The sequence below is a fragment of the Pseudomonas sp. KH_017 genome (assembly GCF_057840285.1).
In genome coordinates, this window is sequence record NZ_CM174509.1 from 1,744,388 (window position 1) to 1,856,966 (window position 112,579).

Sequence of the window (112,579 nt, forward strand, 5' to 3'; positions counted from 1 at the left end):
CCGTTGTCGCCGTCGATATAGGTGATCTTCGACTCGCACGAGGCGGTCGACATGAAGCCTGGGTCAAAGGTGAAACGGCCCGTGGCCGTCAGGCCCCGAACATCGATAACATCGGGACCAACGGTGCCGGTTAAAATGGGCAGCTCGACGGGGGCTGCGCCCTCGATGATCAACTGCGCTTTTTTGTCAGCCATGTGGCCTCCTATTTATGCTTGAAATCATCAGACAGACCCCCCACGCAGGGCCCGCACCACTATAGTGAGATAAATTCGAATGTCAATTTGCCTAAAGTCTTGCTCCAGAAGGCTTTAACCGGACTTTTTTCTCGAAATTGGCTGCCATTTACGCCTTTTATGTCAGTTGCGCAATCAGCTGTTCGGGTTAGGTGTTTGCGTTGTCATTAGTAGCCTAACTGTCTATACTCGGCCACCGACCGCCAAGGGCTTTTGGGCTTGCTTTCATTGGGGGTCGCATCCCTGGGTGGTGGTTACCTGACCAGTGCACTCCCCAACAACTTTGCCCTGATTGTTAGGGGCTCTTCAGTGTGAAAAAAAAGCCGTGAAAAGCCAACGACCTGTAAACCTAGACCTAAGGACCATCAAACTCCCAGTCACTGCTTACACGTCCATCCTTCACCGAATCTCCGGTGTCATCCTCTTCGTGTGCCTTGCCATCATGCTTTACGCATTGGACAAGTCGCTGAGTTCCGAGGAAGGCTTCGGTCAGGTGAAAGCGTGTCTGACCAGTCCGCTAGCCAAGCTAGTGACATGGGGCATCCTGTCCGCTCTGCTGTATCACCTGGTAGCCGGTGTGCGCCATTTGATCATGGACATGGGCATCGGTGAGACGCTGGAAGGCGGCAAGCTGGGCTCGAAAATCGTTATCGCCGTTTCCGTGGTGGTAATCGTTCTGGCAGGAGTTTGGATATGGTAACTAACGTCACGAACCTGTCGCGTTCGGGCCTCTATGACTGGATGGCGCAACGTGTGTCTGCGGTCGTTCTCGCGGCTTACTTCATCTTCCTGATCGGATACATCGTGGCCAACCCTGGCCTCGAGTACGCCCAGTGGCATGAACTGTTCGCCCACAACGGAATGCGTATCTTCAGCCTCCTGGCCCTCGTTGCCCTCGGCGCTCACGCCTGGGTCGGCATGTGGACCATCGCGACCGACTACCTGACGCCAATGGCGTTCGGCAAGTCCGCGACGGCTATACGTTTCCTTTTCCAGGCAGTATGCGGCGTTGCGATGTTCGCTTACTTCGTCTGGGGCGTGCAGATTCTCTGGGGTATCTGAGTCATGGCTAACATTCCAACGATTTCTTTCGACGCCATCATTATTGGTGGTGGCGGTGCCGGCATGCGCGCAGCGCTGCAACTGGCACAGGGCGGTCACAAGACTGCTGTGATCACCAAGGTTTTCCCGACCCGTTCGCATACTGTATCCGCCCAGGGCGGCATCACCTGCGCAATCGCGTCCGCTGACCCGAACGATGACTGGCGCTGGCACATGTACGATACCGTCAAGGGTTCCGACTACATCGGTGACCAGGACGCTATCGAATACATGTGTCAGGAAGGCCCGGCTGCCGTTTACGAGCTGGACCACATGGGTATGCCGTTCTCGCGTACCGAGCAAGGTCGTATCTACCAGCGTCCATTCGGCGGTCAGTCCAAGGACTACGGTAAAGGCGGCCAGGCTGCGCGTACTTGCGCTGCGTCCGACCGTACCGGTCACGCTCTGCTGCACACCCTTTATCAGGGCAACCTGAAAGCCGGTACCGTGTTCCTGAACGAGTACTACGCTGTCGATCTGGTGAAGAACGGCGAAGGCGAGTTCGTCGGCGTGATCGCCATCTGCATCGAAACCGGCGAAACCACCTACATCCGTGCCAAGGCCACCGTACTGGCTACCGGCGGTGCAGGTCGTATCTACGCTTCGACCACCAACGCCCTGATCAACACCGGTGACGGCGTTGGCATGGCGCTGCGTGCTGGCGTTCCGGTACAAGACATTGAAATGTGGCAGTTCCACCCGACCGGTATCGCCGGCGCTGGTGTACTGGTTACAGAAGGTTGCCGTGGTGAAGGTGGATACCTGATCAACAAGCACGGCGAGCGTTTCATGGAGCGTTATGCTCCGAACGCCAAAGACCTTGCCGGTCGTGACGTTGTTGCCCGCTCGATGGTTAAAGAGATCATCGCCGGCAACGGTTGCGGTCCGAATGGCGACCACGTAATGCTCAAACTCGACCACCTGGGCGAGGAAGTGCTGCACAGCCGTCTGCCAGGCATCTGCGAACTGTCGAAGACTTTTGCGCACGTTGACCCGGTTGTTGCTCCGGTTCCGGTTGTTCCGACCTGCCACTATATGATGGGCGGCGTTGCCACCAACATTCACGGCCAGGCGATCACCCAGAACGGCGAAGGCGTCGACGAAATCATCCCTGGCCTGTTCGCAGTGGGTGAAGTGGCTTGCGTATCGGTTCACGGTGCCAACCGTCTGGGCGGCAACTCGCTGCTCGACCTGGTGGTATTCGGCCGCGCTGCCGGCCTGCACCTGGAAAAGGCGCTGACCGACGGTATCGAATACGACGACGCCACCGACGCCGACATCCAGGCTGCCCTGGCGCGTCTGTCCGCCCTGAACGAGCGTACCGAAGGCGAAGACGTGGCTACCCTGCGTCGCGAGCTGCAAAACTGCATGCAGAACTACTTCGGTGTATTCCGTACCGGCGAATACATGCAGAAGGGTATTGCCCAGCTGGCTGACCTGCGCAAACGCATCGCCAACGTGAAGATCAACGATAAGTCGCAGGCGTTCAACACTGCACGTATCGAAGCGCTGGAACTGCAGAACCTGCTGGAAGTGGCCGAAGCCACCGCCATCGCTGCCGAAGTACGTAAAGAGTCCCGTGGTGCTCACGCCCGTGAAGACTTTGAAGATCGCGACGATGAAAACTGGCTGTGCCACACCCTGTACTTCCCGGGTGACAAGCGCGTGACCAAGCGTGCCGTGAACTTCTCGCCGAAGACTGTTCCGACTTTTGAACCTAAGATTCGGACTTATTAAGGGTGGCCGCCATGTTGCAAGTCAGCGTTTATCGTTACAACCCTGATCAGGACGCCGCGCCGTTCATGCAGGAATTCCAGGTCGATACCGGTGGTAAAGACCTGATGGTGCTGGACGTGCTGGCCCTGATCAAAGAGCAGGACGAGGGTTTCTCCTATCGTCGCTCTTGCCGTGAAGGTGTTTGCGGTTCCGACGGCATGAACATCAACGGCAAAAACGGCCTGGCCTGCGTCACGCCGCTGTCTGCTGTCGTAAAAGGTAACAAGTTGATCGTTCGTCCTCTGCCAGGTTTGCCGGTTATCCGTGACCTGGTCGTCGATATGAGCATCTTCTACAAGCAATACGAAAAGGTTAAGCCATACCTGCAGAACGACACGCCGGCTCCGGCCATCGAGCGCCTGCAGTCCCCTGAAGAACGTGAAAAGCTCGACGGTCTGTACGAGTGCATCCTGTGCGCTTGCTGCTCGACTTCCTGCCCGTCCTTCTGGTGGAACCCGGACAAGTTCCTGGGGCCAGCTGCCCTGCTGCAAGCGTACCGCTTCCTGGCAGACAGCCGCGACACCAAGACGGCCGAGCGTCTGGCTGCGCTGGATGACCCGTTCAGCGTATTCCGCTGCCGGAGCATCATGAACTGCGTCAGCGTATGTCCGAAAGGCCTGAACCCGACTAAGGCCATCGGTCACATCCGTAACATGTTGCTCTCGAGCGGCGTGTGATTCAGCTGCTGTACCCGCTGTACCCGTAGATGCTACGGCGCAGGCTTCAACCGGCGCCGTAGTTTTAACCTGAGCAGCAGCTTAAAAGGCTGCGGCTCTTATTTTGAAGAAATGAGACAAGCAGGGGCATCCGGGCTGGTACCCGGACTATCAGTGTGATCCTAGTGGCTTGTTTTGGTCGCTGCATTCGGACTTCTGCAAGTTTGCTCGGTGTCGACACCGATGGTGTTCCCCTAACCGAGGGTGACCAAGCATGCAAGAAAGCGTGATGCAGCGCATGTGGAACAGTGCCTACCTATCCGGTAGTAACGCTGCCTATGTGGAAGAGCTTTACGAGCTCTACCTGCACGACCCTAACGCTGTGCCAGAAGAGTGGCGCACCTACTTCCAGAAGTTGCCTGCTGACGGCAACTCTGCCACCGATGTTTCGCACTCCACAATTCGCGATCATTTCGTCTTGCTGGCAAAGAACCAGCGCCGCGCCCAACCGGTTTCCGCCGGCAGCGTGAGCAGTGAGCACGAGAAGAAGCAAGTTGAAGTGCTGCGATTGATCCAGGCCTACCGTATGCGTGGCCACCAGGCAGCCCAGCTTGACCCGCTGGGACTGTGGCAGCGTCCTGCACCTGCAGACCTGTCGATCAATCATTACGGCTTGACCAATGCCGATCTTGATACGACCTTCCGTGCCGGCGACCTGTTCATCGGCAAAGAGGAAGCGAGCCTACGCGAAATTCACGAAGCGTTGCAGCAGACATATTGCCGCACCATCGGCGCTGAGTTCACGCACATCACCGATTCCGAGCAGCGCCAGTGGTTCCAGCAGCGTCTGGAAAGCGTGCGCGGTCGTCCGACGTACTCCGCCGACATCAAGAGCCACCTGCTCGAGCGCGTGACCGCCGGCGAAGGCCTGGAAAAATACCTGGGCACCAAATACCCGGGTACCAAGCGTTTCGGTCTGGAAGGCGGCGAAAGCCTGATTCCGATGCTCGACGAGCTGATCCAGCGTTCCGGTTCCTACGGCACCAAGGAAATCGTCATCGGCATGGCCCACCGTGGCCGTCTGAACGTGCTGGTCAACACCTTCGGCAAGAACCCGCGCGAGCTGTTCGACGAGTTCGAAGGCAAGAAGAAGGTCGAGCTGGGTTCCGGTGACGTCAAATACCACCAGGGCTTCTCGTCCAACGTGATGACCACCGGCGGTGAAGTTCACCTGGCCATGGCGTTCAACCCGTCCCACCTGGAAATCGTTTCCCCGGTGGTCGAGGGTTCGGTTCGCGCCCGTCAGGATCGTCGTAACGACCCGACCGGTGAGAAGGTTCTGCCGATCTCCATCCACGGTGACGCTGCATTCGCAGGTCAGGGCGTGGTCATGGAAACCTTCCAGATGTCGCAGACCCGCGGTTTCAAGACCGGCGGTACCGTGCACATCGTGATCAACAACCAGGTCGGTTTCACCATCAGCAACCCGCTGGACTCGCGTTCCACCGAGTACGCGACCGACGTTGCGAAAATGATCCAGGCGCCGATCCTCCATGTGAATGGTGATGATCCGGAAGCCGTATTGTTCGTGACCCAGCTGGCCATCGACTACCGCATGCAGTTCAAGCGTGACGTGGTGATCGACCTGGTCTGCTACCGTCGTCGCGGCCACAACGAGGCCGACGAGCCAAGCGGCACCCAGCCGATCATGTATCAGCAGATCACCAAGCAGCGCACCACCCGTGAGCTGTATGCCGATCGTCTGACCCAGGGCGGTGTGCTGGACGCAGAGCGTGTTCAGGCGAAAGTCGACGAATACCGCAACGCGCTGGACAACGGTCTGCATGTGGTGAAGAGCCTGGTCAAAGAGCCGAACAAAGAGTTGTTCGTGGATTGGCGTCCGTATCTGGGCCACGCCTGGACCGCACGTCACGACACTCGCTTCGATCTGAAGACCCTGCAGGAACTGTCCGCCAAGCTGCTGGAAATTCCGGAAGGCTTCGTGGTTCAGCGCCAGGTCGCGAAAATCTACGAAGACCGTCAGAAGATGCAAGCCGGCGGCCTGCCGATCAACTGGGGTTACGCCGAAACCATGGCGTACGCGACCCTGGCGTTCGAAGGTCACCCGATCCGCATGACCGGCCAGGACATCGGCCGCGGTACGTTCTCGCACCGTCATGCTGTCTTGCACAACCAGAAAGACGCGGGCACCTACATCCCGTTGCAGAACCTGTACAACGGCCAGCCACGTTTCGACCTGTACGATTCGTTCCTGTCCGAAGAAGCCGTACTGGCGTTCGAATACGGTTACTCGACCACCACGCCTGATGCGCTGGTGATCTGGGAAGCCCAGTTCGGCGACTTCGCCAACGGTGCCCAGGTGGTTATCGACCAGTTCATCACCAGTGGCGAGCACAAGTGGGGCCGTCTGTGCGGTCTGACCATGCTGCTGCCGCATGGTTATGAGGGTCAGGGGCCGGAGCACTCCTCGGCTCGTCTGGAGCGTTACCTGCAGCTGTGCGCCGAGCACAACATTCAGGTGTGCATGCCGACGACGCCGGCTCAGATCTACCACTTGCTGCGCCGTCAGGTCATTCGTCCGCTGCGCAAACCACTGGTAGTCCTGACTCCGAAGTCGCTGCTGCGCCACAAGCTGGCCATCTCGACGCTGGAAGATCTGGCCGAAGGTTCGTTCCAGACCGTTATCCCGGAAATCGATGCCCAAGACCCGAAAAAGGTCGAGCGCATTGTTCTGTGTAGCGGCAAGGTCTACTACGACCTGCTGGAAAAACGCCGTGCCGAAGGTCGTGACGACATCGCCGTCGTGCGTATCGAGCAGCTGTACCCATTCCCTGAGGACGACTTGAATGAAGTCCTGGCTCCTTACACCAACCTCAAACATATCGTTTGGTGTCAGGAAGAGCCGATGAACCAGGGTGCCTGGTACTGCAGCCAACACCACTTGCGTCGCAGCGTCGGCAACCTCAACAAGTCTCTCGTACTCGAGTACGCGGGCCGTGAGGCTTCTGCTGCACCTGCATGCGGTTACGCATCGATGCACGCCGAGCAGCAGGAACAACTGCTGCAAGACGCCTTTACTGTTTAACGCCTTCGCGCACCTGAAACCGAATTTAAGGAACCACAGATAATGGCTATCGAGATCAAAGCCCCCACTTTCCCGGAATCGGTCGCCGATGGCACCGTTGCCACCTGGCACAAACAACCGGGCGACGCGGTCAAGCGCGACGAATTGATCGTCGACATCGAAACCGACAAAGTGGTACTGGAAGTGCTGGCTACCGCTGACGGCGTGCTGGGCGCTATCGTCAAGAACGAAGGCGAAACCGTTCTGTCCGACGAAGTGCTGGGCTCCATCGTTGAAGGCGGCGCTGCTGCCGCTGCTCCGGCTGCCGCTGCTGCTCCGGCCGCTGCTGCCGCTGCTCCAGCTGCCGGCGCTGACGAAGACGCTATCGCAGCTCCAGCTGCTCGCAAGCTGGCCGAAGAAAACGGCATCAACCTGGCTTCCGTCAAAGGCACCGGCAAAGATGGTCGTGTAACCAAGGAAGACGTGGTTGCCGCTGTCGAAGCCAAGAAAGCTGCTCCTGCTGCCGCACCTGCCAAGGCTGCTGCTCCGGCTGCCGCTGCTCCTGTGTCTGCCGCTGGCGATCGCATCGAGAAGCGCGTACCGATGACCCGCGTACGTGCCACCGTGGCCAAGCGTCTGGTTGAAGCTCAATCGAACATGGCGATGCTGACCACTTTCAACGAAGTCGACATGACCGAAGTCATGGCCCTGCGTTCGAAGTACAAGGATCTGTTCGAGAAGTCCCACAACGGCGTGCGCCTGGGCTTCATGTCGTTCTTCGTGAAAGCGGCTACCGAAGCGCTGAAACGCTTCCCGGCTGTCAACGCGTCGATCGACGGCGGTGACATCGTTTACCACGGCTACGCTGACGTCGGCGTTGCAGTTTCCAGCGATCGCGGTCTGGTTGTACCGGTTCTGCGTAACGCCGAACTGATGAGCCTGGCTGAAATCGAAGGCGGCATCGCCACCTTCGGCAAGAAAGCCCGCGACGGCAAACTGTCGATGGACGAAATGACCGGTGGTACTTTCACCATCACCAACGGTGGTACTTTCGGTTCGATGATGTCGACCCCGATCGTCAACCCGCCACAAGCAGCCATCCTGGGCATGCACAACATCATCCAGCGTCCGATGGCCATCAACGGTCAGGTCGTTATCCGTCCGATGATGTACCTGGCACTGTCCTACGATCACCGTCTGATCGATGGCAAAGAAGCTGTGACCTTCCTGGTGACCATCAAGAACCTGCTGGAAGATCCGGCTCGTCTGTTGCTGGATATCTGATAGAAGCAGCCATGAGCTGCAAGCTCGAGCTGTCGGAAAACCCGCAGCCTGGCTTGCCGCTCGCGGCTTGAAGCTTTTCGCTAAAGAGGATTTTTTGAATGTCGCAGAAATTTGACGTAGTAGTGATCGGCGCGGGCCCTGGCGGTTACGTGGCTGCCATCAAGGCCGCCCAGCTTGGTCTTTCGACGGCCTGCATCGAGAAGTACACCGACAAGGAAGGCAAACTGGCTCTGGGCGGTACTTGCCTGAACGTCGGCTGCATTCCATCCAAGGCCCTGCTGGACAGCTCGTGGAAATTCCACGAAGCCCAGGACGGTTTCGCGATCCACGGTATCAATCACGCTGGCGTGACCATGGACGTGCCAGCGATGGTCGGCCGCAAGGCCAACATCGTCAAAGGCCTGACCTCCGGCGTTGCAACCCTGTTCAAAGCCAACGGTGTGACCTCGATCCAGGGTCACGGCAAGCTGCTGGCCGGCAAGAAAGTTGAAGTCACCAAGCCAGACGGCTCGGTAGAAATCATCGAAGCCGAAAACGTCATCCTGGCTCCAGGTTCGCGTCCGATCGACATTCCACCAGCTCCGGTTGACCAGAATGTGATCGTCGATTCGACTGGCGCCCTGGAATTCCAATCCGTGCCTAAGCGTCTGGGCGTGATCGGCGCTGGCGTGATCGGTCTGGAACTGGGTTCGGTCTGGTCGCGTCTGGGTGCAGAAGTAACTGTCCTGGAAGCCCTGGACACCTTCCTGATGGCAGCGGACACCGCTGTTTCCAAGGAAGCGCTGAAAACCCTGACCAAACAGGGTCTGGACATCAAGCTGGGCGCTCGCGTAACCGGTTCCAAAGTGAACGGCGACGAAGTCGTGGTGAACTACACCGACGCCAAGGGCGAACAGAAGATCACTTTCGACAAGCTGATCGTAGCCGTTGGTCGCCGTCCGGTGACCACTGATCTGCTGGCTGCCGACTGCGGCGTGACCCTGGACGAGCGCGGTTTCGTGCACGTTGACGACCACTGCGCCACCACCGTACCGGGCGTTTACGCCATCGGCGACGTGGTTCGCGGCATGATGCTGGCGCACAAGGCCTCGGAAGAGGGCATCATGGTTGTCGAGCGCATCAAGGGCCACAAGGCCCAGATGAACTATGATCTGATCCCGTCGGTTATTTATACTCACCCGGAAATCGCATGGGTCGGTAAAACCGAGCAGGCCTTGAAAGCTGAAGGCGTTGAAGTTAACGTCGGCACTTTCCCGTTCGCAGCCTCTGGCCGTGCCATGGCTGCCAACGACACCGGTGGTTTCGTCAAGGTCATCGCTGATGCCAAGACAGACCGCGTACTGGGCGTCCACGTGATTGGCCCAAGCGCTGCAGAACTGGTTCAGCAGGGCGCGATCGGTATGGAATTCGGCACCAGCGCTGAAGACCTGGGCATGATGGTTTTCTCCCATCCGACCCTGTCTGAAGCCTTGCACGAAGCTGCTTTGGCTGTGAATGGCGGCGCCATCCACATCGCCAACCGCAAGAAGCGTTAAGACATAATAAGAAACCACGGCGGTTTGGCCCGTCGTGAGCCTTGCATGCAAGACTCACCGCGGAATATCCGCTGGACGCAGTCTTGCATAGCTGCACCGGGTACCCGGAAAGGCTATGCAAGCAGCAGTCACAGGTGGTGCGGCACTTGAATGAGTGCAGCACCGAATGCGCAGTACCTAACGAAGACGGTAATAAGCATGAATCTTCACGAGTATCAGGGTAAGCAGCTGTTCGCTGAGTACGGCCTGCCAGTTTCCACCGGTTATGCGGTAGACACCCCGGAAGCAGCAGCAGAAGCTTGCGACAAAATCGGTGGCAGCGAGTGGGTTGTCAAAGCCCAGGTCCACGCCGGTGGTCGCGGTAAAGCGGGCGGCGTAAAGCTGGTTCGCAGCAAAGAAGACGCCAAAGCCTTCGCACAGCAGTGGCTGGGCAAGCGTCTGGTGACTTACCAGACTGACGCCAACGGTCAGCCAGTCACCAAGATCCTGGTTGAATCGTGCACTGATATCGCTAAAGAGCTGTACCTGGGCGCTGTCGTTGACCGTTCGAGCCGCCGTATCGTGTTCATGGCTTCCACCGAAGGTGGCGTGGACATCGAGAAAATCGCTCACGACACTCCAGAAAAAATTCTGAAGGCCACTATCGATCCACTGGTTGGCGCTCAGCCATTCCAGGGTCGCGAGCTGGCATTCCAGCTGGGTCTGGAAGGCAAGCAAGTTGCCCAGTTCGCCAAGATCTTCGTAGGTCTGGCCAAACTGTTCAAGGATCACGACCTGGCCCTGCTGGAAGTGAACCCGCTGGTGATCAAGGCTGACGGCGATCTGCACTGCCTCGATGCCAAGATCAACATCGACGCCAACGCCATGTACCGTCAGCCTAAGCTGAAGACTTTCCACGATCCGTCGCAAGACGATCCGCGCGAAGCGCACGCTGCCAAGTTCGAACTGAACTACGTAGCGCTGGAAGGCAACATCGGTTGCATGGTCAACGGTGCTGGCCTGGCCATGGGTACCATGGACATCGTCAACCTGCATGGCGGCAAGCCAGCCAACTTCCTCGACGTGGGCGGCGGTGCTACCAAGGAACGCGTTACTGAAGCGTTCAAGATCATCCTGTCCGACACTAACGTCGCTGCAGTATTGGTCAACATCTTCGGCGGCATCGTTCGTTGCGACATGATTGCCGAAGGCATCATCGGCGCTGTGAAAGAAGTCGGCGTGAAAATCCCGGTTGTTGTTCGCCTTGAAGGCAACAACGCTGAGCTGGGCGCTAAAGTACTGGCAGAAAGCGGTTTGAACATCATCGCTGCTACCAGCCTGACCGACGCTGCTCAACAAGTTGTCAAAGCTGCGGAGGGCAAATAATGAGCGTCCTGATCAATAAAGACACCAAAGTTATCTGCCAGGGTATTACCGGTTCGCAAGGTAGTTTCCACACCCAGCAAGCCATCGAGTACGGCACCAAGATGGTTGGTGGTGTAACTCCAGGCAAAGGCGGCACCGAGCACCTGGGTCTGCCAGTGTTCAACACCGTGAAAGACGCTGTAGCTGCCACTGGCGCCACCGCCAGCGTGATCTACGTTCCGGCTCCTTTCTGCAAGGACTCGATCCTGGAAGCTGCCTTCGGCGGCATCAAGCTGATCGTGTGCATCACCGAAGGCATTCCTACCCTGGACATGCTGGACGCTAAAGTTAAGTGCGACGAGCTGGGTGTTACCCTGATCGGCCCTAACTGCCCAGGCGTGATCACCCCAGGCGAATGCAAGATCGGCATCATGCCAGGTCACATTCACTTGCCAGGCAAGGTCGGTATCGTTTCCCGTTCCGGCACCCTGACCTACGAAGCTGTGAAGCAGACTACTGACGCCGGTTTCGGTCAGTCGACTTGCGTCGGCATCGGTGGTGACCCGATCCCGGGTTCGAACTTCATCGACATCCTGAAGCTGTTCCAGGAAGACCCGAAGACCGAAGCGATCGTGATGATCGGTGAGATCGGCGGTTCGGCTGAAGAAGAAGCGGCTGCCTACATCAAGGCACACGTGACCAAGCCGGTTGTTTCCTACATCGCTGGTGTGACTGCTCCTCCGGGCAAGCGCATGGGCCATGCTGGCGCAATCATCTCTGGCGGCAAAGGCACTGCAGACGAGAAATTCGCTGCTCTGCAAGACGCAGGCGTTAAAACCGTGCGTTCGCTGGCAGACATCGGCAAGGCCCTGGCCGAGCTGACCGGTTGGGCTGTCAAGTAAGCCTCGCGCTTGGCTGACGCTTCACCAAACAAAGGCCACCTTCGGGTGGCCTTTGTTGTTTCCGGCATTTGTGTTGGCTGTGCTGGCCCCTTCGTCGGAACGCCGCCCGGAGCAAGCCCGCTCCCACAGTTGACCGCGTTCCATTGTGGGAGCGAGCTTGCTCGCGATGACGGACTTACAGACACCAACCATTTACATGCAAAAACGCGACACAATAATGTCGTAGATCGGAATGTTCGCCCTCTAACAGTGCGTTTCTGGTCCAAATTCGTTAGGCTACGCGCCATTTTTGCGTCTGCGGCCCACAAGGCAGCAACGCGCTAAAAGGGTCGGTCTTATACGGACTGACAGCATTTCCCTCACCCATAGGGAAATCCCTCTCTAAATTCCGATTCAGTAGTGTGGTATTTCCTTAATGAAAGTGTTGAAAGGCCAGGATATCCTGGCACTTGGTTTTATGACGTTTGCCCTGTTCGTCGGGGCTGGCAACATCATCTTCCCGCCTATCGTCGGTTTGCAGTCCGGGCCCAATGTCTGGATGGCGGCGCTGGGTTTCCTGGTCACCGCGGTCGGTCTGCCGGTAATCACCGTTGTCGCGCTGGCCAAGGTCGGCGGTGCCATGGATGCCTTGAGCAGCCCGATCGGTAAAGTCGCCGGTGGCCTGCTGGCGGCGGCCTGCTACCTGGCCGTGGGCCCGCTGTTCGCGACGCCACGTACCGCGACGGTATCCTTCGAAGTGGGCCTGGCGCCGCTGACCGGCGAGAGCCCGCTGGCGTTGTTCCTCTACAGCTCGGTGTACTTCCTGCTGGTGTTCTTCATCTCGCTGTATCCGGGCCGTTTGCTGGATACCGTAGGGCGCTTCCTCGCGCCGCTGAAGATCATCGCCCTGGCCGCGCTGGGCATTGCGGCATTCGCTTTGCCGGCCGGCGACATTGGCCATGCAACCCCTGAGTACGTGGCGGCGCCGTTTTCCCAAGGCTTTATCAATGGTTATCTGACCATGGATACCCTGGGCGCCCTGGTGTTCGGCATCGTTATCGTCAACGCCATCCGTTCCCGTGGCGTCGAGTCGCCGGCACTGATCACCCGTTATGCGATCATCGCCGGCCTGATTGCCGGTGTCGGCCTGGCGCTGGTGTATGTCAGCCTGTTCCGTCTCGGTTCGGGCAGTCATGAAGTGGCCGCTGGCGCTACCAATGGCGCGGTGGTATTGCACGCTTACGTACAGCACACCTTCGGTTCGCTGGGCAGTGGTTTCCTTGCGGTGCTGATCTCCCTGGCGTGCCTGGTGACCGCGGTCGGCCTGACCTGCGCCTGCGCCGAGTACTTCAGCCGTGTGGTGCCGCTGTCTTACAAGACACTGGTGATCATCCTCGCTGCGTTCTCGCTGCTGGTGTCCAACCTGGGCCTGACCAAGCTGATTGCGTTCTCGATCCCGGTGCTTACCGCGATCTATCCACCGTGCATCGTTCTGGTGGCGTTGAGCTTCTGCAAGGACTTCTGGCATGAGCAGGGTCGTATCCTCGGCCCGGTCATGCTGGTGTCGTTCATCTTCGGCCTGATCGACGCCCTCAAGGGGGCCGGCCTGGCGGACTGGATGCCGACGCAAATGGCCCACCTGCCGCTGAGCGAGCAGGGCCTGGCCTGGCTGGTGCCATCGGTGATGACACTGGTGGTCGCGGTAGTTTGCGATCGTCTGCTGGGCAAGCGCGCCGAAGCCTTGGCTTAAGTCGCTTCACGACCCGCCACAAGCGGGTCTTGAGCAGAAACAGAAATGCCCCGTATCAATCGATACGGGGCATTTTTTTTGTGAGGGATGCGGTGTCTTTTCCGTTGAGCTAACGTCGAAGCACTGCAACATCCTTTGTGGGAGCGAGCTTGCTCGCGATTGCGGCGGGTCAGTCGACAAACACGTTGAATGCAATGCCGCTATCGCGAGCAAGCTCGCTCCCACAGGGTCTGTGTAATCCGCAATTACGTCACAAGGACCTGCATGTCGTTCATCCAAGCCAACCTGATCCACATTCTTGCCGCGCTCTGGTTCGTCATCTGCTGGGGCGGGTACACCCGCTATGCCACCTGGAAAGGCCGCGACACCGCGTGTCTGGCCAGCGTGTTGCACCTGTATCGTGAGGACTGGATGCGCCGCATGCTGCTGCGCGACAACCGCATCGCCGATGCCAGCGTGATAGGTAACCTGGAGCGCAATGCTTCGTTCTTCGCCTCGAGTACGTTGATTATCCTGGCGGGTATTCTCACGGTATTGGGGGCTTCGGAACGGGCGGTATCGTTGCTGGCGGATATCCCGATGGTGCAACAGGCGTCCCAGGGCATGTCGGAAATCAAGTTGCTGTGCCTGGCGCTGGTGTTTGTCTATGCGTTCTTCACGTTCAGTTGGTGCATGCGCCAGTACAACTTCGCAGCCATTCTGGTCGGCTCGGCGCCGATGGTTGGTGAACGCCATGTGTCCGAGCAGGAGCGCAAGGCCTTTGCCTCCCGTGCAGCCCGTGTCATCTCCATGGCCGCCAACCAGTTCAACTTTGGCCTGCGCTCTTATTACTTCGGCATGACCATGCTGGCCTGGTTCGTCAGCCCATGGCTGTTCATGTTGATGAGTGCCGGTGTGGTGTTCGTATTGTATCGCCGCGAGTTTCACTCCGACGTTCTCGACGTGATGGTCTATACACCAACAGAGGCGCCATTGGCCGAGGCGAGTAAAGAGGCAGCCTGATCGGGCGCCCGCGCGCTGGCTATCCAGTGTGTTACTGGAAGGGTCTGGCTCGGCAGCGCAGTCTGGTTTGGCGGGTGGGATTAATCTGTTCGCTGTTGTTGATGATTAGTCCGACTTTTCGAACGTTTTTGCTCTAACCGCTTTTTTCAAGGCAAAAGAAAACCCGCACTTGGCGGGTTTTCTTTTGCCACTCTAAAAATCGTATTAGTTCTTAGGTGCTTCCGGAGCAGCCGGAGCAGCCGGAGCAGCCGGAGCAGCCGGAGCGGCCGGAGCGGCCTGATCTTTGGCGGCTTCGGCGTTTTCTTTCGCCGCGTCGTTCACTTTATCCTGAGCTTCGTTCATTTTTTGCTGGGCTTGCTCAGCATTTTGGTTAGCATCTTGAGCTTTGTCCTCGGATTTTTTATCGCAGGCAGCGAGACCGAGGGAAGCGGTCAACATCAAGGCAATAGCTAAAGTCTTACGCATGGGGTGTTTCTCCTGATGAAAAGCATCTACTGGCATTAAGAGCCCACGCATCAGGGTTAAGTTCCTTAATTCTTTCAGATATATAAGTTTGTTCTAGTGCGGAACTTTTACCTGTACCGCCACTGCACTGTACGGACATAAACAAGAGCTTTTATCAAATGGCTGAAAACCCCGTTTTTGAGCGTGCGATGCGTTTTCTGTCGGCGCTGCGACATTGTCAGGTACTTGGACTAAGCGTTCACAGCGCCAGCAACGAAGGACTGACGATTGTGCTGCCGTATAGCCCGCAGATTGTCGGCAATCCCGAAACCGGCGTGATTCATGGCGGGGCGCTGACCTCGCTGATGGACACCGCCTGTGGCATGGCGACCCTCTGCGTGCTCCCGGAATTCGAAGTCTGCCCGACCCTCGACCTGCGCATCGACTACATGCACGCCGCCGAGCCACATAAGGATGTCTACGGCTTTGCCCAGTGCTATCGGGTCACCACCGATGTGATTTTTGCCCGTGGCTTCGCCTATCAGGATGATCCCGGGCAACCCATTGCCCATGTGATGGGCACTTTCATGCGCATGGGCAAGGGCATCAAAGGCACCAAGGGCTTTGGTGGCGCGGTTGCCGGAGGTGCGCAATGAGCGAGTCGCTGAAGGATCAATTGCAAAAGGCCCACGAGCAGGGCGATTACGCCTCGCTGCTGGATTTGATTCCCTATGCCCGGCTGATCGGCGTCGAATGTTCACGGGTGGGAGATGAGTTGCTGTTCAAGCTGCCAGCGAGCAAGGACAACATTGGTAACCCTTTGTTGCCAGCGATTCATGGCGGTGTGATCGCCGGTTTCATGGAATTGGCCGCGGCGCTGCACCTGTTGGTGTTTACCGGATCGCCCGGGGTGCCGAAGATTATCGACTTCTCCCTGGATTACCTGCGAGCCGGGCAGTTTCGCGATACCTGGGCCCGATGCCAGGTCTGGCGCCAGGGTCGCCGGGTCGCCAATGTGGCGATTACCGCCTGGCAAAGCACTGAAGCCGAACCCATTGCCACGGCTCGTGCACATTTCAAACTCGAAGAGCCCTTGAAATCCTGAACGGTGCCCCAAACTCTGAGGACAACCCGCCGTCGACCCTCAAGGTCGCGGCTTATGCCATCTGATTGGAGTTTGATGACCATGAGTGTGGAAACTCAAAAGGAAACCCTGGGCTTCCAGACCGAGGTGAAGCAGCTGCTGCATCTCATGATCCATTCGCTGTATTCCAACAAGGAAATTTTCCTTCGCGAATTGATCTCGAACGCCTCTGACGCTGTTGACAAATTACGTTTCGAAGCCCTGGCCAAGCCAGAGCTGCTGGAAGGTGGCGCCGAACTGAAAATCCGCGTGAGCTTCGACAAGGACGCTAAAACCGTCACCCTCGAAGACAACGGTATCGGCATGAGCCGCGAAGACGCGATCACCCACCTGGGTACTATCGCCAAGTCCGGCACCGCCGATTTCATGAAGCACCTGAGCGGCGACCAGAAGAAAGACTCGCACCTGATCGGCCAGTTCGGTGTCGGTTTCTACTCTGCATTCATCGTCGCTGACAAAGTCGATGTGTACAGCCGTCGTGCCGGCAGCGCTGCCAGCGAAGGCGTGCACTGGTCGTCCAAGGGCGAAGGTGACTTCGAAGTGGCGACCATCGACAAGGCCGAACGCGGCACTCGCATCGTCCTGCACCTGAAATCCGGTGAAGACGAGTTCGCCGATGGCTGGCGCCTGCGCAACATCATCAAGAAGTACTCCGACCATATCGCCTTGCCGATCGAGCTGCCGAAAGAAGTGGCCGCTACCGAAGGCGAAGAGCAGCCGGCCGTTGAGTGGGAAACCGTCAACCGCGCCAGCGCCCTGTGGACCCGTCCGCGTACCGAGATCAAGGACGAGGAATACCAGGAGTTCTACAAGCACATCGCTCACGATTTCGAAAACCCGCTGAGCTGGAGCCACAACAAGGTCGAAGGCAAGCTCGAATACAGCTCGCTGCTGTACGTGCCGACCCGTGCGCCGTTCGACCTGTACCAGCGTGAAGCGCCGAAAGGCCTGAAGCTGTACGTGCAGCGCGTGTTCGTCATGGATCAGGCCGAGTCCTTCCTGCCGCTGTACCTGCGCTTCATCAAAGGCGTGGTCGACTCCAACGACCTGTCGCTGAACGTGTCGCGGGAAATCCTGCAGAAAGACCCGATCATCGACTCGATGAAGTCGGCGTTGACCAAGCGCGTCCTGGACATGCTGGAAAAACTGGCGAAGAACGAGCCTGAGCAATACAAGGGCTTCTGGAAAAACTTCGGTCAGGTCATGAAAGAAGGCCCGGCAGAAGATTTCGCCAACAAGGAAAAAATCGCCGGCCTGCTGCGTTTCGCATCGACCCACGGCGACGATGGCGAGCAGGTTGTTGGCCTGGCCGAGTACCTGGCGCGCGCCAAGGAAGGTCAGGACAAGATTTACTACCTGACCGGCGAAACCTACGCGCAGGTCAAAAACAGCCCGCACCTGGAAGTCTTCCGCAAGAAAGGCATCGAAGTGCTGCTGCTGACCGACCGCATCGACGAGTGGTTGATGAGCTACCTCAGCGACTTCGACGGCAAGAGCTTCGTCGACGTGGCGCGCGGTGACCTGGACCTGGGCAACCTGGACTCGGAAGAGGACAAGAAGGCTGCGGAAGAAGTCGCCAAGGCCAAAGAAGGTCTGGTCGAGCGTCTGAAGACTGCGCTGGGCGAATCCGTTGCGGAAGTTCGGGTGTCCCATCGCCTGACCGACTCGCCGGCGATCCTGGCCATCGGTGAGCAGGACCTGGGCTTGCAGATGCGCCAGATCCTGGAAGCCAGCGGCCAGAAGGTTCCGGATTCGAAGCCGATTTTCGAATTCAACCCGGCTCACCCGCTGATCGAGAAGCTCGACAACGAGCAGAGCGACGAGCGCTTCGGCGACCTGTCGCACATTCTCTTCGATCAGGCGGCCCTGGCGGCCGGCGACAGCTTGAAAGATCCGGCGGCCTATGTGCGCCGTCTGAACAAGCTATTGGTTGAGTTGTCGGCTTAACTAAGTTGCAGAAAACCCGCTTCGGCGGGTTTTTTCTTTCTCGGGTTTAACCATCAGGAGTCAGAAATGAGCCAAATCACTGTACGTTCCGTTGCCTATCAGATTGACGGCCAGGCTTACGAAAGCCGTCTGGCCTTCGATGCCGACCATAAAGGCCCGCGCCCGGGTTTATTGATGGCGCCGAACTGGATGGGCGTCAGTGCCGGTGCCGAGGAGATCGCCAGGTCGGTGGCCTCCAAGGGTTATGTGGTGTTGATCGCAGATCTTTATGGTCAGTCGGTTCGTCCGACGAACAATGACGAGGCAGGCGCGGCCATGATGCCGTTGAAGAATGACCGCCCATTGCTGCGCAAGCGCATGCAGGTGGCATTCGAACAGCTGCAAAGCCAGGGGGAAGTGGCTGTCGATACTTCGAAACTGGCCACTTTCGGTTTCTGCTTCGGCGGTTGCTGCGCCCTGGAGTTCGCCCGTACCGGCGCGCCGGTGAAAGCGGCGGTGTCGTTCCACGGTACGCTGGACACACCGAATCCGGCTGATGCGAAAAACATCAAGGGTAAGGTCCTGGTGCTGCACGGCGCCTCCGATCCATTGGTGCCGAAAGAGCAGTTGCCGGCGTTCGAAGATGAAATGAACGCAGCGGGTGTGGATTGGCAGTTGCTGAGCTACGGCGGTGCGTTCCACTCGTTCACCGACCCGCACGCCAATGTGCCGGGCATGATGATGTATGACGCGAAGGTGGCTGCTCGGGCCTTCACGTCGATGCACAATCTGCTGGATGAAGTGTTCAAGGGTTGATTGCTGTTCCGGTCCTGAATCGGTCGGTGTTTTTGCTGGCCTCATCGCGAGCAAGCTCGCTCCCACAGGGGAGTTGTGTGGTGCACAATTCCTGTGACCGACGCGGTCAACTGTGGGAGCGAGCTTGCTCGCGATGGCGGCCTGACTAACACCCAAAAAACTAAGGCAATTCGATCCGCTCACTTTCCCCCGGCACCGTTGGCCAGTCCCCGGCCGCCCAGCGCCGCCGTGCCTCATCAATCGCTGCTGGATCGCTCGCGACAAAATTCCAGTTGATCCGCCGTGGTCCGTCCAGCGGAGCACCGCCGAACAACACGGCGTGACTGTCGCTTTCAGCAAACAGGGTCATCTCTTCCCCGGCAGGCAGTACCACCAGCGAGTACGGCTCTATCGGCTCGCCATCCAGTTGCACTTCGCCGCTCAACACATACAGCGCACGTTCTTCATGCTCGGTGGGGATGAGCAATGTCGTCGCCGTTTGCAGGTGCAGTTCCGCGTACAGCGTAGGAGAAAGCACCGGCACGGGTGATTCCAGGCAAAAGCCTGACCCGGCAATCATGCGAATCTTCACCCCCAGGTTTTCGCTGACCGGCAATGTGGACGCCGGATGGTGGCTGTAATGCCCCGGACCTTGTTCTTTATCCTTGGGCGAAGCCAGCCAGATCTGCAAACCGTGCATCGTGAAGCCGCTTTCTCTCAAGGCCTCTGGCGTGCGTTCGACGTGGGCGATGGCACTGCCGGCCGTCATCCAGCTGACGTCGCCAGTCACGACCACTTGATCGGAACCGAGGCTGTCCTTGTGCTGGATCTGCCCCTGGAACAAATAGGTGAGGGTGGACAGGCCAATGTGCGGATGTTGGCGGATGTTCATGCCTTTGCCCGGTGGATAACGGGTTTCCAGCATGTGGTCGAAAAACACGAATGGCCCGACGCTGCGGCACTTGGCCGATGGCAGCGGGCGGAGAATCGGCTGGCCTTCGACATCTTCGGTGCGGGGGCGGATCACGAGCGGAGTGTTCATGGTGCGTTCCAGGCTGAGCGGGTGATGCGTTCGAGCATAACCCGCTTGCGCAGCCCTTGCCGCTATTGGCTGAACGCGCCTTCGGACAAATGCGTTTCGATGCTTATTTCAGACGTGGTCATCAGCTTGTGGATCGGGCAGCGATCGGCCACGCGGTGCAGCTCATCGCGCTGGGCGTCGGTGAGTACGCCCTTGAGGGTCAGTTTGACGTGCAGCGCGTACTGGCCTTTCTGTTCCAGGCTGTTGTCGCGCTTGACCTCGACGCCGACTCCGGTCAGCGGGATGTCCTTCTTCCTGGCATACAGCTTCAGGGTCAGGGCTTTGCAGGCACCCAGCGCAGCATCGAAATAATCGTGCGGTTCCGGCGCCGAGCCCTCACCACCCGCCGTGACGGGTGCGTCGGCGAAGAGTTCATGGTCATCGATTTGTACGCTGTGGCGCAAACCTTCGGCAGAAAGGGTATTGACGGTAACGGTCATGGCAAACCTCGCAGGCGACAGGAAAACTCATTCGATCAAAAAAGACCTTGAAGGTATAGAGCCGTCGCGCTTGTCGGGTGTTCCAATTTGTAGGAGCGAGCTTGCTCGCGATGATCTCACTGGCACCGCGTGTATCCGCAACGGCGAGTCATCGTTAAAGTCCTTCGCGAGCTAGCTCGCTCCTACAGGTATCGATCCGGATCAGCTGCCTTTGACTTCCTTGCCGTTGACCGTGCCGTTCAGGAGCATGATGTTGTACTCCTTGCCGTCAGTTTCGACTTGTTGCAGGCGGACCAGCAGGTAATCCCAGTCCTTGGCGAACCACATCACGGTGATGCGTTTGCTTTGCGTCGGGTCGCGCACGCGCTCAACCTTGATCGCTTCGATCTGACCGGCCTTGGTATCGACTTTTTCCGAGCCCAGCACGCGGAAGTCGTAGGTGTCGACTTCACCGCCATCGACCACTTGATAGCTCATGGTCTTTTTGCCGGCGGCGACATCGTGTTGCAGCGCCAACTGATAGGTGGATTTGTCGACCATGCCGCGGTTGAGGGGGAGCTTGACGGCGTCACCGCGATCGGTGCCGGTGATCATCTTGGTGTTCCAGTCGAAATCCAGATCCGCTTTCTTGGCCTTGCCCAAGCCGCCACGTTCAAAGTGATAGGACTCTGGAAGAAGCGTGTCCTTGTCCAGAGTCAGGGTGCTTTCCTCGGACAGGCTGGCGATCATCATCGATGCCTTGAAACTCAGTTTCCATTTGCCGTCGCTGGTTTTTTCGAGGCTGCGCTCGGCAGTGCCACTCATGGGCAGCTGTTTCCAGTCGGCGGTGTAGCTGGCGGAGAAAGGTTGAAGGTCTGTCGCCTGGGCGAAGGGCAAGGCGAGCAGAGCGCAAGCGAAGAGCAGGGCGCGACGCATAAAATCTCCTAGTTTCGAATCAAGTGGCCGCTGGCCGCGAGTAACTGTCCATCCAGTAAAGCACCTTGCTCGCCGAGGGTAAGACGACCTTCGGCAAACCAGCGTACGGCCATCGGGTAGATCAGGTGTTCCTGAACATGGATCCGTTGCGCCAGACTCTGCGGCGAATCCTGTAACTCTACCGGTATTACAGCCTGTACGACCAGTGGTCCGCCATCGAGTTCCTCGGTGACGAAGTGCACGGAGCAGCCGTGCTCGGTGTCGCCAGCCTCCAGCGCGCGCTCATGAGTGTGTAACCCTTTGTATTTGGGTAGCAGCGAGGGATGGATATTGAGCAGGCGACCCTGATAGTGGCGTACGAAGCCAGCGCTGAGAATGCGCATGAATCCGGCCAGTACCACGAGTTTGGGATTGAAGGCGTCGATCAGTTCGATCAGCGCGGCGTCGAAGGCCTCGCGACCTTCGAAAGCCTTGTGATCCAGGGCGCGGGTATCGATACCCGCGTCCCTGGCGCGTTGCAGGCCGTAGGCGTCGGCGCGGTTGGAGATCACCGCAGCGATGCGGACCGGGCTGTCGCCGGTCCGCGTGCTGTCGATCAGAGCCTGCAAGTTACTGCCGGTGCCGGACAACAGCACCACCACATCACAGGTCTTAGGCATCAGTGAGCCTTGAGGTTCTTCAGTTCAACCTGAGCCGCGCCTTCGGCAGCGGTGGAGATCTGGCCGATGACCCAAGGCTGCTCGCCCGCTTCGCGCAGAACGTTCAGGGCGGCTTCAACGTGCTCCTGAGCCACGCAGATGACCATGCCCACGCCGCAGTTCAGCACGCGGTGCATTTCGTTCTCGTCAACGTTGCCTTTCTCTTGCAGCCAGTCGAACACTGCAGGACGGTTCCAGCTGGCCACGTCAACCACGGCTTGCGCGCCTTTTGGCAGTACGCGCGGGATGTTGTCCAGCAGGCCGCCACCGGTGATGTGGGCCATGGCCTTGACTGCGCCGGTTTCCTTGATCAGCTTGAGCAGCGGCTTCACGTAGATACGGGTCGGAGCCATCAGCAGGTCGGTCAGCGGCTTGCCGTCGAGCTGGGTGTTTTCGATGTCGGCGCCGGACACTTCGATGATCTTGCGGATCAGCGAGTAGCCGTTGGAGTGCGGGCCGGAAGACGGCAGGGCGAGCAGGGCATCGCCGGCAGCGACTTTGGAACCGTCGATGATTTCGGATTTTTCCACGACGCCGACGCAGAAACCGGCCAGGTCGTAGTCTTCACCTTCGTACATGCCCGGCATTTCAGCGGTTTCGCCGCCAACCAGCGAGCAGCCCGACAGTTCGCAGCCAGCGCCGATGCCGGTCACAACCTGGGCAGCGGTGTCGACGTTCAGTTTGCCGGTGGCGTAGTAGTCGAGGAAGAACAGCGGCTCGGCGCCGCACACCACCAGGTCATTGACGCACATGGCAACCAGGTCGATGCCGATGCTGTCGTGCTTGTTCAGGTTCAGTGCCAGGCGCAGCTTGGTGCCGACGCCGTCAGTACCGGAAACCAGCACAGGCTGCTTGTAGCCGGCCGGGATTTCGCAGAGGGCGCCGAAACCGCCCAGGCCGCCCATGACTTCCGGGCGCGCAGTGCGCTTGGCGACGCTCTTGATGCGTTCGACCAATGCTTCACCGGCGTCGATGTCTACACCGGCGTCCTTGTAGCTCAGGGAGGGTTGCTTGCTCATGATCCAGGCCTTTAGGGGGGGGATTTCTGGGTAACGACCGAGTCCATCGGGACCGCCGAAACAGGCGAAGGCGAGGGCCGTGCGCGAATTTCAGGGTTCCCGGCTGTTGCCGGTCTGCGAAGGCGCGCGATTTTATCAGGCTTGAGCCGCAGCGGCCATCCTCAGGCCGACAGCAGGGTCATATCCGTTCAAAAAAAACCGTTAATGCGCGGTGTCGGTGGCATCCTGCATGGCTGTATAAGGTATCGCGATTAACCGTCTATCGTTATGGCAGTGCGAAAACTTACCCGGAACGTGTGAATGTTTTGCGTCGGGCAACGGTCACAGTCTTGCTCGATCGTCTTCATGCGGTCTGTTCCAGCCGCTCTTGTCGTCAGGAATCTTCCATGCGTTTTTGTAAATTCTTGCTTGTGAGTTGTTTGTCAGTGGTCAGCCTGGTCAGTCAAGCCGAAACCGTCAAAGGCCTTTACCTGGTGCGCGAGCCGGTGAATGGCCAGTCACCCGAGGAGCGCGACCAGGCGACTCAGCGTGCGTTGGACACATTGGTGTTGCGCCTGACCGGCGACCCCAAGGCTGCTCAAAGTCCGGGGTTGGCAGCGATTCGCAAAGACCCGCAACAGATTATCAGCCAATACGGCTTTGAGGCCGGGCCGCCGGAAGTCCTGAAGGTCGATTTCGATCCGGGTACCACCGAGCAGGCCTTGCGCCGCGCCGGCCTGGCCATGTGGGGTGCCAACCGGCCGTCGATCCTCGGCTGGTGGTTGAATGATTCCACCGAGGGTTCAAGCCTGGTGGGCGACGGCCAGGCCAGCGCGGCGCCGCTGCGTCGGGCTGCCCAGCACCGGGGCTTGCCGTTGCGCTTGCCGTTGGCGGACTTGAATGAGCAGATCGTCGCGACCGCGCCGAATCTGGAGGGCGCAGATCCCGCGCCATTGCATGACGCATCGGAACGCTACAACGCCGACGCCCTGCTCGCGGTACACGCCAAGGAAGAGGGCGGGCAGTGGCAAGCCAAGTGGCAATTGTGGCTGGGGGATAAAAAAGAGGCGGGCAGTGTGCAGGGCGCCGATCAGGCTGCCGTGGCCGATGCGGTGATGCTGGCGGTCAATGAGCGCCTGGCGCCACGGTTTGTCGCCAAGCCCGGTGCTTCGAGCGAGCAATTGCTGGAAGTGCAAGGCATGAATCTGGAGCACTACGCGTCGCTGGGGCGTTTGCTGGAGCCATTTGGCGGGCGCGTGCAAAGTGTTGACGGCGACCGGATTCTCTATCGGGTCAATGGCAGCGTCGATCAGCTGCGTGCGCAACTGTCGCTGGCGAGGCTACAGGAAGCGCCGGCGGGTCAGGCCCCGGCCCCGGTAGCGCCCGTTCAGCCAGCCACTGGCGGCGCGGTACCAGTCGCAGCGCCGGCCCCGACACCGCAACTGCGTTATCGCTGGTAGTTTTTCTTTCTTTATATAGAAGCAATGGAGTGGTTCATGGCCGATACGCGGCGTTGGTTCTGGCTCGGTGGGGTGGTCCTGCTGTGTGTGTTTGTCTGGTTGTTGCATCCGATCCTGACGCCGTTCCTGGTGGCGCTGCTGTTGGCCTACCTGTTCGACCCGCTGGTGGATCGGCTGGAGAAGGCAGGCTTGTCCCGAACCTGGGGTGTCGTGGCGGTGTTTACCCTGTTTACTTTGATCTTTACCGCGCTGCTGTTGGTGTTGGTGCCGTTGCTCGCCAGGCAGTTGTTTCGTTTGTATGAGCTGGCCCCGCAGATGCTCGACTGGCTGCAGCACACGGCGTTGCCCTGGGCGCAATCGAAGTTCGGCCTGTCGGACGGTTTCTGGAAGTTCGACAAGCTCAAGGCCGCCATCAGCGAGCATATGAGTCAGACCACCGATGTTGTCGGCGTGGTACTGAGTCATGCCACGGCCTCGGGGCTGGCGTTGATTGGCTGGTTGGCGAATCTGGTGCTGATTCCGGTGGTGAGCTTCTACCTGTTGCGGGATTGGGACCTGATGATGGCCAAGGTCCGCAGCCTGCTGCCCCGTGATCGTGAAGTGCGCGCGGTATCGCTGGCAGGTGAATGCCATGAAGTGCTCGGAGCGTTCGTGCGCGGACAGTTGCTGGTAATGGTGGCCTTGGGCGTGATCTACGCAGCAGGCCTGATGCTGGTCGGGTTGGAGTTGGGCTTGCTGATTGGCCTGATTGCCGGCCTGGCGGCGATTGTGCCGTACATGGGGTTTATCATCGGCATTGGCGCGGCACTGCTTGCGGGGTTGTTCCAGTTCGGTGGTGATCTTTACCCGATGCTCGGCATTGTCGCGGTGTTCATGGTCGGCCAGGCGCTGGAGGGTATGGTGCTGACGCCGTTGCTGGTCGGTGACCGGATTGGCCTGCACCCGGTGGCGGTGATTTTCTCGATCCTGGCTGGTGGTGAGCTGTTTGGTTTTACCGGTGTGCTACTGGCATTGCCGGTCGCCGCGGTGATCATGGTGCTGGTGCGCCATGTGCATGATTTGTATAAGGATTCTGAAATTTACGGGAGGGCCGACGAGCCGCAGGTGTAAGGACCGTCGATAGGCGATGGCAGGCTGCCCCGGTTCGTGCCCGGTCAGTCTGCTGGCGTCGCCCGACTGTCACATGCACCGCCAAAGAATCTGCCGCAAAACCGGTGCATTAACGCAAACCTTTGATTTTGCTTGTGGTCTGTCGCATTGTGCGGTCCGCTTCACGGGTATAAACTTCGCAAACTTTACATAGAGGCCACTAACGGTTCCTTTGGAACTGTTCAGTCAGCATGAAACCGATTCAGCTGCCCCTAGGTGTGCGTCTGCGTGACGACGCCACCTTTATCAACTACTACCCAGGCGCCAATGCCGCTGCACTCGGCTATGTCGAGCGGCTGTGCGAAGCCGACGCCGGCTGGACCGAAAGCCTGATCTACCTTTGGGGCAAGGACGGGGTAGGGCGTACGCACCTGTTGCAGGCCGCCTGCCTGCGCTTCGAGCAATTGGGTGAGCCGGCGGTGTATCTGCCGCTGGCCGAGCTGCTCGATCGCGGTATCGAAATCCTCGACAACCTCGAACAGTACGAACTGGTTTGCCTGGATGATTTGCAAGTGGTTGCCGGGCGAGCGGACTGGGAAGAGGCGCTGTTCCATCTGTTCAATCGCTTGCGCGACAGCGGCCGGCGCTTGCTGATTGCCGCATCGACATCCCCGCGTGAGCTGCCGGTGAAGCTGGCGGATCTCAAATCCCGCCTGACCCTGGCCTTGATCTTCCAGATGCGTCCGCTGTCCGATGAGGACAAATTGCGTGCCCTGCAATTGCGCGCATCCCGTCGCGGCCTGCATCTGACCGATGAAGTCGGGCATTTCATTCTGACTCGCGGTACCCGCAGCATGAGTGCGCTTTTCGAGCTGCTCGAGCGTCTCGATCAGGCCTCCCTCCAGGCTCAGCGCAAGCTGACAATCCCGTTTTTGAAAGAAACCCTCGGCTGGTAAACCCACTGGAACCGGGGCTTTTAGCCGGTCAGGCTTATTTCAGACGCCAGAAACCCCGCTTTCCTGCAAGGTTGCAGGCCGCGTGTATGTTTAAAATAGGCTTAAGCGCTTAGATGTAAACAAGAAACGGATAAGTCACAAAAAGATCGATAGAATTTGCAAATGAGGTTGATAGCGGGCATAGTCTCGGCTTCTTTACAACTTTCAGCCACGGTCGTGCCCATGCTAAATCGCTTCGCACCCCTCGTGCCTCTCGCACTCGTTACCCTGTTGTTCGGTTGCGCCGCCCACACTCCGGTGGCCCAGCAAGCTCCGCAACAGCAGGTTCAAAACTCCGCTACTGCCCAGTCTTCCGCTCTCTTTCAGGAAGAGCTGGCGACCGAAAAAGAACTCGCAGACTTCGCTGGCGGCAAGTCCTACCAGCTTCCGGTCCTGGCCGACAGCATCCTCGAACGTGGCATGTCCCTGATCGGTACCCGTTACCGTTTCGGCGGTACTTCTGAAGCCGGCTTCGATTGCAGTGGTTTCATCGGTTACCTGTTCCGCGAAGAAGCGGGCATGAACCTGCCACGCTCCACCCGCGAAATGATCAACGTGGACGCTCCGCTGGTCTCGCGCAGCAAGCTTGAGCCTGGCGACCTGCTGTTCTTCGCGACCAACGGTCGTCGTGGTCGCGTCAGTCACGCCGGGATCTACCTGGGTGACAACCAGTTCATCCACTCCAGCAGCCGCCGCAGCGGTGGTGTGCGGATCGATAGCCTGGGTGACAGCTACTGGAGCAAGACCTTCATCGAAGCCAAGCGCGCCCTGGCAATGGCACCTAACGCGTCGCCAATCGTCACTGCACGTAAATAAGCGGACATTTTGTAAGGCGAACTTAAAGTCTTACTTGAAGTTTGTCCCGTAGCCGCTAGAATCTTGATCTACGAATGATGGCAAACCGCCTGCGTCCCACGCAGGCGGTTTTCTTTTCTGCGCTCCCCGCAGAAAAAGCCGCAGCCAGATCAGGATGTTCTGCTTATGACGACGTCGGCCCGCCTCGCAATCATGTTCTTCGCAGCGCTGCTCAGTGCCTGCGCCAGCCGCACACCGCCTCCTGCGCCGGTGGTTCGCGCTCCCATCGTATTTGGTTCCTCACAAGCTTTTTCGCCCGAGGCGGAAGACGTACTGTTTCGCGCGCTCGGTCTGGTGGGCACGCCTTATCGCTGGGGTGGCAATACGCCGGATTCCGGGTTTGATTGCAGCGGCCTGATCGCTTACGTGTACCGCGATGTCGCCGGCATTGCCTTGCCGCGCACCACGCGTGAGATGATCTCCATGCAAGCGGCGAATGTGGGCAAGGAAGGCCTGCAAACCGGTGACCTGATTTTCTTCGCCACCAATGGCGGTTCCCAGGTCAGTCATGCCGGCATCTACGTGGGAGAAGGGCGTTTCGTCCACGCGCCTGCCACCGGCGGCACCGTGAAGCTCGACAACCTGTCCAAGGCTTATTGGCAAAAGGCTTATCTGAGCGCCAAGCGTGTTCTGCAGCCTGAACACCTGGCGCGCAATCCGTAACCTTCGGAGTCGGTGCTCATGACTGCTCGCACGCTCAATCTCGACGACGACCTGTACCAATACCTGCTCGATGTTTCGCTGCGCGAAACGCCACTGCTCAAGCGCTTGCGCGATGAGACCCAGGCGCTGCCAATGGCACGCTGGCAAGTGGCGCCTGAGCAGGGGCAGTTTCTTGCTTTGCTGGTGAAGCTGACGGGGGCCAGGCGCTTGCTCGAGGTCGGTACCTTTACCGGCTACAGCGCGCTGTGCATGGCGGCGGCGTTGCCCGCTGACGGTTCGCTGATTTGCTGTGACATCCCCGGCGACTACAACGCCACCGCACGGCGCTACTGGCAAGAGGCGGGGCTCGCCGGGCGGATTGACCTGCGACTGGCCCCGGCGCTGGAAACCCTCGCCGAGCTTGAGCGACAAGGGCAAGGCGAGCAGTTCGACCTGGTGTTCATCGATGCCGACAAGGCCAACTACCCGGCTTATCTGGAACACGCCCTGCGATTGCTGCGGGTTGGTGGGCTGGCGGTGTTTGATAACACCCTGTGGAGCGGGCGCGTGCTTGAGGCCAGCCCCGAGAGCGCGGACACCCGGGCGATCCAGGCGCTCAACCGGGCCTTGAAAGACGATGTGCGGGTGGATCTGTCGTTGTTGCCGTTGGGCGATGGTTTAACTCTGTGCCGCAAACACTGAGCCCCTGTGGGAGCGGGCTTGCTCGCGAATGCAGGCTGTCAGTCGACTAATATTCTGACTGAAGCACCGCCTTCGCGAGCAAGCCCGCTCCCACAGGTCAAGTGACTTACTTGACTGCCGAAACCCGCCACACCTTGTTCCCCACATCATCGGCCACCAACAGGTCACCCTGACGGTCGATCACCACACCCACCGGGCGGCCCATGGCTTGGTCCTTGTCGTTGAGAAAACCTGTGAGCACTTCAACGGGCTTTCCGACGGGTTTGCCAGCGCTGAACGGCACGAAAATCACTTTGTAGCCACTGTGAGGGTTACGGTTCCATGAGCCGTGCTGCCCGATGAATGCCCCTTGGGTAAAGGGCGGCGGCAGCTTGCTGTTTTCGGCGAAGGCCAGGCCCAGTGATGCCGTGTGTGGGCCGACAGCGTAGTCCGGGGCGATAGCCTTGGCCACCAGGTCCGGGTTTTGCGGCTCGACGCGAATATCGACATGCTGGCCGTAGTAACTGTACGGCCAGCCATAAAAAGCGCCGTCCTTCACCGAAGTGATGTAGTCCGGTACCAGGTCACTGCCGATTTCATCCCGTTCGTTGACCGCGGTCCACAACGCGCCACTGTGCGGTTCCCAGGCCATGCCGTTGGGGTTGCGCAGGCCCCAGGCGAAGATCCGCTGCTGGCCGGTGGCACGATCCACTTCCCAGATCGCCGCGCGACCTTCTTCCTTGTCCATGCCGTTTTCGGCGACGTTGCTGTTGGAACCCACGGTCACGTAGAGCTTGCTGCCGTCCTTGCTGGCGATGACGTTTTTCGTCCAGTGGTGGTTCAGCGGGCCGCCCGGCAGGTCGACAACCTTGATCGGCGGCGACTTGATCTGCGTATCGCCACTTTCATAGTGAAAGCGCAGCAGACGATCCGTGTCGGCCACATACAGGTCATTGCCGACCAGGGTCATGCCAAAGGGCGAGTTGAGGTTTTGCAGAAACACCGTGCGGGTTTCCGCGACGCCATCGTGGTCCTTGTCGCGCAGCAAGGTGATGCGGTTGGCGCTGGGCACCCTGGCTCCGGCACGGCCCATGACTTTCTTCATCACCCAGCCGCGAATGCCTTTACCGTCTTCGGGTTTGGGTGGTGCACTGGTTTCCGCTACCAACACGTCGCCATTGGGCAGCACATAAAGCCAGCGCGGGTGATCCAGGTCTTCGGCAAAAGCGGCCACTTGAGTGCCCGTGGCGGCGACGGGTTTCGCACCCTGTGGCCAGCCGATGGCCGGGGCGATGTTCACGGTCGGAACCAGTGTCTTGTTGGGTTCTGGTAGTCGGGGTGATGGGCCGGTACCGTCGGAGACTTGCAGGCGGGAGGTCTCGCCACAAGCGGCGAGCCCTGCGCCAAGCGCGATAACGAGAACGAGCGGGGGCGTGCGCATGCTGGTCTTCCCTATGAATGCCTTGTTCTAATCATAGAGAAGCGTTGTCGTGCGATGGTTCAACCCTCAGCCGCGGGCTTCCTTGAACAGCACCGCAATGCCGGGGTGATAGTTGCCGGCTTCGTTGCGCAACTTGCGGTAGGCATAAGGGAAATACCAGGCGACAGCGCAGCTGTGTTCCTTTTGCAGGTCGTCGACCATGTCCTGGAGTTCTTCCGGTGTGGCGCCCTGCTGGGCTTTTTGCGGGGCGACGAACAGGCAGCCGAGTTTCAGGTCGCTGGCGTGGCTCAGGCGCTTCGCATCGCTGGCGATGTCGAGCAAGGCCTGGGACAGGTTGAGGCTGTTGACCCGTGGCCAGCGCTGGCTGGTCTGGATGTAGGCGCGGGTTTCGGGCGAGGCCAGGAGCAGGTCGGCGCGGCTGTTGCGTTCGCCTTCTTCGGTCTGTTTGCGGGTGGGCGCTTGTTGCAGCGTGACCATCTCGGCCATCCAGGCGGCGGCAGACAGCAGTCCGAGATTGGCCTTTTCGTCGTGCCAGTACGGTGTGTCGCCATCACCGCGGACGGCATTGTAACGGTCGATGCATTCGAACCAGCGCTCGAGCACCGGGCGCAGGAATTCCAGCTTTGGATTGCTGATGATCATGCCTTGCATGGGCTCACCCTTGTTGTTGTGTTGTGAGTTTGTGGCTCTTTGATATCACTGCTGAGAGCGTGGCACAAGATTGACGTCAGTTTATTGATTGATGGCAGTTATTCGGTCGATGGCCTCCCGGCTTTAATTGACGCTCCACCCCCAACCCTCTAACCTTCGCGGCTTGTTTCAGGTGCTCTGTGGCTTGGGTCGACAGAGTGAAACAGGGAAGCCGGTGAGTGAGTCCTTCTGTTGGTCGAAGGCCCGCAATTCCGGCGCTGCCCCCGCAACGGTAAATGAGTGAAAACTGTGTGTGATGCCACTGTGTCGATTTGATGCGGGAAGGCGCACGGTCTGGCCCCGCGCCACTCATGAGCCCGGAGACCGGCCTGATTCATCCAGCGGCATCACGGTGGGCGATGCCAGGCTTGTTGCCTTCTATTCTTGTGCCTGCCCGCCGTTATTCCTGCCTAAACGGAGAGCTCCCCCATGACTGATACCCCTGATCGTGACGAACGCCATCTGGCGCGCATGCAGCGCAAAAAAGCCGTGATCGACGAGCGCATCGCCAATTCCCCGAACGAGTGTGGCCTGCTGCTGGTACTGACCGGCAACGGCAAGGGCAAGAGCAGTTCGGCTTTCGGCATGCTTGCCCGCGCCATGGGGCACGGCATGCAATGCGGCGTGGTGCAGTTCATCAAGGGCCGCAACAGCACGGGCGAAGAGTTGTTCTTCCGGCGCTTTCCCGAGCAGGTGCGCTTTCACGTGATGGGCGAAGGTTTTACCTGGGAAACCCAGGACCGCCAGCGCGACATCGCCGCCGCCGAAGCCGCCTGGGCGGTGTCCCGGGAACTGCTGCGCGATCCATCCATCGGCCTGGTGGTGCTGGATGAACTGAACATCGCCCTCAAGCACGGCTACCTCGATCTCGATCAGGTGCTCAGCGACTTGCAGGCCCGACCACCGATGCAACACGTGGTGGTCACCGGTCGTGCCGCGAAGCCGGAAATGATCGAGATGGCCGACACCGTCACCGAAATGGGCGTGATCAAACACGCCTTTCAAGCCGGGATCAAAGCGCAGAAAGGCGTCGAATTGTGAGTCAGCCTCGGCACTGTCCGGCGGTATTGATTGCCGCGCCGGCTTCCGGCCAAGGCAAGACCACCGTCACCGCAGCGCTGGCCCGATTGCATCGCAATCAGGGGCGCAAGGTCCGTGTGTTCAAGTGCGGCCCCGACTTTCTCGATCCGATGATCCTCGAACGCGCCAGCGGTGCGCCGGTGTATCAACTGGACATGTGGATGGTCGGCGAGCAGGAGAGTCGCCGGTTGTTGTGGGAAGCCGCCGCTGAAGCGGACCTGATCCTGATCGAAGGCGTCATGGGGTTGTTCGACGGTACGCCGTCGAGCGCCGATCTGGCGCGGCATTTCGGTGTGCCGGTGCTGGGTGTGATCGATGGCACCGCCATGGCCCAGACCTTCGGCGCACTGGCCCTGGGGCTGGCGCGATATCAGCCGGACTTGCCGTTCGCCGGCGTGCTGGCCAATCGTGTCGGCACGCTGCGCCACGCGCAACTGCTCGAAGGCAGCCTGACTGAAGGTTTGCGCTGGTACGGCGCGCTGTCCCGGGAAACCGGGATCGAATTGCCGAGCCGGCACCTGGGGCTGGTGCAGGCCAGTGAGTTGAACGATCTCGACCTGCGCCTCGATGCGGCGGCCGATGCCCTGGCCAGCAGTTGCGAGGTCGCGCTGCCACCGGCAGTCGAATTCGCCGCCCCTGATGTCATCGCGGCCGAACCGCTGCTGGCCGGTGTGCGCATTGCCGTCGCCCGCGATGAAGCCTTTGCGTTCACCTACGGCGCGAGCCTGGATCTGCTGCGGGCGATGGGCGCCGAGTTGTCGTTCTTCTCGCCGATCCGCGACCGTGCGTTGCCGGAGGCGGACAGCCTGTATCTGCCGGGTGGTTACCCGGAGCTGCACCATGTCGCGCTGGCGCAAAACACCGCGATGCTCGACGCGATCCGCGCCCACCACAGGGCAGGCAAACCGTTGCTCGCCGAGTGCGGCGGCATGCTGTATCTGCTCGATTCCCTGACCGATGTCGAGGGCACTCGCGCCGAACTGGTTGGCTTGCTGGCCGGTGATGCGGTGATGCAAAAGCGTTTGGCAGCGCTGGCGTTGCAGGCGGTGGAACTGCCGGAAGGTTCGCTGCGCGGGCACACCTATCACCATTCGCTGACCACCACTGAACTGGCGCCGATTGCCCGGGGCTTGAGCCCTAACGGCGGGCGCGGAGCGGAGGCGGTCTACCGTGAGGGGCGGATGACCGCCTCTTATGTGCACTTTTATTTTCCGTCGAACCCTTCGGCGATTGCCGCGCTGTTTGCGCCTGACCTTGAAGCCGCCTTCGCGAGCAAGCCCGCTCCCACAGGGGATTGCGTTTCTTCAGGCAGCTCACCTTCAAATGTGGGAGCGGGCTTGCTCGCGAAGAGGCCATGAGCGACAACGCATTCTCTGAAGCCGAACGCGCAGCGGTCTATCGTTCCATCGCCGAACGCCGCGATATGCGCCACTTCAGCGGCGGCACCGTCGAGCCCGAATTGCTGCGGCGCCTGCTCGAGGCCGCGCATCAGGCTCCCAGTGTCGGCCTGATGCAGCCTTGGCGCTTCATCCGCATCACTGATCGCACCTTGCGCGGGCAAATCCAGGCCCTGGTGGAAGAAGAGCGCATCCGCACCGCCGAAGCCCTCGGCGAGCGCAGCGATGAGTTCATGAAGCTCAAGGTGGAGGGCATCAACGATTGCGCCGAGGTACTGGTCGCCGCACTGATGGACGACCGCGAGCAACATATCTTCGGCCGCCGCACGCTGCCGGAAATGGACATGGCTTCGTTGTCCTGCGCGATCCAGAACCTGTGGTTGGCGTCCCGCGCCGAAGGGCTGGGCATGGGCTGGGTGTCGCTGTTCGAACCGCAAGCCCTGGCCAATTTGTTGAAGTTGCCACCGGGAGCCAAGCCGCTGGCGGTGCTGTGCCTGGGACCGGTGAAGGCGTTCTACCCGGCGCCGATGCTGGTGCTCGAAGGCTGGGCACAGGCGCGTCCGCTACATGAATTGCTGTATGAAAATTATTGGGGAGTGAGTCAATGAGTGTGGCGTTGTTGAGTGTCGCCGCGGTTGCGCTGGATGCGCTGCTGGGTGAACCCAAGCGCTGGCATCCGCTGGTGGCGTTCGGCCGTTTTGCCGAGCGCATCGAGCAACGTTTCAACGGCGGCGGTCGCGGCTGGCGCAGCCATGGCGTCACCGCGTGGGTGATCGCCGTGTTGCCGCTGACGCTGTTGGTCACGGCATTTTCCTGGGCGCCTTATGTCGGCTGGATCGTCGAGATTCTCGCGCTCTATTGCGCCCTCGGCATGCGCAGCCTCGGTGAGCACGTCACGCCTGTGGCCAAGGCCCTGCGCAGTAATGACCTGGAAGCGGCGCGCACGCGCGTGAGCTATCTGGTCAGTCGCCAGACCAGCGAGCTGGATGAAACCGAAGTCGCCCGTGCCGCTACTGAGTCGGTACTGGAAAACGGCAGCGATGCGGTGTTCGCGGCGTTGTTCTGGTTTGCCGTGGCAGGCGCGCCGGGCGTGGTGCTCTATCGCCTGAGCAATACGCTGGATGCGATGTGGGGTTATCGCAATGAACGCTTCGAACGGTTCGGCTGGGCGGCGGCGAAAGTCGACGACGTGCTCAATTACATTCCTGCGCGCCTGGTGGCACTGACTTACGCGCTGCTGGGCAAAACCCGGCTGGCGTTGAAATGCTGGCGCACCCAGGGCCCGACCTGGGACAGCCCGAACGCCGGTCCGGTGATGGCGGCAGGGGCGGGTGCCCTCGGCGTCGAATTGGGCGGGGCGGCGATTTATCACGGCGAACTGCATCAGCGTCCGCAGTTGGGCGAAGGCGTGCCGGCGGATGCCGACTCCATTGACCGGGGCTGGCAATTGGTCCAGCGCGGGGTATGGTTATGGCTGCTGATTCTCTGCCTGGGGGCCGAATTTTATGCTTGAGCACGGTGGGCGATTGCGCAAGGCAGCGCTCGAATATGGCATAGATGAAGCCGACTGGCTGGACCTGTCGACGGGCCTCGCGCCCTGGCCGTTCCCGGTGCCGGATATTCCACTGCGGGCCTGGGCCCGTTTGCCGGAGGCGGACGATGGTCTGGAGCAGGCCGCCTGTGATTACTACGGCGCCTTTCAGGCATTGCCGGTGGCCGGCTCGCAAATGGCGATTCAACTGCTGCCGCGCTTGCGTCGGGCGGGCAAGGTCGGCGTGCTGTCACCCTGTTACGCCGAGCACGCCGAGGCGTGGCGTCGTAACGGCTACATCGTACGTGAAGTGCTGGAGCACGAAGTCGACTTCTTTATCGACAGTTTCGATGTGCTGGTGGTGGTCAATCCGAATAACCCCACAGGCCTTAGCCTGGCGCCCAGTCGCCTGCTCGACTGGCACGCGCGGCTGGCCCAGCGCGGTGGCTGGCTGGTGGTGGACGAAGCGTTCATGGATAACACGCCGCAACTGAGCCTGGCGCCGTTTGCCCATCAAGTCGGGCTGATCGTCTTGCGCTCCTTTGGCAAGTTTTTCGGCCTGGCCGGTGTGCGCCTGGGGTTTGTACTGGCCGAGCGCAAGTTACTCAAGTTGCTGGCTGAACAAGTGGGGCCCTGGGCCGTGAGCGGGGCAACCCGGGTCGTGGGCCAGGCCTGCCTGCGCGATACGCAAGGGCAGGCGCGGCAACGACTGCGCACAGAAGAGGCCAGCGAGCGCCTGGCGTCGTTGCTGCGGCAACACGGCTTCGAGCCCCAGGGCGGCTGTGCGCTGTTCCAGTGGCTGATCACCGAGCGCGCCGAAGCACTGCATGAGTTCATGGCCCGGCGCGGCATTCTCCTGCGGTTGTTCACGCACAACAGCAGCCTGCGCTTCGGCTTGCCCGGTGACGAAATCGCCTGGGTACGACTGGCGCAGGCGTTCGAAGATTTCGCCAAGGAAAACCAATGACCACGCTGATGGTGCAAGGCACCACCTCGGATGCCGGTAAAAGCACGCTGGTGACCGCGCTGTGCCGTTGGGTCACGCGCCAGGGCGTCAGGGTGGTGCCGTTCAAGCCGCAGAACATGGCCCTCAACAGTGCGGTGACCGCCGACGGTGGCGAGATCGGCCGCGCCCAGGCGGTACAGGCCCAGGCCGCGAACCTGGAACCGCACACCGACATGAACCCGGTGTTGCTCAAGCCCAACAGTGACACCGGTGCCCAGGTGATCATCCATGGCCGCGCTGTCACGACCATGAACGCCGTCGCCTATCACGACTACAAAACCATCGCCATGCAAGCGGTGCTGGCCTCCCACGAGCGCTTGAGCGCGGCGTATCCCGTGGTGATGGTCGAGGGCGCGGGCTCGCCGGCGGAAATCAATCTGCGCGCCGGCGACATCGCCAACATGGGCTTCGCCGAAGCGGTGGATTGCCCGGTGCTGCTGATCGCCGATATCAATCGCGGCGGGGTTTTCGCCCATCTGGTGGGCACCCTCGAACTGCTGTCGCCGAGCGAACAGGCGCGGGTCAAAGGCTTCGTCATCAATCGCTTCCGGGGCGACATTGCGTTGCTGCAGCCCGGTCTCGACTGGCTCGAAGAGCGTACCGGCAAACCGGTGATCGGCGTGCTGCCGTACGTGATGGACCTGCACCTGGAGGCCGAGGACGGCATCGATCAACGCCAGGCCGATAAAGCCGAACAGGTGCTGAAGGTGGTGGTGCCGGTGCTGCCGCGCATCAGCAATCACACCGATTTCGATCCGCTGCGCCTGCACCCGCAAGTGGACCTGCAATTCATCGGCCCCGGCCAGGCGATTCCGTCCGCCGACCTGATCATTCTTCCCGGCTCGAAAAGTGTGCGCAGCGACCTCGCGTACCTGCGGGCCAACGGCTGGGACACCGCCATCGCCCGGCATCTGCGTTACGGCGGGAAACTGCTGGGGATCTGTGGCGGCCTGCAGATGCTCGGTGAGCACGTACATGATCCGCTGGGTCTGGAAGGTGCGCCGGGTTCCAGTGCCGGTTTGGGGCTATTGGCCTTCCAGACTCAACTCGAACAAGAGAAGCAGTTGCGCAATGTGCGTGGTCGCCTGGCGCTGGAGGATGCGCCGGTGGCGGGCTATGAAATTCATGCCGGCGTGACTTCCGGGCCGGCCCTGGAGCAGGCCGCCGTGCAGCTGGATGACGGCCGCTGCGATGGTGCGCAAAGTGCTGACGGACAGATTTTCGGCACCTACCTGCACGGGCTGTTCGAATCGCCGGCGGCGTGCAGTGCGCTGTTGCGCTGGGCGGGTTTGCAGGAGGTGCAGGACGTGGATTACCACGGCTTGCGTGAGCGAGATATCGAGCGGCTGGCGGATCTGGTGGAGAAGCATCTGGATACCGGGTTGTTGCGGCAGCTCTGTGGAATCTGAGGTGAAAGCTCTGGCCTCTTCGCGAGCAAGCCCGCTCCCACATTAGAACGCGGTCAACTGTGGGAGCGGCGGTGCGGCGATCCGACTTGCTCGCGAAGACTGAAGTGGCCACACCGCCCATTTGAAAGGATGTAACCATGCTCCAACTGATCCTCGGCGGCGCCCGCTCCGGCAAGAGTCGCCTGGCTGAAAAACTCGCCATCGACAGCGCCCTGGCCGTCACCTACATCGCCACCAGCCAGCCACTGGACGGAGAAATGAGCGAGCGGGTGGCCCATCACCGCGCTCGTCGTCCTGCCGAATGGGCATTGATCGAAGAACCGCTGGAACTGGCCCGGGTGCTGCGTGAATCCGCCCGTGCCGAGCGCTGCCTGCTGGTGGATTGCCTGACCCTGTGGCTGACCAATCTGCTGATGCTCGACGATGCCGAGCGCTTGCAAGCCGAGCGTGATGCGCTGCTCGAATGCCTGGCGTCGCTGCCGGGTGAAATCATTTTGGTCAGCAACGAGACCGGAATGGGTGTCGTGCCGCTGGGCGAATTGACTCGCCGCTATGTCGATGAAGCCGGTTGGCTGCATCAAGCTCTGGCTGAGCGTTGTCAGCGTGTCGTCCTGACCGTCGCCGGCCTGCCCCTGACTCTGAAAGGAACTGCGTTATGACTCAATCCTGGTGGCTGAACCCGTGCAAGCCGGTCGATACCCAAGCGGTCGAACAGGCCCAGGCGCGGCAACAGCAACTGACCAAGCCGGCCGGCTCCCTCGGCCAGCTGGAAGCGCTGGCGGTGCAGTTGGCGGGTTTGCAGGGGCGGGTCAAGCCGAGTCTGGAGCAGGTGTGGATCGCGATTTTTGCCGGCGACCATGGCGTCGTCGCCGAGGGCGTGTCGGCGTTTCCCCAGGAAGTGACCGGGCAGATGCTGCTCAACTTCGTCAGTGGTGGTGCCGCGATCAGCGTATTGGCGCGGCAACTGGGCGCTTCCCTTGAGGTGGTTGACCTTGGCACGGTAACGCCGTCGCTGAACCTGCCGGGTGTGCGTCACCTGAACGTCGGCCCGGGCACGGCAAATTTTGTACAGGGACCGGCCATGACCGAAGCCCAGGGGCAACTCGCCTTGCAGGCCGGTCGTGACAGCGTACAGCGGGCAATTGCCAGCGGTGCGCAGTTGTTTATCGGTGGCGAAATGGGCATCGGTAACACGACCGCTGCCAGCGCACTGGCGTGCGCGCTGCTCGATTGCCCGGTGGTGCATTTGACCGGGCCTGGCACCGGGCTCAATGCCGAAGGTGTCAGCCACAAAGCTCTGGTCATCGAGCGCGCCCTGGCATTGCATGGTGCGCAGCGTGACGATGCCCTGCAGACCCTGTTCAACCTCGGCGGTTTTGAAATCGCCGCGCTGGTCGGTGCGTATCTCGCCTGTGCCCAGGAAGGTGTTGCGGTGCTGGTGGATGGCTTCATTTGCAGTGTCGCGGCGCTGGTTGCGGTGCGTTTGAATCCTGATTGCCGTCAGTGGTTGTTGTTCGGTCATCGCGGCGCCGAACCGGGGCATCGTCATGTGCTGGAAACCCTGAATGCGCAACCCTTGCTCGATCTCGGCCTGCGGCTTGGCGAAGGCAGTGGTGCGGCATTGGCAGTGCCGCTGCTGCGCCTGGCTTGCGACCTGCATGGGCAGATGGCGACCTTCGCCGAAGCCGCCGTGGCGGATCGCCCGGCATGACCTTGCGCGTGGATCTGTTGCGTCACGGTGAAACCGAACTCGGCGGCGGCTTGCGCGGCAGCATCGATGACGCATTGACCGACACGGGCTGGGCGCAGATGCGCGCCGCGGTGGTCGGGCAGGGGCCGTGGGATCGGCTGGTCAGTTCACCCTTGCAGCGTTGTGCGCGGTTTGCCGAGGAATTCGGTGCGCAACTGGGTGTGCCGGTGCAACTGGATAAAGACCTGCAAGAGTTGCATTTCGGCGCCTGGGAAGGGCAGAGCGCGGCGGCGTTGATGGAGACCGACGCGCAGGCCCTGGGCTTGTTCTGGGCCGATCCTTATTCGTTCACGCCGCCTCAGGGTGAGCCGGTTGCGGAGTTTTCGGCACGGGTGCTGGCCGCGCTGGAGCGTTTGCACGCGACCTGTGCCGGTGAGCGCGTTTTGCTGATAAGCCATGGCGGTGTGATGCGCCTGTTGCTGGCACAAGCGCGCGGGCTGCCACGGGAGCAACTGCTCAACGTTGAGGTCGGGCACGGCGCGCTGTTTTCGCTGACGGTGGAGCCTGCGGGCGTGTTGAAGGAAGTGCTTTGACCATGCTGCCATTCTGGATCGCCCTGCAATTTCTCAGCAGCCTGCCGATTCGCCTGCCCGGTATGCCTGAGCCCCGGGAGCTGGGGCGGTCGCTGCTGTTTTATCCACTGGTGGGGTTGCTTTTTGGCGCGATTCTGTGGGCAGTCAACTGGCTGTTGCTCGGCACGCCGACCTTGTTGCACGCGGCACTGTTGCTGAGCCTTTGGGTGCTGCTCAGCGGCGGGTTGCATCTGGATGGCCTGGCGGACAGCGCCGATGCCTGGCTCGGTGGTTTTGGCGACCGCGAGCGTACGCTGACCATCATGAAAGACCCGCGCAGCGGGCCGATCGCCGTGGTGACGCTGGTGCTGGTGTTGTTGCTCAAGTTCACCGCGCTGCTGGCGCTGATCGAACAGCCGCATTCGCTGGCATTGATCATCGTGCCGTTGATCGGTCGCAGCGCGTTGCTCGGTTTGTTCCTGACCACGCCCTATGTGCGTGCAGGTGGTTTGGGCCAGGCATTGGCCGATCATCTTCCGCGTTCGGCGGGCAAGCAGGTGTTGGCGGTCAGCGCACTGGCTTGTGTGTTGATCGCCGGTTTGAGTGGTGTGTTGGCGGTGGTGCTGGCCGTTCTTGGATTTTCCTGGTTGCGGCAGGTGATGTTTCGGCGCCTGGGCGGCACGACGGGGGATACGGCGGGCGCGATGCTGGAGTTGCTGGAAGTTACAGTGTTGGTAGGCTTGGCGCTGGCTTGATCGGGTTGTGTTGAATGTTCCGGCCTCATCGCGAGCAAGCTCGCTCCCACAGTTGATCGCATTCCAATGTGGGAGCGGCGGTGCGGCGATCCGACTTGCTCGCGAAGGCGATCTTCAGAACACTGCTAACCCTCATGCCACTTGATTTAACCGACTCGCGGGTATATACACGCACCATGCTCGATTCCCAATGTTTATGCATCAACCTGCGTCGCGCCGCCCGTGGTGTCAGCAGGCATTACGACGGCGCTCTCGACGGCTTCGGGATCAACGTTGCGCAGTATTCTTTGCTGTGCAACCTGCAGCGTCTGGATCAGCCGAGCATCTCGACCCTGGCCGAGGCCATGGGCCTGGATCGCAGCACCCTGGGGCGCAATTTGCGGGTGCTGGAGGGTGACGGCCTGGTGACGCTGGTCGAGGGCGAGGACATGCGCAACCGCATCGTCCTGCTGACCGGGGCCGGGGCAGAGCGCCTCAAGGCTGCCTTGCCGGCCTGGGAAGCCGCGCAGCAACGCTTGATCGATCGCCTGGGCGCCGAAAAGCGCGAAACCTTATTGAAGCTGCTGGACGAACTGGCGTGATGCCGGTTTTTCCGATCATAAGCGGGTATATACCCGCTACCGGAGAACAACAATGACATCGATGTGGCGTACATGCGGCTGGGTTCTGTTGGGGAGTGCGCTGATCCTTGCGTTGTCGCTGGGCGTTCGCCATGGCTTCGGGCTGTTTCTGGCGCCGATGAGTGCCGAGTTCGGTTGGGGCCGTGAAGTCTTTGCCTTCGCCATCGCCCTGCAGAACCTGATCTGGGGCCTGGCTCAGCCATTTACCGGCGCGCTGGCCGACCGTTTCGGCGCGGCGAAAGTGGTGCTGATCGGTGGCGTCCTGTACGCGGCCGGGCTGATCTGCATGGGGCTCTCCGACTCGGCGCTGACCCTGTCCCTGAGCGCCGGCCTGCTGATCGGCATCGGACTGTCCGGCACGTCGTTCTCGGTGATCCTGGGGGTGGTCGGCCGCGCGGTGCCGCCGGAAAAACGCAGCATGGGCATGGGGATTGCCAGTGCGGCCGGTTCGTTCGGCCAGTTCGCGATGTTGCCCGGCACGCTCGGTTTGATCGGATGGCTTGGCTGGTCCGCGGCGCTGCTGGCGCTGGGCTTGCTGGTGGCGCTGATCGTGCCGCTGGTGAGCATGCTCAAGGACAAGCCGCTGCCCGTCCTGGGCCACGAACAAACCCTTGGCGAAGCACTGCGCGAAGCCTGCTCCCACTCCGGATTCTGGCTGCTGGCGTTCGGCTTTTTTGTGTGCGGATTCCAGGTGGTGTTCATCGGTGTGCACCTGCCGGCCTATCTGGTGGATCAACACCTTCCGGCGACGGTCGGCACCACGGTGCTGGCGCTGATCGGCCTGTTCAACATTTTCGGCACCTATACCGCCGGATGGCTCGGCGGGCGCATGTCCAAGCCGCGGTTGCTCACCGGTCTGTACTTGCTGCGGGCGGTGGTCATTGCGTTGTTCCTGTGGGCGGCGGTGACGACTACCACGGCTTACCTGTTCGGCATGGCCATGGGCTTCCTGTGGCTGTCGACGGTACCGTTGACCAACGGCACGGTGGCGACCTTGTTTGGCGTGCGAAACCTGTCCATGCTCGGCGGGATTGTTTTCCTGTTTCACCAGCTCGGTTCGTTCCTGGGCGGCTGGTTGGGTGGCGTGGTGTACGACCGTACCGGCAGCTATGACTTGATCTGGCAGGTCGCGATTCTCTTGAGCCTGTTGGCCGCCGCCCTGAACTGGCCGGTGCGTGAACGGCCAGTGGCGCGCCTGCAAACACAAATGAGTGCGACATGAACAGTCTCTGGCCTCATATCACGTTTTTCGCTGTCTGCGCCTTGCTGCTTGCCCTGGCGTGGTGGGGCTGGCATCAGGGCGGGCTGGCGCTGATGCAGTTGGGCATGGGTACTTGCTAGCGAGCGGCGAGGGCGAGTAACGTCGCTTTTGACGAATTATCAAGGATGCACCGACATGTTGAAGCGCTGGATTGCAGTCCCCGCGTTGCTGCTGACGTTTACCGGGCTGGCCTATGCGGCCGAGTGCCCGGAGCTGTTGCAAGGATCACTGCAAAAGCTGCGCGCCAAGGAATCCATCGACCTCTGTCAACGGTATGAGGGTAAGCCGCTGGTGGTGGTCAACACTGCGAGCTTCTGCGGCTTCGCCCCGCAGTTCAAAAGCCTTGAGGCGCTGAATCAGCGTTACAAAGGGCAGGGGCTGGAAGTGCTGGGTGTTCCGTCCAATGACTTCAAGCAGGAGTCCAGGGACGGTGCCGAAACCGCCAAGGTTTGTTACGTCAACTATGGCGTGACTTTCACCATGACCGAGCCGCAGTCGGTGCGTGGCGCCGACGCAACCCATCTGTTCAAGGTGCTGGCCGAACAGAGCAGTGCGCCAAAATGGAATTTCTACAAATACGTGGTCGATCGCAAGGGTAAGGTGATCGCCAGCTTTTCCAGCCTGACCAAGCCCGATGATCCCGAGTTCATTGCAGCGGTGGAGCAAGCCCTGGCTTCACAACCTTGATCCGCACCCACTAAAAAGCCCCGCCTCTGTACAAGAGAGCGGGGCTTTTTTGATTCCGATGGCGAGCGGTTCAGGCTCGCCGTAAATCATCAGAAGCGGTAGGTCGCGCCGAGACCGAAACCGTTCGCGTAGTTTTCATACTTGGCGTTGTAGGTCTGGCCACGGTCGTTGCTGTTGTTGACCTTGACCGACTCTTCGCGCAGGTACGAATACGCCAGGTCGATGGTCAGGTCGTCGGTCGGACTCCAGCCGGCGCCCACGCTGAAAATCTTGCGATCGCCAGTCGGGATGCGTGGGGAGCGGTCGACGTTGTTGGTCGGTGCCTGATCAACGGACAGACCGGTACGCAGTACCCATTGCTTGTTCAACTGGTAGGACGCGCCGATGGCGTGAGCCCAGGTGTCGTGCCAGTTCTGTTCTTCGGTGATGGTGCCGAACTGGCCGTTCAGAACGGCCGGAACGCCTTTGTTTTCAACGGTGATTTCTTTCAGGCGGCTCCAGCGGGTCCAGGTGCTGCCTGCGTAAAGAGTCCACTTGTCGTCGAGCTGGTGAGTGACCGAGAAGTCCACCGATTCAGGTGTGGTCAGGTCCAGCGAAGCGTCGTATTTCTGGCTTGGGTTCTGGCCGATCAGGCCCAGCACGTTGTAGTTGACCTTGGTGTTGCCGTCGAGCGTGTACTTCACTTTCGAGTGGTAGGTCAGGCCGACGCGAGTGCTGTCGGTGGCTTGAACCAGCACGCCGATGTTGTAGCCCAGCGCGGTGTCGTCACCCTTGATCTTGACCTCGCCGTCCGGCGCGGCCTGGGTGATCGACAGGTTCGATTCCAGGGTGCCGTCGATGCGGTTGATGGTCGGACCGAAGCCAATCGATACCTTGTCGTTGAAGGCATAGCTGACGGTTGGCTGCAGGGTCACGATTCTGACTTCGCTCTTGCTGCCGAAGTAACGGCCGGCGAAGCCGTTCTCGTAATCGGTCACCAGACCGAACGGCGCGTAGACGCCGAAACCGACCGCCCACTGGTCATCGATTGGCTTGACGTAATAGCCCATCGGCACGCCCATGAAGGGGACCATGTCACCCTTGTTGGTGCCGCCGTTCGGACGGGAGCTGGCATCACTTATGTCGGTGTGCGCGTCGATAAATGCAACACCGCCGGTCACTTGTTCGCGTTTGAGGCGAGACATGCCGGCAGGGTTGCCAAAAATGGTGGATGCGTCGTCGGCAGAGGAAGATCGCCCGGCAAAACCTGACCCCATCCCGCTGATGCTTTGTTCGTTGAGGGCAAAACCACTTGCAAAGATCTGGGTGGATGCCATGGCAACGGCGAGACTAATGGTGGTTTTGAGCATTACTTTTTTCATTATTAGAACTCCTGGTGATCACCGGGGCGAAAATTACCAACATTTTCGTCCCGGCGCCATAGGCTGTATGCCTTGATTTAGAGCGGTTTTGTAGGACAATCCGACCAGAATCGCGGCGTGTTGCGCGATCTTTGGATCCAGAGGTGTCAGCAGGCTACCTGGTTCAGCGGTGAAACACAGGTTTGCCAGGCGCTGGTGAAATCACGCAGACGTCCCTGGGGTTGAAATGTCTGGCGCCAGATCCTGGCCATACCCAGCAAATCATCAGGGGCGGGGAGGGGGGTGTTCTGTTCTTCCACCAGCAGCCAGGCGATGGCTGTGGCGTAACGCAGGTTGACGGTCAATTCGAGGTGCGGGCCACTAAGAAACGCATGCTGGCTGGCCAGGCCGCGGACCAGGCTTGCACGCTCCGGATCAAGGGCCAGGTAATGGTCCCAAAGGGCCTGGTGGCGGGGCTCGGCGATGCGGTACAGGCCGTGCCCACGGCGGTCATGCAGGGCGGAACCAAGGGCGGACTGGCTGGCGGCAATGCCCAGTAGCAGGGATTCGGCAGTAGCGCTATGGCGTCCGAGGTAGATCAAGGTCGGACGAATCACGTAGCGGCACAGTTCGCTGGCAGCGATACCCATAAAACCCTCGAAACCTGAGTTGGACGGCGATACCTGAAGGGGGCTTGGCAGCAGTGAATCGACTCAGGCTCGCCGCAAGCGGGTCAAGCCGCTTGAGTTGAAGTGTAGTGTTATATTCGCGCTGTAAAGGCCTGTTTTTAAAATATTTCCAGCGACCAGTTATAACCGTTATATCGGATCGTGCTTAGTCGTGATTCGAGGAAAGGGAAATATCAGGCAATAAAAAGCCCCGCTTTTCGGGCAGGGCTTTTGGGTTTTTCAGCCTTTCTGGCGTTTCAGGCAACCAGTGCCTGACGGGTACGCTCGATCACGGCCTGCAGCGGCTCGGCGCTGGAGTATTGATCGGGGTACAGGCGTTCGCTGTGACGAGCGATACCGTGTTCGTTGACCAGGGTGAAGCTGAAGCAGCCTTTGCGAGCGGCCATGATCAGGCAGTTCATTGGTGCAAAAGCGTTGGTTAGGGTGCGAATGGCATCCTGAGTGTGGATTTGAGTAGACATTATTGGGTGTTCCTACAAATGACACGGATAAGAACCGTGCAACGTTAAAACGTTCCAGTAACGTCGATCACCATTGATCGAACGAAGAACCCGACTGGAACAAAGCAGCCAGTTTGAAGCGCTAATAAGTTGGCGCGCTTGGGCTGGCAGGTAGGTACTTAGGAGGGCAGGCAACACATCGAGGGCAAAGGTTCTGGGCCCGGGGTGAAGATCCTGATCAATTTGCAGGTTGGTTCGAGCAGAGTAAGCAGGCGGAGCAACACCCTTTGCTTTCGATTCAAAGGTTGTGTTGGCGCAAGATTTACCTGGAAACCATCGAGGTGGTCGATCCCGCATGTTCGGTGGAGGCTTCCGTCGGGAAGGCTGACCGGGGGGATTTGTTCGACCAGAATTGACTTTCAGCTTGGTACTAACGCCGCGGATACTAACGGATTGAACTGGCCAAGGGAAGTGTGTTAGCGAAAAGAATTTCCCGGCAGGTGCCTGATCGGGCTGTTTTGCCATGTAGAGATGCGCATAAAGCTGCGCGGCCTGCGATTGACACGCCCTGTATTCGAACAGAATCCGACCACCGGTCATCGAGGTTTGTAGCAACGCAGCCGCCTGAACAGCGGGGTTGCCAGGGTTTATCCCCAGGCACGACAAAAAAATGCGCCGAAAAAGTGCGTTGATATAACCGTCGCAAAGGCACTTGTGCACATTAGTTGCGCGGTCTGTCACCCCGCTGTCATCTCACGTTCAAGCGTAATGGCTGCCTGTAACCAAAATTTAAGTCAATGAAAAACATCGCTTTTTTTTACTGGTGAAAAAATCGTCAGTTTGACTGCGAGCCCCATTCCACAGGGCTTTGAGAGGGTTGGAGAGCGGTTGTCCACTGAGTTATCCACAGCTTCTGTGGATTGTCCCGAGCGCTTGCTCTAGGACGGGCGTGCCGGGATATTTTCAGCTTTACCTGTAAGAAAAAGAGAGTAAAGTTGCGCGCCTTCTGATCTGCCCCACAGTGCTTTATGAAGTTTCGCTCAGCCTCCGTTTCCTCTTCCTCCACACCACCCTCTGTTGCCCCTACCAAGCGCTTTTCCATGCGCGTGGCGGAGTGGCTGTTGGACAGTCCGCATCTGGGCGAAAACCGTAACGTCAAACACATCGCCGGACGTCTGCTCAAGCAACCGGCCCGTGAAGGCGTGGTGGCTGCGCAAAGTCGCCTTGGCCAGTTGATGTGTCGCGAATGCGGGAATGCCCGGGACCGCCGGATCGGTCAGGACCTGTTGCGTCAGGCCGCTCGGGCAGGCGATCACCGTGCTCAACAGGAACTGGGTCTGATCGAAGACTGAGCTGTCCAAGACCGGACCTCTTGGTTAACCTTCAGGCTTTATCCGAATCGCAGGAGTGGCTATGGCAATGGACTTGACCAGCGTATTGCTGGGGCTGGCAGGGGCAGCGTTGCCGTTGCTGGTATTGGCCTGGCAACTTCAGCGTCGGGCCAGCACCACGCAAGCCGATGTCGCGCTGCTGCAAGAACGCCTGGCCATGGCGCAACTGGTGCAGGACGGATTGAATGCCCAGCTCGAATCCAGCCGCGATGAAGCGGCTGACCTGACCCAGGCCAACGCCGCCAAACAGGCTGATCTGGCTGCGCTGCGTCGTGAAGTCGAACTGCTGCAGATTGAGCGCGACGACGCCCGGGACGCCGCCCATGCATGGAATATCGAACGAGCCGGCAAAGAAGCCGAGTTGCGCCGCCTGGATGCCCAGGCCGCGTCGCTCAACGCCGAATTGCGCGAGCAACAGGACAGTCATCAGCAACGCCTCAACGACCTGCAAGGTTCGCGGGACGAGTTGCGCGCGCAGTTTGCCGAACTGGCGGGGAAAATTTTCGATGAGCGCGAGCAGCGTTTTGCCGAAACCAGCCAGCAGCGCCTGGGGCAGTTGCTCGATCCACTGAAGGAGCGCATCCAGTCTTTCGAAAAACGTGTCGAGGAAAGCTATCAGAACGAGGCCCGTGAACGTTTCTCCCTGGCCAAGGAGCTGGAGCGCCTGCAACAGCTGAATTTGCGCTTGAGCGATGAAGCCACCAACCTGACCCGCGCCTTGAAAGGGCAGAAGACCCAGGGCAATTGGGGCGAACTGATTCTTGAGCGAGTGCTCGAGCATGCGGGGCTGGAGAAGGGCCGCGAGTACCAGACTCAGGTCAATCTCAAGGGACCGGACGGCGAGCGCTTCCAGCCGGACGTGATTATTTATCTGCCGGGCGACAAGCAGGTGGTGGTCGACTCCAAGGTCAGCCTGACGGCCTATCAGCAATACGTCGCGGCAGAGGACGAGGCTATCGGCCAGATCGCCATCAAGCAGCACGTGCTGTCGTTGCGCAATCACATCAAAGGCTTGGCCGGCAAGGATTACAAGCGCCTCGATGGCCTGCACAGCCTCGATTTCGTGTTGCTCTTCGTGCCAATCGAGGCGGCTTTTTCGGCCGCGCTGCAGGCTGAGCCGACGCTGTTCCAGGAGGCATTCGATCGCAACATCGTGATCGTCAGCCCCACCACGTTGCTGGCGACCCTGCGTGTCATCGACAGCCTGTGGAAGCAGGAGCGCCAGAGCCAGAATGCCCGGGAAATCGCCGAGCGGGCCGGGTGGCTGTACGACAAGTTCGTGCTGTTCATTCAGGATCTGGACGAAGTCGGCAATCGCCTGCAGCAGCTGGACAAGGCCTACAGTTCGGCACGCAACAAGCTGACAGAGGGGCGTGGCAACCTGGTCAGTCGCAGTGAGCAACTCAAGCTGCTGGGCGCGCGGGCGAGCAAGAGCCTCCCGGCGGACTTGCTGGAGCGGGCGATGACTGATGTCGATGGGCTGGTCGAGTTGCCGGAGTAGCCCCGGGCGAGCGTGGCCCCCTCGCCACAGGAGGCTGTGTTGATCCTCGCTATAACGGTATGTACCGGCTCAACAACGCCCGCAACGCCGCCGGTTTCACCGGTTTGGCCAGGTAATCCAGCCCTGCGGCATGCACCAGGTCGACCGTCTCCGGCCGACCATCGGCGCTGATCACCACCCCCGGAACCGGCTCGCCCATCTGCGTGCGCAACCAGGCCATCAAATCGGTTCCGGTCTCGCCATGATCGAGGTGGTAATCCACCAGCGCCAATTGCGGGCGCATGCCTTCGCCAAGCAACGCGGCACATTCCTCGCGATTGCGCGCGGTCCACACCTGGCAACCCCAGCGGCTGAGCAGGCTGTTCATGCCGATCAGGATGCTGTCCTCGTTGTCGATACACAGCACCTGCGCACCATTGAGCAATTTGCCATTGAGCTCGGCGACCTTGACCGGCGCTGCGGTTTGCGCCCGGGCCAGCGGTACGCTGACGCTGAACACGCTACCGCGTCCCGGCCAGGAGCGTACGCGCAAGGTATGACCGAGCACGCGACATAGCCCGTCGGCAATCGCCAGCCCCAGGCCGAGGCCTTTTTCGGCCCGTGTCTGGTGGCTGTCGAGGCGCTTGAACTCTTCGAAAATCACTTGTCGTTTATCTTCCGGAATACCCGGCCCACGGTCCCAGACTTCCAGGCTCAATACTTCCTTGTGCCGGCGAACCCCCAGCAGCACCGGCCCTTTGCCATAGCGGAAAGCGTTGGTCAGGAAATTCTGCAAAATCCGTCGCAGCAATTTGATGTCGCTGTCGACACGCAACGCGCTGCCGCGAACGCGGAACTCCAGTTTTTGTTCTCGCGCCAGCACCTTGAACTCGGTACCGAGGGTGTCGAACAGTTCGTTGATCGCGAATGGCTGGCGATTCGGGTTGATCTTGCCGTTCTCCAGGCGGGAAATGTCCAGCAGGTCGCTGATCAAGTCCTCGGCCGAGCGCAGCGAGCTGTCCAGGTGCCCGACCAGTTTCTGTGCTTCGCCGGACAACCCGTCGTCCTGATGGGAGAGGGCGGCAGAGAACAGCCGCGCCGCATTCAAAGGTTGCATCAAGTCATGGCTGACAGCCGCGAGGAAACGGGTCTTGGACTGGTTGGCCGCCTCGGCGGTGCCCTTGGCTTCGGTCAGGGCAAGGTTGAGCTGCGACAGTTCGTGGGTCCGTTCGGTGACCCGTTGCTCCAGGCCTTCGTTGGCTTCGGTCAGCGCCTGCTCGGCTTCGCGGAACGCGGTGATGTCGGTGAAACTCATGACGAAGCCGCCGCCCGGCATCGGGTTGCCGATCAGCTCGATCACCCGGCCGTTGGGGAACAGGCGCTCGGAGGTGTGCGCGCGGCCCTGACGCATCCAGTGCAGGCGACGTGCGACGTGCACTTCGGCTTCGCCGGGGCCGCACAGGCCGCGCTCGGCATTGTGGCGAATGATGTCGGCGATGGGCCGGCCGACGCTGATCAAGCCGTCCGGGTAGTTGAACAGCTCCAGGTATCGACGGTTCCAGGCCACCAGCTTCAACGACTGGTCGACCACGCTGATGCCCTGGGTGATGTTCTCGATGGCGCCTTGCAGCAAGGCACGGTTGAACTGCAGCACTTCCGAGGCTTCGTCGGCGATGCGCACGACGTCTTCCAGTTGCATCTCCCGGCCTTCAATGGCGGCTTTTACCACCGCGCGGGTCGAAGAGGCACCGAGCACACCGGCCAGCAAGCGTTCGGTATGGGCGATCCATTCACTGTCGGCGTTCTGGTTCGGGTTGAAGCCTTTGCCCTGACGATAGGCAAAGCGGATGAAGCTTTGACGGGCGCGTTCTTCGCCGACGAAGCGCGCCGCCAGTTGCAGCAGGTCGTTGATCTGCACTGAAAGCATCGAGCGTGCGCTGGGGCGGGCACTGATTTCCTGGCCGATGAAGCGGCCCGCCTGCCAGTGCTCGGAAACCCGGGTGCGGGACAGCACCGAGACCCAGGCGAACAGCGTGAAGTTGCCTGCCAGCGACAGCACCACGCCCTGGGTCAGCGGGGTGATCGGCAGGTTCAGTGGATTGCTGTGCAGCCAGGCCAGTCCCGGGAATGTGCTCAAGGACAGGCCGAGGCTGAGGGCGGCAATCGGCAGGATCAAGGTGTAGAACCACAGGAACGTGCCCGCGGCGAGGCCAGCGAAAACACCGCGGCGGTTGGCCTGTTTCCAGTACAGCGCACCGAGCATGGCGGGGGCCAGCTGGGTCACGGCGGCGAAGGCGATCTGGCCAATGGTCGCCAGGCTGGCGGTCGAGCCCAGCAGGCGATAACTGACGTAGGCCAGCAGCAGAATGACTACGATACTGACGCGGCGCACCGACAGCATCCACTGGCGGAACACTTCGAACGGGCGCTCGGCATTGTTGCGACGCAGCAGCCACGGCAGCAGCATGTCGTTGGAAACCATGGTCGACAGCGCCACGCTGGCCACGATCACCATGCCGGTGGCCGCCGATGCGCCACCGATAAACGCCAACAGGGCCAACGCCGGATGCGACTGGGCCAGGGGCAGGCTGATGACGAACGAGTCCGGCAACACCGAACTGGGCAGCATCATCTGGCCGGCCAGGGCGATCGGCACGACAAACAATGCGGCGAGGGCGAGGTAGGCCGGGAATACCCACTTGGCCAGGCGCAGATCCTGGGGGTCGATATTCTCGACGACGGTCACGTGGAACTGCCGCGGCAAGCAAATGATCGCCATCATCGCCACACCGGTCTGCACCACCATCGACGGCCAGTTGATGGTTTCCTTCCAGTACTGTTCGAGGCGCGGCGCCAGCATGGCCTGGTCGAACAGGTCGTCGAAACCGTCGTACAGGCCGTAGGTCACGAAGGCGCCGACGGCGAGAAACGCGAACAGCTTCACCAATGATTCGAAGGCGATGGCCAGCACCATGCCACGGTGGTGCTCGGTGGCGTCGAGGTTGCGGGTACCGAAGACGATGGTGAACAGCGCCAGTACCAGCGACACAATCAGTGCGGTGTCCTGGGCACGGGTACCCATGGCGTCGGCACCGGCGCCGATCAGCAGGTTCACGCCGAGCACAATGCCTTTGAGTTGCAGCGCGATGTAGGGCAATACACCGACCAGGCAAATCAGCGCCACCACCACCGCCAGCGACTGGGATTTGCCATAGCGCGCGGCGATGAAGTCGGCGATCGAGGTGATGTTTTCCTGTTTGCTGATCATCACCATTTTTTGCAGGACCCACGGCGCGCCGACCAGCAACAGGATCGGCCCGAGGTAGATCGGCAGGAACGACCAGAGCTGTTCGGCGGCCTGGCCCACGGCACCGAAGAACGTCCAGCTGGTGCAATAGACTGCCAGCGACAGGCTGTACACCCAGGCGCGCACACGCGGCGGCAAGGGCGCGCTGCGACGGTCGCCATAGAAGGCGATGGCGAACAGGATGGCCATATAGGCCAGGGCGACGACGGCAATCAGCCCGGTGGACAGCGACATGGGGACTCCAGACAAAAGACATCCGGGCCTCCCGCCCGGACAGACAGTCTCGCACGACCGCCAGCGTTAGTCAGTGTCGACCAAGGTCGTGGCGTGGTGGGGTGTCGCAGGTAGCTTTTCAGTGTCTGGACTGGCCTCATCGTCGGAACGCCGCCCGGAGCAGGCTCGCTCCCACAATTTGCCTGCCGTCCACAATCCCTGTGGGAGCGGGCTTGCTCGCGCTGGGGGCTTCACTGATTCAATGCAACCTCATGGCGCAGCTCTGATTGTGCTGGCTCTCAGCGCAATGGCGAGTCTACTGCGATCACGTTCGGCCAGGGTCTGCGAGGCCAACCGGTAAAATTGAGTTAGCCTTGGCACCCACTCAGTTCACTCGAAGGATCGGACCATGAAGATAATCCGCAGCAAATCGTTCACTGGCGAGCGTGCCTGGGCCGCGCTGGACATCGCCAGCATGAACGGCATCACCACGCGGCTGCACTGGACCGATCAGCCCTACAAGTGGCATGTCAACGATGGCGAGGAAGTGTTCGTGGTGCTCGATGGCCAGGTGCAGATGCGTTATCGCGAAGAGGGGGTGGAGCGGGAAGCCTTGCTGGAGGTTGGTGACATTTTTCATGCCTCGGTTGGCACTGAGCATGTGGCGCATCCGCTAGGACCGGCCCGGATATTGGTGATCGAATCGGAAGGGAGTGTCTGACGCTATATAAGTAATATAGATAAGATATAGAGATATTACCCGTTATATAGATATTCTATTCGGATCTAACATGGGCTCTACCTCACGAGAGGACAGGAGTTCGCCATGACATGCGCCAATAGCATCAAGCCCGGAATCAAACCTTTCAGTCACTTGCAGCATCCCCGCGAGGTGATCCGCCAGTTCACCCCCAACTGGTTCGCGGCCACCATGGGCACCGGCGTGCTGGCGTTGGCACTGGCGCAATTGCCGGTTGCCATGCCTGCCTTGCACGCCTTTGCCGAAGCCCTCTGGCTGTTCAATATCGCTCTGTTCCTGCTGTTTACCGCGTTATACACGGCGCGTTGGGTGCTGTTTTTCGACGAGGCGCGGCGGATTTTCGGCCACTCCACAGTTTCGATGTTTTTCGGCACCATTCCCATGGGCCTGGCGACCATCATCAACGGCTTCCTGGTGTTTGGCCTGCCGCGCTGGGGCGACGGTGTGATTCACGTTGCCGAGGTGCTGTGGTGGCTGGATGTGGCCATGTCGCTGGCCTGCGGCGTGCTGATTCCCTACATGATGTTCACCCGTCAGGAGCACAGCATCGACCAGATGACAGCGGTCTGGCTGTTGCCGGTGGTCGCGGCAGAAGTGGCGGCCGCCAGCGGGGGCTTGTTGGCGCCGCATTTGGCCGACGCTCATTCGCAACTGGTGGTGCTGGTGACCAGCTACGTGCTCTGGGCATTTTCCCTGCCAGTGGCCTTCAGCATCCTGACCATTCTGTTGCTGCGCATGGCCCTGCATAAACTGCCCCACGAAAACATGGCCGCCTCGAGCTGGCTGGCCCTTGGCCCGATCGGCACCGGTGCGCTGGGCATGCTGGTACTGGGCGGCGATGCACCACTGATTTTCGCGGCCAACGGTATGCAGGGAGTCGGTGAGATTGCCGCTGGATTGGGTCTGGTGGCCGGCATCACCCTGTGGGGCTTCGGCCTGTGGTGGATGCTGATGGCGTTGCTGATCACTGTGCGCTACCTGCGTGCCGGCATTCCCTTCAATCTCGGCTGGTGGGGCTTCACTTTCCCGCTGGGCGTCTATTCTCTGGCGACGTTGAAGCTGGCCAGTACCTTGAACCTGATGTTCTTCAGTGTGTTTGGCTGCGTGCTGGTGGCATTGCTGGCGGTGATGTGGCTGATCGTCGGCAAGCGCACGGTGCTGGGCGCCTGGCGCGGTGAGCTGTTTGTCTCACCGTGCATTGCCGGATTGAAGAAATAACCGGCAAAGATTAGGTAAGGTGTGGCCTGGATCGACTTTTGATAATCCAATAAGAATCCAGGCCACTCGCTACCTAACATCAGGGACACATGGAAGATGAGTCACCCCTCACAGTTCACCTTGCTGCGCACCCGGCGCTTCCTGCCGTTCTTCATCACCCAGTCCCTCGGGGCGTTCAACGACAACGTGTTCAAACAGTCGTTGATCCTCGCCATTTTGTACAAGCTGAGCATCGAAGGTGACCGCTCGATTTGGGTCAACCTGTGTGCGCTGTTGTTTATCCTGCCGTTTTTCCTGTTCTCGGCCCTGGCCGGACAATTCGGGGAAAAGTTCGCCAAGGACGCATTGATCCGCCTGATCAAGCTTGGGGAAATCGCCATCATGGCGGTCGGCGCCGTCGGCTTCATGTTCGATCACCTGTCGTTGATGCTGGTGGCGCTGTTCGCCATGGGCACCCACTCGGCGCTGTTCGGGCCGGTGAAGTACTCGATCCTGCCGCAAGCCCTGCATGAAGATGAGCTGGTCGGCGGCAACGGCCTGGTGGAAATGGGCACCTTCCTGGCGATCCTTGCCGGCACTATTGGCGCCGGGGTCATGATGTCTTCGGCGCATTACGCGCCGGTGGTGTCCATGGCGATCATCGGCACTGCCGTGCTCGGTTACCTGGCCAGTCGCAGCATTCCCCGGGCTGCGGCCGCCACGCCGCAAATGCGCCTGAACTGGAACATTTTCAGCCAGTCCTGGGCCACGTTGAAACTGGGCCTGGGGCAAACGCCGGCGGTGTCACGTTCGATTGTCGGCAACTCGTGGTTCTGGTTTGTCGGGGCGATTTACCTGACGCAGATCCCGGCCTATGCCAAGGAATGGATGCACGGCGACGAAACCGTGGTGACGCTGATTCTGACGGTGTTCTCGGTCGGCATCGCATTGGGTTCGCTGCTGTGCGAGAAGCTCTCGGGGCGCAAAGTCGAGATTGGCCTGGTGCCGTTCGGATCGTTCGGCCTGACCGTTTTCGGTCTGCTGCTGTGGTGGCATTCCGGCTCAATACCGGACAGCGCCACCGGCCATGGCTGGATCGAGATCCTCGGTTTCGGCCACGCCTGGCTGGTGCTGCTCGACATCCTCGGCCTGGGCGTCTTCGGCGGTTTCTACATCGTGCCGCTGTACGCGCTGATCCAGTCACGTACCGCGGAGAACGAACGGGCGCGGGTGATTGCCGCCAATAACATCCTCAATGCGTTGTTCATGGTGGTGTCAGCGATTGTCTCGATCGTCTTGCTGAGTGTGGCCGAGCTGTCGATCCCGCAGCTGTTCCTGGTGGTGTCGTTGCTGAACATCGGCGTCAACGCCTACATCTTCAGGATCGTCCCCGAGTTCACCATGCGTTTCATGATCTGGCTGCTCAGCCATTCCATGTACCGCGTCGAGCATCGCAATCTGGATCTGATCCCCGATGAAGGCGCGGCGTTGCTGGTGTGCAACCACGTGTCGTTCGTCGACGCCTTGCTGATTGGCGGCGCGGTACGTCGGCCGATTCGCTTTGTCATGTACTACAAGATCTACAACCTGCCGGTGCTGAACTTCATCTTTCGTACCGCGGGGACGATTCCGATTGCGGGGCGCCAGGAAAACATCCAGATCTACGAAAAGGCCTTCACGCGCATTGCCCGGTATCTGAAGGACGGTGAATTGGTGTGCATCTTCCCCGAGGGTAAATTGACCGCCGATGGCGAGATCAATGAGTTCAAGGGTGGGTTGACGCGGATTCTCGAAGAGACGCCGGTGCCGGTGATTCCGCTGGCCTTGCAGGGGTTGTGGGGGAGTTTCTTCAGCCGCGATCCGGGCAAGGGACTGTTTCACCGCCTGTGGTCGCGGGTGACATTGGTGGCAGGGCCGGCGGTGGCGGTTGAAGTGGCGGAGCCGGCGAAGTTGCAGGTGTTGGTGGGAGAGTTACGTGGGGCTGTCAGATAGCCGGTGGCTGTGCTGGCCTCTTCGCGAGCAAGCCCGTTCCCACAGGAATCTTGGGTGTACACAAGAAATGTACCCAACACAAAACACTGTGGGAGCGGGCTTGCTCGCGAAAGCGGTGGTGGCTTAAGCGCTGACCTTCAGGCCAACCAACCCGGAAATGATCAACGCCACACTCGCCAACCGCACCAGCGCCATGGATTCGCCAAACAGAATGATCCCGGCGATCACCGTGCCAACGGCGCCGACACCGGTCCAGATTGCATAGGCTGTACCCAGCGGCAATTCCTTCATTGCAAGGCCGAGCAAGCCAAGGCTGATAGCCATGGCCGCAACGGTCAATACAGTGGGGAGCGGGCGGGTGAAGCCGTCGGTGTACTTGAGGCCGACGGCCCAGCCGACTTCGAACAGGCCGGCGAAAAACAGAATGATCCAGGACATGAAGACCTCCATCGTCTGACGGGGTCGTCCCCTGATTAATGACTCGATCGAGCCGCGAGGTCGTCCTCGCGTTGGGCAATATAGTGCCCAGCATTAACCCGGGGATCAAGTTTTCAGATCAAGATCGAGGATCAAGATCGCGAGTCAGTCACTGACCTGTTGCGCCGCCATTTCCCGATCCTGTTTCTCGCTCATGCGGCGGAAATACGTGGAGAGCAATGCCCCGGAAATGTTGTGCCAGACGCTGAACAATGCACTTGGCACTGCCGCCAGCGGCGAGAAGTGTGCACTCGCCAACGCGGCGCCCAACCCGGAGTTCTGCATGCCGACTTCCAGGGCCAGGGACTTGCGCTGGGCCAGAGGCAGCTTGAACAGGCGCCCGGTGAAGTATCCCAGCAGGTAGCCAAAGCTGTTGTGCAGCATGACCACGGCCATGATCAACAGGCCGGACTCGGCAATCTTCGCCTGGCTGGCGGCCACCACTGCGGTGACGATGATCACGATGCTGACCACCGACACCAGCGGCAATACGTCCACGGCGTGGCGAACCTTGTCGCCGAGCACCCGTTGGGCAACCACGCCCAGCACGATCGGCAACAGCACCACTTGCAGGATCGACCAGAACAACTCCATGAACGATACCGGCAACCAGGCCGAGGCCAGCAGCCAGATCAGCGCTGGCGTCAGCAGCGGGGCGAGGAGGGTGGTGACGGCGGCGATGGCCACCGACAGCGCCAGGTCGCCACGGGCCAGCCAGGTCATCACGTTCGACGAGGTGCCGCTTGGGCAGCAGCCGACCAGAATCACGCCGACGGCGATTTCCGGCGGCAAGTGGAACACCTGGCAGAGCAACCACGCCACGCCGGGCATGATCACGAAATGTGCAACCACGCCCAGGGCCACGCGCCATGGATGGCGAGCGACTTCGGCGAAGTCTTCGAGTTTGAGGGTCAGGCCCATGCCGAACATCACCAGCCCCAGCAAGGGCACGATGGCGCCTTTGAGGCCGAGGAACCATGCCGGCTGCAGAAACGCCACGACAGCGAAAATCAATACCCAGTAAGCGAAGGTGTTGCCGACAAAACGACTCAATGCAGCCAGTGCACGCATGGCCTGATCCTTTTTATTAAGTAGCACCACAAAACCAAATGTGGGAGCGGGCTTGCTCGCGAAGGCGGAGTATCAGTCAGTATCTATGTCGACTGACACTCCGCCTTCGCGAGCAAGCCCGCTCCCACAGTTTGAGATCACAAGCTTTTAGATCCCCTGCGGAGTCTCTTCGCCACCCAGCGCTTCAACCAGTGCCGGCAGGAAGTCGCCGAAGGTCAGCATCATCAGGGTGAAGCTGGCGTCCAGTTGGCCCAGGGCTTCGTCGCCGCCGTCCTGTTCCGCCTGGTCTTGCAGCAGGTCTTCGAACTTCAGGCGCTTGACCACCATTTTGTCGTCGAGGACGAACGACAGTTTGTCCTGCCAGGCCAGGGACAGCTGAGTGACCACTTTGCCGGTGCTCAGGTGCAACTGGATTTCTTCGCTGGTCAGGTCCTGGCGCTTGCAACGCACGATACCGCCGTCTTCGTGGGTGTCGCGCAGTTCGCACTCGTCCAGCACAAAGAAGTCGTCCGCGGCTTTTTGGGTGGTGACCCACTCGGTCATGGTCGCGGTCGGGGACATCTTCACGGTCAGTGGGCGCACCGGCAGGGTGCCGATCACTTCGCGCAGGGTGGATAGCAAGTCTTCGGCGCGTTTCGGGCTGGCCGAGTTGACCAGAATCAGGCCCTGTTTCGGCGCGATGGCGGCGAAGGTCGACGAGCGGCGGATAAAGGCGCGAGGCAGGAAGGCCTGGATGATTTCATCCTTGATCTGATCGCGTTCCTTCTTATAGACCTTGCGCATTTGCTCGGCTTCGATCTCTTCGACCTTTTCCTTGACCGCGTCACGCACGACGCTGCCCGGCAAAATACGTTCTTCCTTGCGCGCGGACACCAGCAGGAAGTCACCGCTGACGTGTACCAGTGGCGCATCTTCGCCTTTGCCGAACGGCGCGACGAAACCGTAGGTGGTCAACTCCTGGCTTGCACATGGGCGCGCCAGTTTGGTGGCCAGTGCAGTTTCCAACGCCTCGGCATCAACAGGCAGATCTTGGGTCAGGCGATAGATAAGCAGGTTTTTGAACCACATGGGGTGAGTCTCTCCTTTATACAAAGGGGGCATTATTGTCTTCGCCGTGCCATAGGCCAACCTTTCTCTAAGCCTTTGGAAGGGCTGAGAAAATTATTTTAAAAAGTGCTTGCCAGAGATTGGGTCGCTCCGTAGAATGCGCGCCACACCGAAGCGAAGGGTGATTAGCTCAGCTGGGAGAGCGTCTGCCTTACAAGCAGAATGTCGGCGGTTCGATCCCGTCATCACCCACCATTCGTTTTCAGTGTTACGCGCAGCGGTAGTTCAGTCGGTTAGAATACCGGCCTGTCACGCCGGGGGTCGCGGGTTCGAGTCCCGTCCGCTGCGCCATATTCGGTAACCTGGAACACTGAACGCCAGGTCACCACGGAAAAGCCCGCTTAGGCGGGTTTTTTTCTGCCTCAAGTTTCACTGTTGTTCCTGTGGGTTGCATCGTTTCACCGGTTTTTAGATTTTTTTGAAAAAACTTCAAATAAATCAACACTTTATAAAAACCTGTGGCATAATGTGCCTCGCAACGAAGGTAAAGGGTGATTAGCTCAGCTGGGAGAGCGTCTGCCTTACAAGCAGAATGTCGGCGGTTCGATCCCGTCATCACCCACCACTTACTTTCAACGCTACGCGCAGCGGTAGTTCAGTCGGTTAGAATACCGGCCTGTCACGCCGGGGGTCGCGGGTTCGAGTCCCGTCCGCTGCGCCATATTCGGTAACCTGGAACACTGAACGCCAGGTCACCACAGAAAGCCCGCCTTGTGCGGGCTTTTTGCTGTCCGGGATTTGGCTTTCCTCGCTCTCTGTAGGAGCGAGCCAGCTCGCGAAGGTCGTGAACGATAACGCGTAAATTCAGATACCCAGCGGCGCCCATGGCTTCTTCGCGAGCAAGCTCGCTCCTACAGTCCGGCATTGCGCCTGTGTCGGTAGTCGCTGACGGCTTCATACACGGCTTTGCGCAGGCGATTGATCCCGCCAATCGGACGGTGCGCCTCGACGCCGAACCAGGGATTGAACGACTGGTTGTCGCATTGCAGGTTCAGCGCCGGTGTATCGAAGTCCTGCGCCGGCACCTTGATCCGAGCCACCGTCTCGAAGGGCGCATCGCCCTCGCTCCACTCAATACTGGTGTCTTCAATCGGCATGTACTTGTTGGCGTCCTGTCGCTGGATTTGCAAGGCGAAACACGCCGGCATCCGGTCGGTCGACAGCTGTTGGTGCAGCGCATTGCGCAGAAAGTTCGGCAACTTGCGATTCTGTTCCGGCAGGTTGTAGGCCGGGCAGTTATCCGGATCGGGCATGACCCGAAACTTCGCATTGGCTTCACCGAATTTGTAGGGTGAAACCGAAAAGTACGTGGTCTGGGTCGGGCTCGACGGGGCAGGGGCCAGTGTCGCCAGGGCAATGAACAGGTGGCGAACCTGCCAGGTGCGTGGATCCCGATCGGGGAAGAAGGCCATCATCTTTTTACCGTCGGCCTGGGCGGCGACGTTCTGACGGTATTCGGCGACATTACTGACAAAGAAGTTCGGGTGGCTGAACATCACAAAGTCCTGTTCGCTTCGCCCCTGCCGGTCGCTCAACAGTTGCTTGCCCGGCACATCGAACAGTTTGATCGCCATGCCCCGGGCGTCGCGGATGCTGTCGAACTGCGGGTAGGCATTGCCGTTGGACAGGCGCATCGTCGCTTGCCAGGTTTTGCCCGGCTCGCTGAACACGCCCTGGCGCAGTTCGCCTGGCAGGTCCGGCAGCACTTGAATTTCGGCCTTCACACAGCCGTGGGCCTTGGCATGGGCGTCCCGCAGGTAGCGGGTGCTTTCGCGGTGCTGATCGACGATGCGCACGGCGGTCTGAATGATGTCCCGGGTCATCGCGGCTTCGTCGTCCGCAATCATCTCCTGCGCCGAGACCGGCCCGCGATGCTGCCAGGCAAACCAGGCGCTGGCCAGGGCCCAGCCCAGCACGCCGAGACCCAGCAACCACAGCAACAGCCTGGCGAGGAAGGCGCCCAGGCGCAGCCAGAGAGTTATCAGCATGGGAACGTCCTTTTAACTGCGGTTGTGATCATGGCAATTGCGCTTCCAGCGGGCCGCCCAGCACTTTCAGATATTCCAGCAGTGCCCAGCGTTCTTGCGGCTGCAACCCGCGGCCGATCACGCCATTGCCGAGATTGCCGGCACGGAATTCATGACCACTGTTGTGGTTGCCGGTGATTCGCGTGTCGAACAGGAAACCGTTGGCAAAGGCTTCGGTGCGGTAACCCAGGTGTCCCGGGTCGTATTCGAAAGTGCCTTTATAGAACGTGGTCGCACGCTCATCCTGAGGCGACAGCAATTGATAAATGCTCGGTACCGAGCCGTTGTGCAGAAACGGCGCTGTCGCCCATACACCCGCCAATGGCCTGGCCTTGTACGAACGCAATTCGCGCACACCGATCGGCAGGCCGAAACCGTCCATTGCAGGACGCTCGGCAGGGGTGACATTGGCGTCTTGATACGCGCGGTCCCGGACAAATGCCGTGACATAGGCCAGCCCCTTGGCCACAGACATCTTGCTCAGGTCCAGCGGTTCGTCGGGTTTTGGCTCGACATCGAGTTTTTCCAGTTCCGCCTGCTTCCATTGCAGCGCGGTCAGGTCGAAGCGGTGGTCGGCGATGTTGTTGGCCGCGCCGGGGTCTGTGCCGATGTAATCCACTGGAAGCATTTTCAGGTGCTGGACGTATCGTCCCTCGCCCTGGCTGGTGCGCGGTACATGACAACCTGCGCAGTTTTCGGCGAACAGGGCGCGGCCCTTGGCTGCCAGGGGTTTGTCGACCGCGCCCAACAGATCTTCCGGCCAGGCCGGAGGTGAGAGCCGTTGCAGGGTTTCTTCGATCAGGTGCAGGTCGCGCACGCGGACACTGGAGGGATAGCGGGCATCGCCCATCAGCGGCTGGCCGTTCTTGTCGAAGAAGTTCAGCGTGGCACCGACACCCAGCGCCTCGCCGATGTTGCGGGCCATCGGTTGCTTCGCCGAGCCGTTCCACTGCACCCATTCGAACGTCCACATGTCCCACAACTGCGGATAATCGACCGGGGCATTGGCCACACGGTAGTTATCGGGGGAAATCGCATCACCGAAGCTGGCGTTGGCGATGCGCCCGAAGGCGTCTGTGCGCCCCGGGCCTTCCTCGGTCGGATAGAGCCCACGATGGGTGTCGTTCCAGGCCACCTTGAGGAACGTGTCCATTGAAGATTTGAATTCTTTGCGCAACTGTTGGTGGTGCATCTCGTAGTCCTGGCCGAGCACGTTGCGTGCGAAGCGCTCGAATTTCCACGGGTTGTAGTAAGTGGAGGTGAGGCTGGCCACCAGAGCCTGTCCGAAACTGCCTCCTTTGAGTGTAGGAACACTGGACGGCAGGACATGCTGCGCCGAACCGCCGTCGATACGCACGGCCTGGCCCTTGAAACGCAGTTCACCGGTGTGGCAAGCCGCGCAGGTGATATCCAGAAACACATCCGGGCTCCCCGTATTCTGGTGCCGGGTAAAGCCTGCCGGGAGGTCGCCGGGGTTTTTCGGTGTCGGCTTCTGGCCGGGGTCTACCAGAAAACCGAAGCGGGCGAGGTATTCGGGGGCGGCGAAACGTTGCTGCGAGAAGGGCAGTTCGAGGGCGGTGAACCAGTCGTAGCGCAAGCCTTTGACCTGAGTGCCCTGGGGTGTGAAGTAATAGGTCTCGCGATCGGCGGCGCTCCATTGCTCCAGGTAATGCACCTGTTGTGCAGGCGACCAGGCCGGCAATTTAGGGTTGGCGACGTAGTAAAGAACCACGGCCATGACCAGCCCGAGCAGTACTGCGATGAGAACCAGCAAGCGAAAGAAGAGGCGCAAGATAAACATCCTTGTTGAATTAGCATGCCGTTATGCCCGAGCACCCAAGGTGCGGCAAGAGGCCATTACGCCAGATATTGTAGGTTCAGGAATGAGCTTGCGTCGGAACAAGATGAAAGAAGCTTCATCAGCCGAATTGTGAAATGCGTTTAAACACCTGAACTTATCAATTGTTTCCGGCTCTCATGCCGGTAGCCATTGGTCGTGGCGGCCTGATAAGCTCGCGGCTTTACTCGATTGCCCTTTAGGCGCATGAACAAGGAAATAGCATGAAACAGCATCGGTTGGCGGCGGCGGTAGCCCTGGTTGGCCTGGTACTCGCGGGTTGTGATTCGCAGACCAGCGTAGAGCTGAAAACTCCGGCGCAAAAAGCTTCCTACGGCATTGGCCTGAACATGGGCAAGAGCCTGGCTCAGGAAGGCATGGATGACCTGGATTCCAAAGCTGTAGCCCAGGGCATCGAAGACGCCGTCGGCAAGAAAGAGCAGAAGCTCAAAGACGAAGAATTGGTCGAGGCGTTCGCCGCACTGCAAAAGCGTGCCGAAGAACGCATGGCCAAGATGAGCGAAGAGTCGGCCGCTGCCGGCAAGAAATTCCTCGAAGATAACGCCAAGAAAGCCGGCGTGACCACCACCGCTTCGGGCTTGCAGTACGAAGTCGTGCAGAAAGCCGATGGCCCTCAGCCAAAGCCGACTGACGTTGTGACCGTTCACTACACCGGCAAGCTGACCAACGGCACCGTATTCGACAGTTCCGTCGAGCGCGGCAGCCCGATCGATCTGCCGGTCAGCGGTGTGATCCCGGGTTGGGTCGAAGGCCTGCAACTGATGCACGTTGGCGAGAAGTACAAACTGTACATCCCTGCTGACCTGGCTTACGGTGCTCAAAGCCCAAGCCCGGCGATTCCGGCCAACTCGGTGCTGGTATTCGACCTGGAACTGCTGGCCATCAAGGATCCGGCAAAAGAAGACGCCGCTGCCCAGTAACCAGCGTCTGCTTCGATAACAACGCCTCGCTTATGCGGGGCGTTGTTGCATCTGGCGTTCGGTACGGGTAAACAAAACGAACAGACGCTCTAGGCCGGAGTCTTAGGCATAGTAGCGTCGGCGGTAGTCGTACAAGACCGCCAAGTCAATGAAATTATAGGTTTTTTTTGATGAGTAAAAAACGCCCGATCTGAACGCAGGCCTTGTAACACGGGCCTTACAGCGATGAAAAGCAGCTCTGTTCACAAGGTTATCCACAATTTGTGTGGATAACATTTCAACGGGAGGAATGATGAAAATACCCTGGAATTTCGCTCGTTTCCTGCCACTGGCCGGACGCCTGCTGGCACGTGGCCGATTGCCGACGCTGTTGTTCGCGGTTGCCAGCAAAGGCGCGAGCCAGGGCTATCGACTGGGCAAGCTCAAGGACGACTTGAAGCTGTTGCAGGCACTCTGCCTGGCCTACTGGCGTGGTGAGTATCGAGCCATCAGCCCCAAGGCGCTGGTTTCGGTTGTCGCGGGCCTGATGTATTTCCTCAGTCCGTTGGATGCAATCCCGGATTTCATTCCAGTGTTCGGCATGCTCGATGACATCGCGGTACTGGCATGGCTGATGAAAGTGCTCGATGACGAGCTCAATGCCTTCCGCGCCTGGCGCAAACGGCAGGTGCCGGAGAAGCTCGCGGTGGTCGAGCGTCTGCCTGATACCCCCGAGCAACTGCAACTTCAAGGCCCGAAAAAACACTGAGTCGATTTCGACCTGTTCACAGATTGATGCCCCCCGCGACCTTGGCCGCTGTTAGGATTACACTTCTAGGGAAAAGTGCCGACTCGCTAAGTGTTGTTGTCCTACGGGGTAGTCATGGATATTCAGATAATTACACGCGAAGGCGAACCCGAATATGCGGTTCTGCCATGGGCTCAGTATCAGGCGTTACTGAAAGCAGCGGGGGTTAAAGAGCAAGCGTCGCCTCAAGCCACGAAGCTTCAGGCGGCAACACCAGACGCGATTCTTCCGGGTCTGGATCAACTACGCAGTTTGCGCGAAGGGAAGGGCATCGCCATCGAGGTGCTGGCCCGCACGGTAGGCATCAGCCCGTCTTACCTGGCCATGATCGAAAGTGGCGAGCGTCTGCCCGACGCCGCGATTCGTCGCAGCCTGGCCTGGGAGTTGACGGTGCCGGGGTGGAGGGATGAATCGTGAGCGTACGCATCAGTCGTCAACATTGGGACGGATTGCTGGGCGAACTGGATCAGGCGCGTCGCCAGCGCCATCTGTTGACGTATCGGGCATTACTGGAACGTTTGCAGTTGCCGACTCCGGCCATGCAAACCCTGACGGCGGCCCTTGAGCATCTGGCGGCCCTGGACGCCAGGGCGGAGCAGCCATTGCGCAGTTCTCTGGTGATCAGTCAGGGCGCCAGCCGCTTGCCGCGCACCGGATTCTTTGAATGTGTCGAGCGTCTCGGGCGTTTTTCCGGGCCGTCGGACGGCGTTGCCGCCGCGTCCTGGCATGCTTCGGAAGTGGTGCGGGTGTTCGAGTACGAATACCCGGAATCGGCCGAGGCCTGAATGTTTTTACAACTCAAGGCGCGGGCCGGTTACTGGCTCGCGCGCCGATTGTTTCACTGGCCATGGTTTGTCCGTCAGCCACGTGGCTGGCGCTGGCTCGAAGGCCAGTTCGCACGCATGGCCAACCTGGGCGATGTCGGCGCCCAGAGCTTCTATGGGCACATCCTGACGTTTCGCGGCGTCGGCCTCGGTGCTCGTGAGGAGGGCGTGCGTTTGTTGCGCCTGGCGGCGTTGGCGGGCGATGGCAAGGCGGCGTATCAAGTGGGCGTGATCAGTCTGGCCGGGACGGCGAGCAAGGCTCCGGATCCGCTTGAAGCGGCTCGCTTTTGGAAGATCGCCGTGAAGGCCGGGCATCCGTTGGCCGAGATCAAACTCAAAGAGTTGGCGTCTCGCGGTCCTTTAGATAACTAGTGGTTGGTCTAAGGCCTTCGCGAGCCTGCTCGCGAAAGCCTCAGTTCAATCACTGCTGCCCCACGAACAGCTCCCCCGTACGACATCCGCTCCGCCAGGCTATCAATCACGTGCACGCTTTCCTGTGCGATGGGCTCACCCATTTTCCACCCGGTGTTTTACTCGGCTTCTTATCAGTCGATGGGTTGATGTGGCACATCGACGCTAGGACGCAGTGTCCGCCAGGGCCATGGCACTGGCCGAGAACGGCGACACGGCACGAAAAAGAAGCGTCCTACGCGCATTTCGGAAGCCTCCTATTTCAACCCTTGTCAGCCTCTAGAAAGCTGTCGAGCGCTTGAACGGGGATGGAAATGAAGCCTCCCCGAATGCCCAGGGAGGTCCGCACTTGAGCACCATTCCACCCGTTTTCTTCGACCACAGCCGCCACAAACTCTGGGTCCGCGACCTCGACGCCCATCTCGACGTCCTCGCCCTCCACGGCGAAGAGCACTTGAGTCAAGCGCTAACCGATGCCGGACGTTCCCCCGAATGGATCAAGGACTGCCGGCATTTCGTCGCTGCCCATGAGCAACGTCTGTGTTTCCCGTTTCAAGAAAAGGTGGTGAACGAAAGTTGCCTGCCGCAGGCATTTTTCGTGCGCAACTTAATAAACAGGGAAGCGTTTAATGAGAAATGAGAAAGGGAAGGCTGGGCGGCAGTGGGCTGTCGGTAGTTTGTTGTTGTTACTGGCCGGGTGCTCTCCGGGGACACAGAAATATTTGGGCGGTAATTTGAATGCGGTTAACCATACGTCCGCAGCCATCAATAGTTTTTCGGTAAATGGTTATGGGGGGGGCAATGCCAGTCCTAATGGGTACGGGGGGGGAGTGTGTTGTGTGATGTTGCCCAGCCAATGGTCGCCGGGTTTGAAGTTCAAAGTGGAGTGGGAAACTGATTCTGATCCTTATGCTAAATCCCCTCCATTGGGAACCGATGAATTTCGAGCCTTCATGGTTAAGCATAAATCCAAGTATCAACAACACACCGCGATTGTTGAACTTCCGCCTTATGAAACAGAGAACTTGTGTTCATTAAAAATTCATTTTCTACCTTGTAATCAGGTTAGGGCCACCACGGCATGTATGGCTTACGGCCAGCCTGGATACCCAATTAACGATCCTATAAATATGAAGGAGCCAGCCGTATGTCCGAAGTAAAGAATCGTGATTCCGTATATGTCCCGGCCCTGTTTCCCAAAGCAGGGCGTTTACCCTGCGACCCTGAAGCGGTAAGGGCTAATTACGAACGGCAAACGGCTGAAGTGGAGTTGTACCGTCAAAAACTGAATGCCCAGCGCGGTTTTCGTGGCGCCTCCACCTGCGCGCGCGCCTTGCACATCAGCCTGTTTTTCGATGGCACCAACAATAACGAGCCCTACGACACCCACAAGGCCAAACCGCCCCATCCGACCAACATCGCGCGGCTGTTTCACGCCAGTATTCTTCAACCGCAAAGCGGTTATTTCCGCTATTACATTCCCGGTGTGGGTACCCCGTTTCCCGAGATTGGTGAATGGGACTTCAGTACCATGGGTATGGCGTTCGCCAACCGGGGCGAGGACCGGATCAATTGGGGATTGCTTCAGATCGCAAACGCGTTGTCCGTTGCACTGACCAAAGATGATTTATCGTTGGCCACGATGCAGGCCAAGCTCAAAGCCATGGCCACCACCTGGCCCATGACTGCCTTGGGCAGAAGCAGCCGCCGCCAGGCCATGGCTTCGCTGCTGGAGCCGTTGCGGGCCAAGGTCACGACGGCGCAACCCACGGTGCTGGCGATCAAGCTGTTCGTTTATGGCTTCTCCCGGGGGGCCGCCGAGGCGCGTACTTTCGTCACCTGGTTGAGCGAGCTGTTCGATACGCCGCAAGGCGCCGAACGCCCGGAGCAAAAGCTGCTGGGTTTGCCGTTGAGCATCGAGTTCCTCGGCCTGCTGGACACCGTGGCCTCGGTGGGCAGCGCCCGCGCCGCGCCCTTTGCCGAAGGGCATATGGACTGGGCCGATGGCACGCAAGCGCTGCCCGATGTCGGGCGTTTCCCCGAATGGATCAAGGACTGCCGGCACTTCGTCGCCGCCCATGAGCAGCGGTTGTGTTTCCCGCTGGATTCGATCCGTTATGCCGATGGCCGTTACCTGCCCTATGCCACTGAAGTGGTTTACCCCGGCATGCATTCGGACGTGGGCGGTGGTTACCCGCCGGGGGATCAGGGTAAGGCTCGTGGTGGAGCGGGCGAGTTGTTGTCGCAGATTGTTCTGCACGAGTTGTACGCAGCGGCCTTCGCCGCGGGTGCGCCATTGACTGTACCTGATGCAGTTGTGCCGGATGAGTTGCAACAAATTCAGCCAGCGCGACACATGTCTCTCGATACGAAAGAAGAGTTTGACATCACGCCCGAGCTCATCAACCGCTTCAACGCCTGGCGCACCACCCTGGGCCTCGACGAAGACCCTGCCTCGCGTCCAACCACCAGCGACCCCCTACGCCTTGGCCACAACCTGGAAGACACCATGGCCGCGCAACTGGCCTGGCTCACCGGCTGGCGCATCGAGCGTTTTGCCCGGGGCAGTTATGCCAATCAGCCTTTTTACGGCCAGGCCGTGCAAACCAACGCGACCCTGCAAGCCGAGCAGAAAATCCAGCGTCAGAACGATACAGAGACGGTCAAAGAGGCCCGCGCGGGCGTTCGAGGCCAACCCGTCGAAACGCAAAATCTGGCCGCCCTTGCCGGCCCACCGCCTTACGAACCAGTGCTGGACCAGCAGCAAATCCGCGAGGCCGCCGTCGAGTTCGAGCACGACTATCAGCAGTGGCGCCGCGATCAGACCAGCTTTCAGGGATTGGTATTCGATGGCGTGCTGAGGGACACGGTGTATCTGCTCAGCGAGGATGATGAGCAGCGCGAGTACGCGCAGATCAAGGCGGCCGGAGAGTTGCGCGCCAAGGAGCTGTTCATCGAACCCTGGGCCAATACGTTTGAAGTCAGTGATTCACCGGAAATGGCTGCGGTGGTCGCCATGTTCGACGATCAGGTACACGACTCCCGCGCCTGGTTCCTGCACGATTTCATGAGCTCGCGGGAGATGTTTGGTGATTACTTCCGTTATCGCGCGGTGTATTTCGGCGATGAATCCAATAAGCGCTGGACGCCGGTCGTGGTGGCGGGACGGGTAGTGGGCATTGCCCTAGTATTGGGCGGGGCGTACAGCATTCGTCGTTACGGCGGCAAAGCCTTTGCCGGGACGGTGGTCGCGGCATCAGTGGGTTATCAGGTGATCAACGCCGCCACGGGCGAAGTGGAACCCTTCCTGCCGGGCGCGGAGCAGATCCTGAAATCGACCTTGGCCATCGGCCAGGTCGTGGCGCAGCAAAAGCAGGCCATTGTCAAAGCCGAGGAGGCGCTGCGCATGGAGAAGATGCTCGATTATCTGACCCGCAGTGGCGGGCTGGTCGAGCGGGTGAAGGAGGTGGTGTCATGATGCCCCTGGTGCGTAGGGGCGATCCGCTGCGCCCTTATGGCGGCGAGGTGCTGGAAGGTCACTTCGAAGCCTTCGGCATGCCGGTGGCTTGCATGGGTGACAACACCACTACTTCAACAAGAGAGAGCGCTGGCAACGCTTCATCTGGCCAGGCTTCAGCAGCCACCCGGGCACCAGCCTGACCTTGGACCAGCGTCCACGCCGGCGAGCGCCTGTACGGCGATTTCCAGGGCACCTGGGGCTTGATTCGCCTGCTGGAACAAGCCCGGGTCACGCCGTTGACCGACAGCGACAGCCACTACCGCATACAGCTCAAGGCGCCGAACGGCATCGACCTGACCTGGAACCTGCGCACCGAACTGGGCGCGGGGCCGATGGCGTTGCTCAAGTTGCGCAATTTCAAATTGCCGACATGGATCTTTGTGGGGGAAAACGATAAGGCGCTGCCAAATGCGCTGGAGAGGAGGAGCAAGCTGAGTCTGATGATTTTAGTCACCAGTTGCTTAAATGAGTCCGATGCTCTGGGGCCTGACAAGGTCCCAGCTCATCACCGCTGGCCGATCAGCCAAGCACCTTCATGTCCCTGCACCGCCAAACTATCAATCACATGCACGCTATACCCTTGCACATTCTTCGCATGGTGCTTGGCCTGTGATGCCATCTCGGCCAACTGGCTCGCATCGAGTTGTTCACAGGCCTGTGGATGCAAATGCACCACGCCGATCGACAGCGACAACAGCGCAAACTCCTGGCGCTGACCCTGGCGATTCGGTGCGATGAAGCAGCCGGCTTCCAGGTGCTCGCTGCGGTAGAAACGTCGGCACTGGCTCTGGAAGTCGTCGAGCAACTGGTTCAAACGTTTGCGCCAGTCTTCCGGGCTGAGCACCAGCAGGAAATCATCGCCGCCGATGTGGCCGACGAAGTCGCGGGAGGGGTCGACGCGGTCGTTCAGGCATTGCGCCAGGCACAGCAGGACTTCGTCGCCGCGACCATAGCCATAGATGTCGTTGAAGGGTTTGAAGCTATCAATGTCCACGTAGCAGATCACCGATTCCCGTCGCTGTTGCAGCAGCCGCGTCAGGCATTGCTGGATCGGCACGTTGCCCGGAAGCAAGGTCAGCGGGTTGGCATAGCGGGCCTGCTGGATTTTCAGTTCCGTGATCAGCTTGAGCACGTCAATTACCCGGCCCAACCCCAGATAACCGCCATTGAGGGTGATGATGAAGTCTTCTTCGATGCGCTGGCGGGCACGGCTGGTGATCAGGCGGCTGACCTGTTGCAGGGACTGGCTCAGTTCGACGGCGAGGAAGTCATCGTTCATCAGGCGGCTGATGGGCTTGCGGGCGAACAGGTCGGTGGCAAAGGGCTTGAGCAGGGCGTCGGAGAGCGAATGACGATGGACGATGCCGCAGGGCTGACCCTGTTCATCCAGGACTGCCAGCGAGTTCAGGTTGGCCTGGCGACGAAAGGCTTCGAGCACCGTGGCGGTCGGGGTGTCCCGGTTCACCGCGGGCAGCTTGTTGAGCAGGGCACTGAGGTCGCTGCCGTCTTCGCTCAGGACAACGGCGATGCTGTCCTGTCGGGGCATCAATGCCCGGGCATCCCGTGGCGGGTGTTCCTGGGGGCGGCAGAGCAGATAGCCCTGCACCAGGTCAACGCCCATTTCGGTCAGCACCGTGAGTTCTTCGGGGAGCTCGATACCTTCGGCGATGACTTGCGCCCGCGAGGCCTTGGCGATTTGCAGGATCGAGCCGACGAACTCGCGCTTGAGCGCGTCCTGATGAATGCCATCAATGAAATGCCGGTCGATTTTCACGTAATCGGGCCGCAGTTCGGACCACAAGCGCAAACTCGAATAGCCCGCCCCCAGATCATCCAGTGCAATCGAAAACCCCATCGCCCGATAGTGATGCAGGGCGGTTTGCAGCAGCTGGAAGTCATCCGTCGGCGTCTGTTCCGTGAGCTCGATGACCACCTGACTCGGCGCAATGCCGAAGTCCTGCAGCAATTGCAGGGTGCGTCCCGGTTGATGGGCCGCTTCGAGCAGGGACTCCGGGGATACGTTAAGGAACAACATGCCAGGCAGTTGTTGCTCGTTGAAGCGTCGGCAAGCGCTTTCGCGGCAGGCAATTTCCAGCTCGCTCAGGCGTCCGGCCTGGCGGGCGACGGCGAACAGGGCGACAGGGGAGTGCAGTGGGCTGTTGGAGGGGCCGCGACTGAGGGCTTCGTAGCCGAGAATGCGCCGTTCAGAGAGGCTGATGATCGGTTGGAACAGGCTGTGCAAACCGCTTTGACTCAGGATCGAGCTCAAGGCACTCAGCTGTTCGGTTGTGGTCATGGCGATCTCTGGCGATAAAAAAAGGACCGGGCGTGCCCTTGGTAAAAAGAGCACGCCCGGTCCTTTATTTCACGACAGAGTGATGACTGTTTGATGACGCTCCGGGGAGCTTCAACATTAAATTGCCATCAGTTGCTTGTGGAAACTCAGTGCTTGGCCACTGCCGTGTTGAGTTTCAGGTAGTCCAGCAGAATCCGCCCGGTTTCGCTGAGGTAGGCGTCGTCTTCCGGTTTGGTCTTGTCATCCTCGGCCGCAATGGCGTCCTCGTCTTCTTTCTTCAGCTCTTTGAGCGGTTCTTCGCCCTTGGCCTTGCGACGGATGTTTTCCATGGTCAGCTGTTTGGCTTCGATGTCGGCGTGCTGGGCACGACGCTCGACTTCATTGAGGCTGACGGTTTTCTCGGTCATCAGCTTCTGCGCCAGGGCCAGCTTGTCGCGGATGAACACGAACTCCGCATCCTTGGCAGTACGCACGTCATGCTCGGACTGGAGCTGCGAAATGTACGGCTTGAATGGGTCGAGCGCAGGCTTGATCGCCGCCTTGATGGTGTCCCACGGCATGGCTTCCGGCAGGGCGCTTTCACCGATTTCCTTGGTGTCGATGAGCGACGGGTAATCGATGTCCGGCAAGACGCCCTGATGCTGGGTGCTCTGCCCGGAAACCCGGTAGAACTTGGCCAGGGTCAGTTTCAGTTCGCCATGGTTGAGCGGCTGAATGGTCTGCACGGTGCCTTTGCCGAAGGTCTGACCGCCGATGATCAGTGCGCGGTGGTAGTCCTGCATGGCGCCGGCAAAAATCTCCGAAGCCGAGGCGGACAGGCGGTTGACCAGCAACGCCATCGGGCCTTTGTAGAACGCGCCCGGGTTTTCATCTTCCAGGACATCGACGCGGCCATCGGCGTTACGCACGAGCACGGTCGGGCCTTTGTCGATGAACAGGCTGGTCAGCTCGGTGGCCTCTTGCAGGGAACCTCCGCCGTTGTTGCGCAGGTCGATGACCACGCCGTCGACTTTCTCTTTCTGCAGCTCGGTCAACAGTTTCTTGACGTCGCGGGTGGTGCTCTTGTAATCCGGGTCGCCGGCACGGAAGGCCTTGAAGTCCAGATAGAACGCCGGGATTTCGATAATGCCGAGCTTGTAGTCCTTGCCGTCCTGCTTCAGGTTCAAGACCGATTTTTTCACGGCCTGATCTTCAAGCTTCACCGCTTCACGGGTGATCGGCACGATCTTGGTGGTCTGGTCGTTCGGCGCATTGCTGGCCGGGATGACTTCCAGGCGCACCACGGTGCCCTTCGGACCACGGATCAGCTTGACCACTTCGTCCAGGCGCCAGCCAACGACGTCGACCATTTCCTTGTTGCCCTGGGCAACGCCGATGATCTTGTCGGCCGGTGCAACCTGCTTGGTCTTGTCCGCCGGGCCTGCCGGCACCAGGCGCACGACTTTTACCTGGTCGTTATCGCTCTGCAACACGGCGCCGATGCCCTCGAGGGACAGGCTCATGTTGATGTCGAAGTTCTCCGCGTTATCCGGCGACAGATAGTTGGTGTGCGGGTCGTAGGACATGGCGAAGGTGTTGATGTACGCCTGGAAGATGTCTTCCGCGCGAGTCTGGTCCAGGCGCGCCAACTGGTTCTTGTAGCGCTTGGTCAGGGTTTCCTGGATCTGCTTGGAATCCTTGCCGGCGATCTTCTGACGCAGGACTTCGTCCTTGACGCGTTTGCGCCACAGGTCGTCGAGTTCTGCGGTGGATTTGAGCCAAGGGGCGTCCTTGCGGTCGATCAGCAAGGTTTCCTTGGTGGTGAAGTCGATCTTGTCGACGCCCTTGTTCAGCTCGGCAAGGGCGAAGTCCAGACGCGCCTTTACGCGGTCCAGGTAGCGCTTGTAGATGGTGAACCCGGCGTTCAGGTCGCCGCTCTTGAGGAAATCGTCGAACTGCGTCTTCCACTTGTCGAATTCGGCAATGTCGCTGGCCATGAAGTAGCTGCGCGACGGATCCAGCAGCTTGAGGTAGCTGTCGTAGATGATCACCGAGCGTGCGTCATCGAGTGGCGGCTTGCTGTAGTGGTGGCGCTTGAGCAACTCCACGACGTTCAGGCTGGCGATCACTTCGTCACGATCGGGTTGAAGCTTGTCCCAGCTATTGGCTGCGAAAGTATTGCTCGACATCGGCAGCAAGCCGATACCGATGAATAAGGCGAGGGCAGTGCTGGGGAACAGATGCTTCATGCTGATTCGACGCGGGGACAATTGATAACGCATATTAGGCCGTCTTTGAAGTCGCCGGTTCTTTGGGAGCCGGTCGCATAATGCAAAAAGCCCGGCGCTATAGCTTCGGGCTCAGTCCAGACTCACTATGGAGGCACTGTGAAAGCATTGCAAGGCGTTGACGGTCGAGTGGTGTGGGTTGATGAGCCGAGTCCTGCATGCGATGTAGGGCAAGTTCGTATCCGAGTGTCGGCAGCGGGTCTCAATCGCGCCGATTTATTGCAGAAGGCAGGTCTTTATCCGCCGCCGCCGGGGGCTAGCCAAGTGCTTGGTCTAGAGTGCTCGGGCGTGATCAGCGAGGTTGGCGCCGGGTCCTCCTGGCAGATTGGCGATCGGGTTTGCGCCTTGCTGGCCGGGGGCGGGATGGCCGAAGAGGTGGTTGTCGACGGGCGGCACGTGCTGCCGGTTCCCGACGGAATGTCACTGGTCGAAGCGGCAGCATTGCCCGAGGTTTATGCAACTGTCTGGCTGAATCTGTTTCAACTGGCTGCGCTCAAACCGGGTCAGAAAGTTCTTCTGCATGCCGGGGCAAGTGGAATTGGTTCAGCGGCCATTCAGCTGTGCAAGGCCTTCGGCAACCCGTGTTGGGTCAGCGTCGGCTCCGCCGAGCGGTTGGCGTACTGCGAAGCGCTGGGCGCCCAGGGCGGCGTGGTGCGTGACGGTGATCTGGAGAGCCTGCGGGATCTGGGGCCGTTCGACGTGATTCTCGACCCGGTGGGCGGCAATTACGCGGCGTTGAACCTCAAGCTGCTGGCGCAGGACGGACGTTGGGTGTTGATCGGTCTGATGGGCGGCCGCGAGGCCAAACTCGATCTGGCCCAGGTGCTGGCCAAGCGCGTGCAGTTGCTGGGCTCGACCTTGCGCAGCCGTGACGATCAATTCAAGGCGGATCTGTTCAGTGATCTGAGCCAGCACGTGTGGCCGTTGTTCGCCGAGGGGCGCTTGAGCCCGCAACTGGCCAGGACATTCCCGATCAAGGATGCCGAGGCAGCGTTTGCCGAGCTGGCGAGTAATACCGTGGCGGGGAAGGTGGTGTTGGTGATAGATGAAAGCCTGAGCTGACAACACTGAACCTGTGGGAGCGGGCTTGCTCGCGAAAGCGGTGTGTCATTCAACGATGTATTGACTGATTCGACGCCTTCGCGAGCAAGCCCGCTCCCACAGGGGGGGCTTGCGTTATTTCCAGATATGGATCGGCCAGCCAGCCTTTTCAGCCTGCTCGCGCAACACCGGATCCGGGTTGACCACGTGGGGGAAATCCACTTTCAGCAACAACGGCAGGTCATTGCGTGAGTCGGAATAGAAACTCGCGCCTTCAAGGTTTTCCTCTTCTGCATCCAGCCACTCCAGCAAGCGCGTGATCTTGCCTTCGCGGTAGGTCAGGGTGCCGACGGTATGGCCGCTGTAAACGCCATGAGTCACTTCCAGTTCGATACCGAGAATCTCGTCGATGCCAAGGCGCTCAGCGATGGGGCCGACCAGATGCGTACCCGAGGCCGAGATCACCAGAATCCGGTCGCCAGCCTTGCGATGGGCGGCGATGGTTTTGGTGGCGTCACTGAAAATGATCGGCTCGATGTAGTCCTCCACCCACGGACCAACCAAGTGCGCGACTTCTTCAGGCGTACGACCAATCAACGGTTCCAGGCTGAAGGCCATGTAGTCCTCCATGGCCAGATGGCCCCTGCCGTACGCATCCATCAATTCCTTGTCGCGACGCAGGAACGATTCGCCATCGACCCAGCCGAGGCGGACCATTTGCTCGCTCCACAGTGAGGCGCAGTCGCCGTGGATCAGGGTTTCGTCCAGATCAAAAATTGCCAGGGCCATCAGTGCGGTTCTCTCTTCAGCGTCAGCAAAGGCATCAGGCTACCTCACACAGGGCCGTCGGATCGATGGAAAGCGCCAGCCGCTGACCATCGGGATGCAGGTCGGCCGCCGAGCGGTTCAGCACATCCACCACCAATTCCACGCCCCGGGCTTCGACCCGGTAGCGAATCACGTTGCCCAGCAGGCTGTGGCTGCGAATCTGCGCGTCCAGTTCGCCGTCAAGGCTCAGTTCGATGGCTTCCGGGCGAATGGCGATGCGCTTGCTGATCGGTCGCTGCAACAGCTTCGAAGCGCTGTCGGCATCCAGCAGGTTGTAGTTGCCGATGAAACCGGCGGCGAACACATCCACCGGTGCGGTATAGAGGGTTTCGGCGTCGCCGCTTTGTACGATTTTTCCCTGATTCATCAGGAAAATCCGGTCGGACATGGTCAGGGCTTCTTCCTGATCGTGTGTGACGAAAATCGTGGTCAGGCCCAGTTCGCGCTGGATCTGACGAATCTGTTCGCGCAGGTGCTTGCGAATTCGCGCGTCGAGGGCCGACAACGGTTCGTCGAGCAGCAACAGGCGCGGGCGGGTCACCAGGGAGCGGGCGAGGGCGACGCGCTGGCACTGGCCCCCCGAGAGCTGATGCGGGTAACGCGCGGCAAAGTCATTGAGCTCCACCAGTTTCAGCACTTCGGCGACGCGTTTGCGACTGTCATCGGCATTGACCTTTTGCATGCGCAGGCCAAAGGCGACGTTTTGCTCCACAGTCATGTTGGGGAAAAGCGCATAGCTTTGGAACACCATGCCGATCCCGCGTTTCTGCGGGCTCACCGGCACGATATCGGCGCCATCGAGCAGGATCTTGCCGCCATCCACCGAAGTCAGGCCGGCGATGCAGCGCAGCAGGGTGGATTTGCCGCAACCGGACGGGCCGAGCAGGGTGACGAACTCACCTTTCTGGATTTCGCAATTGATGTCGCTGAACACGGTGGTGCCGGCGAAGCTTTTCTGAAGATGTTGGACGCTGACATAGCTCATTCGCTTTTGTCCCTGTTCAAGATATTGGCAATCCAGGTCAGAACCAGCACAAAGAAGAAGTAGGAAATCACCAACGCACTGGTGAAATGACCGCTGCTGTTGCGCATGTTGTTGAGGTAGACCTGCAGGGTTTCGTAACGGGTGCCGACGAGGATGTTGGCAAACACGAACTCACCGAACAGGAACGAGAACGACAGCAGCAACGCCACCATCAAGCCCTTGCGCAGGTTCGGCAGCACCACCAGGAAGGCGGCTTGAAAGGTGCTGGCGCCGAGCAACTGGGCGGCGTCCATCAGGTCGCGCAGGTTGATCGCCTGCAGATTGTTGGTGATCGCCCGGTACATGAACGGCAGCGCCACGGTGAAGTAGCAACCGATCAGGATCCAGGGCGTCCCGACCATGGCGAACGGTCCGGAACCGTAGAGCTGCAACAGCCCCACCGACGACACCACCGGCGGCACGGCGAAGGGCAGCAGGATCAGGATGTTCATCAGCGCGTCGAGTTTCGGGAAGTGGTAATGCACCACGAACAGCAGCGGCAGAATCAGCACCACCGAAAGAATCAGCGAGCCGACGCAGACCAGCAGCGATTGCCCGAACGCATTCAGAAAGCGCGGATCGCTCCACAGCTGGATGTACCACTTGAGGGTGAAACCGCTGGGCAGAATGGTCGCCGACCAACTGCTGGAGATCGAGTAGATCAGCGTGCCGGCCAGCGGCAACAGCAGGATGGCAAACAGCAGGTACACCACGACGCGGTGGTAGACACCGACGGGCCCCAGTTCAACGCGAGACATGGTAGCTCCTCTTCAGCAGCAACTGATGCACGATGGTCACCAGGGTCATCAAGGCCACCAGCACCACGGCCAGGGCACTGGCCAGGTTCGGGTCCAGGGAAATGTCACCGGACACCATCGCCGCAATACGGATCGGCAGCACGTTGAAGTTGCCGGTGGTCAAGGCGTACACCGTGGCGTAGGCACCGAGGGCGTTGGCCAGCAGGATCACGAAGGTACCCAGCAGTGCCGGCGTCAACACCGGCAAGCCGATGTGTCGCCAGTACTGCCAACCGTCGGCGCCGAGCAGTGAAGCCGACTCACGCCAGTCTTCACGCAGCGCATCGAAGGCCGGGTACAGCAGCAGCACGCCGAGGGGAATCTGGAAGTAGGTGTAGAGAATGATCAACCCGGTTTTCGAGTACAGGTTGAAATCCTGAATGATTCCGGCCTGCTTGAGCATGATGGTGAAGCTGCCGTTGAAGCCGAGCAAAATGATGAATGCGAAGGCCAGGGGCACACCGGAGAAGTTGCTGGTCATGTTGGCGAAGGCGTTGACGAAGTTGCGCAGTTTCGAATCGACCCGGCGCAGGGAATAGGCACCCAGAATCGCGATGACGATCCCCAACACGCTGGACCAGAAGCTGATCTCAAGGCTGTACTGGATGGCCTGCAGGTAAAACTTCGAGCTGAAGATCTTGCTGAAGTTGGCCAGGCCCCAGCCGAATTCTTCCGATTGCAGGCTGTTGATCATCACCCAGGTCAGCGGTGCGATTTCGAACACGATGAAGAACAGCACGAACGGGACCAGGCATAAGGTTGCCAGCCATTTACTGCGGCTCATGGTATTCACTTCAACAGCTCCCGGCAGACCGGTTTGTCGTGGGGTACGCCGAGCAGCTGGCAGACGGTACCGCAGATTTCGGTCTGTTTCGGCGCGGCACCAGCGTCGAGGCTGAACGCGTCACCGAGAACGAACAGCGGTACTTCACGTTCTTCCGGCAGCAGGCCGTTGTGGGAGCGGTCGTTGTTCATGCCGTGGTCGGCGGTGACCAGCACCTGATAGCCGGCATCGAGCCAGCCTTGCAGGTAGTCGGCCAGGATGATGTCGGCCGAGCGGGCACTGTTGCGGTACTGCGGGGTGTCGAGGCCGTGCTTGTGCCCGGCGTCGTCGATGTTCATCGGGTGGATCAGCAAAAAGTTCGGCGCATGGCGCAGACGCAGGCTTTCGGCGTCGGCGAACAGGTGAGAATCCGGGTAGTGATCGCTCCAGTAGAAATGCCCGTACTGGATCGGCAGTTGCGGGTCATCGGTGTGACGATCCCGGGCCGCCACGAAGGGTGATCGGTTGTACAGCTCGCTGACCCAGTGATAAGCCGCCGCTGCGGTTTTCAGGCCGGCATCGGTGGCGTAGTGATAGATGCTGCGCTGGTTGGACAGGCGCGAGACGTTGTTGTGGACGATGCCGCTGTCGATAGGCGCGACGCCGGTCAGGATGCATTCGTACAGCGGGCGGGACAGGGCTGGCAACTCGCACTCCAGTTTATAGAGTGCTGCGCGCCCGGCGCCGACGTAAGCCTGCAGGTGCCCCATGGCGTGGCGGGCGACCTCGTAGTTGAGGCCGTCGAGCACGACAAGGATGACGTTGTGCTTCATAGGGGCGATGACTCCGTGAAACAGTAATCAGGAAAAGCCGGGTTCAACTCAGTCCCCCTGTGGGAGCGGGCTTGCTCCGGGCGGCGTTCCGACGAATGCGGATCGACATCCAGCATTGATGTCGACTGACACACCGCTTTCGTCGGAACGCCGCCCGGAGCAAGCCCGCTCCCACATTTGGATCTCCATCAGATCCCGAAATGGGGATCTACCCGGTTACTGCATATTGATGATGACTTCTTCCTGCCACTTCTGAGGAAGGGCCTTGGAGGTCTTTTCCCAGGCGTCCGCATCCTTGATCGGCGTCACTTTCTTGTACTGCTCGTTAGGCAGCAGCTTGGCCTGCACCTCGGCTGGCAAGGTCAGGTGTTCGGCTCGGATCGGACGGGCGTTGCCCTTGGCCAGGTTGATCTGGCCGGCGTCGCTGAAGATGTATTCGCGGGTCAGCTTGGCGGCATTCGGGTTTTTCGCGTACTTGTTGATGATGGTGGTGTAGCCGGAAATCACCGAACCGTCGGACGGGATCAGCACCACGTAGTCATCCGGGTTGGCCATCTTGGCTTTGTAGCTCAGGCCGTTGAAGTCCCAGACCACGCCGACTTCGATCTCGCCCTTTTCCATGGTGGCAATCGTCGGGTTGGACATCGACAGGCGACCTTGCTTGGCGATGTCGGAGAACAGATCCAGGGCAGGCTTGAGGTTTTTCTCGTCGCCACCGTTGGCCAGTGCCGCGGCCAGTACGCCGTTGGCGGCCTGGGCTGCGGTGCTCACGTCGCCGATGGAAACCTTGTATTTACCGCCCTTGAGGTCAGCCCACTTGGTTGGGGCTTCGGAGCCGTGCAGCAACTTCTTGTTGACGATGAACGCGATGGTGCCGGTGTAGGCCAGTGCCCAGTTGCCGTCCTTGTCCTTGGCCCAGGCTGGAACCTGATCCCAGGTCGAAGGTTTGTAAGGCTGGACCACACCTTGCTTGACCGCGATCGGGCCGAACGCTGCACCGACGTCGCCGATGTCGGCGCTGGCATTGTCTTTTTCCGCGGCGAACTTGGCGATTTCCTGGGCCGAGCTCATGTCGGTGTCGATGTGCTTGAGGCCGTACTTGTCGCTCAGGTCTTTCCAGGTGCCGGCCCAGTTGGCCCAGTCATTGGGCATGCCGACGCTGTTGACGGCGCCTTCCGCTTTCGCAGCGGCTTCCAGGGTTTTCAGATCATCGGCCGCCATGGCGGCGGTGCACATTGCAATGGTCGAGCCTAACAGTGATGCCAGGAAAAACTGTTTCATTCCAAAGCTCCTTGGGGCGTGTTCAACGCTGCGATTGCGGTTTGTGTTGGTCTAGGTCAGCAATACCTGAGCCAATTTAAGGGGGCTGGATGACACTTTGATGTCGTTCGTCGCCCGGGATGACTTTTTGTTGAGCGGTATCGCGGGTGGCCTGCTAAGCGTAGACCATGGTCAAAGCCCCGGCTGGCAAGGGACTTGGCCGATGTATTGCAGGTTCTTGAAGTCGCGAATGGCGACCGTTGGGCCGTTTTGTCACATCTCGGTCATCTGCGCTGCCTACGCTTGCAGACTATTGAATGAGCCGGTTTTTGCTACGGTTCTGCCCTGAATTGGTTCTGGCCTAGTCCAGATAGGAAACATTGATGCGTGAAGAGGCAACCAAAGCGGTAACAGCCATCGGCCAGGTGCTTCAGGAGCAGATCGACCATGGATTGTTGACTCCCGGCAGTAAACTGCCGGCCGAGCGCAAGCTCAGTGAATTGTTCGGCACCACGCGGATCACTTTGCGTGAAGCGTTGTTGCAGTTGGAGTCACAGGGGCAGATTTATCGCGAGGAGCGTCGCGGCTGGTTCGTCTCGCCGCCACGCCTGGCGTACAACCTGATGCAGCGCAGCCACTTTCACGCGATGGTCAGCGCCCAGGGGCGGGTGCCGTCCACCGAGGTGATTTCGGCGCGATTGCAACCGGCATCGGCGGCGGTGTGTGCCTGGCTGCAATTGCCAGCGCTGTCGAGCGTGATTCAGATCTGCCGCTCACGGCGGATCGATGGGCGACTGGTGCTGTATGTGGAGCACTATCTGAACCCGCAGTACTTTCCCGGGATCCTCGATTTCGATTTGAATCAGTCGATCACCGAGTTGTACGCGCGGCATTACGACTTGCACTACGGGCGGGTGCGCTTCGAGATTGTGCCCACGGCGTTGTCGGTGGATGCGGCGGCGGCGTTGAAGGTGTCGGTGGGCAGCCCGGGCTTGCGGATTGCCCGGGTAAACTATGACCAGCATGAACGCTTGATCGACTGCGACCTGGAGTTCTGGCGGCATGATGCGATTCATGTCGGGGTAGATGTTGTCTGACGCTGCTTTCGTAGGAGGTTATTCATTCTGCGGGCCACCACCCGCGGTAATCACCTGAATACTCATCCGCGGTGTTGCCAGATCCAGTCCGGCTTCATCCATGTGCCGCTTGAGTGACAGGTTGAACGCTCGCGACACTTCCCACTGCTTGATTGGCGCGGTCTTGAAGCGGGCGCGAAGGATTGCGTTGCCCGACTCGAAACTTTCCACCCCCTGGAACTCCAGCGGCGACCAGATATTGCGCCGCTGCAACGGATCGGTGCGCATTTTCTGGGCGACTTCGCGCATCAGTTTGATTGCGTTGTCGATGTCCATGCTGGCGGGCACGGCTACCCGGAAGATCGCGTAGCCGAATTCCCGGGAGTAGTTCTTGATGCTCTTGATTTCGCTGAACGGAATGGTATGGACGATGCCATCGATGTCCCGCAGGCGCACGGTGCGGATGGTCAGGCCTTCGACCGTGCCGAGGTGGCCGCCGACATCCACGTAGTCGTCGATGGCCAGGGAGTCTTCGATGATGATGAACAACCCGGTAATCAGGTCGGCTACCAGCGACTGCGCACCAAAACCGATGGCCAGGCCGATCACGCCGGCACCGGCCAGCAGTGGCGTGACGTTCATGCCCATGTTCGCCAGGGCGACAATCAGCGCGATGATGAAAATCGCTATGAACAGCACATTGCGGATCAGCGGCATCATCGTCTGCGCGCGGGCATTGGCCAGGCCTTTGCGCGAGCGGGTGAGTGCGTGGTGCACGGCGGTGTCACTGAGAATCCAGATCAGCCAGGCGAACAGCAGCGTGCCGGCGAGGCTGAACAGTTTGACGCTGACTTCATGGCCATCGCCTTCGGTAAAGCGGATCAACGACATGCCCCAGACCCGCAGGCCGAGCTCGATGAAAGCCAGCCACACCAACAGGTGGACGATGGTGTAGAAGAAGTTTTTCAGCCGTTCCGAATACACGGCGTAGCGCCGGATGCCGTGCTGGGGTTTGAGGGCGTGGCGGCGTACCAGGCCGTTGATGACCATGCACAGCACCAGCAACACGGTACAGATCAGCGACTGGCGCAGGGCAGTGCTGGTGTCGCCGGCGGAAATGAACGTCGCGAACAGCGAGATGGCCACCAGCACTAGCGCAGGCACGTACCAGAAGGTGCCGAGAATTGACAGGGTGTCGTTGAGGGCGCGGCGAGTCAGGCGTCGGGACAGCGGCTGGTTGCGGATCAGGTGGGCGATCGGTCGGCGGAAACGCAGGATGAAGCGCCCCGTGGAGAGCGCTGCCAGGACATTGGCAACAGTTGCGGCGGTGTGGGCCAGATGGCTGCCGAGGCTGTTGACCAGTTGCGGATCGCTCAGCGCTTCGCCAAACGCGGCGAAGCTGCCGATCAGCCACAGCGGTCGAAACGCCTGGTGCCGCAGGATGTACAAGGCGCGGTGGCGGTGTGGGCCGTCGAGCAGGGAAAAGGCAATCACGCAGATGGCCGAGAAGCAGGTGCCGACCACCAGTGCATAGGCCAGCACCATCGCCAGGCTCTTGCCCAGGGACGAGGGCAGGGCGTAGCTCATGTAGACCGTGATCACCAGGGCGATCAGCCACGGCCCGAGTTTGCGCAGCGCAAAACGCAACATGTCCAGGGCCCGGGGGTGCTGCGGCAGTTCTTCGGTCAGGCCGAAACGCATCCGCACTCGGTGGCTGATCCAGATCAGGGCGGCGGCCAGCAGGCTCCAGATCATCAGGATCATGGCAAAGGCGAACAGCATGGGCAGCCATTCATTGGCCGGTAGCGCCAACGCCACCAGTTCTTCCCTGGCCTGATCGAACTCACTGGACCAGCGCGTGAGCGGGCTGTCGTCGCCGGTAAATTTCTTCTCGATAGTGGTCAGGGTTCCGCCAATCAGGCCCAGCACGCCTTCTTCGGTCATCGGCTGGGCTTGTTTGGTGGTGTCACGGAGCTTTTTCAGGTCGGCCAGCAGCTTGCTGCGTTGCTGGTCGTTTTCCAGTGAGTTGATCACTTCGTCCAGGGATTGCCCCAGCGGTTCCTGTGCTTCGGGCTGCGCCTTGGCCTGGTTGTTGAGCAGGCCTGGCAGGCCGGCCGCCTGGGCAGGCGCCACTGACAGCAGCGTCATCAGGCAGACAAGGACAATACACGGGAGGGCAAAAAGACGAGCGAACACTAGGCGGTCAACCTCGCAGGGAGCGGATCGACCGAGTGTACGAGCCCGTCAAAATCAATGCGAGCCAAGGGCGATGAATTATTCGTTGAGTTTGGCGAGGATCTTGATCACCACGGTCGCGAGAATGGTCAGCATGCCGATCCACATGGCAAACACGCCGGCATTTTTATCGCGAAAGTTGAAGCCGACGGCCAGCAGGAGCATCCCGGCAAGAATCGGGATCAGCATGGTGTGGAAGCTAGACATCGAAATCATGGAGACAGCCTTGTCGAAGGGATACTTGAAGTCTAGGCCGCTTTTGATGCGGCCGGTGTGATGTGTATCAGGAAGGAACCAGCGCGATCATGAAATCTGCAGTGTTTGAGCTGCCGTCATCGCGAGCAAGCTCGCTTGTATGCTAGGACTTGAAGGGAGGAGGAGGGACAAGGCTCGATTCTGACTGTTAGCGCAGTACAGATCCGTGGGAGATTTCGCCCCTCCTCCTTTCACCCAAGCGCCGATAAAGAATGCATCTGGCTAGACCGACGATAGGAACAAGCCTGCGCCTCTGGGTGAGCCCTTCAAGTGCTCAAAACCATATCTCGGGGGATGTTCAATGGCAATGCCGGTTTCTGCTATCAAACCAATCGTGGGCGTGGATGTCGCCAAGAATGAATTGATGATCTATCAGGCCGAACTGGATCTGCTTGAGACGCTTCCCAATAACAAGCCAGCCATCAAGAAATGGCTGAAAGCCTTGCCGGCACCGGTCGATGTCGCGATTGAGTCGACCAATATCTATCACCTGGAGTTCGCCGACCTGGCCCATGAGGCCGGTTGCACCATTTACATGGTCGGCGGCTATGAACTGAGTCACTACCGCAAAGGTGTGAAGGTTCGCGCCAAAACGGACGCACTGGATGCAAAGTTGCTCGCTCGTTATCTGAAGAACGAGTATGAAGAGCTCCATCCATGGATTCCGCCATCGCCGCTGTACCGCTGCCTCTTGAGCCTTTTCCGCCGGCGCGCGGCGCTGGTTCAGGCGCGGGTTGGCCTGGTGCAGAGCTGGACAAATGAACCGCTGCTCAAAGCCGCTTTTGCCGAGCAAGTGGCCTCCATGCAGAGGCTTGAAGGGCTGGTCGAGAAAATGATCAACGACCGCCTGAAAGAGGCCGGCTTGCTTGCCCAGTTGAAGCGTTGCATGAAAGTTGAAGGTATTGGCTTTCTGACTGGCGCCCGCTTGATCGCGGCCTTTCAGCGAGGCGATTTCAGAAATGCAGATGCCTTCATCGCGTTTTTGGGGATGGATTTGCGGGTATCGCAGTCAGGACAAAAAGACGGTCGCCGCAGCCTGACAAAGCGAGGCGATCCGGAGGCGCGTCGGCTTTTGCACAACGCTGCCATGTCGGCCAGCCGCACAGCCGCCTGGAAAGGTTTTTACCAAGAACAAAGAGCTAAAGGGTTCAGTACTACGCAGGCACTGGTGATCTTGGCCCGTAAACTGGCCCGGATCGTATTTGCACTGCTGAAAGGGCAAGGTGAATACCAACCGAAAGCAGGTTGAGGGCTTCCCCTCAACCATAGAATCTCCCACATTGGAATGCGTTTCAAATGTGGGAGCGAGCTTGCTCGCGATGTTTTTCCAGGTTTACGGCAACTCGCGGCAGGCGTAGAACGCGCTCAGGACCTTGACCAGATGCGCCAGGTCATGGCTGCCGCACAGTTCGCGGATCGAGTGCATGGCGAACGTCGGCAGGCCGATGTCCACGGTGCGCACGCCCAGGTGGCTGGCGGTGATCGGGCCGATGGTCGAACCACAGCCCATGTCGCTGCGCACCACGAAGCTTTGCACCGGCACTTCTTCAGCCATGCACAGGTGACGGAAGAACCCGGCGGTTTCGCTGTTGGTGGCGTAACGCTGGTTGCTGTTGACCTTGATCACCGGGCCGGCGTTGAGTTTCGGGCCGTGGTTGGCGTCGTGTTTGTCGGCGTAATTCGGGTGCACGCCGTGGGCGTTGTCAGCCGAAACCAGCAGGGATTTCTGAATGGTGCGTACGAATTCATCACCTTCGGGCAGCAGGCGATGCAAGGTTTGCTCAAGCATCGGGCCGTCGGCACCGCAGGCCGAGCAGGAACCGACTTCTTCGTGGTCGTTGCAGACCAGCACGCAGGTTTCGCCGGTGTCGACCGTCAGCAGCGCTTGCAGACCGGCATAGCACGACAGCAGGTTGTCCAGGCGCGCGCCGGCGATGAAATCGCCATGCAGGCCAATGACCGCAGCGCTTTGGGTGTCGTAGAAACTCAACTCGTAATCGAGCACCACGTCGGCATTCAGGCCGTGTTCGCGGGCGAGCTGGTCGGTGAGCACTGCGCGGAAGTCCACGCGCTCGTCACCGGCAAATTGCGCGAGGATCGGCGGCAGTTCGGTCTGGGCGTTGATCGCCCAGCCCATGTTGGCTTCACGATTGAGGTGAATCGCCAGGTTCGGAATGATCGCGACCGGTGCCTTGAAGTCGATCAACTGGCTCTCGACCTTGCCATCACGTCGGAAGGTTACGCGGCCCGCCAGGGACAGGTCACGGTCGAACCATGGCGCCAGCAGCGCGCCGCCATAGACTTCGACACCCAGTTGCCAGAAGCCCTGGCGTTGCAACTCCGGTTGCGGCTTGACGCGCAGGCACGGGCTGTCGGTATGGGCGCCGACCAGGCGAATGCCGCCGTGCAGTGGTGAGTGGCGGCCCATTTTGATCGCGATAATCGAAGAGTCGTTGCGGGTGACGTAGTAACGACCGTTGGCTTCGGTATTCCACGGCTCGCGCTCGTCGAGGCGTTGATAGCCCGCCGCTTCCAGACGCTGAACAAGGCTGGCGGTGGCATGGAACGGGGTAGGGGAGGCCTTGAGGAAATCGATCAGGCCTTGGTTCAACTCTTCGCGCATAAAGTAGCTCCAGACAGCAGTGGCGCCAGTTTAACGTATTGGCTTGGTAAATGGCGTCGCACTGATTGTGGGGCCGGCCATCGAAATTGAATCTGGAGGAGATCCCTTGTGGGAGCGGGCTTGCTCGCGAAGGCGTAGTGTCAGACAACATCAATAGTGACTGTCACACCACTTTCGTCGGAACGCCGCCCGGAGCAAGCCCGCTCCCACACTTTTAAAACGGTGCAGGACACTCGAAGCGCAGGCGCTCGCCACTTTGCGGGTGGGTAAAGCTGAGCATGCTGGCGTGCAGGCACAGGCGTGGCCAGGCCGCCAAAGCCTGTTCATGGGCATAAAGCCCGTCACCCAGCAGCGGATGGCCAATCGAGAGCATGTGCACGCGCAACTGGTGGGAGCGGCCGGTGATCGGTGTCAGTTCAACGCGGCACCAGTCGCCACAACGTTCGAGCACGCGCCAGAAGGTCAGCGCATGTTTGCCGAATTCATGGTCGACCACATGCCGTGGCTTGGTCGGCGGGTCGTAGCGCAAGGGCAGGTCGATGCTGCCGCTGTCCAGTTCCGGCTGACCCCAGCACAGGGCGGTGTAGGCCTTTTCGGTTTCGCGGTCGTGAAATTGCCGGGACAGTTCGCGATGGGTATCCGGATCGCGGGCCAGCAGGATGATGCCGGACGTCTCCCAGTCCAGTCGATGGACGATTCGCGCTTCCGGGTAGCCGTTTTCCTGCAGGCGGGTAATCAGGCAGTCCTTGTTGTCATCGGCCCGGCCAGGGACAGAGAGCAACAGGGTCGGTTTGTTCACCACCAGTACGGCGGCATCCTGGTGGATGATGTGGATGTTGGACAACGGCATTAAAACAGCCTCGTAACAAACGCCAACGGCGGCTCAGGTCCCTTCCGGTTGCAGAGGGGACCTGAGCCGCCGTGGCTCCAGCCGGATCGACTCAGCGATCTGGCAGGGTGATATTGAGTTCCAGAATCGAGCAGCTGCCCTGGCTTTCCAGTGCGACATGCACGTCATCGGACCCGATATTGACGTACTTGCGGATCACCTCGACCAGTTCCTTTTGCAAGGCTGGCAGGTAGTCCGGGGTACTGCGTTGGCCGCGTTCGTGCGCCACGATGATCTGTAGACGCTCTTTCGCTACCGACGCGGTACTTTGCTTTTTGTTGGCACGAAAGAAGTCAAAAAGGTTCATTGCTTAGTTGCCTCCAAACAGGCGCTCGAAGAATCCCTTCTTCTGTACATCAAGGAATCGATGATCCACGGTCTTGCCCAGCAGGCGATCAACGGTATCGCTGTAGGCCTGGCCGGCATCGCTCTGGTCGTCGAGAATCACCGGAACACCCTGGTTGGATGCCTTGAGCACCGCCTGGGATTCAGGGATCACGCCGAGCAGCGTCACCGAAAGGATTTCCTTGACGTCTTCTACGCCGAGCATTTCGCCTTTGCTCACACGTTCCGGGTGATAGCGGGTAATCAGCAGGTGTTCCTTGATCGGGTCTTCGCCGCGTTCGGCGCGACGGGACTTGCTGGCCAGCAGGCCGAGCATGCGGTCGGAGTCACGTACCGAGGAGACTTCCGGGTTGGTCACGACGATCGCTTCATCGGCGAAGTACATGGCCAGGTGGGCGCCTTTCTCGATGCCCGCCGGGGAGTCGCAGACCACGAACTCAAAGTCTTCCTTGAGCTGCATCAGGACTTTTTCCACGCCTTCGACGGTCAGCGCGTCTTTGTCGCGGGTCTGGCTGGCGGCCAGCACGTAGAGGTTTTCCAGGCGCTTGTCTTTGATCAGGGCCTGTTGCAGGTTGGCTTCGCCATTGACCACGTTGACGAAGTCATACACCACGCGACGCTCGCAACCCATGATCAGGTCGAGGTTACGCAAGCCCACGTCGAAGTCGACGATCACTGTTTTGTGGCCGCGCAGAGCGAGGCCGGTACCGATAGCGGCGCTGGTGGTGGTCTTACCCACACCACCCTTGCCGGATGTAACCACGAGAATCTTGGCCAAGGTGTTTCACCCCTAAGGAAGAAGGACTTTTCAGTCCCTGAAAAACATCTCCTGAAAAACTACTGCAGTCGGACAGCCTTGGCTGGAATCCGGTTTTGAGCGGCGTTTACCCCCGGTAAACACTGCTTTCGGCCTTTTTCCTACTTCGTTTGAGCCGTTTTCGCTACGTTTTAGAGATGCTTGGAAAATGCGGCAGTATCCGTTAAAGCCGAATGATGTTCAACACGTCGCCGGACAGGCTGACCTGCACACCCGAACCCCATAGAGGGTCGCGGCGCAGATCTTCGGAAACCTTGTAATGCCCGGCGATGGAAATCAGTTCAGCACTCATTTGCTGACAGAAAATCCGCGCCTTGGTGTCGCCCTTGACGCCGGCCAACACGCGACCACGCATCGGGCCGTATACATGGATGTTGCCATCGGCGAGAAGTTCCGCCCCCGGGCTGACCGAGGAGATCACCACCAGATCGCTGCCCTGGGCATAAATCTGCTGGCCACCGCGTACCGGCGAGGTGATGATTTTCGTCGGCTTGATGGTCGGTTCAGGCGTTTTTTCCGGTTTTTTCTTCGGTTCGCCTTCGGTCAGGTCCAGTGGCCGCTCCCGGGCACCGGACGGTGGCAGCACCGGCAGGTCGACCGCGATGGCGGCGGCAATGTCTTCGATGCGGCTGGCGCGGATCGCCAGGGTGCGCAGGCCATGCTGGCGGCAAACGCGCATCAGCCCTGGCAGATCGACCGCGCCTTCGTTGGCCGGGAGTTTGTCCAGGGCCAGTACCAGTGGCGCGTTGCTGAAGAAGTTGGGCGCCAGGGCGACCTTGGCGGCCAGTTGCCGATCGAGGCTTTCGAGGTCGTTACGGGCCAGTTCCAGCACCGTAATGGCCAGCATGCTGCCCTTCAACTGGAACACGGGATCTTGGTCTAGCGGTTCGGTTTGGCTCATGGTCGGCATACAACGACTTGTCACTAAAAGTGCCGAGACTTATAACGAGAACGCCCGCGGGCCGCAAGCCGGGTCGAACGATGTAGAATGCGCGGCCATTGTCATTCCGGAAGCATTAATGGACCGCCCGCGTTTTCGAAAAGCATTTCTATCTCCACGTTTCTGGCCGCTGTGGTGTGGCTTGGGGCTGTTGTGGCTGATCGTCCAGTTGCCGTATCCGTCACTGCTGTGGATCGGTCGTGTTCTGGGTGCATTGATGTATCGGGTCGCCGGCGACAGACGGCGCATCGCCAAGCGCAATCTGGAACTGTGTTTTCCTGAAAAAACCGCCGCCGAACGCAAACGCCTGCTCAAGGAAAACTTCGCCTCCACCGGCATCGCTTTCTTTGAGATGGCGATGAGCTGGTGGTGGTCGCGCAAGCGCCTGGCCAATCTCGCTCATATCGAAGGGCTGGAGCATTTGCAGCAGGCCCAGCGTGAGGGCAAGGGTGTGATCCTGATGGCCCTGCACTTCACGACGCTGGAAATCGGCGCGGCGTTGCTCGGTCAGCAGCACACCATCGACGGCATGTACCGCGAGCACAAGAATCCGCTGTTCGACTACATCCAGCGCCAGGGCCGCGAGCGACACAACCTCGACTCGCTGGCGATAGAACGCGAAGACGTGCGCGGCATGCTCAAATTGCTGCGCTCGGGCCGGGCGATCTGGTATGCACCGGATCAGGATTACGGTGCCAAGCAAAGTGTTTTTGTGCCGCTGTTCGGCATCCAGGCTGCAACCGTCACCGCCACGAGCAAGTTTGCGCGGCTGGGCAAGGCGCTGGTGGTGCCGTTCACCCAGGAGCGTCTGGCGGACGGCAGCGGTTATCGGCTGGTGATCCATGCGCCGCTCGAAGGCTTCCCCGGCGAAACCGAAGAAGCCGACTGCCTGCGCATCAACCAATGGATCGAAAGCGTTCTGCGCGAGCATCCCGAGCAATACCTGTGGGCCCACCGCCGCTTCAAGAGCCGTCCACCGGGCGAGGCGAAGCTGTACGCCAAACGTCGTTGAATCCCGATACCCTGTAGGAGCGAGCTTGCTCGCGATGGTAGCCAACGATAACGCGGGGCACCTGACACCCCGCGGCGTTTTCACGACCATCGTCGGAACGCCGCCCGGAGCAAGCTCGCTCCTACAAGGGGATAGGTCGAAACAACGAAATCCCATCAAGCACCATGGAGAGTTGCGATGAGTCCAGCTGAACCGGTAACAGGGTTGATTCTTTCCGGTGGCGGGGCTCGGGCGGCCTATCAGGTCGGGGTGCTGGCGGCGATTGCCGAATTGCTGCCGCCGGGGGCACGCAATCCGTTTCCGGTGATCGTCGGCACCTCGGCGGGCGCGATCAACGCCGTCAGCCTCGCCAGCGGGGCAATGGACTTTCGTAATGCCATCGAACGCCTGACGGCCTTCTGGCAGGGCTTCCGCAGTCATCTGGTGTTGCGCAGCGACTGGCCCGGGGTGATCCGCCAGGCCAGCCGCTTTGTCAGCCACAGTTTGCTCGGCATCGGTGCCCAGGTGCCGGTGGCGCTGCTCAACAGTTCTCCGCTGCGGGATTTGCTCAACGACAAGCTGCATATGGGCGGCATCGCCGAAGCGATCGCACAGAAGCAATTGCACGCGGTGGCGGTCACCGCGTTCGGTTATGAGTCGGGCCAGGCTGTCACCTTCTATGAGGGCGGCGGTAAGATCGATGCCTGGTTGCGCCATCGGCGCATTGGTGTTCCCACCCGGTTGTCCGTTGAACACCTGCTCGCCAGTTCGGCCATTCCGCTGCTGTTCGCCCCAGTGAAAATCGACGAAGAGTATTTCGGTGATGGCGCGGTGCGTCAGTCGGCGCCGATCAGTCCGGCGCTGCATCTGGGCGCCAGTCGGGTGCTGGTGGTGGGCGTCAGCGGCAACCCCCGCGGGGTCGACCCGCAACAACCCTTGCTGCGCAGCTACACCGGTCAGCAGCCGACCCTGGCGCAGATCGGTGGGCACATGCTCAACAGTACGTTCATTGACAGCCTGGAAAGCGACATCGAGTTGTTGCAGCGCCTGAACCAGTTCAGTCACCTGATGCCCGACGGCACGCCAACCCGCGCTTTGGGCGTGGCGCCGGTGGACGTATTGGTGATTTCACCGAGTCAGCCGATCGATGAGATTGCTGCGCGCCATCGTCAGGAATTGCCGGCGGCACTGCGCCTGTTTCTGCGCGGGCCGGGTGCGACCAAGACCAGCGGGGCAGGGGTTTTGAGTTACCTGCTGTTCGAGACGGGGTATTGCAGCGAGTTGATTGAACTGGGGCGCCGGGATGCACTGGCCAAGCGGGGGGAGTTGTGCCGGTTTCTCGGGATTTCGGTGGCTGAAACTGTTTGAACTGTCAGATCTGACAGTAGATGTGCTCAGGTTTTTCCATCAGATTGAACCCGATTGGCAGAGGGTTCGAAGATGGCGGCTGCGCAATGGATTGATGCTCACACACCAACCTTGTCGGTGACGGATTCGCGCGGTTTGGCTGTGCGAAATGTCGCCTATTGTCGTCATCCGCTGAACCCGTCCATTGAGACTCGCATCACCCGCAATCACTTTGACGCTACCGGACGGCTGGTGGCTTCCTGGGATCCACGATTGTGGGGCACCTCGTCAAAACCGAACCTCGCCACGACGCAGAATCTACTAAGTCAGCCTCTGCTGGTGGACAGCGTCGATGCCGGTTGGCAACTGAGCTTACTGGATCAGGCCGGTATGGCGCGATCGTTCTGGGACGGTCGCGGGAGTCAGCGGCACACTGAGTACGATGAGCTTCAGCGTCCGACGACCGTGACGGAACAGATGAAGGATGAATCGCCGCGCGTCGCCGAGCGTTTTGCTTACGCAGGGGCGAGTGATGAGTTTGCGGTGCATAACCAGTGCGGCCAACTGATCCGTCATGACCATCCGGCGGGCAGGCGCAGCCTTTGCGAGTATGGTGTGGCTGGCTTGCTTCTAACGGAAGAGACCCGCTTCATGCTCGAGCTGGCCCCGCCGGATTGGTCGTCCGAATTTGCCGATGCCCGCCTGGAGGATGAGGTTTTCAGGACGGCTCAGCAGTATGGGCCGTCAGGGGAAATGCTCCGTCAGACTGACGCCATGGAAAATCTCCAGGCATTCGCTTACAACCAGGCCGGTGAGTTGAAAGAATGCCGATTGAAGCTGGCAGGTTCTTCAGTGGAACCTCAGTTGTTGGTCAATGATGTTCGCTACGACGCCGTCGGCAGGGTTGAAAGTGAGCGTGCGGCAAATGGTGTCCTGACGACTGCCCGGTACGCAGCTGAAGATGGGCGACTGGCCGGATTGCTGTCTTGCGATGCCCGAGGCACGCCGCTCCAGCACTTCGAATATGCCTACGATCCGGTCGGCAATATCTCAAGTGTCGAAGACAAGGTGGCGTTGATACGGTATTTCAATCAACAGCGCATCGAACCGATCAACCGCTATCGCTATGACAGCCTGTATCAACTGGTCGAAGCCACTGGCCGGGAAGTCAGCCAGCCCGGTTATGGTCCTGCATTACCTGCCTGGCAAACCACGCCGCTGGACCCCAACCAGTTGCGCCATTACACCCAGACGTTCAATTACGACGCCGCCGGGAATCTGCAAACCCGCCGCCACAGTGGCGTGGAAACCTTCGAGATGTTTACCTCGACCGACAGCAATCGCAGTGTTGCGCAGGAAGGCAATCTGGCGGATGGCTTTGATGCCAACGGCAATCAGCTGGAACTGCTGCGCGGCCAGACAATGAGTTGGGACATTCGTAATCAGTTGAGTCGCGTCACGATGGTGCGGCGGGAGGATGGGCCTGACGATACCGAGTGTTATTTCTACGACAGTCCCGGGCATCGACTGAGGAAAGTCCGACTCACCGAGACGGCTCGGCGCACGCTGCGTGCTGAAGTTCGTTACTTGCCGGGGCTGGAAATCCATCGTGATACGGCTACCGGCGAAGAGCGGCATGTGCTGAGTGTCGAGGCGGGGCTTAGCCATGTGCGGGCCTTGCACTGGGTTGAGAAACTGCCCAAGGATGTACGCAACGACCAACTGCGTTATTGCCTGAATGACCATCTGAACTCGTGCACGCTGGAACTGGATGAGCAGGGAGCGCTGCTGAGTCGGGAGGTTTACTACCCGTTTGGCGGGACGGCGTTGTGGGCGGGTACCAGTGAAACTGAGGCCAAGTACAAGACGATTCGTTACTCGGGTAAAGAACGGGATGCGACGGGGCTTTATTATTATGGGTATCGGTACTACGCGCCGTGGTTGCAGCGGTGGGTGAGTGCGGATCCTATCGGTAGCGGAGACGGTTTGAACCTGTTTTTAATGGTGAATAATCGCCCTGTGTCGTTGAAGGATGAACAAGGGCTGATTGGGGATGATGTGAATTCGAAGTCGCCTGAGAAAATTGGCAAATGGCAGCTTGAAAAATTGCAGTTTTCTTATTCTGATCTGAACTCAGATGAGGCTGTCGGGAATAATGTTGTCGCCAACATTGAACTTTCCTATAAGCCGGATTGGAAAGATAGTGTGCTAGGCGTATTTCAGGAAATGCCAAATTTAAAATGGAAAGAAAGAATAACGCTTAATGATTTTTCAAAAAAACACACTTGGAGTTTTAAGGCGGATATGTTTCAGCATAACCCGTCAAGCCGAACAATGGAGGTTTGGCCTAGAAGGTACATTGAGGCATTTAATTCGGCGGCCGGTCAGCCCTCTCTGGTCAGAGGCGCAGTAGTCTTGCGTGATTTGCAGGGGAATAATGTGAGTCTTGCCGGTTTGGGAGGAGAAGTCTCAGGCAATGAAGAAAAGTCTAAAGCCGTGCGGGACTATCTTTCCAAGAACGGAGGGGTGCTGGCTATTGAAGTTCATGACGTGCCGTCAATTATTACACGAGAAAATACCCATAAAGAGAGACTGCTCGAGATACAGGTTGGTTTGAGTGGCGTGAAAACAAAAGCTGTAATTAATCAGTATTTGAACGTGGAAATTACTCCAGAAAAGTCTACATCTAAGCGTTTTGTTAGCGTGAGGCCTATACCGATGGTGGATAGAGGGTTGAAATCAGTTGAACCTCCTTCGCATGTCAGCAAAAGAAGGTCGTACACGTGGTTTCCGGGGGAAGTACTGAATATCGCTTTGCGATAAAACCGAACTGCGCCTCGCTAGTGAAGCGCAGAACGGTCAAAGAGTCATCAGAAGTGAACCTTGACCAGGAAACTGGTCACACTCTGATCAGTCTTGAAGCCCTGGCTGTCTTCAATTCCGTACTTGTTTTTCCAGTAGTCATACTCGACACCGACGTACAGCTGCTTGGCACCCAGATTCAATGCCTTGCCCAGGTCATATTTGACCTGCGGATTGAAGTGCAGGTTGGCGTGGTATTCGCCTTTGCTGTTGACGTCGTTGTCGACGACCCAGTCCATGAAGCCGTCGATCAGCACATCCGAGCCACCCACCGGGATGGTGTAGGACCAGACCGGCGTGACCTGCCAGATATTGTCGCCCGGGCGGTCGCCTTCGGTGTGGCGGTTGTAGAAGTTCAACTGGAAGTAGTCGAAGCCCGGGATGGCCAGGTCGAAGCCAGGGCCGATCAGGTAGGACTCGGTATCGTCTTCACCGAACTCGTAGGTCATGGCCAGCAGCACGTCCTTGATCGGGCCAAACTCGAACTTCTGGTCGAAGATCTTGTTGAACGACAGGCGCGGGCTGAGCTCGCCGTAGTGGCTGTTCTTGCCCGCGAAGGCGTCTTCTTTGCCGTTGTAGAAGATTTTGTCGATGAAGAAGAAGTTGTCGCCGTATTTCCAACCATCGGCGTGTTCAAAGGTCACCGTCTGCTGGATGCGCGGGTTGACCTGGAAGTCCTTGCCATAGAGGTAGCTCAGGCTGTTGTTCTGCCATTGCAGCAAGTCGCCGGCCATGGCCTGACCCCCCGCCAGCAATGATCCCGCCAGCATCAGGCTAGTGCACGTACGTTTCATTCGGTTGCTCCCAAAAAGTAGGTGGTTCCACGTTATTTTTTTAAGGTCGGCGCTCTGGTGTGGCGCCTGTTTCCGTAGCGGTAAAAAATCATCCATTCGGTCAGCTTTAGTGCTGTTAGCAAGAGCTGAGCCAAGGCTTTCAAAAAGCAAAAAAACTCCCGTTCGGCGGCTCAAGAGCGGTCGATTGAGAGGGGTTTTGGAGTGCCTTGGTGCCTGCCAGAGCCGGGATAAGTTGGCCTGCTGGTCAGGTTTTACATCCGGGCTTTTTTTTAAACCGGATTTGGGCGGCCGCGGAGAATACTGACTCCTCGGCCAGGTCTCAAGTGCTCCGCAACGGCGCACCGACGACAGGTGTGGGGCACGGTTGCGGGGCAGCATCAGAAGTGCACCTTTACCAGCAGGCTGGCGGTGTTTTCATTGGTGTTGAAACGGGAGCTGTCCTGGACGCCGTATTTGTCTTTCCAGTAGCTGTATTCGGTGCCGACATACACCTGTTTCTCACGCCAGCCCAAGGCTTTGCCCAGGTCGTATTTGATCTGCGGGTTGAAGTGCAGGTTGGCGTGATAGGTGCCGCGGGCGTTCTGGTCGTTATCCACCACCCAGTCGATGTAGCCGTCGATCAACAGGTTCGAGTTGCCCAGTGGCAGGGTGTAGGACCAGGCCGGGCTGATTTGCCAGACATCATCGCCAGGGCGCGAACCTTCGGTCTGGCGGTAATAGAAGTTCAAGGTGAAAAAGTTGAAGCCCGGTACCGCGAGGTCGAAACCGGGGCCGATCAGGTAGGCCTCAGTGTCGTCTTCGCCGTTCTCGTAGGTCATGGCCAGCAGCACGTCCTTGATCGGGCCGAATTCAAAACGGCGGTCGAGGATCTTGCCGAAGGAGAGGCGCGGGCTGAACTCGCCGTAATAGGCGTGAACGCCTTTGTTTCGGTCTTGGTCGCCGTTGTAGTAGGTGCTGTCGATGAACATGAAGTTGTCGCCGTACTTCCAGCGGTCGGCGTGTTCGAAGGTTATCGTCTGCTGGATCGGCGGGTTGATCGCGAAGTTCTTGCCGTACAGGTAGCTCAGGCTGTTGGTCTGCCACAGCAGTAGATCGCCGGCCATGGCCTGACTCGCGGCCAGCAGGCCTGCACTCAACAGCAGGTTGGTTTGTGTCCGAATCATCTGTTGCTCCCTCTTGTTTTTATTTTTGAGGCGCAGGTTGTGGCCAGGGGGCTGGCCACAGGCAGGCCCCCTTGGTTATCCGTCAGATCAATGGGTGTGAGCGTGGCAGTCGTTGATGGCCGCGCGTTCGGCGCCACCAAGGATGTTGAACAGCAGGTTCAGCGTCAGCGCGCTGAGGGTGGCCATGGCGATGCCGCTGTGGGTGATCGGGCTCATCCACACGGGCAGGTGGGCGAAAAACTCCGGGCGTACAACCGGGATCAGACCCATGCCGATGCTCACCGCCACCAGCAACTGGTTGCGACGATCACCGATGTCGGCTTCCTGGAGAATCTTGATGCCGGTGGCGGCGACCATGCCGAACATCGCAATCGCTGCGCCGCCCAGTACTGCCGGAGGAATCGACGCCACCAAAAACGCGGCTTTGGGCAGCAGGCTCAGGACGATCAGCAACCCGCCGGCAACGATGGTCACCGAGCGGCAACGCACGCCGGTCATCTGTACCAGGCCGATGTTCTGGGCGAAGGAGGAGTGGGTGAAGGTGTTGAAGAAACCGGCGAAAAACGAGGCGCCGGCATCGCACAGCAAGCCGCGACGCAGCATCCGTGGGCAGACTTCCTGGCCGGTGATCTTGCCCAGCGCCAGAAACATCCCGGTGGACTCGACGAAAATGATCACCACCACCAGGCACATCGACAGGATCGGCGCGAGTTCGAATTTCGGCATGCCGAAGTGCAGCGGCGTGACGAATTGCAGCCATGGCGCCTGAGCCATGCCACTGAGGTCGACCATGCCCAGCAAGCCACAGAGCACATAGCCCAGGCACATGCCGATCAGCACGGAAATATTGACCCAGAAGCCGCGCATGAAGCGGTGCACCAGCAAGATGGTGCCCAGTACCAGTGCGGCGATGGTCAGGTAGATCGGCGAACCGAATTGAGTGGCGCTGGAACCGCCGCCGGCCCAGTTCACGGCCACGGGGAACAGCGACAAACCGATCGAGGTGATGACCGTACCGGTCACCAGCGGCGGGAAGAAGCGCACGACCTTGGACATGAACGGGGCGATGAGCATGCCGAAGAACCCGGCGGCGATGGTCGCGCCGAAGATCCCTTGCAGGCCGATACCGGGCATGCCGGCCATGGCGACCATGCTGCCGACGGCGGCGAAACTGGCACCCATCATCACCGGCATGCGAATGCCCATGGGGCCGATGCCGAGTGACTGGACGATGGTGGCGATACCCGCCACCAGCAGGTCGGCGTTGATCAGGAAGGCGATTTCTTCACGACTCAGGCCTGCGGCCTGTCCGATGATCAGCGGTACCGCAATGGCACCACCGTACATCAGCAGAACATGTTGCAAACCGACCAGGATCAGTTGCAAGAGGGGCAAACGCTGAATGGCGGGTGCGTCGGGGATGCGCGCTGTGGATAGCTCGGACATGCAACACCTCGGATCTTTTTTATTCTTGTGATTTACAGCTGCAGTGCTGCTGGCAGCTGTATTCGAATCTGGTGGGCCGCTTTGCGGCCAATCGCAGGCAAGCCAGCTCCCACACAGGCAGTGCAAAACCTGTGGGAGCGAGCTTGCTCGCGATGCTTTTGTTGCTTAGTTGGTCTGGGCTCCCTGCACAATCCAGGCACCGATCAGGTCACGTTCCTGCTGGGTCATCTGGGTGATGTTGCCCAGTGGCATGATCTGGCTGGTGACGGCTTGCGCCTGAATCCGCGGTGCGTTCTGGCGGATCTGCTCGGGAGTGTCCAGCATCACACCAGCCGGGGCCGCGCTGAACAACGGGCTGGTTGGTTTGGCCGAGTGGCAGACCGCGCAACGTTCCTGAATCACGCTATGCACCTTGTCGAAACCCGGGCCGGCATTGGATGCCTGAACCGGAGCGGCAGCAGGCGCTTCAGCGGGTTTGGCTTCAGCGGGTTTCAATCCACCGCCCACTGCGGTTTCCGGCAGCGGTTGGTATTGGATTTTCGCTGGTGCATTGGCCACTTCAGGGGCGCTGGACATCGGCTTCGGACCGGACACGTAGGCCAGGCAGATCATGCCCACCGCTGCCACCGGCAGGGTCCAGGCAAACTTGTGGCTGTCGTGACGGGTGTTGAAGTAGTGACGTACCAACACCGCCAGTACCGCGATCCCGGCCAGGATCAACCAGTTGTACTGGCTGCCGTAGGTGCTCGGGAAGTGGTTGCTGATCATGATGAACAGCACCGGCAAGGTGAAGTAGTTGTTGTGACGCGAACGCAGCAGGCCTTTGGCCGGCAATGCCGGATCGGGCGTGCGGTTCTCGGCGATAGCCGCTACCAGTGCGCGTTGCGCCGGCATGATGATGCGGAACACGTTGCCGACCATGATGGTGCCGATGATCGCGCCGACGTGCAGGTACGCACCCCGACCACTGAACACTTTGCTGAAGCCGTAGGCCGCGGCGATGATCAGGACGAACAGGATTGCGCCAAGCAGGGCAGGGCGTTTGCCCAAAGCCGAGTCGCACAGGAAGGAGTAGATGAACCAACCGACGAACAGCGAGCCGAGGCCCAGCAATACGCCTTCGGGACCGCTCAGGCTGCTGCCAGGGGCCAACAGGTAAAGGGTCGGGTTGGAGTAGAACACCACGCACAGCAGTGCGACCCCCGATAACCAGGTGAAGTAGGCTTCCCATTTGAACCAGTGCAGGTTGTCCGGCATGGTCGGTGGAGCCAGTTTGTATTTTTCCAGGTGGTAGATACCGCCACCGTGGATTGCCCACAAATCGCCAGCCAGACCGCTTTTCGGGTTGACCCGGTTGAGGTTGTTTTCCAGCCATACGAAATAGAACGACGCACCGATCCAGGCCACGCCAGTAATCATGTGAACCCAGCGCACGCTCAGGTTCAGCCATTCCAACAGATGTGCTTCCACAGTCTTTACCTCTCGCCCGTCACTCTGTTATCGAGTGATCGGACCTTCTCTTATTGGTGGGGGGCGAGGATCAAACGCTCATCCTCTTTGAAAAAATGCTCATCGCAGTTATTGCCTGTGCCACTGCGATCAACCACCAGGAAGTCATCCCGCTTTTCGATCGTCAGCACCGGGTGGTGCCAGACGCCGCGATGGTAATTAATGCCCTGCCTGCCGTTGGTGACGAAGGCGCGGACCAAGCCTGATACAGGTTCATCGCCAAGTGGCGCGACCACGATCAGAAAAGGGTTGCCGAGCAGCGGAATGAAAGCCTGGCTGCCCAGCGGGTGGCGCTCCAGCATGCTGACGGTCAGCGGCATGTCCTGCGCGTCGGCGCGGAAGATGCTGATGATCGCGTTGTCCTCAGGCGTAGCGGTTTCCACCGTCGCCAGTTTATGGAAGCGCATGGTCGAACCGTTGTTGATCATGAAGTGATCGCTGCCGTCGGTTTCGATCACGTCACCGAAAGGGGCGAAGGCTTCTTTGGTCAGCGGTTCAATCGTCAGTGTGCGCATGCTGTTCTTCTTAATCTGTTTTGATGTTGATGATTCTTTGTAGGAGCAGCCGGTCGACGTTCGATTGCTCGCGATGGTCGTCAACGATAACGCGTGCATCCAGGATGAACGCGGTGTCCTTGAGTTTTTCGCGAGCAAGCTCGCTCCTACAGGCTCAGCATTACTTCGCGACCTTGCCCAGTACACGCAGGCGGCTCACACCACCATCCGGGAACACGTTCAGGCGGATGTGGGTGATCGGGCCCAGCGCCTTGATCTGCTCGGCGAAGGTGTGCTCGGCGTGCATTTCCAGTTTTTGTGCTGGCAGCAGTTCACGCCAGAACAACGACTGGGTTTCGATCTGGCTGTCGGTACCGCCCTTGACGAACGCGCCCTGGATCGAGCAGGTGTCCGGGTAGTTGCCCTTGAAGTGCAGGGTGTCGACGATGACTTTCTCGATCTCGCCTGGGTGACCCAGCGCGACGATGACCCAGTCATTGCCCGGCGTACGACGACGTGCGGTTTCCCAGCCGTCGCCCATGTTGATGCCACGGCCCGGGTTGAGGATGTTGCTCATGCGGCCAAAGTGTTCATCGGAGCAGGCGAGGGCGCGGCCACCGTTGAGGGCTGCGGCCAGGTCGACTTGCTCGTTGTCGCCGGTAGCCGACCAGTCACGGAACGGCACGCCGTACACGCGCAGACGGGCCACGCCGCCATCCGGGTAGATGTTGAAGCGCAGGTGGCTGAAGGCCTGGTCGTTGTTGATTTCGTGGTAGTGGTGGCTGTTGCCTTGCAGCTCGACGGCGGACAGCACTTCAGTCCACTGGGTGTTTTCATCAGGCTCGCCCGAGGCCAGGAAACAGGCTTCCAGAGAGGCCGACGGCGGGAAGTTGCCGGTGAAGAATGAAGTGTCGATGTCGACGCCCTTGATCGAACCCGGTACGCCCAGGCGGATCACGGCGCTGTCGAAGCCTTCGAAGCGCTTGCGGCGCGATTCCCAGCCGTCCATCCACTTGCCGTTGTCATCGAACACGCCCTCCTTCCATACGGCCGGGGTCGGTTGGAACAGACGGTTGGCGTCTGCGAACCAGTCATCGGTGACCGAGATGATTTTGGTGCCCAGGCGGGCATCGGCCAGGTTGACGAACTTCTCGAAAGGTACGGCGTAAGCTTTCATTCTTCTTGTCTGCCTTTAAATAAGTGGCTTGGGATGCTTGCAAGGCCCGGAGTGAATTCGGCGTTCATGAATTCACATGGGCCAGGCTTGCTATAGGGTCAGTAATCGGAACAGGGCGATCTTGTTGATCTCCGCCAGCGCGCATTTGAACTCGGTGTCGACCGGGTTGTGGATGCGCGTTTCGAACGCTGCGAGGATCTGATGCCGGTTGCTGCCTTTTACCGCCATGATGAAGGGAAACTTGAACTTGGCCTTGTAGGCGTCGTTCAGCTCGGTGAAGCGCTGGAACTCTTCGGCCGTGCATTGGTGAATACCGGCGCCAGCCTGTTCATGGGTGCTGGCTTCGGTCAACTGGCCCTGGACGGCGGCTTTGCCGGCCAGGTCCGGGTGAGCGTTGATCAAAGCCAGCTGGCTTTGGTGATCAGCACTCAACAGGATGTCGCTCATGCGCTGGTGCAGGGTTTCGATCTGGTCGATCGAGGCATCCTGGCCCAGGTCGTAGGCCTTCTCGGCCACCCATGGCGAATGTTCGTAGATGTCGGCGAAAGCGGCGACGAAGGCGTCGCGGCTCAGGCTCGAAGGTTTGACGGTTTGGAAGGTGCTCATTTGGCAGCCCCTGTGTACGGGTGGGTTTCTTGCCAGTGACGCGCAATGTCGACACGACGGCTGAACCACACCTGTTCATGACTTTTAGCGTATTCGATAAAGCGCTTGAGCGAAGCCAGACGCGCCGGACGGCCGATCAGGCGGCAGTGCAGGCCGATCGACAGCATTTTCGGTGCCTCAGCGCCTTCGGCGTAGAGCACATCGAACGCATCTTTCAGGTATTCGAAGAAGTCGTCGCCCTTGTTGAAACCCTGGACCTGGGTGAAGCGCATGTCGTTGGTGTCCAGGGTGTACGGGATCACCAGGTGCGGCTTGCCGGTCGGGTTGTTCGGTTCCCAGTAGGGCAGGTCGTCGTCGTAGGTGTCGCAGTCGTAGAGGAAACCGCCTTCTTCCATCACCAGGCGACGGGTGTTCGGGCCGGTGCGGCCGGTGTACCAGCCCAGCGGGCGCTCGCCGGTGATTTCGGTGAGGATGCGGATCGCTTCGAGCATGTGCTCGCGTTCCTGGGCTTCGTCCATGTACTGGTAGTCGATCCAGCGATAGCCGTGGCTGCAGATCTCGTGGCCGGCGTCGACCATGGCACGGATCACGTCCGGGTGACGCTGGGCGGCCATGGCCACGGCGAAGATGGTCAGCGGAATGTCGAATTCCTTGAACAACTTCAGGATCCGCCACACACCGGCACGGCTGCCATACTCGTAGAGGGATTCCATGCTCATGTTGCGCGCGCCTTGCAGCGGCTGGGCAGAAACCATTTCCGAGAGGAACGCTTCGGACTCTTTGTCGCCGTGCAGGATGTTGCGCTCGCCGCCTTCTTCGTAATTGAGTACGAACGACAGGGCGATTCGGGCATTGCCCGGCCAGTGTGGGTGCGGAGGGTTACTGCCGTAACCGACCAGGTCGCGTGGGTAGTCAGCGCTCACTGCAGGCTTCCTTCTTATTCGATGATGACGGTTGGTGTGACGTAGCTGAAAACTGGATGGCAGGCTGGCGTCACAGCGATGGCTGATTGTATACAACTTTATATTCACTTTGTAAGCCTGATTTTTCGCATTTTTCACCGACTGTCATCTTTTACTGCTATTGGCGTGAGCCTGCAAGAAATCTGCCTGACTGGTCAATTATTGATTGAGGGGCTCATAGGTTGTGCGGTTCGGCGGGAAATCGACGGCAAATATGCAGATGGCGGGGGTCATGCGAAAAATGTCGTTTTTATTGTGTACAATTTTTTTGAAAAGTGTCTTAATCAGTCGCTCGCCGCAGCTTTTCGTGCTCCGAATCGGTGCGGTCTCCTTTTCAACTGACTTCGGGAGGCGCGAAGTCTGACTGCTCCACGCAGGCAGGCGCGCAGAATCAATGGGACGTTTGACTACACACGTTTTGGACGCAGCACACGGTTGCCCGGGCAGCTCGATCAAGGTCGAGTTGTACCGCGTTGAAGGTTCGCAGCTGGAATTGGTCGCCACTGCAGTCACCAACAGCGATGGCCGTGTCGATGCACCGCTGCTGCAAGGTGATGACTATCGCACCGGGGTCTATCAGGTTCAGTTTCATGCCGGCGACTACTACCGCGCCCGTGGCGTCAAGCTGCCGGAGCCTGCCTTCCTGGATGTGGTGGTGCTGCGTTTCGGCATCTCTGCCGAGCAGGATCACTACCATGTGCCGTTGTTGATTTCGCCTTACAGCTACTCCACCTATCGCGGCAGCTGATCCCCCAGGCAGCAGCTGCACCCTGGAAGCGACTGCGCATATAGCTTCTTTGGTCTTTCGCCCGCTCACACTGCGGGCTTTTTTTCGTCTGTAGAAATGTGGTGTTCGCACTGACGCCTTCGCGAGCAAGCCCGCTCCCACAGGAGAATGCATTCCAATGTGGGAGCGGGCTTGCTCGCGAAGCTTTTGCTGTTAGCGACTTAACAGAGACGCTGCACCCGCCCCACTGAACAACCCCGCACTCACCCGGTTAAACCAGCTCTGGCCCTTGCCACTGCGCAGATACCGCGCTGCACCATGGGCACCGAGGCCATAAGCCAACTTGCAGGCCAGATCCAGCAGTGTCCAGGTGACAATCATCACCAGCAACTGCGGCAGGAACGGCTGTTCGGCACTCAGGAACTGTGGCAGGAAAGCGGCGAAGAACAGGATGTCCTTCGGGTTGCTCGCGCCCAGCATGAACGCACGCCCGAACAGTGCACGAAAGCGTGGCACCGGCGCGGCTTGTGGCACTTCAGCACCATGGGAAGGCAGGCGCGATTGCTGCCAGCTCTGCCAGGCGAGGTAGAACAGGTAAAGGGCGCCAAGCATCTTCAGGGCGCTGAACAGCTGTTCCGAAGCCAGCAACAACGCACCCAGGCCCAGCGCCGAAGCACTCAGCAGGCAGATCGAGGCCGATACGCCGCCAAGAAAGGCCGGGTAAGAGCGGCGCAGGCCGTAATTCAGACTGTTGCTGATCATCAGCAACGACAGCGGCCCCGGGATCAGGATCACTATCAGCGCAGCGCCGCTGAACAGCAGCCAGGTTTCCAGACTCATCACTTTCCTCCATTTGCACAAAAGCCCCACCCGACGGGGTGAGGCTGTTTTCAAGCGTGTACCGCGTGTGGTTTACAAGAAGATGAACTTGGCGATGAAGATCGCGCAGAGCACCCACAGGCTCACCGAAATTTCCTTGTGCTTGCCGGTACCGGCCTTCATCGCCACGTAGGTGATGAAGCCCAGCGCGATGCCGTCGGCGACCGAGAAGGTCAGCGGCATCATGATTGCGGTAACGATCGCCGGAATGCTGTCGGTGGCTTCGTCCCATTCGATGTGGGCCATGCCGCCCATCATCAGCATCGCTACATAAATCAGCGCACCCGCGGTTGCATAGGCAGGAATCATCCCGGCCAGCGGTGCGAAGAACATGGCTGCAATAAATAGCACACCTACGGTCACTGCGGTAAGACCAGTCCGACCACCCGCTGCGACACCTGCAGCACTTTCCACGTAGCTGGTGACCGGCGGAACGCCGACTACCGCACCGAATACGCTGGAAGCACTGTCGGCTTTCATGGCGCGGGAGAGGTTTTCGATCTTGCCGTCAGCGCCCACCAGGTTGGCACGCTGGGCAACGCCCATCAGGGTGCCTGCGGTGTCGAACATGTGCACGAAGAGGAATGCCAGGACCACGCTGACCATGCTGATGTTGAATACACCCGCAACGTTCATGGCCATCCAGGTCGGAGCCAGGCTCGGCGGGGCCGACATGATGCCCTCGTAGTGCACCAGCCCAAGGCCCCAACCGGCGAGGGTTACGGTGATGATGCTGATGAGGATCGCGCCGAACACTTTGTGATAGCTGAGGATGGCGATCATCAGGAAGCATACGGCGGCGAGCAACGGGCCGGGTTCGCGCAGGGAGCCGAGCTTGATCAGCGTGGCCGGGCTATCGACGACGATGCCCGCGGTTTTCAGGCCGATCAGCCCCAGGAACAGACCCACGCCGGCGCCCATGGCGAAGCGCAGGCTGACCGGGATGCTGTTGAGCAGCCATTCGCGGATTCGCGAGAAGGTCAGGATCATGAACAGCACACCGGAGACAAACACCGCGCCGAGGGCGGTTTCCCAGTTGTAGCCCATGGTGCCGACCACGGTGTAGGTGAAGAAGGCGTTCAGCCCCATGCCCGGTGCCAGGCCGACCGGCCAGTTGGCGTACAGGCCCATCAACAGGCAACCGAGTGCCGCGGCGATGCAGGTGGCGACAAACGCCGCACCGTGATCGATCCCGGCGTCGGCCATGATGTTGGGGTTGACGAAAATGATGTAAGCCATGGTGATGAAGGTTGTCAGACCGGCAATCAGCTCGGTCTTCACCGTGGTGCCGTGCAAGCTGAGTTTGAACAGACGTTCCAGCAAGCCATTGCGTAATGGCGGCGAGATTTCCAGCGTCGGTGCTTCGGATTTGCGGCTTTCCACAGCGAATACTCCTCAAGAGTTTTATTGTTATTTCCAGGGCCGGACCCATGAGGGTGGCAGCGGCCCTTTGAGGTACTTGCGAATTTGTTGACCGCTTGGTCAGGAACTCGCACGAAGTGGATTATGCTTTTGTATACAAAGAATGCAAATAATGTTTTTGATTTTGTAGACGAAAAGTTTGGCTTTAGAGATATATCGCCTGTTCCGACGCCTTCGCGAGCAAGCCCGCTCCCACAGAGGAATGCGGTCAACTGTGGGAGCGGGCTTGCTCGCGAAGAGGCCGATCCGGCCAATACTTATCCAGCAGGCAAACACTCATTCATCCGGCGAATGACTCTTACCCAACGCCAGATTCACCGCCAGCCACCCATTCACCGCCGTCTCCCCGGCCTCGGCAAACACCCGCTCCAGCAATTTCACCTGCTCGCGGCGCAATGCTTGCTCAAAGCGAACGCCTTCGGCGGTCAACTCCAGCAGGCGCTTGCGCTTGTCGGTTTCGGACGCGACGCTCTCGACCAGATGCATCTCCAACAATTGCCGCAACGGCATGTTCAACGCCTGCTTGCTCACGCCGAGCAACGCCAGCAGCTCCTTGACGCTCAGGTTCGGATAGCGGGCGATGAAAAACACGATGCGTTGATGCACCCGACTCAGGCCGCGACGTTCGAGCATTTCATCGGCCTTGGCGGTGAAGGCCTGGTAGCCGAAGAAAAACGCTTCCATGGCCTGCTGCTGGGAAATCGGGTTTTTAAGGTCAAGCATATTGACGTATCCGTTCGGGCTGTCGTAATTTCGGTCAACAAGTTTGACTTATTTTTCAGATGCCTCGCTACCGGTGATCCCCATGGCTTTTTCCGAACGTGTCTCGCGCCTTAAAAGTTCTTTGATCCGTGAAATCCTCGCCGCGGCCCAGCGTCCGCAGATGATGTCGTTTGCCGGCGGTCTGCCGGCCGAAGCCATGCTGCCAAAAGTCGATTGGGCCCAGATGCCGGTTTCCATCGGTCAATACGGAATGAGCGAAGGCGAGCCGGAACTGCGTGAAGCGCTGGCCGCCGAAGCGCGAGCGTTGGGAGTGGCCTGCGAGGCAAGCCAGGTGCTGGTGGTCAGCGGCTCACAGCAGACCCTCGACCTGGCGGCCAAGCTGTACATCGACAAGGGCACCGAAATCCTGCTCGAAGCGCCGACTTATCTGGCGGCGTTGCAGATTTTCCAGCTGTTCGGCGCCGATTGCCTGACCGTGCCGCTGGAGGCTGACGGCCCGAACCTGACGGAGCTACGCGTTCGCCTGGAACACCACCGCCCGGCCTTCATCTACTTGATCCCGACCTTCCAGAATCCATCGGCGGTGCGTTACAGCGAAGCCAAACGCGACGCGGTGGCGGCGTTGCTCGATGAATTTGGCGTGACGCTGATTGAAGACGAGCCTTACCGCGAGCTGACCTTTGATGGTGGTAGCGCCACGCCGATTGTCAGCCGCTTGAAGAAGGCCAGCTGGATCTATACCGGGACCGTGTCGAAAACCCTGCTGCCGGGTTTGCGTATCGGCTACCTGATCGCCAGCCCGGACCTGTTTCCCCATCTGTTGAAACTCAAGCAGTCGGCGGATTTGCACACCAATCGGGTCGGCCAGTGGCAGGCGCTGCAATGGATCGGCAGCGAGAAATATCAGCAACACCGTAGTGAGTTGCGCGATTTTTATCGGGGGCGTCGGGATGCGTTTCAGGCTGCGCTGGAAACTCACTTCTCGGATCTGGCGGACTGGAACGTGCCGCAGGGCGGGCTGTTTTTCTGGTTGAAACTCAAGCAGCCGCAAGATACCCGCAGCTTGCTCAACGCCGCGCTGGCCAACGACGTGGCGTTCATGCCGGGGGAACCGTTCTTCCCCGAGCCGGATAACCATCCGGGGTATCTGCGGTTGAACTTCAGCCATATTGATCCGGCGCGGCTGGATGAAGGGCTCAAGCGGTTGGCGGCAGTGGTGCGTGCAGCCCAGGCCGCAAAAGCAGCCTAGAAATAATAAACCGGCGCAAGGGCCGGTTTATTTTTGTCTGAAGTGTGCGGTGTCTGTGCCGGCCTCTTCGCGAGCAAGCCCGCTCCCACAGGGAAATGCGGTCAACTGTGGGAGCGGGCTTGCTCGCGAAGGCGTCAGTCAGAACACCACAAGCAAATCAGGCCGCCGCAAATCGCTTGTCCAGATAATCAATGATCACCTTGGACTCATACATCCAGGTGGTCTGGCCATTCTCTTCAATGCGCAGGCACGGCACCTTGATCTTGCCGCCTTGCTCCAGCAAGGTCTGGCGATCCTGTTCGTTGTTTTTCGCATCACGCAATGCCACCGGCACATTCAGGCGGCGCAGGGTGCGGCGGGTCTTCACGCAGAACGGGCAGGCGTGGAATTGATACAGGGTCAGACCTTTGGCGGCGGATTCGACCTGAGCCTGAGCAGCGGCGGGGCGCTTCTTCTTGCTTGGGCGAGTAATGAAGTCAATGAAGATGATCAGTTGGCCAAGGCCGACACGAAGCGCTTTTACGAACACGTTGAAAGCCTCACGGTGCGAATGAAGAAGGGCGCGCAGCTTACCTGATTTTTTGCAGGCGAAAAAAAACCGGCGATGAATGCCGGTTTTCTTCGTGCCGCGAATTACTTGATGAGGCTGAGGAATTCGCTGCGGGTGGCAGCGTTTTCGCGGAACTCTCCGAGCATCACCGAGGTGATCATCGTCGAATTCTGCTTTTCCACACCGCGCATCATCATGCACATGTGCTTGGCCTCGATCACCACTGCAACGCCCAGGGCGCCGGTGACCTGCTGGACCGCGTCGGCGATCTGGCGGCTGAGGTTTTCCTGGATCTGCAGGCGACGGGCGTACATATCGACGATCCGCGCCACCTTCGACAGGCCCAGGACCTTGCCGCTCGGGATGTAGGCGACGTGAGCCTTGCCGATGAACGGCAGCAGGTGGTGTTCGCACAACGAGTACAACTCGATGTCCTTGACCAGCACCATTTCGCTGTTGTCGGAGCTGAACAGGGCACCGTTGGTGACCTCTTCCAGTGTCTGTTCATAGCCGCGGCAGAGGTACTGCATGGCTTTGGCGGCACGTTTTGGCGTGTCGAGCAGGCCTTCGCGGGAAACGTCCTCGCCGAGCTGGCCGAGGATCGCCGTGTAATTCTGTTCCAGGGACATGAAACTACCTGTGGGATTTTACGCAAAGGGCAAGGGTACGGTGACGGACACGACGCTGCAAGCGCGGCGCGTCAGCTTTACTCGTCGCGACCTTCCATCATGGTGCGTTTGAGCATCACATAAACCGCGCCGGCACCGCCGTGTTTCGCCTGGCATGAGGTGAAGCCGAGCACCTGTGGATGCTGGCGCAGCCAGGTGTTTACGTGGCTTTTGATCATCGGCCGCTTGCCATCCAGGCGAACAGCCTTGCCATGGGTGACGCGCACGCAACGGATTTCGAATTTGGTGGCTTCGGCCAGGAACGCCCAGAGGGTTTCCCGGGCCTTTTCCACGCTCATGCCGTGCAGGTCGAGGCTGCCTTCGAACGGAATCTGTCCGATCTTGAGCTTGCGCATCTGGCTTTCCTGCACGCCATCGCGGGCCCACATCAACTCGTCTTCAGGGCCGACGTCGATGACGAACTGATCGGACAGCCCGTCAACGGTGGTGGATTCGGTGCGTACGGTCGCCGCTTGACGCAGCTTGGCAATCTGCGCGCGGTCAGCCTTGGGTTTGCCGGTTTCGGCGCGATCATGCTTGATCGGCTTGACGCCTTGGATCGCGCTTTTGAACAGGGAAAAATCGTCGTCTTGCATGTCAGCCTCCGCGAAGGGCGGCCAGTTTACCCAACTCGAAGCGAATCGGGCGCGACAAAAACGCGCGCGACGCCAGGCTCAGTCGTGTTTTTTCATCAGGTGCGGCGACATGGCCAGTTCCCGCGACTGGCGCGAGCGACGACGGCAACGGCGCCACAGCCAGACACCGAGGTACAGCACGAACAGGCCGATGGCCAGGATCACGGCAGCACCGGTGCGGCTTGTATTCAATTCACCCAGGGCGGGTGCGTGGCCGAGCAGGCTGGCGGCACCGGCCATGGCCAGCAGCACGCCGCACATCGCCAGCAACGCCGCGAACGTCGCGCCGATTCGAAAACGCCAGTTGCTTTGGCCTTTGGGCCGCAAGCGGCGAGCGTCAAAACCATCGGATAACTTCATTCCGACCTTCCTCAATGGGTATCGGCCCTTCGACCGGGAGTTGACCGGGATGTTCCTGAGGCTAAGACAATTACGGCAAATGGGAGGTTTTTACGGATGAGCGGCGTTCCAGGCCGCTCGTTGAGCGTCGATCAGATCAGTTCACGGGTCAGCGCGAGGGTGGCGAAGTTGTCGCCCATGATCGCCATTTCCGTCTGATGAACGTGTGCGGCACTGAGCACGCCGCCCTTGTAGGGCAGGTCGCGGGTGGTACAGGCGTCTTCCACCAGGGTGCAGCGGAAACCCAGGTTCTTGGCGGCACGCACCGTGGTGCTGACGCTGGAGTGGCTCATGAAGCCGCAGACGATCAGGTCAAGGGCACCGAGGTCTTCCAGGCGTTTTGCCAGTTCGGTGCCGTGAAAGGCGCTTGGCAACAATTTGCCGATGACGGTTTCATCGCTCTGTGGCTCCAGGCCCGGAATGAACTCACCACCTACGCCCTGGGGGTTGAACAGCCCGCCGAGCGTACCGAGGTGGCGGACATGCACGATCGGCCGGCCGGCGGCACGGGCCGCGGCGAGCAATTGCTTGATGTTCGCGACAGCTTCTTCCATGCCGCTCAGGGCCAGGGGACCGCTGAGGTATTCTTTCTGGGCATCGATGATGACCAGCGTGGCATGGCTCAGATTGGCCGCTGCATAACCGCGGCCGCTGAGTTGAAACATCGTTTTTGGAACAGACATTCTGGGGCTCCTTGGAGTGGGGCTTTTGCGCCATTGTCCTCTGGCTGAGCGGTTCTGTGAATCGCTACGATCGTAGGTGCCGTCGTTGCTGGCCTGTAGCCTTGTCAATAGTCACGTTTTGTTCAATAGCCTGGCGAAAAAATGGATAACTCCTACATTTGAATCGGTAGTTTCCCGCGTCGTCGTGACGTCGTTTGACTGGTAGAATCGCCCGTCGATTTTTCTGGAGTTTGCCGTCGTGATCACTTCCCGCCTTCGCACCCTGCGTGACCATATCCGTTGGGCCGTCAGCCGCTTCCATGGGGAGGATCTGTTTTTCGGCCATGGCACTGACAACGCCTGGGACGAAGCCCGGCAATTGGTGTTGGGCGCGCTGCACCTGCCGTGGGAAATCGCCGACAGCTACCTCGACTGCAATCTGGAAGAAGACGAAGTGGTTCACCTGCAGCTTTTGCTCAAGCGCCGCATCGAAGATCGGGTGCCTACCGCGTATCTGCTGGGCGAGGCCTGGTTCTGTGGCATGTCGTTCATCGTCGATGAGCGTGTGCTGATCCCGCGTTCACCCATCGGCGAGTTGATCGAAAACCGCTTTACCCCGTGGCTGGCTACCGAGCCTGCGCGGATTCTCGACCTGTGCACTGGTTCCGGTTGCATCGGCATCGCCTGCGCCTACGAGTTCCAGCATGCCGAGGTGGTGTTGGCGGACCTGTCGTTCGAAGCACTGGAAGTGGCCAATCAGAACATCGAGCGCCATGGTGTCGATGAGCGTGTGTACACGGTGCAGGGCGACGGTTTCGAAGGCTTGCCGGGTCAGCGTTTCGACCTGATCGTGTCGAACCCGCCCTACGTCGATGCGGAAGATTTCGCCGACATGCCGGACGAATACCAGCACGAACCGGAACTGGGCCTGGCCTGCGGTGATGACGGTTTGAACCTGGTGCGGCGCATGCTCGCCGAGGCGGCGGATCATCTGACCGAGAAGGGCTTGCTGATTGTCGAAGTGGGCAACAGCCAGGTGCACGTCGAGGCGTTGTACCCGGAAGTCGACTTCGCCTGGCTGGAGTTCGAGCGTGGTGGCCATGGTGTGTTCATGCTGAGCGCGCAGCAGTGCCGTGAGCATCAGGCGTTGTTTGCTTCTCGCGTCTGACCTCTAAAAGCTTCGCGGGCAAGCCCGCTCCCACAGGTTCAGTGTGTGCCGCATCATTTAGGTACGATACAAATTCTGTGGGAGCGGGCTTGCCCGCGAATAGCTGCGACGCGGTCTCAAGCCTTCAGCGGTGCGTGGCAATCCAGATCAACAACCCCGCCTGAAACACCGCGAACGCCACCAGGCAGGTGATGGTGAATCGCAGCCCGGCGTCTTCGCGTTTGTACTTGCTGACTTTCTCTTCGTGTTTCTTGAGTTTGACTTCCTGCTCGGCCAGGTTCTGCTCGGCTTGCTGGAGCATCTGCGCCGCCTCGAGAATCTCCACGACCTGCAGTTTTTCGCTGTTCCAGTCGCCAGACAGGTCGCCGACCTTGACCGCTTTGACGCTGCCTTTCAAATGCTGGGCATCGGCATACACCACGTCGAAACCGTGCACGCGCAAAAAATGATCGCGGCGCAGGCGAGTGTCTTCGTTCAATGCGTCCTTGTTGTTCAGGTCAAAGCCGTCGACGGTGTAGGTCGGCCAGCGTTTCTTCGCCCAGTTGATGCCTTGGGCCGCCATGAAACGGCCAATGCCACGGTTCAGCGGTTCGACCTGCAAACCGCTTTGCGGGCCGAAATGCACGCGTTTTTCGGCGTGATCGACCCACACGTCCAGATGATTCTGTTCCTTGCGTACGCGCTGGCCGGGCAGGGTGATGCTCATGCGCATCAGGCTGCGTTCCTTGTCGTTGCGTTCGGCATAGCCTGATTCGACAAAGCGCAACGGGCGCCCGCCGGTGTTGCGGTCAGTCTGCAACGGCGCCAGACGGAGCATCTTGTGGTGCTCGACGTGGACGTCCGCCCAGGGCAGCTCGACCGCTGGCGGTGCGTCTTTTTCAGCGCTGGTGTCGGGTGAAGTCTGGGTGTCAGTCATAACGGCGAGATCCTGTCCAAGCTCAGCTTGTCGCCAGCCAATGTGCTGGTGACAAAGGCTTATCGGCCGTTTTTCCCAGGACTGGAGGGGTTAACTGGTGCGAAGTCCGTCAATAAAGCCGAGGATTCGCGTGCCCAGTTCCGCCGCCAGGGGCAACTGCGGGTCTTTATAGGAGGCCAGT

Annotated in this window: 108 protein-coding genes, 4 tRNA genes, 3 pseudogenes and 1 riboswitch (2 of these 116 cut by a window edge); of the genes and pseudogenes, 64 read left to right on the plus strand and 51 right to left on the minus strand. The window is 59.7% G+C overall.

Annotation, left to right across the window (positions count from 1 at the left end):
* Positions 1–194: the 5' end (the start) of a citrate synthase gene (gene gltA / locus AC3IT6_RS07925; RefSeq protein ID WP_007977501.1), read on the minus strand. Its footprint begins 1,096 nt before the window's first position; only the first 194 of its 1,290 coding nucleotides appear in the window; the start codon lies at positions 192–194; its stop codon lies off the left edge, out of view.
* A 364-nt stretch (positions 195–558) separates the two neighbouring features.
* Here gltA and sdhC point away from each other — a divergent pair, with 364 nt between their 5' ends.
* From sdhC to AC3IT6_RS07985, 12 genes and pseudogenes are all read left to right on the plus strand, one after another.
* Complete coding sequence (gene sdhC, locus AC3IT6_RS07930) at positions 559–933, plus strand: succinate dehydrogenase, cytochrome b556 subunit (RefSeq protein ID WP_032829628.1); 375 nt, start codon at positions 559–561, stop codon at positions 931–933.
* A complete protein-coding gene (gene sdhD, locus AC3IT6_RS07935) occupies positions 927–1,295 on the plus strand; it encodes a succinate dehydrogenase, hydrophobic membrane anchor protein (RefSeq protein WP_008049683.1) in 369 nt (122 codons plus the stop codon). Before sdhC ends, sdhD begins: the two co-directional genes overlap by 7 nt.
* A 3-nt stretch (positions 1,296–1,298) precedes the next feature.
* The gene (gene sdhA / locus AC3IT6_RS07940) at positions 1,299–3,071 is read left to right on the plus strand and encodes a succinate dehydrogenase flavoprotein subunit (protein WP_150724526.1); all 1,773 of its coding nucleotides are present in this window, start codon (positions 1,299–1,301) and stop codon (positions 3,069–3,071) included.
* A gap of 11 nt (positions 3,072–3,082) precedes the next feature.
* A complete protein-coding gene (locus tag AC3IT6_RS07945) occupies positions 3,083–3,787 on the plus strand; it encodes a succinate dehydrogenase iron-sulfur subunit (RefSeq protein ID WP_150724527.1) in 705 nt (234 codons plus the stop codon).
* Positions 3,788–4,040: 253 nt separating this feature from the next.
* Positions 4,041–6,872, plus strand: a complete 2,832-nt coding sequence (locus AC3IT6_RS07950; RefSeq protein WP_458370866.1) for a 2-oxoglutarate dehydrogenase E1 component — start codon at positions 4,041–4,043, stop codon at positions 6,870–6,872.
* 42 nt (positions 6,873–6,914) lie between these two features.
* Complete coding sequence (odhB, locus tag AC3IT6_RS07955) at positions 6,915–8,135, plus strand: 2-oxoglutarate dehydrogenase complex dihydrolipoyllysine-residue succinyltransferase (protein ID WP_489354819.1); 1,221 nt, start codon at positions 6,915–6,917, stop codon at positions 8,133–8,135.
* A gap of 98 nt (positions 8,136–8,233) precedes the next feature.
* Positions 8,234–9,670 (plus strand): dihydrolipoyl dehydrogenase, encoded by a 1,437-nt coding sequence (lpdA, locus tag AC3IT6_RS07960; protein ID WP_489354820.1) that lies wholly within the window; start codon positions 8,234–8,236, stop codon positions 9,668–9,670.
* 198 nt (positions 9,671–9,868) lie between these two features.
* Positions 9,869–11,035 (plus strand): ADP-forming succinate--CoA ligase subunit beta, encoded by a 1,167-nt coding sequence (sucC, locus tag AC3IT6_RS07965; protein ID WP_007919879.1) that lies wholly within the window; start codon positions 9,869–9,871, stop codon positions 11,033–11,035.
* On the plus strand, positions 11,035–11,916 hold the full coding sequence (sucD, locus tag AC3IT6_RS07970; RefSeq protein ID WP_003223019.1) for a succinate--CoA ligase subunit alpha: 882 nt from the start codon (positions 11,035–11,037) through the stop codon (positions 11,914–11,916). Before sucC ends, sucD begins: the two co-directional genes overlap by 1 nt.
* Before the next feature lie 415 nt (positions 11,917–12,331).
* The gene (brnQ, locus tag AC3IT6_RS07975) at positions 12,332–13,645 is read left to right on the plus strand and encodes a branched-chain amino acid transport system II carrier protein (protein WP_489354821.1); all 1,314 of its coding nucleotides are present in this window, start codon (positions 12,332–12,334) and stop codon (positions 13,643–13,645) included.
* A gap of 264 nt (positions 13,646–13,909) precedes the next feature.
* The gene (locus AC3IT6_RS07980) at positions 13,910–14,647 is read left to right on the plus strand and encodes a DUF599 domain-containing protein (protein WP_489354822.1); all 738 of its coding nucleotides are present in this window, start codon (positions 13,910–13,912) and stop codon (positions 14,645–14,647) included.
* A 20-nt stretch (positions 14,648–14,667) separates the two neighbouring features.
* Positions 14,668–14,784: pseudogene (locus tag AC3IT6_RS07985) on the plus strand (MAPEG family protein); the annotation flags it as partial.
* 67 nt (positions 14,785–14,851) lie between these two features.
* Here AC3IT6_RS07985 and AC3IT6_RS07990 read toward each other — a convergent pair.
* Positions 14,852–15,112, minus strand: coding sequence for a hypothetical protein (locus tag AC3IT6_RS07990; RefSeq protein WP_150724533.1), 261 nt, complete (start codon positions 15,110–15,112; stop codon positions 14,852–14,854).
* Positions 15,113–15,270: 158 nt separating this feature from the next.
* Here AC3IT6_RS07990 and AC3IT6_RS07995 point away from each other — a divergent pair, with 158 nt between their 5' ends.
* The 4 genes from AC3IT6_RS07995 to AC3IT6_RS08010 all read left to right on the plus strand — a co-directional run bounded on the left by AC3IT6_RS07995 (position 15,271) and on the right by AC3IT6_RS08010 (position 18,977).
* On the plus strand, positions 15,271–15,747 hold the full coding sequence (locus AC3IT6_RS07995; RefSeq protein ID WP_150724534.1) for a PaaI family thioesterase: 477 nt from the start codon (positions 15,271–15,273) through the stop codon (positions 15,745–15,747).
* Positions 15,744–16,196 (plus strand): PaaI family thioesterase, encoded by a 453-nt coding sequence (locus AC3IT6_RS08000; RefSeq protein ID WP_489354823.1) that lies wholly within the window; start codon positions 15,744–15,746, stop codon positions 16,194–16,196. Before AC3IT6_RS07995 ends, AC3IT6_RS08000 begins: the two co-directional genes overlap by 4 nt.
* Before the next feature lie 81 nt (positions 16,197–16,277).
* Positions 16,278–18,182, plus strand: coding sequence for a molecular chaperone HtpG (htpG, locus tag AC3IT6_RS08005; RefSeq protein ID WP_489354824.1), 1,905 nt, complete (start codon positions 16,278–16,280; stop codon positions 18,180–18,182).
* A gap of 66 nt (positions 18,183–18,248) precedes the next feature.
* Positions 18,249–18,977, plus strand: coding sequence for a dienelactone hydrolase family protein (locus tag AC3IT6_RS08010; protein WP_489354825.1), 729 nt, complete (start codon positions 18,249–18,251; stop codon positions 18,975–18,977).
* Positions 18,978–19,137: 160 nt separating this feature from the next.
* On the opposite strand, the gene AC3IT6_RS08015 is transcribed toward AC3IT6_RS08010, so the two are convergent.
* The 5 genes from AC3IT6_RS08015 to purM all read right to left on the minus strand — a co-directional run bounded on the left by AC3IT6_RS08015 (position 19,138) and on the right by purM (position 23,109).
* Entirely contained in the window at positions 19,138–19,998 is an 861-nt protein-coding gene (locus AC3IT6_RS08015) for a pirin family protein (protein ID WP_458370870.1), read from the minus strand.
* 62 nt (positions 19,999–20,060) lie between these two features.
* Positions 20,061–20,477 (minus strand): OsmC family protein, encoded by a 417-nt coding sequence (locus AC3IT6_RS08020; RefSeq protein WP_489354826.1) that lies wholly within the window; start codon positions 20,475–20,477, stop codon positions 20,061–20,063.
* Between the two features lie 201 nt (positions 20,478–20,678).
* Positions 20,679–21,392 carry a DUF3108 domain-containing protein gene (locus AC3IT6_RS08025; RefSeq protein ID WP_223447828.1) on the minus strand — a complete coding sequence of 238 codons (714 nt, stop codon included), beginning with the start codon at positions 21,390–21,392 and terminating at the stop codon, positions 20,679–20,681.
* A gap of 8 nt (positions 21,393–21,400) precedes the next feature.
* The gene (gene purN, locus AC3IT6_RS08030) at positions 21,401–22,051 is read right to left on the minus strand and encodes a phosphoribosylglycinamide formyltransferase (RefSeq protein WP_489354827.1); all 651 of its coding nucleotides are present in this window, start codon (positions 22,049–22,051) and stop codon (positions 21,401–21,403) included.
* Positions 22,051–23,109, minus strand: a complete 1,059-nt coding sequence (gene purM / locus AC3IT6_RS08035; protein WP_008049708.1) for a phosphoribosylformylglycinamidine cyclo-ligase — start codon at positions 23,107–23,109, stop codon at positions 22,051–22,053. The genes purN and purM overlap by 1 nt, the downstream gene beginning before the upstream one ends.
* A gap of 386 nt (positions 23,110–23,495) precedes the next feature.
* Here purM and AC3IT6_RS08040 point away from each other — a divergent pair, with 386 nt between their 5' ends.
* From AC3IT6_RS08040 to AC3IT6_RS08065, 6 genes are all read left to right on the plus strand, one after another.
* Entirely contained in the window at positions 23,496–24,548 is a 1,053-nt protein-coding gene (locus tag AC3IT6_RS08040; protein WP_489354828.1) for a DUF2066 domain-containing protein, read from the plus strand.
* Positions 24,549–24,584: 36 nt separating this feature from the next.
* The gene (locus AC3IT6_RS08045; protein ID WP_489354829.1) at positions 24,585–25,658 is read left to right on the plus strand and encodes an AI-2E family transporter; all 1,074 of its coding nucleotides are present in this window, start codon (positions 24,585–24,587) and stop codon (positions 25,656–25,658) included.
* Positions 25,659–25,888: 230 nt separating this feature from the next.
* On the plus strand, positions 25,889–26,593 hold the full coding sequence (gene hda, locus AC3IT6_RS08050) for a DnaA regulatory inactivator Hda (RefSeq protein WP_007984552.1): 705 nt from the start codon (positions 25,889–25,891) through the stop codon (positions 26,591–26,593).
* Between the two features lie 222 nt (positions 26,594–26,815).
* Positions 26,816–27,448 carry a C40 family peptidase gene (locus AC3IT6_RS08055; RefSeq protein ID WP_057715813.1) on the plus strand — a complete coding sequence of 211 codons (633 nt, stop codon included), beginning with the start codon at positions 26,816–26,818 and terminating at the stop codon, positions 27,446–27,448.
* A 165-nt stretch (positions 27,449–27,613) separates the two neighbouring features.
* Positions 27,614–28,150 (plus strand): C40 family peptidase, encoded by a 537-nt coding sequence (locus AC3IT6_RS08060; RefSeq protein WP_489354830.1) that lies wholly within the window; start codon positions 27,614–27,616, stop codon positions 28,148–28,150.
* Between the two features lie 18 nt (positions 28,151–28,168).
* Entirely contained in the window at positions 28,169–28,831 is a 663-nt protein-coding gene (locus AC3IT6_RS08065; RefSeq protein WP_489354831.1) for a class I SAM-dependent methyltransferase, read from the plus strand.
* A gap of 106 nt (positions 28,832–28,937) precedes the next feature.
* On the opposite strand, the gene AC3IT6_RS08070 is transcribed toward AC3IT6_RS08065, so the two are convergent.
* Positions 28,938–30,251 (minus strand): PQQ-dependent sugar dehydrogenase, encoded by a 1,314-nt coding sequence (locus AC3IT6_RS08070; protein ID WP_489354832.1) that lies wholly within the window; start codon positions 30,249–30,251, stop codon positions 28,938–28,940.
* 66 nt (positions 30,252–30,317) lie between these two features.
* Positions 30,318–30,902, minus strand: coding sequence for a hypothetical protein (locus AC3IT6_RS08075; protein WP_458370877.1), 585 nt, complete (start codon positions 30,900–30,902; stop codon positions 30,318–30,320).
* 153 nt (positions 30,903–31,055) lie between these two features.
* A riboswitch (cobalamin riboswitch) is annotated at positions 31,056–31,288 on the plus strand.
* 82 nt (positions 31,289–31,370) lie between these two features.
* Between AC3IT6_RS08075 and cobO the strand changes: the two genes are divergently transcribed.
* The 14 genes from cobO (at position 31,371) to AC3IT6_RS08145 (ending at position 42,949) form a co-directional block, all read left to right on the plus strand.
* Complete coding sequence (gene cobO / locus AC3IT6_RS08080) at positions 31,371–31,982, plus strand: cob(I)yrinic acid a,c-diamide adenosyltransferase (RefSeq protein ID WP_008049722.1); 612 nt, start codon at positions 31,371–31,373, stop codon at positions 31,980–31,982.
* A complete protein-coding gene (locus AC3IT6_RS08085; RefSeq protein ID WP_489354833.1) occupies positions 31,979–33,379 on the plus strand; it encodes a cobyrinic acid a,c-diamide synthase CobB in 1,401 nt (466 codons plus the stop codon). The genes cobO and AC3IT6_RS08085 overlap by 4 nt, the downstream gene beginning before the upstream one ends.
* Positions 33,376–34,026, plus strand: a complete 651-nt coding sequence (gene bluB, locus AC3IT6_RS08090; protein WP_489354834.1) for a 5,6-dimethylbenzimidazole synthase — start codon at positions 33,376–33,378, stop codon at positions 34,024–34,026. The genes AC3IT6_RS08085 and bluB overlap by 4 nt, the downstream gene beginning before the upstream one ends.
* Positions 34,023–34,931: an adenosylcobinamide-phosphate synthase CbiB gene (gene cbiB, locus AC3IT6_RS08095; RefSeq protein WP_489354835.1), complete on the plus strand. Its 909-nt coding sequence runs from the start codon at positions 34,023–34,025 to the stop codon at positions 34,929–34,931. Before bluB ends, cbiB begins: the two co-directional genes overlap by 4 nt.
* The gene (gene cobD, locus AC3IT6_RS08100; RefSeq protein ID WP_489354836.1) at positions 34,924–35,916 is read left to right on the plus strand and encodes a threonine-phosphate decarboxylase CobD; all 993 of its coding nucleotides are present in this window, start codon (positions 34,924–34,926) and stop codon (positions 35,914–35,916) included. The genes cbiB and cobD overlap by 8 nt, the downstream gene beginning before the upstream one ends.
* Positions 35,913–37,364, plus strand: coding sequence for a cobyric acid synthase (locus AC3IT6_RS08105; RefSeq protein WP_489354837.1), 1,452 nt, complete (start codon positions 35,913–35,915; stop codon positions 37,362–37,364). Before cobD ends, AC3IT6_RS08105 begins: the two co-directional genes overlap by 4 nt.
* A gap of 137 nt (positions 37,365–37,501) precedes the next feature.
* The gene (gene cobU, locus AC3IT6_RS08110; protein ID WP_489354838.1) at positions 37,502–38,023 is read left to right on the plus strand and encodes a bifunctional adenosylcobinamide kinase/adenosylcobinamide-phosphate guanylyltransferase; all 522 of its coding nucleotides are present in this window, start codon (positions 37,502–37,504) and stop codon (positions 38,021–38,023) included.
* A complete protein-coding gene (gene cobT / locus AC3IT6_RS08115) occupies positions 38,020–39,075 on the plus strand; it encodes a nicotinate-nucleotide--dimethylbenzimidazole phosphoribosyltransferase (RefSeq protein ID WP_489354839.1) in 1,056 nt (351 codons plus the stop codon). The genes cobU and cobT overlap by 4 nt, the downstream gene beginning before the upstream one ends.
* Entirely contained in the window at positions 39,072–39,647 is a 576-nt protein-coding gene (gene cobC, locus AC3IT6_RS08120; RefSeq protein ID WP_489354840.1) for an alpha-ribazole phosphatase family protein, read from the plus strand. The genes cobT and cobC overlap by 4 nt, the downstream gene beginning before the upstream one ends.
* A 2-nt stretch (positions 39,648–39,649) precedes the next feature.
* Positions 39,650–40,381, plus strand: coding sequence for an adenosylcobinamide-GDP ribazoletransferase (locus tag AC3IT6_RS08125; RefSeq protein WP_489354841.1), 732 nt, complete (start codon positions 39,650–39,652; stop codon positions 40,379–40,381).
* 176 nt (positions 40,382–40,557) lie between these two features.
* A complete protein-coding gene (locus tag AC3IT6_RS08130; protein WP_489354842.1) occupies positions 40,558–40,962 on the plus strand; it encodes a MarR family winged helix-turn-helix transcriptional regulator in 405 nt (134 codons plus the stop codon).
* A 52-nt stretch (positions 40,963–41,014) separates the two neighbouring features.
* Entirely contained in the window at positions 41,015–42,223 is a 1,209-nt protein-coding gene (locus AC3IT6_RS08135) for an MFS transporter (RefSeq protein WP_489354843.1), read from the plus strand.
* Entirely contained in the window at positions 42,220–42,342 is a 123-nt protein-coding gene (locus tag AC3IT6_RS08140) for a hypothetical protein (RefSeq protein ID WP_489354844.1), read from the plus strand. The genes AC3IT6_RS08135 and AC3IT6_RS08140 overlap by 4 nt, the downstream gene beginning before the upstream one ends.
* 55 nt (positions 42,343–42,397) lie before the next feature.
* The gene (locus AC3IT6_RS08145) at positions 42,398–42,949 is read left to right on the plus strand and encodes a glutathione peroxidase (protein WP_458370886.1); all 552 of its coding nucleotides are present in this window, start codon (positions 42,398–42,400) and stop codon (positions 42,947–42,949) included.
* Between the two features lie 89 nt (positions 42,950–43,038).
* Here AC3IT6_RS08145 and AC3IT6_RS08150 read toward each other — a convergent pair whose 3' ends face one another.
* The 3 genes from AC3IT6_RS08150 to AC3IT6_RS08160 all read right to left on the minus strand — a co-directional run bounded on the left by AC3IT6_RS08150 (position 43,039) and on the right by AC3IT6_RS08160 (position 45,439).
* Entirely contained in the window at positions 43,039–44,310 is a 1,272-nt protein-coding gene (locus AC3IT6_RS08150) for an OmpP1/FadL family transporter (RefSeq protein WP_150724559.1), read from the minus strand.
* Between the two features lie 146 nt (positions 44,311–44,456).
* Complete coding sequence (locus AC3IT6_RS08155; protein WP_008051047.1) at positions 44,457–44,939, minus strand: hypothetical protein; 483 nt, start codon at positions 44,937–44,939, stop codon at positions 44,457–44,459.
* A 275-nt stretch (positions 44,940–45,214) separates the two neighbouring features.
* On the minus strand, positions 45,215–45,439 hold the full coding sequence (locus tag AC3IT6_RS08160) for a hypothetical protein (protein WP_007898912.1): 225 nt from the start codon (positions 45,437–45,439) through the stop codon (positions 45,215–45,217).
* Positions 45,440–46,446: 1,007 nt separating this feature from the next.
* Between AC3IT6_RS08160 and AC3IT6_RS08165 the strand changes: the two genes are divergently transcribed.
* Entirely contained in the window at positions 46,447–46,770 is a 324-nt protein-coding gene (locus AC3IT6_RS08165) for an SEL1-like repeat protein (protein WP_080925238.1), read from the plus strand.
* Positions 46,771–46,945: 175 nt separating this feature from the next.
* Complete coding sequence (locus tag AC3IT6_RS08170) at positions 46,946–48,310, plus strand: DNA recombination protein RmuC (protein ID WP_489356498.1); 1,365 nt, start codon at positions 46,946–46,948, stop codon at positions 48,308–48,310.
* A 49-nt stretch (positions 48,311–48,359) separates the two neighbouring features.
* Here the strand turns inward: AC3IT6_RS08170 and AC3IT6_RS08175 are convergent, their stop codons facing one another.
* Positions 48,360–51,830, minus strand: a complete 3,471-nt coding sequence (locus AC3IT6_RS08175) for a hybrid sensor histidine kinase/response regulator (RefSeq protein ID WP_489354845.1) — start codon at positions 51,828–51,830, stop codon at positions 48,360–48,362.
* A gap of 388 nt (positions 51,831–52,218) precedes the next feature.
* Here AC3IT6_RS08175 and AC3IT6_RS08180 point away from each other — a divergent pair, with 388 nt between their 5' ends.
* The 3 genes from AC3IT6_RS08180 (at position 52,219) to AC3IT6_RS08190 (ending at position 55,758) form a co-directional block, all read left to right on the plus strand.
* On the plus strand, positions 52,219–52,530 hold the full coding sequence (locus AC3IT6_RS08180; RefSeq protein ID WP_095945939.1) for a cupin domain-containing protein: 312 nt from the start codon (positions 52,219–52,221) through the stop codon (positions 52,528–52,530).
* Between the two features lie 105 nt (positions 52,531–52,635).
* A complete protein-coding gene (locus AC3IT6_RS08185; protein ID WP_489354846.1) occupies positions 52,636–53,787 on the plus strand; it encodes a TDT family transporter in 1,152 nt (383 codons plus the stop codon).
* Between the two features lie 96 nt (positions 53,788–53,883).
* On the plus strand, positions 53,884–55,758 hold the full coding sequence (locus tag AC3IT6_RS08190; RefSeq protein WP_489354847.1) for an MFS transporter: 1,875 nt from the start codon (positions 53,884–53,886) through the stop codon (positions 55,756–55,758).
* Between the two features lie 123 nt (positions 55,759–55,881).
* On the opposite strand, the gene sugE is transcribed toward AC3IT6_RS08190, so the two are convergent.
* The 3 genes from sugE to rdgC all read right to left on the minus strand — a co-directional run bounded on the left by sugE (position 55,882) and on the right by rdgC (position 58,374).
* The gene (gene sugE / locus AC3IT6_RS08195) at positions 55,882–56,196 is read right to left on the minus strand and encodes a quaternary ammonium compound efflux SMR transporter SugE (RefSeq protein ID WP_007977599.1); all 315 of its coding nucleotides are present in this window, start codon (positions 56,194–56,196) and stop codon (positions 55,882–55,884) included.
* Between the two features lie 144 nt (positions 56,197–56,340).
* Positions 56,341–57,306, minus strand: a complete 966-nt coding sequence (locus tag AC3IT6_RS08200; RefSeq protein ID WP_150753361.1) for a bile acid:sodium symporter family protein — start codon at positions 57,304–57,306, stop codon at positions 56,341–56,343.
* 147 nt (positions 57,307–57,453) lie between these two features.
* Complete coding sequence (gene rdgC, locus AC3IT6_RS08205) at positions 57,454–58,374, minus strand: recombination-associated protein RdgC (RefSeq protein ID WP_007969735.1); 921 nt, start codon at positions 58,372–58,374, stop codon at positions 57,454–57,456.
* A 158-nt stretch (positions 58,375–58,532) separates the two neighbouring features.
* Between rdgC and AC3IT6_RS08210 the strand changes: the two genes are divergently transcribed.
* The 4 genes from AC3IT6_RS08210 (at position 58,533) to AC3IT6_RS08225 (ending at position 59,074) form a co-directional block, all read left to right on the plus strand.
* A tRNA-Val gene (locus AC3IT6_RS08210) sits at positions 58,533–58,608 on the plus strand.
* A gap of 19 nt (positions 58,609–58,627) precedes the next feature.
* Positions 58,628–58,704, plus strand: a tRNA-Asp gene (locus AC3IT6_RS08215).
* A 198-nt stretch (positions 58,705–58,902) separates the two neighbouring features.
* A tRNA-Val gene (locus AC3IT6_RS08220) sits at positions 58,903–58,978 on the plus strand.
* A gap of 19 nt (positions 58,979–58,997) precedes the next feature.
* Positions 58,998–59,074: transfer RNA gene (locus tag AC3IT6_RS08225), tRNA-Asp, on the plus strand.
* Between the two features lie 190 nt (positions 59,075–59,264).
* Here AC3IT6_RS08225 and AC3IT6_RS08230 read toward each other — a convergent pair.
* Together AC3IT6_RS08230 and AC3IT6_RS08235 are read right to left on the minus strand one after the other, a co-directional pair.
* Complete coding sequence (locus tag AC3IT6_RS08230) at positions 59,265–60,401, minus strand: catalase family protein (RefSeq protein WP_489354848.1); 1,137 nt, start codon at positions 60,399–60,401, stop codon at positions 59,265–59,267.
* 28 nt (positions 60,402–60,429) lie between these two features.
* A complete protein-coding gene (locus tag AC3IT6_RS08235) occupies positions 60,430–62,232 on the minus strand; it encodes a di-heme-cytochrome C peroxidase (RefSeq protein ID WP_489354849.1) in 1,803 nt (600 codons plus the stop codon).
* Positions 62,233–62,501: 269 nt separating this feature from the next.
* On the opposite strand from AC3IT6_RS08235, the gene bamJ reads away from it, so the two are divergent.
* The 10 genes and pseudogenes from bamJ to AC3IT6_RS08285 form a co-directional block, all read left to right on the plus strand.
* A complete protein-coding gene (gene bamJ / locus AC3IT6_RS08240) occupies positions 62,502–63,218 on the plus strand; it encodes a BamJ family beta-barrel-assembly machinery protein (protein ID WP_489354850.1) in 717 nt (238 codons plus the stop codon).
* Positions 63,219–63,510: 292 nt separating this feature from the next.
* The gene (locus AC3IT6_RS08245) at positions 63,511–63,966 is read left to right on the plus strand and encodes a YkvA family protein (RefSeq protein ID WP_150724568.1); all 456 of its coding nucleotides are present in this window, start codon (positions 63,511–63,513) and stop codon (positions 63,964–63,966) included.
* Positions 63,967–64,080: 114 nt separating this feature from the next.
* Positions 64,081–64,422 (plus strand): helix-turn-helix domain-containing protein, encoded by a 342-nt coding sequence (locus AC3IT6_RS08250; protein WP_489354851.1) that lies wholly within the window; start codon positions 64,081–64,083, stop codon positions 64,420–64,422.
* Positions 64,419–64,790: a hypothetical protein gene (locus tag AC3IT6_RS08255; protein ID WP_007898892.1), complete on the plus strand. Its 372-nt coding sequence runs from the start codon at positions 64,419–64,421 to the stop codon at positions 64,788–64,790. The genes AC3IT6_RS08250 and AC3IT6_RS08255 overlap by 4 nt, the downstream gene beginning before the upstream one ends.
* Positions 64,791–65,201, plus strand: coding sequence for an SEL1-like repeat protein (locus tag AC3IT6_RS08260; RefSeq protein ID WP_489354852.1), 411 nt, complete (start codon positions 64,791–64,793; stop codon positions 65,199–65,201).
* Between the two features lie 388 nt (positions 65,202–65,589).
* Positions 65,590–65,880 (plus strand): hypothetical protein, encoded by a 291-nt coding sequence (locus AC3IT6_RS08265; RefSeq protein ID WP_489354853.1) that lies wholly within the window; start codon positions 65,590–65,592, stop codon positions 65,878–65,880.
* Complete coding sequence (gene tli1a, locus AC3IT6_RS08270; protein ID WP_489354854.1) at positions 65,870–66,400, plus strand: Tli1a family immunity protein; 531 nt, start codon at positions 65,870–65,872, stop codon at positions 66,398–66,400. Before AC3IT6_RS08265 ends, tli1a begins: the two co-directional genes overlap by 11 nt.
* Positions 66,388–68,718 (plus strand): T6SS phospholipase effector Tle1-like catalytic domain-containing protein, encoded by a 2,331-nt coding sequence (locus AC3IT6_RS08275; RefSeq protein WP_489354855.1) that lies wholly within the window; start codon positions 66,388–66,390, stop codon positions 68,716–68,718. The genes tli1a and AC3IT6_RS08275 overlap by 13 nt, the downstream gene beginning before the upstream one ends.
* A pseudogene (locus tag AC3IT6_RS08280) lies at positions 68,715–68,819 on the plus strand (PAAR domain-containing protein); the annotation flags it as partial. The gene AC3IT6_RS08275 and the pseudogene AC3IT6_RS08280, both read left to right, overlap by 4 nt.
* Positions 68,819–69,149 (plus strand): annotated as a pseudogene (locus AC3IT6_RS08285) (type VI secretion IcmF C-terminal domain-containing protein); the annotation flags it as partial. The pseudogenes AC3IT6_RS08280 and AC3IT6_RS08285, both read left to right, overlap by 1 nt.
* Before the next feature lie 116 nt (positions 69,150–69,265).
* Here AC3IT6_RS08285 and AC3IT6_RS08290 read toward each other — a convergent pair.
* Together AC3IT6_RS08290 and AC3IT6_RS08295 are read right to left on the minus strand one after the other, a co-directional pair.
* Positions 69,266–71,056: a bifunctional diguanylate cyclase/phosphodiesterase gene (locus tag AC3IT6_RS08290; protein ID WP_489354856.1), complete on the minus strand. Its 1,791-nt coding sequence runs from the start codon at positions 71,054–71,056 to the stop codon at positions 69,266–69,268.
* Positions 71,057–71,202: 146 nt separating this feature from the next.
* Positions 71,203–73,284 carry a carboxy terminal-processing peptidase gene (locus AC3IT6_RS08295; RefSeq protein ID WP_191624999.1) on the minus strand — a complete coding sequence of 694 codons (2,082 nt, stop codon included), beginning with the start codon at positions 73,282–73,284 and terminating at the stop codon, positions 71,203–71,205.
* Between the two features lie 138 nt (positions 73,285–73,422).
* Here AC3IT6_RS08295 and AC3IT6_RS08300 point away from each other — a divergent pair, with 138 nt between their 5' ends.
* Positions 73,423–74,385, plus strand: a complete 963-nt coding sequence (locus tag AC3IT6_RS08300) for a zinc-binding dehydrogenase (RefSeq protein WP_489354857.1) — start codon at positions 73,423–73,425, stop codon at positions 74,383–74,385.
* A gap of 114 nt (positions 74,386–74,499) precedes the next feature.
* Here the strand turns inward: AC3IT6_RS08300 and AC3IT6_RS08305 are convergent, their stop codons facing one another.
* The 6 genes from AC3IT6_RS08305 to AC3IT6_RS08330 form a co-directional block, all read right to left on the minus strand.
* On the minus strand, positions 74,500–75,153 hold the full coding sequence (locus tag AC3IT6_RS08305) for an HAD family hydrolase (protein ID WP_489354858.1): 654 nt from the start codon (positions 75,151–75,153) through the stop codon (positions 74,500–74,502).
* A gap of 34 nt (positions 75,154–75,187) precedes the next feature.
* Complete coding sequence (locus tag AC3IT6_RS08310; protein ID WP_489354859.1) at positions 75,188–76,177, minus strand: ABC transporter ATP-binding protein; 990 nt, start codon at positions 76,175–76,177, stop codon at positions 75,188–75,190.
* Positions 76,174–76,974: an ABC transporter permease gene (locus AC3IT6_RS08315; RefSeq protein WP_489354860.1), complete on the minus strand. Its 801-nt coding sequence runs from the start codon at positions 76,972–76,974 to the stop codon at positions 76,174–76,176. The genes AC3IT6_RS08310 and AC3IT6_RS08315 overlap by 4 nt, the downstream gene beginning before the upstream one ends.
* Entirely contained in the window at positions 76,961–77,797 is an 837-nt protein-coding gene (locus tag AC3IT6_RS08320) for an ABC transporter permease (RefSeq protein ID WP_489354861.1), read from the minus strand. The genes AC3IT6_RS08315 and AC3IT6_RS08320 overlap by 14 nt, the downstream gene beginning before the upstream one ends.
* A 5-nt stretch (positions 77,798–77,802) precedes the next feature.
* The gene (locus AC3IT6_RS08325) at positions 77,803–78,609 is read right to left on the minus strand and encodes an alkaline phosphatase family protein (protein WP_489354862.1); all 807 of its coding nucleotides are present in this window, start codon (positions 78,607–78,609) and stop codon (positions 77,803–77,805) included.
* Positions 78,610–78,825: 216 nt separating this feature from the next.
* Entirely contained in the window at positions 78,826–79,890 is a 1,065-nt protein-coding gene (locus AC3IT6_RS08330; RefSeq protein ID WP_489354863.1) for an ABC transporter substrate-binding protein, read from the minus strand.
* 362 nt (positions 79,891–80,252) lie between these two features.
* On the opposite strand from AC3IT6_RS08330, the gene AC3IT6_RS08335 reads away from it, so the two are divergent.
* Entirely contained in the window at positions 80,253–80,966 is a 714-nt protein-coding gene (locus AC3IT6_RS08335; RefSeq protein ID WP_150724580.1) for a UTRA domain-containing protein, read from the plus strand.
* Between the two features lie 18 nt (positions 80,967–80,984).
* Here the strand turns inward: AC3IT6_RS08335 and AC3IT6_RS08340 are convergent, their stop codons facing one another.
* Together AC3IT6_RS08340 and AC3IT6_RS08345 are read right to left on the minus strand one after the other, a co-directional pair.
* The gene (locus AC3IT6_RS08340; protein WP_489354864.1) at positions 80,985–83,141 is read right to left on the minus strand and encodes a mechanosensitive ion channel domain-containing protein; all 2,157 of its coding nucleotides are present in this window, start codon (positions 83,139–83,141) and stop codon (positions 80,985–80,987) included.
* A 78-nt stretch (positions 83,142–83,219) separates the two neighbouring features.
* Positions 83,220–83,396 carry a hypothetical protein gene (locus AC3IT6_RS08345; RefSeq protein ID WP_489354865.1) on the minus strand — a complete coding sequence of 59 codons (177 nt, stop codon included), beginning with the start codon at positions 83,394–83,396 and terminating at the stop codon, positions 83,220–83,222.
* Between the two features lie 340 nt (positions 83,397–83,736).
* Between AC3IT6_RS08345 and AC3IT6_RS08350 the strand changes: the two genes are divergently transcribed.
* The gene (locus AC3IT6_RS08350; RefSeq protein WP_489352329.1) at positions 83,737–84,684 is read left to right on the plus strand and encodes an IS110 family RNA-guided transposase; all 948 of its coding nucleotides are present in this window, start codon (positions 83,737–83,739) and stop codon (positions 84,682–84,684) included.
* An 84-nt stretch (positions 84,685–84,768) separates the two neighbouring features.
* On the opposite strand, the gene AC3IT6_RS08355 is transcribed toward AC3IT6_RS08350, so the two are convergent.
* From AC3IT6_RS08355 to minC, 5 genes are all read right to left on the minus strand, one after another.
* A complete protein-coding gene (locus AC3IT6_RS08355; protein ID WP_489354866.1) occupies positions 84,769–86,058 on the minus strand; it encodes a M18 family aminopeptidase in 1,290 nt (429 codons plus the stop codon).
* A gap of 214 nt (positions 86,059–86,272) precedes the next feature.
* Positions 86,273–86,908: an RluA family pseudouridine synthase gene (locus AC3IT6_RS08360; RefSeq protein ID WP_046037585.1), complete on the minus strand. Its 636-nt coding sequence runs from the start codon at positions 86,906–86,908 to the stop codon at positions 86,273–86,275.
* A 91-nt stretch (positions 86,909–86,999) separates the two neighbouring features.
* Positions 87,000–87,254 (minus strand): cell division topological specificity factor MinE, encoded by a 255-nt coding sequence (minE, locus tag AC3IT6_RS08365; protein ID WP_007974947.1) that lies wholly within the window; start codon positions 87,252–87,254, stop codon positions 87,000–87,002.
* Positions 87,255–87,257: 3 nt separating this feature from the next.
* On the minus strand, positions 87,258–88,070 hold the full coding sequence (gene minD, locus AC3IT6_RS08370) for a septum site-determining protein MinD (protein WP_007974946.1): 813 nt from the start codon (positions 88,068–88,070) through the stop codon (positions 87,258–87,260).
* A 202-nt stretch (positions 88,071–88,272) separates the two neighbouring features.
* A complete protein-coding gene (gene minC / locus AC3IT6_RS08375; RefSeq protein ID WP_489354867.1) occupies positions 88,273–89,010 on the minus strand; it encodes a septum site-determining protein MinC in 738 nt (245 codons plus the stop codon).
* Positions 89,011–89,128: 118 nt separating this feature from the next.
* Between minC and AC3IT6_RS08380 the strand changes: the two genes are divergently transcribed.
* The 3 genes from AC3IT6_RS08380 to AC3IT6_RS08390 all read left to right on the plus strand — a co-directional run bounded on the left by AC3IT6_RS08380 (position 89,129) and on the right by AC3IT6_RS08390 (position 94,210).
* A complete protein-coding gene (locus AC3IT6_RS08380; RefSeq protein WP_489354868.1) occupies positions 89,129–90,061 on the plus strand; it encodes a lipid A biosynthesis lauroyl acyltransferase in 933 nt (310 codons plus the stop codon).
* Between the two features lie 177 nt (positions 90,062–90,238).
* Positions 90,239–91,408: a patatin-like phospholipase family protein gene (locus AC3IT6_RS08385; RefSeq protein WP_489354869.1), complete on the plus strand. Its 1,170-nt coding sequence runs from the start codon at positions 90,239–90,241 to the stop codon at positions 91,406–91,408.
* Between the two features lie 72 nt (positions 91,409–91,480).
* Entirely contained in the window at positions 91,481–94,210 is a 2,730-nt protein-coding gene (locus tag AC3IT6_RS08390) for an RHS repeat domain-containing protein (protein ID WP_489354870.1), read from the plus strand.
* A 47-nt stretch (positions 94,211–94,257) separates the two neighbouring features.
* Here AC3IT6_RS08390 and AC3IT6_RS08395 read toward each other — a convergent pair whose 3' ends face one another.
* The 8 genes from AC3IT6_RS08395 to puuE form a co-directional block, all read right to left on the minus strand.
* The gene (locus tag AC3IT6_RS08395) at positions 94,258–95,043 is read right to left on the minus strand and encodes an outer membrane protein OmpK (protein WP_489354871.1); all 786 of its coding nucleotides are present in this window, start codon (positions 95,041–95,043) and stop codon (positions 94,258–94,260) included.
* Between the two features lie 377 nt (positions 95,044–95,420).
* A complete protein-coding gene (locus AC3IT6_RS08400; RefSeq protein ID WP_223444882.1) occupies positions 95,421–96,206 on the minus strand; it encodes an outer membrane protein OmpK in 786 nt (261 codons plus the stop codon).
* An 87-nt stretch (positions 96,207–96,293) separates the two neighbouring features.
* Complete coding sequence (locus AC3IT6_RS08405) at positions 96,294–97,652, minus strand: nucleobase:cation symporter-2 family protein (protein WP_489354872.1); 1,359 nt, start codon at positions 97,650–97,652, stop codon at positions 96,294–96,296.
* Between the two features lie 165 nt (positions 97,653–97,817).
* A complete protein-coding gene (locus tag AC3IT6_RS08410) occupies positions 97,818–99,122 on the minus strand; it encodes a urate hydroxylase PuuD (protein WP_489354873.1) in 1,305 nt (434 codons plus the stop codon).
* A gap of 50 nt (positions 99,123–99,172) precedes the next feature.
* Positions 99,173–99,676 (minus strand): ureidoglycolate lyase, encoded by a 504-nt coding sequence (locus AC3IT6_RS08415; protein WP_007960046.1) that lies wholly within the window; start codon positions 99,674–99,676, stop codon positions 99,173–99,175.
* 160 nt (positions 99,677–99,836) lie between these two features.
* The gene (alc, locus tag AC3IT6_RS08420) at positions 99,837–100,832 is read right to left on the minus strand and encodes an allantoicase (protein ID WP_489354874.1); all 996 of its coding nucleotides are present in this window, start codon (positions 100,830–100,832) and stop codon (positions 99,837–99,839) included.
* 90 nt (positions 100,833–100,922) lie between these two features.
* Positions 100,923–101,438: a 2-oxo-4-hydroxy-4-carboxy-5-ureidoimidazoline decarboxylase gene (uraD, locus tag AC3IT6_RS08425; protein WP_489354875.1), complete on the minus strand. Its 516-nt coding sequence runs from the start codon at positions 101,436–101,438 to the stop codon at positions 100,923–100,925.
* Positions 101,435–102,361, minus strand: a complete 927-nt coding sequence (puuE, locus tag AC3IT6_RS08430) for an allantoinase PuuE (protein WP_108218982.1) — start codon at positions 102,359–102,361, stop codon at positions 101,435–101,437. Before puuE ends, uraD begins: the two co-directional genes overlap by 4 nt.
* 433 nt (positions 102,362–102,794) lie before the next feature.
* On the opposite strand from puuE, the gene uraH reads away from it, so the two are divergent.
* Positions 102,795–103,148 carry a hydroxyisourate hydrolase gene (uraH, locus tag AC3IT6_RS08435; protein WP_008017679.1) on the plus strand — a complete coding sequence of 118 codons (354 nt, stop codon included), beginning with the start codon at positions 102,795–102,797 and terminating at the stop codon, positions 103,146–103,148.
* 192 nt (positions 103,149–103,340) lie between these two features.
* On the opposite strand, the gene AC3IT6_RS08440 is transcribed toward uraH, so the two are convergent.
* The 3 genes from AC3IT6_RS08440 to AC3IT6_RS08450 form a co-directional block, all read right to left on the minus strand.
* Positions 103,341–103,967, minus strand: a complete 627-nt coding sequence (locus tag AC3IT6_RS08440) for a LysE family translocator (protein ID WP_223444898.1) — start codon at positions 103,965–103,967, stop codon at positions 103,341–103,343.
* Positions 103,968–104,039: 72 nt separating this feature from the next.
* The gene (locus AC3IT6_RS08445; RefSeq protein WP_223444899.1) at positions 104,040–105,389 is read right to left on the minus strand and encodes an NCS2 family permease; all 1,350 of its coding nucleotides are present in this window, start codon (positions 105,387–105,389) and stop codon (positions 104,040–104,042) included.
* Positions 105,390–105,704: 315 nt separating this feature from the next.
* Positions 105,705–106,151, minus strand: coding sequence for a MarR family winged helix-turn-helix transcriptional regulator (locus AC3IT6_RS08450; protein ID WP_458370899.1), 447 nt, complete (start codon positions 106,149–106,151; stop codon positions 105,705–105,707).
* An 82-nt stretch (positions 106,152–106,233) separates the two neighbouring features.
* Between AC3IT6_RS08450 and AC3IT6_RS08455 the strand changes: the two genes are divergently transcribed.
* Positions 106,234–107,400 carry an aminotransferase-like domain-containing protein gene (locus AC3IT6_RS08455; RefSeq protein WP_489354876.1) on the plus strand — a complete coding sequence of 389 codons (1,167 nt, stop codon included), beginning with the start codon at positions 106,234–106,236 and terminating at the stop codon, positions 107,398–107,400.
* A gap of 157 nt (positions 107,401–107,557) precedes the next feature.
* Here AC3IT6_RS08455 and AC3IT6_RS08460 read toward each other — a convergent pair whose 3' ends face one another.
* From AC3IT6_RS08460 to AC3IT6_RS08480, 5 genes are all read right to left on the minus strand, one after another.
* Positions 107,558–107,929 carry a glutathione S-transferase N-terminal domain-containing protein gene (locus AC3IT6_RS08460; RefSeq protein ID WP_150724597.1) on the minus strand — a complete coding sequence of 124 codons (372 nt, stop codon included), beginning with the start codon at positions 107,927–107,929 and terminating at the stop codon, positions 107,558–107,560.
* Between the two features lie 104 nt (positions 107,930–108,033).
* Positions 108,034–108,579 carry a GTP cyclohydrolase I FolE gene (folE, locus tag AC3IT6_RS08465; RefSeq protein WP_007988130.1) on the minus strand — a complete coding sequence of 182 codons (546 nt, stop codon included), beginning with the start codon at positions 108,577–108,579 and terminating at the stop codon, positions 108,034–108,036.
* A gap of 77 nt (positions 108,580–108,656) precedes the next feature.
* A complete protein-coding gene (locus tag AC3IT6_RS08470) occupies positions 108,657–109,214 on the minus strand; it encodes a Smr/MutS family protein (RefSeq protein ID WP_110659502.1) in 558 nt (185 codons plus the stop codon).
* Positions 109,215–109,292: 78 nt separating this feature from the next.
* Positions 109,293–109,613, minus strand: coding sequence for a hypothetical protein (locus AC3IT6_RS08475; RefSeq protein ID WP_008048404.1), 321 nt, complete (start codon positions 109,611–109,613; stop codon positions 109,293–109,295).
* A 131-nt stretch (positions 109,614–109,744) separates the two neighbouring features.
* Positions 109,745–110,335: a cysteine hydrolase family protein gene (locus AC3IT6_RS08480; RefSeq protein WP_489354877.1), complete on the minus strand. Its 591-nt coding sequence runs from the start codon at positions 110,333–110,335 to the stop codon at positions 109,745–109,747.
* Between the two features lie 238 nt (positions 110,336–110,573).
* Here AC3IT6_RS08480 and prmB point away from each other — a divergent pair, with 238 nt between their 5' ends.
* Entirely contained in the window at positions 110,574–111,482 is a 909-nt protein-coding gene (gene prmB, locus AC3IT6_RS08485) for a 50S ribosomal protein L3 N(5)-glutamine methyltransferase (RefSeq protein ID WP_150724600.1), read from the plus strand.
* Positions 111,483–111,606: 124 nt separating this feature from the next.
* Here prmB and AC3IT6_RS08490 read toward each other — a convergent pair whose 3' ends face one another.
* Positions 111,607–112,398 carry a hypothetical protein gene (locus AC3IT6_RS08490; protein WP_489354878.1) on the minus strand — a complete coding sequence of 264 codons (792 nt, stop codon included), beginning with the start codon at positions 112,396–112,398 and terminating at the stop codon, positions 111,607–111,609.
* Between the two features lie 90 nt (positions 112,399–112,488).
* Positions 112,489–112,579: the end of an alpha/beta hydrolase gene (locus AC3IT6_RS08495; protein ID WP_489354879.1), read on the minus strand. It continues 908 nt past the right edge of the window; only the last 91 of its 999 coding nucleotides appear in the window; the start codon falls outside the window, past its right edge; its stop codon occupies positions 112,489–112,491.

Bases quoted from the DNA above. Each gene is read 5' to 3' on its own strand.
- sdhD (WP_008049683.1), top strand. From the start codon at position 927: ATGGTAACTAACGTCACGAACCTGTCGCGTTCGGGCCTCTATGACTGG.
- sdhA (WP_150724526.1), top strand. From the start codon at position 1,299: ATGGCTAACATTCCAACGATTTCTTTCGACGCCATCATTATTGGTGGT.
- AC3IT6_RS07945 (WP_150724527.1), top strand. From the start codon at position 3,083: ATGTTGCAAGTCAGCGTTTATCGTTACAACCCTGATCAGGACGCCGCG.
- AC3IT6_RS07950 (WP_458370866.1), top strand. From the start codon at position 4,041: ATGCAAGAAAGCGTGATGCAGCGCATGTGGAACAGTGCCTACCTATCC.
- odhB (WP_489354819.1), top strand. From the start codon at position 6,915: ATGGCTATCGAGATCAAAGCCCCCACTTTCCCGGAATCGGTCGCCGAT.
- lpdA (WP_489354820.1), top strand. From the start codon at position 8,234: ATGTCGCAGAAATTTGACGTAGTAGTGATCGGCGCGGGCCCTGGCGGT.
- sucC (WP_007919879.1), top strand. From the start codon at position 9,869: ATGAATCTTCACGAGTATCAGGGTAAGCAGCTGTTCGCTGAGTACGGC.
- sucD (WP_003223019.1), top strand. From the start codon at position 11,035: ATGAGCGTCCTGATCAATAAAGACACCAAAGTTATCTGCCAGGGTATT.
- brnQ (WP_489354821.1), top strand. From the start codon at position 12,332: ATGAAAGTGTTGAAAGGCCAGGATATCCTGGCACTTGGTTTTATGACG.
- AC3IT6_RS07980 (WP_489354822.1), top strand. From the start codon at position 13,910: ATGTCGTTCATCCAAGCCAACCTGATCCACATTCTTGCCGCGCTCTGG.
- AC3IT6_RS07990 (WP_150724533.1), bottom strand. From the start codon at position 15,112: ATGCGTAAGACTTTAGCTATTGCCTTGATGTTGACCGCTTCCCTCGGT.
- AC3IT6_RS07995 (WP_150724534.1), top strand. From the start codon at position 15,271: ATGGCTGAAAACCCCGTTTTTGAGCGTGCGATGCGTTTTCTGTCGGCG.
- AC3IT6_RS08000 (WP_489354823.1), top strand. From the start codon at position 15,744: ATGAGCGAGTCGCTGAAGGATCAATTGCAAAAGGCCCACGAGCAGGGC.
- htpG (WP_489354824.1), top strand. From the start codon at position 16,278: ATGAGTGTGGAAACTCAAAAGGAAACCCTGGGCTTCCAGACCGAGGTG.
- AC3IT6_RS08010 (WP_489354825.1), top strand. From the start codon at position 18,249: ATGAGCCAAATCACTGTACGTTCCGTTGCCTATCAGATTGACGGCCAG.
- AC3IT6_RS08015 (WP_458370870.1), bottom strand. From the start codon at position 19,998: ATGAACACTCCGCTCGTGATCCGCCCCCGCACCGAAGATGTCGAAGGC.
- AC3IT6_RS08020 (WP_489354826.1), bottom strand. From the start codon at position 20,477: ATGACCGTTACCGTCAATACCCTTTCTGCCGAAGGTTTGCGCCACAGC.
- AC3IT6_RS08025 (WP_223447828.1), bottom strand. From the start codon at position 21,392: ATGCGTCGCGCCCTGCTCTTCGCTTGCGCTCTGCTCGCCTTGCCCTTC.
- purN (WP_489354827.1), bottom strand. From the start codon at position 22,051: ATGCCTAAGACCTGTGATGTGGTGGTGCTGTTGTCCGGCACCGGCAGT.
- purM (WP_008049708.1), bottom strand. From the start codon at position 23,109: ATGAGCAAGCAACCCTCCCTGAGCTACAAGGACGCCGGTGTAGACATC.
- AC3IT6_RS08040 (WP_489354828.1), top strand. From the start codon at position 23,496: ATGCGTTTTTGTAAATTCTTGCTTGTGAGTTGTTTGTCAGTGGTCAGC.
- AC3IT6_RS08045 (WP_489354829.1), top strand. From the start codon at position 24,585: ATGGCCGATACGCGGCGTTGGTTCTGGCTCGGTGGGGTGGTCCTGCTG.
- hda (WP_007984552.1), top strand. From the start codon at position 25,889: ATGAAACCGATTCAGCTGCCCCTAGGTGTGCGTCTGCGTGACGACGCC.
- AC3IT6_RS08055 (WP_057715813.1), top strand. From the start codon at position 26,816: ATGCTAAATCGCTTCGCACCCCTCGTGCCTCTCGCACTCGTTACCCTG.
- AC3IT6_RS08060 (WP_489354830.1), top strand. From the start codon at position 27,614: ATGACGACGTCGGCCCGCCTCGCAATCATGTTCTTCGCAGCGCTGCTC.
- AC3IT6_RS08065 (WP_489354831.1), top strand. From the start codon at position 28,169: ATGACTGCTCGCACGCTCAATCTCGACGACGACCTGTACCAATACCTG.
- AC3IT6_RS08070 (WP_489354832.1), bottom strand. From the start codon at position 30,251: ATGCGCACGCCCCCGCTCGTTCTCGTTATCGCGCTTGGCGCAGGGCTC.
- AC3IT6_RS08075 (WP_458370877.1), bottom strand. From the start codon at position 30,902: ATGCAAGGCATGATCATCAGCAATCCAAAGCTGGAATTCCTGCGCCCG.
- cobO (WP_008049722.1), top strand. From the start codon at position 31,371: ATGACTGATACCCCTGATCGTGACGAACGCCATCTGGCGCGCATGCAG.
- bluB (WP_489354834.1), top strand. From the start codon at position 33,376: ATGAGCGACAACGCATTCTCTGAAGCCGAACGCGCAGCGGTCTATCGT.
- cbiB (WP_489354835.1), top strand. From the start codon at position 34,023: ATGAGTGTGGCGTTGTTGAGTGTCGCCGCGGTTGCGCTGGATGCGCTG.
- cobD (WP_489354836.1), top strand. From the start codon at position 34,924: ATGCTTGAGCACGGTGGGCGATTGCGCAAGGCAGCGCTCGAATATGGC.
- AC3IT6_RS08105 (WP_489354837.1), top strand. From the start codon at position 35,913: ATGACCACGCTGATGGTGCAAGGCACCACCTCGGATGCCGGTAAAAGC.
- cobU (WP_489354838.1), top strand. From the start codon at position 37,502: ATGCTCCAACTGATCCTCGGCGGCGCCCGCTCCGGCAAGAGTCGCCTG.
- cobT (WP_489354839.1), top strand. From the start codon at position 38,020: ATGACTCAATCCTGGTGGCTGAACCCGTGCAAGCCGGTCGATACCCAA.
- cobC (WP_489354840.1), top strand. From the start codon at position 39,072: ATGACCTTGCGCGTGGATCTGTTGCGTCACGGTGAAACCGAACTCGGC.
- AC3IT6_RS08125 (WP_489354841.1), top strand. From the start codon at position 39,650: ATGCTGCCATTCTGGATCGCCCTGCAATTTCTCAGCAGCCTGCCGATT.
- AC3IT6_RS08130 (WP_489354842.1), top strand. From the start codon at position 40,558: ATGCTCGATTCCCAATGTTTATGCATCAACCTGCGTCGCGCCGCCCGT.
- AC3IT6_RS08135 (WP_489354843.1), top strand. From the start codon at position 41,015: ATGACATCGATGTGGCGTACATGCGGCTGGGTTCTGTTGGGGAGTGCG.
- AC3IT6_RS08140 (WP_489354844.1), top strand. From the start codon at position 42,220: ATGAACAGTCTCTGGCCTCATATCACGTTTTTCGCTGTCTGCGCCTTG.
- AC3IT6_RS08145 (WP_458370886.1), top strand. From the start codon at position 42,398: ATGTTGAAGCGCTGGATTGCAGTCCCCGCGTTGCTGCTGACGTTTACC.
- AC3IT6_RS08150 (WP_150724559.1), bottom strand. From the start codon at position 44,310: ATGAAAAAAGTAATGCTCAAAACCACCATTAGTCTCGCCGTTGCCATG.
- AC3IT6_RS08155 (WP_008051047.1), bottom strand. From the start codon at position 44,939: ATGGGTATCGCTGCCAGCGAACTGTGCCGCTACGTGATTCGTCCGACC.
- AC3IT6_RS08160 (WP_007898912.1), bottom strand. From the start codon at position 45,439: ATGTCTACTCAAATCCACACTCAGGATGCCATTCGCACCCTAACCAAC.
- AC3IT6_RS08165 (WP_080925238.1), top strand. From the start codon at position 46,447: ATGAAGTTTCGCTCAGCCTCCGTTTCCTCTTCCTCCACACCACCCTCT.
- AC3IT6_RS08175 (WP_489354845.1), bottom strand. From the start codon at position 51,830: ATGTCGCTGTCCACCGGGCTGATTGCCGTCGTCGCCCTGGCCTATATG.
- AC3IT6_RS08180 (WP_095945939.1), top strand. From the start codon at position 52,219: ATGAAGATAATCCGCAGCAAATCGTTCACTGGCGAGCGTGCCTGGGCC.
- AC3IT6_RS08185 (WP_489354846.1), top strand. From the start codon at position 52,636: ATGACATGCGCCAATAGCATCAAGCCCGGAATCAAACCTTTCAGTCAC.
- AC3IT6_RS08190 (WP_489354847.1), top strand. From the start codon at position 53,884: ATGAGTCACCCCTCACAGTTCACCTTGCTGCGCACCCGGCGCTTCCTG.
- sugE (WP_007977599.1), bottom strand. From the start codon at position 56,196: ATGTCCTGGATCATTCTGTTTTTCGCCGGCCTGTTCGAAGTCGGCTGG.
- AC3IT6_RS08200 (WP_150753361.1), bottom strand. From the start codon at position 57,306: ATGCGTGCACTGGCTGCATTGAGTCGTTTTGTCGGCAACACCTTCGCT.
- rdgC (WP_007969735.1), bottom strand. From the start codon at position 58,374: ATGTGGTTCAAAAACCTGCTTATCTATCGCCTGACCCAAGATCTGCCT.
- AC3IT6_RS08230 (WP_489354848.1), bottom strand. From the start codon at position 60,401: ATGCTGATAACTCTCTGGCTGCGCCTGGGCGCCTTCCTCGCCAGGCTG.
- bamJ (WP_489354850.1), top strand. From the start codon at position 62,502: ATGAAACAGCATCGGTTGGCGGCGGCGGTAGCCCTGGTTGGCCTGGTA.
- AC3IT6_RS08245 (WP_150724568.1), top strand. From the start codon at position 63,511: ATGAAAATACCCTGGAATTTCGCTCGTTTCCTGCCACTGGCCGGACGC.
- AC3IT6_RS08250 (WP_489354851.1), top strand. From the start codon at position 64,081: ATGGATATTCAGATAATTACACGCGAAGGCGAACCCGAATATGCGGTT.
- AC3IT6_RS08260 (WP_489354852.1), top strand. From the start codon at position 64,791: ATGTTTTTACAACTCAAGGCGCGGGCCGGTTACTGGCTCGCGCGCCGA.
- tli1a (WP_489354854.1), top strand. From the start codon at position 65,870: ATGAGAAATGAGAAAGGGAAGGCTGGGCGGCAGTGGGCTGTCGGTAGT.
- AC3IT6_RS08275 (WP_489354855.1), top strand. From the start codon at position 66,388: ATGTCCGAAGTAAAGAATCGTGATTCCGTATATGTCCCGGCCCTGTTT.
- AC3IT6_RS08290 (WP_489354856.1), bottom strand. From the start codon at position 71,056: ATGACCACAACCGAACAGCTGAGTGCCTTGAGCTCGATCCTGAGTCAA.
- AC3IT6_RS08295 (WP_191624999.1), bottom strand. From the start codon at position 73,284: ATGAAGCATCTGTTCCCCAGCACTGCCCTCGCCTTATTCATCGGTATC.
- AC3IT6_RS08305 (WP_489354858.1), bottom strand. From the start codon at position 75,153: ATGGCCCTGGCAATTTTTGATCTGGACGAAACCCTGATCCACGGCGAC.
- AC3IT6_RS08310 (WP_489354859.1), bottom strand. From the start codon at position 76,177: ATGAGCTATGTCAGCGTCCAACATCTTCAGAAAAGCTTCGCCGGCACC.
- AC3IT6_RS08315 (WP_489354860.1), bottom strand. From the start codon at position 76,974: ATGTCTCGCGTTGAACTGGGGCCCGTCGGTGTCTACCACCGCGTCGTG.
- AC3IT6_RS08320 (WP_489354861.1), bottom strand. From the start codon at position 77,797: ATGAGCCGCAGTAAATGGCTGGCAACCTTATGCCTGGTCCCGTTCGTG.
- AC3IT6_RS08325 (WP_489354862.1), bottom strand. From the start codon at position 78,609: ATGAAGCACAACGTCATCCTTGTCGTGCTCGACGGCCTCAACTACGAG.
- AC3IT6_RS08330 (WP_489354863.1), bottom strand. From the start codon at position 79,890: ATGAAACAGTTTTTCCTGGCATCACTGTTAGGCTCGACCATTGCAATG.
- AC3IT6_RS08335 (WP_150724580.1), top strand. From the start codon at position 80,253: ATGCGTGAAGAGGCAACCAAAGCGGTAACAGCCATCGGCCAGGTGCTT.
- AC3IT6_RS08345 (WP_489354865.1), bottom strand. From the start codon at position 83,396: ATGATTTCGATGTCTAGCTTCCACACCATGCTGATCCCGATTCTTGCC.
- AC3IT6_RS08350 (WP_489352329.1), top strand. From the start codon at position 83,737: ATGGCAATGCCGGTTTCTGCTATCAAACCAATCGTGGGCGTGGATGTC.
- AC3IT6_RS08355 (WP_489354866.1), bottom strand. From the start codon at position 86,058: ATGCGCGAAGAGTTGAACCAAGGCCTGATCGATTTCCTCAAGGCCTCC.
- AC3IT6_RS08360 (WP_046037585.1), bottom strand. From the start codon at position 86,908: ATGCCGTTGTCCAACATCCACATCATCCACCAGGATGCCGCCGTACTG.
- minE (WP_007974947.1), bottom strand. From the start codon at position 87,254: ATGAACCTTTTTGACTTCTTTCGTGCCAACAAAAAGCAAAGTACCGCG.
- minC (WP_489354867.1), bottom strand. From the start codon at position 89,010: ATGAGCCAAACCGAACCGCTAGACCAAGATCCCGTGTTCCAGTTGAAG.
- AC3IT6_RS08380 (WP_489354868.1), top strand. From the start codon at position 89,129: ATGGACCGCCCGCGTTTTCGAAAAGCATTTCTATCTCCACGTTTCTGG.
- AC3IT6_RS08385 (WP_489354869.1), top strand. From the start codon at position 90,239: ATGAGTCCAGCTGAACCGGTAACAGGGTTGATTCTTTCCGGTGGCGGG.
- AC3IT6_RS08390 (WP_489354870.1), top strand. From the start codon at position 91,481: ATGGCGGCTGCGCAATGGATTGATGCTCACACACCAACCTTGTCGGTG.
- AC3IT6_RS08395 (WP_489354871.1), bottom strand. From the start codon at position 95,043: ATGAAACGTACGTGCACTAGCCTGATGCTGGCGGGATCATTGCTGGCG.
- AC3IT6_RS08400 (WP_223444882.1), bottom strand. From the start codon at position 96,206: ATGATTCGGACACAAACCAACCTGCTGTTGAGTGCAGGCCTGCTGGCC.
- AC3IT6_RS08405 (WP_489354872.1), bottom strand. From the start codon at position 97,652: ATGTCCGAGCTATCCACAGCGCGCATCCCCGACGCACCCGCCATTCAG.
- AC3IT6_RS08415 (WP_007960046.1), bottom strand. From the start codon at position 99,676: ATGCGCACACTGACGATTGAACCGCTGACCAAAGAAGCCTTCGCCCCT.
- alc (WP_489354874.1), bottom strand. From the start codon at position 100,832: ATGAAAGCTTACGCCGTACCTTTCGAGAAGTTCGTCAACCTGGCCGAT.
- uraD (WP_489354875.1), bottom strand. From the start codon at position 101,438: ATGAGCACCTTCCAAACCGTCAAACCTTCGAGCCTGAGCCGCGACGCC.
- uraH (WP_008017679.1), top strand. From the start codon at position 102,795: ATGGGACGTTTGACTACACACGTTTTGGACGCAGCACACGGTTGCCCG.
- AC3IT6_RS08440 (WP_223444898.1), bottom strand. From the start codon at position 103,967: ATGAGTCTGGAAACCTGGCTGCTGTTCAGCGGCGCTGCGCTGATAGTG.
- AC3IT6_RS08450 (WP_458370899.1), bottom strand. From the start codon at position 106,151: ATGCTTGACCTTAAAAACCCGATTTCCCAGCAGCAGGCCATGGAAGCG.
- AC3IT6_RS08455 (WP_489354876.1), top strand. From the start codon at position 106,234: ATGGCTTTTTCCGAACGTGTCTCGCGCCTTAAAAGTTCTTTGATCCGT.
- folE (WP_007988130.1), bottom strand. From the start codon at position 108,579: ATGTCCCTGGAACAGAATTACACGGCGATCCTCGGCCAGCTCGGCGAG.
- AC3IT6_RS08470 (WP_110659502.1), bottom strand. From the start codon at position 109,214: ATGCAAGACGACGATTTTTCCCTGTTCAAAAGCGCGATCCAAGGCGTC.
- AC3IT6_RS08475 (WP_008048404.1), bottom strand. From the start codon at position 109,613: ATGAAGTTATCCGATGGTTTTGACGCTCGCCGCTTGCGGCCCAAAGGC.
- AC3IT6_RS08480 (WP_489354877.1), bottom strand. From the start codon at position 110,335: ATGTCTGTTCCAAAAACGATGTTTCAACTCAGCGGCCGCGGTTATGCA.
- AC3IT6_RS08490 (WP_489354878.1), bottom strand. From the start codon at position 112,398: ATGACTGACACCCAGACTTCACCCGACACCAGCGCTGAAAAAGACGCA.